Annotated in this window: 83 protein-coding genes and 3 tRNA genes; 30 read left to right on the forward strand and 56 right to left on the reverse strand. The window is 74.3% G+C overall.

Annotated features, from left to right (window positions below; translation table 11 throughout):
* The 6 genes from AC0IVP_RS10815 to AC0IVP_RS10840 form a co-directional block, all read right to left on the reverse strand.
* A partial coding sequence (locus AC0IVP_RS10815) for a serine/threonine-protein kinase (protein WP_471756528.1) occupies nucleotides 1-1,471 on the reverse strand: 1,471 nt, incomplete at its 3' end.
* A 43-nt stretch (nucleotides 1,472-1,514) separates the two neighbouring features.
* Nucleotides 1,515-2,786 (reverse strand): iron uptake transporter deferrochelatase/peroxidase subunit, encoded by a 1,272-nt coding sequence (gene efeB, locus AC0IVP_RS10820; RefSeq protein ID WP_471756530.1) that lies wholly within the window; start codon nucleotides 2,784-2,786, stop codon nucleotides 1,515-1,517.
* Between the two features lie 34 nt (nucleotides 2,787-2,820).
* Complete coding sequence (gene efeO / locus AC0IVP_RS10825) at nucleotides 2,821-3,966, reverse strand: iron uptake system protein EfeO (protein WP_056296293.1); 1,146 nt, start codon at nucleotides 3,964-3,966, stop codon at nucleotides 2,821-2,823.
* A complete protein-coding gene (gene efeU, locus AC0IVP_RS10830; RefSeq protein WP_082556953.1) occupies nucleotides 3,947-4,819 on the reverse strand; it encodes an iron uptake transporter permease EfeU in 873 nt (290 codons plus the stop codon). The genes efeO and efeU overlap by 20 nt, the downstream gene beginning before the upstream one ends.
* Nucleotides 4,820-5,019: 200 nt before the next feature.
* On the reverse strand, nucleotides 5,020-7,284 hold the full coding sequence (gene katG / locus AC0IVP_RS10835) for a catalase/peroxidase HPI (RefSeq protein ID WP_082556952.1): 2,265 nt from the start codon (nucleotides 7,282-7,284) through the stop codon (nucleotides 5,020-5,022).
* Nucleotides 7,281-7,751, reverse strand: a complete 471-nt coding sequence (locus AC0IVP_RS10840) for a Fur family transcriptional regulator (RefSeq protein WP_056296764.1) — start codon at nucleotides 7,749-7,751, stop codon at nucleotides 7,281-7,283. Before AC0IVP_RS10840 ends, katG begins: the two co-directional genes overlap by 4 nt.
* 314 nt (nucleotides 7,752-8,065) lie before the next feature.
* Between AC0IVP_RS10840 and AC0IVP_RS10845 the strand changes: the two genes are divergently transcribed.
* From AC0IVP_RS10845 to AC0IVP_RS10860, 4 genes are read left to right on the forward strand one after another with little or no spacing between them, the layout of a single operon-like run.
* On the forward strand, nucleotides 8,066-9,307 hold the full coding sequence (locus AC0IVP_RS10845; RefSeq protein WP_056296290.1) for a thiolase family protein: 1,242 nt from the start codon (nucleotides 8,066-8,068) through the stop codon (nucleotides 9,305-9,307).
* Nucleotides 9,304-10,152, forward strand: a complete 849-nt coding sequence (locus tag AC0IVP_RS10850) for a 3-hydroxyacyl-CoA dehydrogenase family protein (protein WP_471756532.1) — start codon at nucleotides 9,304-9,306, stop codon at nucleotides 10,150-10,152. Before AC0IVP_RS10845 ends, AC0IVP_RS10850 begins: the two co-directional genes overlap by 4 nt.
* Before the next feature lie 10 nt (nucleotides 10,153-10,162).
* Entirely contained in the window at nucleotides 10,163-10,945 is a 783-nt protein-coding gene (locus AC0IVP_RS10855) for an enoyl-CoA hydratase/isomerase family protein (protein WP_471756534.1), read from the forward strand.
* The gene (locus AC0IVP_RS10860; RefSeq protein WP_471756536.1) at nucleotides 10,942-11,613 is read left to right on the forward strand and encodes a histidine phosphatase family protein; all 672 of its coding nucleotides are present in this window, start codon (nucleotides 10,942-10,944) and stop codon (nucleotides 11,611-11,613) included. The genes AC0IVP_RS10855 and AC0IVP_RS10860 overlap by 4 nt, the downstream gene beginning before the upstream one ends.
* A gap of 35 nt (nucleotides 11,614-11,648) precedes the next feature.
* On the opposite strand, the gene AC0IVP_RS10865 is transcribed toward AC0IVP_RS10860, so the two are convergent.
* The gene (locus AC0IVP_RS10865; RefSeq protein ID WP_056296754.1) at nucleotides 11,649-11,858 is read right to left on the reverse strand and encodes a hypothetical protein; all 210 of its coding nucleotides are present in this window, start codon (nucleotides 11,856-11,858) and stop codon (nucleotides 11,649-11,651) included.
* A 127-nt stretch (nucleotides 11,859-11,985) separates the two neighbouring features.
* Entirely contained in the window at nucleotides 11,986-12,828 is an 843-nt protein-coding gene (locus AC0IVP_RS10870) for an aldo/keto reductase (RefSeq protein ID WP_471756538.1), read from the reverse strand.
* Between the two features lie 73 nt (nucleotides 12,829-12,901).
* Here AC0IVP_RS10870 and AC0IVP_RS10875 point away from each other — a divergent pair, with 73 nt between their 5' ends.
* Both AC0IVP_RS10875 and AC0IVP_RS10880 read left to right on the forward strand, forming a co-directional pair.
* Nucleotides 12,902-13,537, forward strand: coding sequence for an MBL fold metallo-hydrolase (locus tag AC0IVP_RS10875; protein ID WP_471756540.1), 636 nt, complete (start codon nucleotides 12,902-12,904; stop codon nucleotides 13,535-13,537).
* Between the two features lie 48 nt (nucleotides 13,538-13,585).
* Nucleotides 13,586-13,870, forward strand: a complete 285-nt coding sequence (locus tag AC0IVP_RS10880; protein WP_056296279.1) for a hypothetical protein — start codon at nucleotides 13,586-13,588, stop codon at nucleotides 13,868-13,870.
* A gap of 45 nt (nucleotides 13,871-13,915) precedes the next feature.
* Here the strand turns inward: AC0IVP_RS10880 and AC0IVP_RS10885 are convergent, their stop codons facing one another.
* From AC0IVP_RS10885 to AC0IVP_RS10895, 3 genes are all read right to left on the reverse strand, one after another.
* Nucleotides 13,916-15,025 carry an alpha/beta hydrolase family protein gene (locus AC0IVP_RS10885; RefSeq protein ID WP_056296276.1) on the reverse strand — a complete coding sequence of 370 codons (1,110 nt, stop codon included), beginning with the start codon at nucleotides 15,023-15,025 and terminating at the stop codon, nucleotides 13,916-13,918.
* A 114-nt stretch (nucleotides 15,026-15,139) separates the two neighbouring features.
* Nucleotides 15,140-15,613, reverse strand: a complete 474-nt coding sequence (locus AC0IVP_RS10890) for an SRPBCC family protein (RefSeq protein ID WP_471756542.1) — start codon at nucleotides 15,611-15,613, stop codon at nucleotides 15,140-15,142.
* A 112-nt stretch (nucleotides 15,614-15,725) separates the two neighbouring features.
* Nucleotides 15,726-16,466, reverse strand: a complete 741-nt coding sequence (locus tag AC0IVP_RS10895) for a GntR family transcriptional regulator (protein WP_235564818.1) — start codon at nucleotides 16,464-16,466, stop codon at nucleotides 15,726-15,728.
* 216 nt (nucleotides 16,467-16,682) lie between these two features.
* On the opposite strand from AC0IVP_RS10895, the gene AC0IVP_RS10900 reads away from it, so the two are divergent.
* Complete coding sequence (locus AC0IVP_RS10900; RefSeq protein ID WP_056296267.1) at nucleotides 16,683-17,282, forward strand: TetR/AcrR family transcriptional regulator; 600 nt, start codon at nucleotides 16,683-16,685, stop codon at nucleotides 17,280-17,282.
* 77 nt (nucleotides 17,283-17,359) lie between these two features.
* Entirely contained in the window at nucleotides 17,360-17,935 is a 576-nt protein-coding gene (locus tag AC0IVP_RS10905; protein WP_056296264.1) for a TetR/AcrR family transcriptional regulator, read from the forward strand.
* 3 nt (nucleotides 17,936-17,938) lie between these two features.
* On the opposite strand, the gene AC0IVP_RS10910 is transcribed toward AC0IVP_RS10905, so the two are convergent.
* The 3 genes from AC0IVP_RS10910 to AC0IVP_RS10920 form a co-directional block, all read right to left on the reverse strand.
* Nucleotides 17,939-18,817 carry a metallophosphoesterase gene (locus AC0IVP_RS10910; protein WP_471756544.1) on the reverse strand — a complete coding sequence of 293 codons (879 nt, stop codon included), beginning with the start codon at nucleotides 18,815-18,817 and terminating at the stop codon, nucleotides 17,939-17,941.
* A gap of 344 nt (nucleotides 18,818-19,161) precedes the next feature.
* Nucleotides 19,162-20,010: an amidohydrolase family protein gene (locus AC0IVP_RS10915; protein ID WP_471756546.1), complete on the reverse strand. Its 849-nt coding sequence runs from the start codon at nucleotides 20,008-20,010 to the stop codon at nucleotides 19,162-19,164.
* 4 nt (nucleotides 20,011-20,014) lie between these two features.
* Nucleotides 20,015-21,883 carry a CYTH and CHAD domain-containing protein gene (locus AC0IVP_RS10920; RefSeq protein WP_471756548.1) on the reverse strand — a complete coding sequence of 623 codons (1,869 nt, stop codon included), beginning with the start codon at nucleotides 21,881-21,883 and terminating at the stop codon, nucleotides 20,015-20,017.
* A gap of 126 nt (nucleotides 21,884-22,009) precedes the next feature.
* On the opposite strand from AC0IVP_RS10920, the gene AC0IVP_RS10925 reads away from it, so the two are divergent.
* Nucleotides 22,010-22,969 (forward strand): endonuclease/exonuclease/phosphatase family protein, encoded by a 960-nt coding sequence (locus tag AC0IVP_RS10925; RefSeq protein WP_471756550.1) that lies wholly within the window; start codon nucleotides 22,010-22,012, stop codon nucleotides 22,967-22,969.
* A gap of 206 nt (nucleotides 22,970-23,175) precedes the next feature.
* Here the strand turns inward: AC0IVP_RS10925 and AC0IVP_RS10930 are convergent, their stop codons facing one another.
* Genes AC0IVP_RS10930 through AC0IVP_RS10955 form a run of 6 tightly spaced genes read right to left on the reverse strand, consistent with a single transcriptional unit; the run spans nucleotide 23,176 to nucleotide 28,322 of the window.
* Nucleotides 23,176-23,934 carry a nitrilase-related carbon-nitrogen hydrolase gene (locus AC0IVP_RS10930; protein WP_471756552.1) on the reverse strand — a complete coding sequence of 253 codons (759 nt, stop codon included), beginning with the start codon at nucleotides 23,932-23,934 and terminating at the stop codon, nucleotides 23,176-23,178.
* Complete coding sequence (locus AC0IVP_RS10935) at nucleotides 23,931-25,103, reverse strand: pyridoxal phosphate-dependent aminotransferase (protein WP_471756554.1); 1,173 nt, start codon at nucleotides 25,101-25,103, stop codon at nucleotides 23,931-23,933. Before AC0IVP_RS10935 ends, AC0IVP_RS10930 begins: the two co-directional genes overlap by 4 nt.
* Nucleotides 25,104-25,117: 14 nt before the next feature.
* Nucleotides 25,118-25,336, reverse strand: coding sequence for a hypothetical protein (locus AC0IVP_RS10940; protein ID WP_056296245.1), 219 nt, complete (start codon nucleotides 25,334-25,336; stop codon nucleotides 25,118-25,120).
* Nucleotides 25,333-26,718 (reverse strand): RNB domain-containing ribonuclease, encoded by a 1,386-nt coding sequence (locus AC0IVP_RS10945; protein ID WP_471756556.1) that lies wholly within the window; start codon nucleotides 26,716-26,718, stop codon nucleotides 25,333-25,335. Before AC0IVP_RS10945 ends, AC0IVP_RS10940 begins: the two co-directional genes overlap by 4 nt.
* Before the next feature lie 45 nt (nucleotides 26,719-26,763).
* Nucleotides 26,764-27,222, reverse strand: coding sequence for an ArsR/SmtB family transcription factor (locus AC0IVP_RS10950; protein ID WP_056296237.1), 459 nt, complete (start codon nucleotides 27,220-27,222; stop codon nucleotides 26,764-26,766).
* Between the two features lie 23 nt (nucleotides 27,223-27,245).
* The gene (locus tag AC0IVP_RS10955) at nucleotides 27,246-28,322 is read right to left on the reverse strand and encodes a serine hydrolase (protein ID WP_471756558.1); all 1,077 of its coding nucleotides are present in this window, start codon (nucleotides 28,320-28,322) and stop codon (nucleotides 27,246-27,248) included.
* 90 nt (nucleotides 28,323-28,412) lie between these two features.
* Here AC0IVP_RS10955 and AC0IVP_RS10960 point away from each other — a divergent pair, with 90 nt between their 5' ends.
* Nucleotides 28,413-29,258, forward strand: a complete 846-nt coding sequence (locus tag AC0IVP_RS10960) for an Fpg/Nei family DNA glycosylase (RefSeq protein ID WP_471756560.1) — start codon at nucleotides 28,413-28,415, stop codon at nucleotides 29,256-29,258.
* A gap of 153 nt (nucleotides 29,259-29,411) precedes the next feature.
* Here the strand turns inward: AC0IVP_RS10960 and AC0IVP_RS10965 are convergent, their stop codons facing one another.
* Nucleotides 29,412-29,627 carry an RNA-binding S4 domain-containing protein gene (locus tag AC0IVP_RS10965; RefSeq protein ID WP_056296229.1) on the reverse strand — a complete coding sequence of 72 codons (216 nt, stop codon included), beginning with the start codon at nucleotides 29,625-29,627 and terminating at the stop codon, nucleotides 29,412-29,414.
* 4 nt (nucleotides 29,628-29,631) lie between these two features.
* On the reverse strand, nucleotides 29,632-30,336 hold the full coding sequence (locus tag AC0IVP_RS10970) for an MOSC domain-containing protein (protein WP_471756562.1): 705 nt from the start codon (nucleotides 30,334-30,336) through the stop codon (nucleotides 29,632-29,634).
* A 108-nt stretch (nucleotides 30,337-30,444) separates the two neighbouring features.
* Between AC0IVP_RS10970 and AC0IVP_RS10975 the strand changes: the two genes are divergently transcribed.
* The gene (locus AC0IVP_RS10975; protein WP_471756564.1) at nucleotides 30,445-31,092 is read left to right on the forward strand and encodes a PilZ domain-containing protein; all 648 of its coding nucleotides are present in this window, start codon (nucleotides 30,445-30,447) and stop codon (nucleotides 31,090-31,092) included.
* Here the strand turns inward: AC0IVP_RS10975 and AC0IVP_RS10980 are convergent.
* On the reverse strand, nucleotides 31,089-32,969 hold the full coding sequence (locus AC0IVP_RS10980) for an aldose epimerase family protein (RefSeq protein ID WP_200938948.1): 1,881 nt from the start codon (nucleotides 32,967-32,969) through the stop codon (nucleotides 31,089-31,091). The two genes, AC0IVP_RS10975 and AC0IVP_RS10980, sit on opposite strands and share 4 nt — an antisense overlap.
* A gap of 43 nt (nucleotides 32,970-33,012) precedes the next feature.
* The gene (locus AC0IVP_RS10985) at nucleotides 33,013-33,648 is read right to left on the reverse strand and encodes an HhH-GDP family DNA glycosylase (protein ID WP_471756566.1); all 636 of its coding nucleotides are present in this window, start codon (nucleotides 33,646-33,648) and stop codon (nucleotides 33,013-33,015) included.
* A gap of 89 nt (nucleotides 33,649-33,737) precedes the next feature.
* Here AC0IVP_RS10985 and AC0IVP_RS10990 point away from each other — a divergent pair, with 89 nt between their 5' ends.
* Nucleotides 33,738-34,169: a DUF1707 SHOCT-like domain-containing protein gene (locus AC0IVP_RS10990; protein WP_235564815.1), complete on the forward strand. Its 432-nt coding sequence runs from the start codon at nucleotides 33,738-33,740 to the stop codon at nucleotides 34,167-34,169.
* A 64-nt stretch (nucleotides 34,170-34,233) separates the two neighbouring features.
* Here AC0IVP_RS10990 and AC0IVP_RS10995 read toward each other — a convergent pair.
* Nucleotides 34,234-34,319, reverse strand: a tRNA-Leu gene (locus tag AC0IVP_RS10995).
* 164 nt (nucleotides 34,320-34,483) lie between these two features.
* Here AC0IVP_RS10995 and AC0IVP_RS11000 point away from each other — a divergent pair.
* The 7 genes from AC0IVP_RS11000 (at nucleotide 34,484) to pknB (ending at nucleotide 43,485) form a co-directional block, all read left to right on the forward strand.
* On the forward strand, nucleotides 34,484-35,362 hold the full coding sequence (locus tag AC0IVP_RS11000; protein ID WP_056296218.1) for an FhaA domain-containing protein: 879 nt from the start codon (nucleotides 34,484-34,486) through the stop codon (nucleotides 35,360-35,362).
* Nucleotides 35,359-35,820, forward strand: a complete 462-nt coding sequence (locus AC0IVP_RS11005; protein WP_056296214.1) for an FHA domain-containing protein FhaB/FipA — start codon at nucleotides 35,359-35,361, stop codon at nucleotides 35,818-35,820. The genes AC0IVP_RS11000 and AC0IVP_RS11005 overlap by 4 nt, the downstream gene beginning before the upstream one ends.
* The gene (locus AC0IVP_RS11010; RefSeq protein ID WP_471756568.1) at nucleotides 35,817-37,220 is read left to right on the forward strand and encodes a PP2C family protein-serine/threonine phosphatase; all 1,404 of its coding nucleotides are present in this window, start codon (nucleotides 35,817-35,819) and stop codon (nucleotides 37,218-37,220) included. Before AC0IVP_RS11005 ends, AC0IVP_RS11010 begins: the two co-directional genes overlap by 4 nt.
* Nucleotides 37,220-38,671, forward strand: coding sequence for an FtsW/RodA/SpoVE family cell cycle protein (locus AC0IVP_RS11015; RefSeq protein ID WP_471756570.1), 1,452 nt, complete (start codon nucleotides 37,220-37,222; stop codon nucleotides 38,669-38,671). The genes AC0IVP_RS11010 and AC0IVP_RS11015 overlap by 1 nt, the downstream gene beginning before the upstream one ends.
* Entirely contained in the window at nucleotides 38,668-40,119 is a 1,452-nt protein-coding gene (locus tag AC0IVP_RS11020; protein WP_471756572.1) for a peptidoglycan D,D-transpeptidase FtsI family protein, read from the forward strand. Before AC0IVP_RS11015 ends, AC0IVP_RS11020 begins: the two co-directional genes overlap by 4 nt.
* Nucleotides 40,119-41,594, forward strand: coding sequence for a serine/threonine-protein kinase (locus tag AC0IVP_RS11025; protein WP_471756574.1), 1,476 nt, complete (start codon nucleotides 40,119-40,121; stop codon nucleotides 41,592-41,594). The genes AC0IVP_RS11020 and AC0IVP_RS11025 overlap by 1 nt, the downstream gene beginning before the upstream one ends.
* Before the next feature lie 115 nt (nucleotides 41,595-41,709).
* On the forward strand, nucleotides 41,710-43,485 hold the full coding sequence (gene pknB / locus AC0IVP_RS11030; protein WP_471756576.1) for a Stk1 family PASTA domain-containing Ser/Thr kinase: 1,776 nt from the start codon (nucleotides 41,710-41,712) through the stop codon (nucleotides 43,483-43,485).
* 126 nt (nucleotides 43,486-43,611) lie between these two features.
* Here the strand turns inward: pknB and AC0IVP_RS11035 are convergent, their stop codons facing one another.
* The 4 genes from AC0IVP_RS11035 to AC0IVP_RS11050 form a co-directional block, all read right to left on the reverse strand.
* Nucleotides 43,612-44,274, reverse strand: coding sequence for an aminodeoxychorismate/anthranilate synthase component II (locus tag AC0IVP_RS11035; protein WP_056296200.1), 663 nt, complete (start codon nucleotides 44,272-44,274; stop codon nucleotides 43,612-43,614).
* Nucleotides 44,271-44,429 (reverse strand): hypothetical protein, encoded by a 159-nt coding sequence (locus tag AC0IVP_RS11040; RefSeq protein WP_200938939.1) that lies wholly within the window; start codon nucleotides 44,427-44,429, stop codon nucleotides 44,271-44,273. The genes AC0IVP_RS11035 and AC0IVP_RS11040 overlap by 4 nt, the downstream gene beginning before the upstream one ends.
* A 4-nt stretch (nucleotides 44,430-44,433) precedes the next feature.
* On the reverse strand, nucleotides 44,434-45,492 hold the full coding sequence (locus AC0IVP_RS11045) for a class E sortase (protein WP_471756578.1): 1,059 nt from the start codon (nucleotides 45,490-45,492) through the stop codon (nucleotides 44,434-44,436).
* Between the two features lie 97 nt (nucleotides 45,493-45,589).
* Nucleotides 45,590-46,387: a DUF881 domain-containing protein gene (locus tag AC0IVP_RS11050; RefSeq protein WP_082556993.1), complete on the reverse strand. Its 798-nt coding sequence runs from the start codon at nucleotides 46,385-46,387 to the stop codon at nucleotides 45,590-45,592.
* 150 nt (nucleotides 46,388-46,537) lie between these two features.
* Between AC0IVP_RS11050 and crgA the strand changes: the two genes are divergently transcribed.
* The gene (gene crgA / locus AC0IVP_RS11055; RefSeq protein ID WP_056296198.1) at nucleotides 46,538-46,810 is read left to right on the forward strand and encodes a cell division protein CrgA; all 273 of its coding nucleotides are present in this window, start codon (nucleotides 46,538-46,540) and stop codon (nucleotides 46,808-46,810) included.
* A gap of 69 nt (nucleotides 46,811-46,879) precedes the next feature.
* Here the strand turns inward: crgA and AC0IVP_RS11060 are convergent, their stop codons facing one another.
* Both AC0IVP_RS11060 and AC0IVP_RS11065 read right to left on the reverse strand, forming a co-directional pair.
* A complete protein-coding gene (locus tag AC0IVP_RS11060; protein ID WP_235564813.1) occupies nucleotides 46,880-47,635 on the reverse strand; it encodes a CPBP family intramembrane glutamic endopeptidase in 756 nt (251 codons plus the stop codon).
* A 44-nt stretch (nucleotides 47,636-47,679) separates the two neighbouring features.
* A complete protein-coding gene (locus AC0IVP_RS11065; protein ID WP_471756580.1) occupies nucleotides 47,680-48,627 on the reverse strand; it encodes an NAD(P)H-binding protein in 948 nt (315 codons plus the stop codon).
* A gap of 483 nt (nucleotides 48,628-49,110) precedes the next feature.
* Between AC0IVP_RS11065 and AC0IVP_RS11070 the strand changes: the two genes are divergently transcribed.
* On the forward strand, nucleotides 49,111-49,524 hold the full coding sequence (locus AC0IVP_RS11070; RefSeq protein ID WP_056296194.1) for a PH domain-containing protein: 414 nt from the start codon (nucleotides 49,111-49,113) through the stop codon (nucleotides 49,522-49,524).
* A gap of 4 nt (nucleotides 49,525-49,528) precedes the next feature.
* On the opposite strand, the gene AC0IVP_RS11075 is transcribed toward AC0IVP_RS11070, so the two are convergent.
* The 10 genes from AC0IVP_RS11075 to AC0IVP_RS11120 form a co-directional block, all read right to left on the reverse strand.
* Nucleotides 49,529-50,272, reverse strand: a complete 744-nt coding sequence (locus AC0IVP_RS11075) for a rhomboid family intramembrane serine protease (protein ID WP_056296190.1) — start codon at nucleotides 50,270-50,272, stop codon at nucleotides 49,529-49,531.
* 134 nt (nucleotides 50,273-50,406) lie between these two features.
* Entirely contained in the window at nucleotides 50,407-50,940 is a 534-nt protein-coding gene (locus tag AC0IVP_RS11080) for a peptidylprolyl isomerase (RefSeq protein WP_056296728.1), read from the reverse strand.
* Nucleotides 50,941-51,036: 96 nt separating this feature from the next.
* Nucleotides 51,037-51,597: a DUF2020 domain-containing protein gene (locus AC0IVP_RS11085; RefSeq protein WP_471756582.1), complete on the reverse strand. Its 561-nt coding sequence runs from the start codon at nucleotides 51,595-51,597 to the stop codon at nucleotides 51,037-51,039.
* Between the two features lie 84 nt (nucleotides 51,598-51,681).
* Nucleotides 51,682-51,754: transfer RNA gene (locus tag AC0IVP_RS11090), tRNA-Ala, on the reverse strand.
* Nucleotides 51,755-51,779: 25 nt separating this feature from the next.
* A complete protein-coding gene (locus AC0IVP_RS11095) occupies nucleotides 51,780-51,923 on the reverse strand; it encodes a DLW-39 family protein (RefSeq protein WP_200938935.1) in 144 nt (47 codons plus the stop codon).
* An 89-nt stretch (nucleotides 51,924-52,012) separates the two neighbouring features.
* Nucleotides 52,013-52,086 (reverse strand) — tRNA-Ile (locus AC0IVP_RS11100).
* 154 nt (nucleotides 52,087-52,240) lie between these two features.
* Nucleotides 52,241-53,170, reverse strand: coding sequence for a DUF3566 domain-containing protein (locus AC0IVP_RS11105; protein ID WP_471756584.1), 930 nt, complete (start codon nucleotides 53,168-53,170; stop codon nucleotides 52,241-52,243).
* 155 nt (nucleotides 53,171-53,325) lie between these two features.
* Entirely contained in the window at nucleotides 53,326-55,794 is a 2,469-nt protein-coding gene (gene gyrA, locus AC0IVP_RS11110; RefSeq protein ID WP_056296180.1) for a DNA gyrase subunit A, read from the reverse strand.
* A gap of 169 nt (nucleotides 55,795-55,963) precedes the next feature.
* Nucleotides 55,964-58,006 carry a DNA topoisomerase (ATP-hydrolyzing) subunit B gene (gyrB, locus tag AC0IVP_RS11115; protein ID WP_056296177.1) on the reverse strand — a complete coding sequence of 681 codons (2,043 nt, stop codon included), beginning with the start codon at nucleotides 58,004-58,006 and terminating at the stop codon, nucleotides 55,964-55,966.
* Between the two features lie 253 nt (nucleotides 58,007-58,259).
* A complete protein-coding gene (locus AC0IVP_RS11120) occupies nucleotides 58,260-59,663 on the reverse strand; it encodes an APC family permease (protein ID WP_056296175.1) in 1,404 nt (467 codons plus the stop codon).
* Nucleotides 59,664-59,772: 109 nt separating this feature from the next.
* On the opposite strand from AC0IVP_RS11120, the gene AC0IVP_RS11125 reads away from it, so the two are divergent.
* A complete protein-coding gene (locus AC0IVP_RS11125) occupies nucleotides 59,773-60,699 on the forward strand; it encodes an NAD(P)H-binding protein (protein ID WP_471756586.1) in 927 nt (308 codons plus the stop codon).
* On the opposite strand, the gene AC0IVP_RS11130 is transcribed toward AC0IVP_RS11125, so the two are convergent.
* The 8 genes from AC0IVP_RS11130 to dnaA form a co-directional block, all read right to left on the reverse strand.
* Nucleotides 60,683-61,447, reverse strand: a complete 765-nt coding sequence (locus AC0IVP_RS11130) for a hypothetical protein (RefSeq protein WP_471756588.1) — start codon at nucleotides 61,445-61,447, stop codon at nucleotides 60,683-60,685. The genes AC0IVP_RS11125 and AC0IVP_RS11130 overlap by 17 nt on opposite strands.
* 8 nt (nucleotides 61,448-61,455) lie before the next feature.
* Nucleotides 61,456-63,234, reverse strand: coding sequence for an ABC transporter ATP-binding protein (locus tag AC0IVP_RS11135; protein WP_082556945.1), 1,779 nt, complete (start codon nucleotides 63,232-63,234; stop codon nucleotides 61,456-61,458).
* On the reverse strand, nucleotides 63,231-64,322 hold the full coding sequence (locus AC0IVP_RS11140; protein WP_471756590.1) for a hypothetical protein: 1,092 nt from the start codon (nucleotides 64,320-64,322) through the stop codon (nucleotides 63,231-63,233). The genes AC0IVP_RS11135 and AC0IVP_RS11140 overlap by 4 nt, the downstream gene beginning before the upstream one ends.
* Before the next feature lie 45 nt (nucleotides 64,323-64,367).
* Entirely contained in the window at nucleotides 64,368-64,880 is a 513-nt protein-coding gene (locus AC0IVP_RS11145; protein ID WP_056296160.1) for a DciA family protein, read from the reverse strand.
* Nucleotides 64,873-66,147: a DNA replication/repair protein RecF gene (recF, locus tag AC0IVP_RS11150; RefSeq protein WP_471756592.1), complete on the reverse strand. Its 1,275-nt coding sequence runs from the start codon at nucleotides 66,145-66,147 to the stop codon at nucleotides 64,873-64,875. The genes AC0IVP_RS11145 and recF overlap by 8 nt, the downstream gene beginning before the upstream one ends.
* Nucleotides 66,148-66,235: 88 nt before the next feature.
* Nucleotides 66,236-67,165: a phosphogluconate dehydrogenase (NAD(+)-dependent, decarboxylating) gene (gnd, locus tag AC0IVP_RS11155; protein WP_056296157.1), complete on the reverse strand. Its 930-nt coding sequence runs from the start codon at nucleotides 67,163-67,165 to the stop codon at nucleotides 66,236-66,238.
* A 113-nt stretch (nucleotides 67,166-67,278) separates the two neighbouring features.
* Nucleotides 67,279-68,430 carry a DNA polymerase III subunit beta gene (dnaN, locus tag AC0IVP_RS11160; RefSeq protein ID WP_056296155.1) on the reverse strand — a complete coding sequence of 384 codons (1,152 nt, stop codon included), beginning with the start codon at nucleotides 68,428-68,430 and terminating at the stop codon, nucleotides 67,279-67,281.
* Nucleotides 68,431-69,237: 807 nt separating this feature from the next.
* Complete coding sequence (dnaA, locus tag AC0IVP_RS11165; protein WP_471756594.1) at nucleotides 69,238-71,094, reverse strand: chromosomal replication initiator protein DnaA; 1,857 nt, start codon at nucleotides 71,092-71,094, stop codon at nucleotides 69,238-69,240.
* A gap of 925 nt (nucleotides 71,095-72,019) precedes the next feature.
* On the opposite strand from dnaA, the gene rpmH reads away from it, so the two are divergent.
* The 8 genes from rpmH (at nucleotide 72,020) to AC0IVP_RS11205 (ending at nucleotide 77,721) form a co-directional block, all read left to right on the forward strand.
* Complete coding sequence (gene rpmH, locus AC0IVP_RS11170) at nucleotides 72,020-72,157, forward strand: 50S ribosomal protein L34 (RefSeq protein WP_056296149.1); 138 nt, start codon at nucleotides 72,020-72,022, stop codon at nucleotides 72,155-72,157.
* 1 nt (nucleotide 72,158) lies between these two features.
* Nucleotides 72,159-72,566, forward strand: coding sequence for a ribonuclease P protein component (rnpA, locus tag AC0IVP_RS11175; RefSeq protein WP_471756596.1), 408 nt, complete (start codon nucleotides 72,159-72,161; stop codon nucleotides 72,564-72,566).
* Entirely contained in the window at nucleotides 72,563-72,931 is a 369-nt protein-coding gene (yidD, locus tag AC0IVP_RS11180; protein WP_056296143.1) for a membrane protein insertion efficiency factor YidD, read from the forward strand. Before rnpA ends, yidD begins: the two co-directional genes overlap by 4 nt.
* Complete coding sequence (gene yidC, locus AC0IVP_RS11185; protein ID WP_471756598.1) at nucleotides 72,924-74,009, forward strand: membrane protein insertase YidC; 1,086 nt, start codon at nucleotides 72,924-72,926, stop codon at nucleotides 74,007-74,009. The genes yidD and yidC overlap by 8 nt, the downstream gene beginning before the upstream one ends.
* 111 nt (nucleotides 74,010-74,120) lie before the next feature.
* Nucleotides 74,121-74,831, forward strand: a complete 711-nt coding sequence (locus AC0IVP_RS11190; RefSeq protein ID WP_471756600.1) for a Jag family protein — start codon at nucleotides 74,121-74,123, stop codon at nucleotides 74,829-74,831.
* The gene (gene rsmG / locus AC0IVP_RS11195) at nucleotides 74,828-75,502 is read left to right on the forward strand and encodes a 16S rRNA (guanine(527)-N(7))-methyltransferase RsmG (protein ID WP_056296134.1); all 675 of its coding nucleotides are present in this window, start codon (nucleotides 74,828-74,830) and stop codon (nucleotides 75,500-75,502) included. Before AC0IVP_RS11190 ends, rsmG begins: the two co-directional genes overlap by 4 nt.
* Before the next feature lie 135 nt (nucleotides 75,503-75,637).
* On the forward strand, nucleotides 75,638-76,705 hold the full coding sequence (locus AC0IVP_RS11200; RefSeq protein ID WP_056296131.1) for a ParA family protein: 1,068 nt from the start codon (nucleotides 75,638-75,640) through the stop codon (nucleotides 76,703-76,705).
* On the forward strand, nucleotides 76,702-77,721 hold the full coding sequence (locus tag AC0IVP_RS11205) for a ParB/RepB/Spo0J family partition protein (protein WP_471756602.1): 1,020 nt from the start codon (nucleotides 76,702-76,704) through the stop codon (nucleotides 77,719-77,721). The genes AC0IVP_RS11200 and AC0IVP_RS11205 overlap by 4 nt, the downstream gene beginning before the upstream one ends.
* 51 nt (nucleotides 77,722-77,772) lie before the next feature.
* Here the strand turns inward: AC0IVP_RS11205 and AC0IVP_RS11210 are convergent, their stop codons facing one another.
* The 7 genes from AC0IVP_RS11210 to murJ all read right to left on the reverse strand — a co-directional run bounded on the left by AC0IVP_RS11210 (nucleotide 77,773) and on the right by murJ (nucleotide 86,692).
* On the reverse strand, nucleotides 77,773-78,750 hold the full coding sequence (locus AC0IVP_RS11210; protein WP_056296126.1) for a D-alanine--D-alanine ligase family protein: 978 nt from the start codon (nucleotides 78,748-78,750) through the stop codon (nucleotides 77,773-77,775).
* Nucleotides 78,747-80,144, reverse strand: a complete 1,398-nt coding sequence (locus tag AC0IVP_RS11215) for an aminotransferase-like domain-containing protein (protein ID WP_056296123.1) — start codon at nucleotides 80,142-80,144, stop codon at nucleotides 78,747-78,749. Before AC0IVP_RS11215 ends, AC0IVP_RS11210 begins: the two co-directional genes overlap by 4 nt.
* A gap of 35 nt (nucleotides 80,145-80,179) precedes the next feature.
* On the reverse strand, nucleotides 80,180-81,304 hold the full coding sequence (locus AC0IVP_RS11220; protein ID WP_056296119.1) for an N-acetylmuramoyl-L-alanine amidase: 1,125 nt from the start codon (nucleotides 81,302-81,304) through the stop codon (nucleotides 80,180-80,182).
* A gap of 168 nt (nucleotides 81,305-81,472) precedes the next feature.
* Complete coding sequence (trxA, locus tag AC0IVP_RS11225) at nucleotides 81,473-81,799, reverse strand: thioredoxin (RefSeq protein ID WP_056296117.1); 327 nt, start codon at nucleotides 81,797-81,799, stop codon at nucleotides 81,473-81,475.
* A gap of 65 nt (nucleotides 81,800-81,864) precedes the next feature.
* A complete protein-coding gene (gene trxB, locus AC0IVP_RS11230; RefSeq protein WP_200938933.1) occupies nucleotides 81,865-82,896 on the reverse strand; it encodes a thioredoxin-disulfide reductase in 1,032 nt (343 codons plus the stop codon).
* A 65-nt stretch (nucleotides 82,897-82,961) separates the two neighbouring features.
* Complete coding sequence (locus tag AC0IVP_RS11235; protein WP_471756604.1) at nucleotides 82,962-84,611, reverse strand: protein kinase family protein; 1,650 nt, start codon at nucleotides 84,609-84,611, stop codon at nucleotides 82,962-82,964.
* An 86-nt stretch (nucleotides 84,612-84,697) separates the two neighbouring features.
* A complete protein-coding gene (murJ, locus tag AC0IVP_RS11240) occupies nucleotides 84,698-86,692 on the reverse strand; it encodes a murein biosynthesis integral membrane protein MurJ (protein WP_471756606.1) in 1,995 nt (664 codons plus the stop codon).
* Nucleotides 86,693-86,922: the final 230 nt, after the last annotated feature.

Genomic DNA, 86,922 nt, shown 5'->3' on the forward strand with positions numbered 1-86,922 from the left:
CCTCGCCGTGGCGCAGCAGGTGGACGACGGTGGGCTCGGGGGCGGGCAGTGGCAGCTCGCCGACGGTCGGCGCGGGCGCGCCCACCGTGGTCGCTGGTGCGGGCGCGGGCTGGCCGGTGTGGGTCACCGTGACCTCCGCGCCGGCGGCCAGCGGCGTCCCGGCGGGCGCCACCTCGACCACGACCCCCGCTGCCGCGTCGCCCGCGGCCGTCTCCACGGAGACGACGGTGAGACCCAGCGCGGTCAGCTCCGCGGTCACGTCGGCCAGCGGCCGGCCCACGTAGGCCGCCGGGTCCAGGGTCACCGTCGGCTCGGTCTCGGCGGGGGCCGCCGACGTGGTGGTCGGCCCGGCTGCGGGCACCGGCTCCTCGGTGTCCCGGCCGATGCCCAGCAGCAGCGCGACGCCCACCCCCACCAGGACCAGCGCGCCCAGGACACCGGCCAGCAGCAGCGGCCGGCGCCGTCCACGGGGCCCGTCGTCGTCGGGCCCGGCGTCCTCAGGCCCCTCGTCATCGGGACCCTCGTCATCGGGCCCGTAGCCGGGCAGCGGGGTCTCCCCCGACACCAGACCCGGGTCCAGCAGCGCCGTCACCCCGGCCGGGGGCACCAGGTCCAGCAGCTCGGTGCCGGCGGTGGAGGGGTCGCCCGCACGGGCCCGGGCCACCGCGGCGACGACGGCGTCGCCGTCGGCGAGCCGCCGGTGCGGGTCCTTCACCAGCATCGCGGCCACCAGGTCGCGGACCGGCGCGGGCACCGAGGACGGCAGCGCCGGCGGCTCGTCCCGGATCTGGCTCAGCGCCACCGCCACGGAGCTCTCGCCCTCGAAGGCGCGGCGGCCGGCGAGCAGCTCGTAGGCGACCATGCCCAGGGCGTAGACGTCGCTGGCCGGCGTGGCCGCGCGGCCCTCGGCCTGCTCGGGCGAGAGGTAGTGCGCGGTGCCGATGACCTGGCCGGTGAGGGTCAGCGAGACGCTCTCCGCAGACCAGGCGATGCCGAAGTCGGTGACCGCGACCGACCCGTCGTAGCGGACCAGCACGTTGCCCGGCTTCACGTCGCGGTGCACGATGCCGACCTCGTGCGCGGCGGCCAGCCCGGCCGCGGTCTGGGCGACCACCTCCAGCACCTGGTCGGCCGGCAGCGCCCCCTCCCGCCGGACGACGTCGGCGAGGGACTCCCCGACGACCAGCTCCATCACCAGGTAGGCCAGGTGCTCGCCGTCGGTCGCCTCGGTCTCGCCGTAGTCGAAGACGGCGACGACGTTGCGGTGGTGCAGCAGCGCGGTGTGCCGGGCCTCGGCGCGGAAGCGGGCCAGGAACCCCTCGTCCCCGGCGTACTCGCTGCGCAGCACCTTGACCGCGACCGGGCGGCCCAGCCGCTGGTCGTGCGCCCGCCAGACCCGGCCCATGCCGCCGGTGGCGATCAGCGACCGGAGTTCGTACCGGTCACCGAAGACGCGGGTCGCTGGGTCCACCCGCCCATGGTGCCCGGTGGCCCCGGGGACGTCGACGGACCGCTCAGCCGAAGAGCGCGCGCCCCCACCAGTCGTCGGGGCCCTGGACGCCCGGCGGGCAGGCGAAGACCGCCGAGGAGGTGTGCTGGACGTACTCGTTCATCGCGTCCAGCCGCAGGTTGCGCTGCACCTGGACGAACCCGGTCTCCGGCGCCGACTGGTAGCAGATGAAGAACAGCCCGGCGTCGAGGCGGCCCAGGCCGTCGGAGCCGTCGACGAAGCTGTAGCCGCGGCGCAGGATCGCCGTCCCCGAGTTGGTGGGGTGGGCCAGGAAGACGTGCGAGGTCTCCGGGACGGCGAACTCGCCGTCGACCTGGGCGGTGAAGTCGACCGGGTCGAACTCCCCGCGCTGGCCCAGCGGCGCGCCACTGCCCTTCTTCCGGCCGATGGTCTGCTCCTGCTCGATGAGCGTGGAGGTGTCCCAGGGCTCGATCCGCATCCGGATGCGGCGGCTGACCAGGTAGGAACCGCCGTCCATCCAGGACCCGGTCCCCGACACCCAGACGAACCGGTCCAGGGTCTCGGGCTGCTCGGCCTTGAGGTTGTCGGTGCCGTCCTTGAAGCCGAACAGGTTGCGCGGGGTCGCCTGGGCCGAAGAGGTGGACGACGTCCGGCCGAAGCCGAGCTGCGACCAGCGGACGCCGAGCACGCCGGCGGCCAGCCGGGACAGGTTGCGGATGGCGTGCACCGCGACCTGGGGGTCGTTGGCGCAGGCCTGCACGCAGACGTCGCCGCCGCTGATCGCCGGGTCGAGGGCGTCGCCGGGGAACGCGGGGAGCTCGGTGAGCTCGGCGGGCTGCCGGTCCGCGAGGCCGAAGCGGTCGACGCCCTCGGCGGTGCGGAAGAGGGTGGGGCCGAACCCGACGGTCAGGGTGAGCCCGGCCGGGGGCAGGTCGATGGCCTCGCCGGTGTCGTCCGGCGGGGCGTACTCGCTGCCCGCGGTGGCCCCGATGGGGCCGGCGTCCTGGCCCTGGGTCATCCGCCGGGCGGCGGCGGTCCAGGCCTGCAGCACCTCGACCAGGGCGTCCCGGTCGTCGGTGAGGACGTCGAAGGCCACGAAGTGCAGCCGGTCCTGGGCCGGGGTGACGATCCCGGCCTGGTGGGCGCCGTGGAACGCCACCGCCTCGGTGACGCCCGCACCGGCGGCGGCCGGCTCGTCGGCGGTGGCCCGCCCGATCACCCCGCCGGCCGCGCCGGCGGCGAGCACCCCTGCGGTGCCCGCGCCGGCGACGCCGAAGAACCGTCGACGGGACAACCCGCCCTGCTCGGCACCCACGACTGCTCCTCTGCCCGTCAACTCACCGGTCGGGTCACTGGTCGGCGACGACTGCCGCCACCTGGCTCACGGACTCGCTCAGCGCGGTGATGCTGTCGCTGAGACCGCGCAGCTGGTCCTCGGTGAGCGTGTCGTGCAACGCCCATCCGTCACCCTGACGGTACTGCTCCAGCTCGGCCTCCGTGGCGGCGAAGCGCTCGTCGATCTCGCCCACCAGCTCGGGGTCGGCCTCCTCCAGGAAGGGACGCAGCGCCTGGACGGCGGCCTCGGAGCCCTCGAGGTTGGCCGCGAAGTCCCACAGGTCGGTGTGCGAGTAGCGGTCCTCCTCGCCGGTGATCTTGCCGGTGGCGATCTCGTCGAGCAGGGCCTTGGCGCCGTTGGCCAGCTGCAGCGGGTCCAGGGTGACCTCGTTGGCCCGGGCGACGATCTCCTGCACGTTGGCCAGCAGGTCGTCGGCGTAGGGGCCCATGTCCGAGACGTCGCCGGTCTCCCACAGCGCCTGCTCGATGCGGTGGAAGCCGGTGAAGTCCTCGCCCTCGGCCTGGTCGCCCTCGCGGCCGTCGATCAGCGGGTCCAGGTCACCGAAGCTCTCGGCGACCGGCTCGATCCGCTCCCAGTAGGTGCGGGCGACCGGGAACAGCGCCTGCGCGGCCGGGACGTCACCGGCCTTGACGGCCTCGACGAACGCGGTGGTCTGCTCCAGCAAGGCGCCGGTCTGGCTCTGCACGTAGCGCTGGTAGTCCTCGCCGGCCTGCTGCAGGTTCTCGTCCTCGGACAGCTGCGCGGCCTCGCCGCTCACGACCAGGGCGTTGCGGATGCCGTCGCCGACCATGCCGGGCTTGCAGACGGTCTCGTAGTCCCCGGCGGGCAGCTCCACGAGCAGCTCGCGGGCGACCCCGGGGGCGATGTTCTCGACCTCGGCCATCACCCGGTCGCCCTCGGCGTAGACGTAGAACTCGGTGACCTTGCTGCCGGAGTTGGTCACCGTGAACTGGTGGGTGCCGGCCTCGAGCTCGCTGGTCGCGACGTCGCAGGTGTCGTCGCTGGCGGCGACGGCGATGTCGTCGCTGGCCTCCCCCGCCGTGGACCCGGAGTCGGTGGACCCCCCGCCGCAGGCGGCGAGCAGGGTGAGGGTCGCGAGGGAGGTCGCGGCGAGGGCGTTACGCAGGGGCGTCGACATGCTGGGTGCTCTCCGGGGTGGTCGTGCGGGGTGCCTGGGCGGCCGAGCGGCCGGGCAGGAGGAACAGGGCGAGCACCGGCACGAGGTAGGCCACGTAGGCCACCATCTCCAGCACCGTGGGCTGCGCCGAGACGTGGAAGACGCCGTCGAGGACCGCGCCCCACCAGCTGCCGGGGTCCAGCCAGCCGGAGGCGTCGTAGGCGTAGGTGGTGAGGCCGGGCAGCACGCCGGCCTCCTGGAAGTCGTGCACGCCGTACTTGAAGATCCCGGCCGCGATGAAGATCAGCAGCACACCCGAGACGGTGAAGAACCGGGACAGGTTGATCCGCACCGCACCGGCGTAGAGGGCGAAGCCCAGCACGACGGCGGTGGCCAGGCCCGCGAGCAGGCCGACCAGCGGGGTGGAGCTGACCGCGCCCTGCGCGGAGGCGAAGAAGAGCAGCGTCGTCTCCAGGCCCTCCCGGACCACCGAGGCGAACGCGATGCCCACGACGGCGCCCAGCCCCAGGCCGACGGCGTCGTCGAGCCGGCCGCGCAGCTCACCGGACAGCTTCCGGGCGGTGCGGCGCATCCAGAAGACCATCCAGGTCACCAGCGCGACGGCGATGACCGAGGTGATCGCGTCGAAGAGCTCCTGACCGGGCCCGCCGAGCACCGTCGTCGACACGTAGGACAGCGCGGCGCCGAACCCGACCGACAGCACCACGGCCGCGGCGACCCCGCCCCAGACCGGGAGCAGGTGCTGCCGACGGCCGGTCTTGACCAGGTAGGCGACCAGGACCGAGACGATGAGGACCATCTCCAGGCCCTCACGCAGACCGATGAGGTAGCTGGGGAAGAACACCGATCCCACGGGACACACCTCCTGGCACGACGACGCCCCCGGCCGGTCCGACTGAGGGCAGGCTGACCTTAGGCGCCGTCTGCCGGTACGTACAGGCCTGCCAGACAGTTCCCAGCGGGACCCTGGTCACGACGGCGCCCGGGCCGGTCCTGGTGAGGACCGACCCGGGCGTCGTGGGTGGAGCTGGGTAACCGCGGTTTACCCGACGGTCAGCGCTGCAGCTCGAACCGGTCGAGCTCCATGACCTTGGTCCACGCGGCCGCGAAGTCCTGGGCGAACTTCTCGGTGGTGTCGTCGGAGGAGTAGACCTCGACGATGCCGCGCAGGATGGCGTTGGAGTTGAACACCAGGTCGGCGGCGGTGGCCGTGCGCACCACGGTGCCCTCGGCGTCCACACCGTCGTAGACGCCCTCGTCGTCCCGCGAGGTCCGCCACGAGATGCCCAGGTCCAGCACCGTCCGGAAGAAGTCCTGGGACAGGACGCCGACCCGGTCGGTGAAGACACCGTGCTGCACGCCGCCGGTGTTGGCGCCGAGCACGCGGAGCCCGCCGACGAGGACCGTCATCTCCCGGGCGGTGAGGCCCAGGTTGAAGGCCTTGTCGACCAGCAGCTGCTCGGGCTGCAGCTTGCTGCCAGGCAGCAGGTAGCTGCGGAAGCCGTCGGCCTTGGGCTCGAGCCACCGGAAGTTCTCCGGGTCGGTCTGCTCCTGGGTGGCGTCGGTGCGGCCGGGGGTGAAGCCCACGGTCACCGGGACGCCGGCGTCGGCGGCGGCCTTCTCCACCGCGGCGGTGCCGGCGAGGACGACCAGGTCGGCGAAGGAGACCTTCTTGCCGGTCTCGGCCTCGAAGGCGGCCTGGACCGACTCGATGGCCGGCAGCACGTCGGCGACGCCGGCGTTGACCGCCCAGTCGACCTGCGGCTGGAGCCGGATGCGGCCGCCGTTGGCGCCACCGCGCTTGTCGGTGTCGCGGTAGGACGCCGCAGCCGACCAGGCGGTGTGCACCAGCTGGGACACGGTCGGGCCCGAGGCCAGCAGGCGCGCCTTGAGGTCGGCGATCTCCGCCTCGCCCACGAGCTCGTGGTCGACGGCCGGGACCGGGTCCTGCCAGATGAGCTCCTCGGCCGGGACGTCGGGGCCCAGGTAGCGGCTCTTGGGGCCCATGTCGCGGTGCAGCAGCTTGAACCAGGCGCGGGCGTAGACGTCGGCGAAGTACTCGGGGTTCTCGTAGAAGTTCCGCGAGATCTCCCGGAAGCCGGGGTCCACGACCAGGGCCATGTCGGCGGTGCTCATCATCGGGGCGTTGCGCTTGCCCTCGATGTGGGCGTCGGGGACGAGCTCCTGCGCCTCGGGGTTGGTCGGGCCCCACTGCTTGGCGCCGGCCGGGCTGAGGGTCTTCTCCCAGTCGTAGCTGAAGAGCATCTCGAAGTAGGTGTTGTCCCACTGCGTGGGCGTGGGGGTCCACGCGCCCTCGAGGCCGCTGGTGATGGTGTCGGCGCCCTTGCCGGTGCCGTACTGGCTGATCCAGCCCAGGCCGTTGCCGTGCACGGGGCAGCCGGAGGGCTCGGGGCCGACCAGCTCGGGGTCCCCGGCGCCGTGGGTCTTGCCGAAGGTGTGCCCGCCGGCGACGAGCGCGACGGTCTCCTCGTCGTTCATGCCCATCCGGCTGAAGGTGACCCGGATGTCGTGGGCCGAGCCCAGCGGGTCCGGCTTGCCCTGCGGGCCCTCGGGGTTGACGTAGATCAGGCCCATGGTGACGGCGGCGAGGTGGCCGTCCTCCAGGTCCAGCGGGGTGTCGTCGGCGTAGCGCTCGTCGCCGAGCCAGGTGTCCTCGGGGCCCCAGAAGACCTCGTTGGGCTGCCAGGAGTCCTTGCGGCCGAAGGCGAAGCCGAAGGTCGGCAGGCCCATGTCGTCGTGGGCGACGTTGCCGGCGAGCACGAGCAGGTCGGCCCAGGAGATCTTGCGGCCGTACTTCTGCTTGATCGGCAGCAGCAGGCGGCGGGCCTTGTCCAGGTTGGCGTTGTCGGGCCAGCTGTTGAGCGGGGCGAAGCGCTGTCCGCCCTCGCCGCCGCCACCGCGGCCGTCGGCGCTGCGGTAGGTGCCCGCGGCGTGCCAGGACATCCGGATGAACAGCGGGCCGTAGTGGCCCCAGTCGGCCGGCCACCAGTCCTGCGAGGTGCGCATGACCTGGACGAGGTCGCGCTTGAGCTCCTCGACGTCGAGCTTGGCGAACTCGGCGGCGTAGTCGAAGTCCGCGCCCAGCGGGTCGGCGTCGGCGGCGGAGCGGTCGAGCACCCGCAGGTCGACCTGGTTGGGCCACCAGTCCTGCACCGAGCGGGGACGCCCGCCGTGCACCGGCTCCGGCGCCTTGATCGCCGGGTTCTCGCTCTCGCTGGTGCTGGCGGACTCGGTCTTGGCGACCTCGGTCTTGTCGTAGTCGGCGGCGTCGACGGTGGACTTGTCGTACTCGGTCACGGAGTGCCTCTCTCTTCGGGACGGTCGAGCGGGAGCGGTTCGATCGGTGCGGCGGAGCACGAGGGGCACCGGCCCCAGTAGATGACCTCGGCCTCGTCGATGACGAAGCCGTGGTCCTGGGAGGGGCTCAGGCAGGGCGCCTCGCCGACGGCGCAGTCGACGTCGGCGATGACGCCGCAGGAGCGGCAGACGACGTGGTGGTGGTTGTCCCCGACGCGGGCCTCGTAGCGGGCCACCGAGCCGGAGGGCTCGATGCGCCGCACCAGGCCGGAGCCGGTCAGCACCTTGAGGACGTCGTAGACGGCCTGGTGGGAGACCTCGGGCAGCTGCTCCCGGACCCGCCGGATGACGGTGTCGGTGCTGGCGTGCGGGTTCTCCCGGACGACGGCGAGCACGGCCAGGCGCGGGCGGGTCACGCGCAGGGCGACCCCGCGCAGCGACTGCTCGAGCTCGGACGTCGTGGGCACCACCCGAGCATGCCGGTTGTTCTTGAACGAGTCAAGGAAAGACCGGGTGGCCGCCGGACGACGGGACGGGGCAGGACCCGTTGACAGCGCGGGGGCCGGTCGCCACGGTGTCCGCGACACGGGGACCGCGGCCCGCCTCCGGACGCCGTGTCCCCGGCAGGGGTCGGCGGCGACGGGGCAGGTCGCCGACGCGCCCACGGTCCCCGCTCCCCCGGTCCCGCTGGACGGGAGCGGGGACTTGCCCGGCCCGTCGTCCTGCACGAGGGTGGGCATTACTGACCGCACGGTCAGTGAACCGGTCCTGAGGAGCGACGATGGCGTCCACCCGCGAGGTCTTCCTGGTCGACGGGGTGCGCACACCCCAGGGCCGCTACGGCGGCGCACTGGCCGGCATCCGGCCCGACGACCTGGCCGCGCTGGTGGTCGCCGAGGTGCTGCGCCGCTCGGGCGCGCCCGCCGACGCCGTCGAGGAGGTCGTGCTGGGCGCGGCCAACCAGGCCGGCGAGGACAACCGGGACGTCGCCCGGATGGCCGTGCTGCTGGCCGGGCTGCCCGACACCGTGCCCGGCTACACGACCAACCGGCTGTGCGCCTCGGGGCTGACCGCCACCGCCTCGGCCGCGGCGTCGATCCGGGCCGGCGAGCTGGACCTGGCGATCGCCGGCGGCGTCGAGTCGATGACCCGGGCGCCCTGGGTGATGGCCAAGCCGGGCACCCCGTGGGCCCGCCCGGGCGAGGTCGTGGACACCTCGCTGGGCTGGCGGTTCACCAACCCGGTCTTCGCCGCCGCCGACCGCGCCGTCGAGCACCCGGAGGACCCGGCCACCCGCAAGGTGACGCTGTCGATGGGCGAGACCGCCGAGGAGATCGCCGCGCTGGACGGCTGGACCCGGGACGACTGCGACGCCTTCGCCGTCCGCAGCCACACCCGCGCGGTCGCCGCCCAGGAGGCCGGCCGGTTCGACGCCGAGGTGCTCGCCGTGGAGGTGCCCGGCAGGAAGGGCAGCACCACCGTCAGCGCCGACGAGGGCCCCCGCCCGGGCTCCTCGATGGAGTCACTCGCCACGCTCAAACCGGTCTTCCGCACCGGCGGCGTGGTCACCGCGGGCAACAGCTCCCCCCTCTCGGACGGCGCCGCCGCCCTGGTGCTGGCCAGCGCCGACGCCGTCGAGCGGCACGGGCTGACCCCGCGCGCCCGGGTCGTGGTCTCGGCCAGCGCCGGCGTCGCGCCGAACGTGATGGGCCTGGGACCGGTGCCCGCGACCGAGAAGGCACTGGCCAAGGCCGGCTGGACCGTCGCCGACCTGGACGCCGTCGAGCTCAACGAGGCCTTCGCCGCCCAGTCCCTCGGGGTGCTGAGGCGCCTGGGGATCGACGAGGAGGTCGTCAACGCCGACGGTGGCGCGATCGCCCTGGGCCACCCGCTGGGCTGCTCCGGCGCCCGACTGCTGGTCACCCTGATGGGTCGCCTGGAGCGCGAGGGCGGCCGGCGCGGGCTGGCCACGCTGTGCGTCGGCGTCGGCCAGGGCGTGTCGATGCTCGTGGAGCGGGTGTGACCCCGCGGCAGGTCGGCGTCGTCGGCGGCGGGCGGATGGGCGGCGGGATCGCCCAGGGCCTGCTGGGCACCGGCGCGCAGGTCCACGTCGTCGAGGCCGGGGACGAGGCGGCCGAGGCCGCGCGGGCCCGGATCGCCGCCGGGCTCGAGGAGGCCGACCGGCGCGGCAAGCTCACCGGGACCGTCGAGGAGTCGCTGTCCCGGCTGGTCCTGGTGGACACCCCCGCCGACCTGCCGCCGGGCCTGTCGCTGGTGGTCGAGGCGGTGCCCGAGGTGCCGGCGCTGAAGATCGAGGTGCTGCGCGCCGCCGAGGCCGCGATCGGCCTGGACGCGGTGCTGGCCACCAACACCAGCTCGCTGTCGGTGACCGAGCTGGCCGCGGCCCTGCAGCGCCCGGCCCGGTTCGTCGGCATGCACTTCTTCAACCCGGTCCCGGCGTCGAAGCTGGTCGAGGTCGTCGTGGCCGCCGAGACCGCCGACGACGTCGTCGCGACCGCGCAGGCGTGGGTGCGCGAGCTGGGCAAGACCGACGTCGTCGTCCGGGACTCCCCCGGGTTCGCCTCCTCCCGGCTGGGCGTGCTGCTGGGCCTGGAGGCGATCCGGATGCTGGAGGAGGGCGTGGCCTCCGCGGAGGCCATCGACCAGGCCATGGAGCTGGGCTACCGGCACCCCATGGGCCCGCTGCGCTCGACCGACCTGGTCGGGCTGGACGTCCGGCTGGCGATCGCCGAGTACCTGGCCGGGGAGCTGGGCGACCGCTTCGCCCCGCCGCAGCTGCTGCGTGACAAGGTGGCCGCCGGTGACCTGGGCCGCAAGACCGGCCGCGGGTTCCACGACTACTCCTGAGGGGACGACGATGTCTCAGAGCCAGACCGTCACGCGCACGGACGCCGACGGCGTCGCCACGATCACGCTGCTGGTGCCGGGCCTGTCCCGGCAGTCCCGGGCCGACCTGACCGAGACGATCCGGGCGGTCGCTGCGGACGAGTCGGTGCGCGCGGTGGTGCTCACCGGCTCGGGCCGGGCGTTCTGCGTCGGGCAGGACCTGGCCGAGCACGTCCAGGCGCTGCGCGGGGACGCCAGCACCTCCCTGGACGTCGTCGCGGACTCCTACAACCCGATGGTGCTGGCGTTCACCGCGCTGCGGGTGCCGACGGTCGTGGCGGTCAACGGTGCGTGCGTGGGCGCCGGGCTGGGCCTGGCGCTGCGCGGTGACCTGCGCGTCGCCGCCGCCGGGGCCAAGTTCGGCACCGCGTTCGCCGGCATCGGGCTGGGCAGCGACTCCGCGCTGGCCTCGGCGCTGGTGCACTCGGTGGGCGGCTCGCGGGCCACCGAGCTCCTGCTCTTCCCGGACACCTTCACCGCGGAGACGGCCGGCGAGTGGGGCCTGGTGCACCACGTGGTGCCCGCCGAGGACGTGCTGGCCACCGCCCAGCAGCTGGCGGGGCGGCTGGCGGCCGGCCCGACGGCGGCCTACCGGGCGATCAAGGAGGTCCTGGCGACGGCGGCCACCGACTCCCTGGAGGACACCCTGGCGCTGGAGGGGCGGCTGCAGAAGGCCCTGGGGCAGACGCACGACCACATCGAGGCGGTCGAGGCGTTCCTGGCCAAGCGGGCCCCGGACTTCACCGGCCGGTGACCGGTCCGCTGCCCGCGGGCCGGCTGCTGCTGGTCCGGCACGGCCAGTCCGAGGCCAACGTGGCCCTGCGGCTGGACTCGCTGCCGCCGGGTGCCCCGCTGACCGGCGACGGACAGGAGCAGGCCCGGGTGCTGGTGGAGACGCTGGCGGACACGCCGGTGTCGGCCGTGCTGGCCTCCCGGGCGACCCGGGCGCAAGAGACGGCGGCCCCCCTGGCAGCGGCGCTCGGGCTGGACGTCGAGGTGGTCGACGGCGTCCAGGAGACGTTCGTCGGCGACCTCGAGGGACAGGCCGGGTGGCCGGTGCTGGAGGAGTACGACCGGGCCTACGGCCAGTGGTTCGCCGGCAGCCCGGGTGTCCGCCCGCCCGGGGGCGAGAGCGGCACGGAGGTGCTGGACCGGTACCTGCCCGTGGTGGCGCACCTGCGCGCGCGGCTGGAGGCCGATCCGCAGCGGTCGGTGGTGCTGGTCAGCCACGGGGCGGCGATCCGGTGGGTCACCACGTCGGTGTCCGACGTGCCCGCGGCGTTCGCGGTGTCCACGCACCTGGCGAACACCGAGCTGGTGGTCCTGGCGCCGGTCGGCGCGCATTGGTGGGTCTGCGAGCGCTACGGCCCGCACGTGCCGCCCTTCCTCGCCGTCGACACCACGGTGGCGCCGCCGGTCTGACCCGGGTCGGCCGGGTCGGTCCGTCCTGGTCGGGGTCAGTACAGGAGGTCCGCGCAGGCCTCGCAGGACTCGGCGTCGGCGCCGTCCCAGCGCTGCTCGACGTCGACGCGGGCCAGGGCGCCACAGACGGCGACCTCGCAGGCGCCGTCGACCTCGGAGGGGCTGCGGTGCAGTTCGACGGCGTGCCACAGGCCCGAGGTGCGGCCCTGGGCGGCGGCGAGGGTGAGGACGAGTTCGCTGGTCATGACCCCACCGTCGGCGTCCGCGCGGGTGATGTGCAGCCGCGTCACTGACGAACTCACCCGGACGGGTTGGTCAGGATCTCGCCCTCAAGGCCGGGAACGCGCAGGTGTGCATGCGTGTCCGCGACCCTCAGAACTCCTCCCAGGTGGCCGGGTCCTGCCGGGGATCGGTCCGCTCACCGGTCGCCAGGGTGTCCATCCGGGCCAGGTCGTCCTCGCCGAGGGCGAACCCGAAGACGTCGAGGTTCTCCCGCAGCCGCTCCACCGAGCTGGCCTTGGGGAAGGTCACCAGACCCTGCTGGACGTGCCAGCGCAGGACCACCTGGGCCGGGGTGACGCCGTGCTCGGCGGCGATCCCGGTGACGACGTCGTCGGTGAGCAGGTCGCCGCCGTTGGCCAGCGGGGACCAGGACTCGGTGACGATGCCGCGCCGGTCGTTCTCGGCGCGCAGCTCACGCTGGGGCAGCCGGGGGTGCACCTCGATCTGGTTGACCGCCGGGACGGTGCTGGCCTCCTCGCCCAGGCGGGCCAGGTGCTCGGGCAGGAAGTTGGAGACGCCGACCGCCCGGGTCAGTCCTTCGGCGGCCAGCTCCTGCAGGGCCTGCCAGGACTCCACGTAGCGGTCCAGCCGGGGCAGCGGCCAGTGCACGAGGTACAGGTCCACGTGGTCGAGCTGCAGGCGGCGCAGGCTGTCGGTGAGGGCCTGCTTGGCCTGGGCGTACCCCTGGTCGGCGCCGCGCAGCTTGGTGGAGACGAACACCTCCTCCCGCGGCAGGCCGGCGTCGCGCAGGCCCTGCCCCACGCCCACCTCGTTCTCGTACTCGGCCGCGGTGTCGACGAACCGGTAGCCGACGTCGAGGGCCTCGCGGACGAAGCGGCGGATCTCCTCGTCGCCGACCCGGGCGGTGCCCAGGCCCAGCTGCGGGATCTCGACGCCGTTGTCCAGCCGGACGGTGGGGGTGGGTGTCGTCACCGTCCCCTCCTGCCCCGTCCGGTCGTCCGGGGAAACCCAGCGGACCGGCGCGGACCGACATAGCGTCGGGCGCATGCAGCTCATCAAGCACGGTCACGCCTGCGTCGTCCTCTCCGACGGCGACCGGCGCCTGGTCCTGGACCCCGGGTCCCTCACCGAGGAGAGCGCCTGGGCCGGCGCCACGGCGGTGCTCATCACCCACGAGCACTTCGACCACCTCGACGTCGGCCGCACGAAGCAGGCCCTCGCCGACGACCCGGCCCTGGAGGTCTGGACCAACCGCTCGGTCGCCGAGCAGCTGGACGCCGGTGACCGGGTGCACGTCGTCGGCCACGGGGACGCCTTCACCGCCGCCGGCTTCGACGTGCAGGCCCACGGCGAGTTCCACGCCGTCATCCACCCCGACATCCCGCGGATCGCCAACGTCGGCTTCCTCGTCGACGGGCAGGTGTTCCACCCCGGTGACGCGCTCACCGACCCCGGCGTCGCCGTCCCGACGCTGCTGCTGCCCCTGCACGCGCCCTGGTCGAAGACCGGGGAGCTGATCGACTACCTGCGCCAGGTGGCCGCCCCGCAGGCCTACGCCGTGCACGACGGGCTGCTCAACGACACCGGTCTCGGCGCCATCACCGGGATGGTCGGCGAGCGCGGTCCGGGCACCCCGACGACGGTCACCCGGATCGCGCCCGGGGAGTCCGTGACGGTCTGAGTGCAGGCCCACGCTTCGTCGTCGGTGCGCGTGGGGTAGACCGTGCACATGCCAGCTGAGGACGCCCGTGAGGACTACGACATCGAGGAGCAGGGCGACCACGAGTACGTCGTGCGGCTCGTGGACCAGGGAGAGACCGTCGAGACGTGGTTCCGGCTGAGCCCGGCCGCCCTGGACCGGCTCGGGGTCAGCGAGGACGACGAGGAGGACCTCGTCGCCCGGACCGTGGACTTCCTGAAGAAGCACCAGGACGTCGCGGACTTCCCCGACATCGTCGAGATCGAGGACCTGCTGGCCAGCTACGACGACTACGAGGACGCCGTCTCCAGCTGAGCCGTCGCCCCGGTGCCCGCGGGACCGGGGTCAGCGGGTGCTGGGTCAGAGGGTGCTGGGCACCCCGGTCAGCCGGGGTGCCAGCCAGCGGGCGACGGCGAGGTACTTCTCGTCGGCGTGGTTGTCGACGCAGTGGTCGCCGTCGGCCCACTCCTGCCACGTCTTGTCCGTCGAGGCGGACAGGTCGTGGATGGGCCGGGCGTTGGCGATCTTGAAGACGGCGTCCCGCTTGCCGTGCTGGACCAGCAGCGGGCAGGTCAGCCCGGCCAGCGTCGCGGCGTCCAGCTCGAGGTCGTCCATCAGGGTCTTCGCGCCGTCGGCGTCGTCGGCCATGCCGAGCATCGCCTGCACCTTGGACAGGAACCGCGGGAAGCGGGTGTGCGTCTCGCTGGGCCGCACGGTGCCGCCGGTGACCACGCAGGCGGCGATCCGGTCGTCCCGGGCGGCGAGCAGGGCGGCGAGGTGGCCGCCCATGCTGTTGCCCCAGACGGCGACCCGGTCTCCGAGCCGGTCGTCGGCCAGCACGTGGCTCACGGCGGCGGACAGCGCGAGCTGGACGTCGCGGTCCAGGTGCAGGCCACCCAGCACCCGGGTCTCGCCCTGGCCGGGGGCGTCCAGCAGGAACAGCGCGACCCCGCGGTCGCGGACCAGCTCGGCACCGGCGGCGTACTCCTCGCGCCAGGCGTCCATGCCGCCCAGCACCATGACGACCGGTGGCCGGACGGCGCCGTGCGGGCGCAGCAACCAGCCGCGCAGGCTCTTCCCGGCCCACGGCACCTCGACGTGCTCGGCCGGCGGGTCCAGCAGCGCGCCGGCGGCCCCGAAGGAGTCGACCAGGTCGCGGTACAGCGCCTGCTTGGCGGGGCCGTCCTCCAGCGGGATCTGGCCGAAGCTGTAGCAGGCCGCGGCACGCAGGAACCTGTCCCGGGCGGTGGCGGTGTCCCCGACCTCCATCGCGGCGACGGCGGCGCGGGTCTGCCGGGCGGCGAGCCTGCCGGCGACGTCGGACCACGCGGAGCCGGCGGACACCCCGGCGTGCAGGGCGTCGGCGTCCCCGGCCTGCATGCCGTTGCCGACCATCCGGTGGCGGGGCATCGCGCGGATCAGCGCCGCGGCGGCGGCCTGCCACTCGACGGCCTGGACGACGGCGCTCATCGGGGCACGCTCGTGCGGGGTGCTGCGGGGCTCACGCCGTCCTCCTCGGGGCGGGCCGCGTCACTCGACCCTCTCCTGGTCAACGGTAGAGCTGATGCAGGGTTCCCGCCGGGTTCAGCCCCGACCGTCCACCTGGGCGATGTGCTCGGGCAGCTTGGCGAGCTCGCCGTCCACGGTGCGCTGGACCATGCGCCGGGTGGCGTTCCTCTGCACGAAGCGGACCAGCCCCGAGCCGCCGCGGGGCTGGTGGGTGACGGTGATGGTGACGTCGGTGCCCTCGCTGCCGCCCATGCCGGCGTCGGCGAGCTCGATCCTCGTCGTCCAGGTCTCCGGCGTGAGGTCCAGCCTGGTGACGACGACCCGGGCCGGCGTCCACTCGACGATGGTGCCCTTCGGCGCTCCCTCGTCCGGCGCGCGCCCCTCGTCGAGCCGGCCGGGCGCGCAGACGAACGTCGTCCCGGTGCCGGCCGGGCCGTCGGCGACGTAGGAGACGTCGCAGACCGCGCAGTAGGGGTGCAGGACGGCGAGCGCGCGCCAGACGTCCTCGCGGCGGTCGGGCACGCGGCGGGTACCGCTGGCGGTGGTCATGCGGCTCCAGACGTCGGGTGCGGCGGCGTCCCCGACGGTATCCGGCCTGGCTGGGTGACCTGCCTCGCGTCCGCGGTGGGCGGCGGGTGGGCGGTGGGCCGGCCGGTGCCGCTCAGCGACCGTTGACCGACACCTCGAACTCGACCTGGCTGACGTCGGGCCGCAGCCGGGAGAACGAGTGCACCAGCGGCCGGCCCGCGGTGTCGCGCACCGTCGTGCGGACGACGAGCAGCGGGGAGCCGGCGACGACCTGCAGCACGTCGGCCTCCTCGACCCCGGCCGTGCCCACGTCGACGACCAGGCGCGCGTGGGCGAGGTCGGCCTCGTACTCGCGGCGGAGGAACTCGTAGAGCGAGCCGTGCCCGAAGTCCTCGGTGGCGGCCTTGGGGTAGGCCTCGGCGGGCAGGAAGGAGCGCACCACGTGGTTGGGCAGCCCGTCCACCGACCGCAGGCGCACCAGCTCCACGACCTCGTCGGCCGGGTCCAGCAGCAGCTCGGTGGCCACCGGGACGGGCGCGGGGACGACGTGCTGCTGGAGCACCGTCGTCCCCACCTGGGCGCCCTGCTCGGTCATCACGGAGTGAAACCCGGCGATCCGGTGGACGAAGCTCTCGCGGTACTCGTGGCGGATGCCCGGCCGGGTCACGTAGGTGCCGCGCCCCTGCTCCCGCACCAGGTGGCCGTCGGCCACGAGGCCGTCGACGGCCCGGCGCAGGGTGATCCGGCTGACGCCGTACTCCTCGCAGAGCACGGGCTCCGGCGGCAGCAGGGCGTGCTCGGGCAGTCCGGCGACCCGTCGGCGCAGGTGCTCTCGGACCGCGAGGTACTTGGGACCTGCTTCCGGGCTCGCCACGACCGAAAGGTACTCGATCAGGAGACGTCTAGACGTCATGACGTCGCACGGCATTTGAGGGCAGGAGGGATCCGTTTCGGTACCGATCCCGTCACCAGGAAGCGGAACAGGATCGCGCACAACGCACCTGGGATCGATGCCATGCGGCTGTGACGCAGGCCGCGCACGGGTCTACCCTGCGACGCGCCCCGCCCCCACGTGCGTCAGGACGCCTCGATGGACCCCCAGCAGGCCACCCCCCGGCCGGCCGGTCGACCCCGCGACCCCGGCCTCGACATCGCCATCCGCACCGCCGCCATCGAGCTCATCGGTGAGGGCGGCATCGAGGCGTGCGCCCTGGACGAGGTGGCCCGCCGGGCCGGCGTCGGCAAGGCGACCATCTACCGGCGCTGGGCCAGCAAGGACGCCCTCGTCGTCGACGCCTTCCGGTACTCCCCGCCCATGGAGGTCCCCAGCACGGACCAGGGCAGCCTGGCCGCCGACGCCCGCGCACTGCTCGCCGGCCTGGTCGCGTCGCTGGAGACCCCGCTCGCGCTGGCCACCCGACAGCTGATGCCGATGCTGGCCAGCCACCCCGAGATCGCCGAGGTCTACCGGACGCGCTTCGCCGGGGCCTGGACCCAGGCGATGGACGACGTCCTCGCCCGGGCGGAGGCCCGCGGCGAGGTGGCCCCCGGCGCCTTCCCGGTGCTCGCCCTGCGCGCCGCCTCCGCCCTGGTGACCCAGCGGTGGCTGATGCACGTCGGCACGCCCGACGAGGCCCTCGTCGACCAGCTCGTCGAGGCCCTCGTCGTCCCCCACCTGGCGACCGCCTGACCCACTGCGGGGATACCGAGACCCGTGGGGCCCGACCCGGCTCGGCCGCTCCGGCGGCCACCTGTCACCATGCCACCGTGACCAGGGAGGACTGGCGGGAGAAGAAGCGCGGCGCCACCCGCCTGCGCCTCTCCCAGGCTGCCTTCGCCCTCTTCGAGCGGGACGGGTACGAGGCCACCTCGGTCGGGGACATCGCCACCGCCGCCGACGTGTCGGTGCCGACCTTCTACGCCTACTTCCGCACCAAGGAGCACGTCGTGTTCCCCGACCAGGACGGCGCCTGGATCGCCGGCCTGCTCACCGAGCAGCCCGCGGACCTGCCGCTGCCCGAGCGCGTCCGCCGCGGTCTGCAGCGCCTGGTCGCCCAGCTCACCGAGAGCGACGCGCAGGCCCTGCTGCACCGCTGGCGGCTCGCCCTCACCGTCCCGGCGCTGCGCTCCCGCGGGGCCGACCGGGAGACCGCGTCCACCGCGGCGCTGGTCGACGTGCTGGGCATCGACCTGTCCACCTCCGAGGGCGCCGCCCAGGTCGTCGTCATCGGGGCGTGCATGGCGGCCTCGACGACGGCGTTCCTGCGCTGGGCCGCCACCGACGGCGAACGGGACCTCGGCGAGCTGGTCGACGAGGCCTTCGAGGCGCTCCGCTCGATCTGAGCCTCAGGCCGGCTGCAGCTCGATGACGGTGACCTCCGGCCGGGCGCCGACCCGCATCGGCGGACCCCAGTACCCGGCCCCGGCCGTCACGTAGAGCTGGGTGTCGCCCTGCCGGGACAGCCCCTCCACGGCCGGCTGGTCCAGCAGCACCGCGTAGTCGAAGGGCCACAGCTGCCCGCCGTGGGTGTGCCCGGACAGCTGCAGGTCCACCCCGGCGGCCCGGGCCTGCTCGACCTGCACCGGCTGGTGGGCCAGCAGCACCACCGGGCGGCTGTCGTCCCGGCCGTCCAGCGCCGCGTCCAGGTCGGCGCCGTGGCCGGGCAGCCCGGACTCCGCAGCCGTCCGGTCGTCGATGCCGGCCAGGTCGAAGGAGGCCCCCGACCGGCCCAGCTCGACCCGCTCGTTGCGCAGCACGTCCACACCCAGGGTGGGCAGGTGCCGCAGCCAGTCCTCGGTGTCGGGCACGAAGTACTCGTGGTTGCCGGTCACGAAGAACGCGCCCTGCCGGCTGACCAGGTCACCCAGCGGCGCGACGTCCTCACGCAGCTCGGACAGCGACCCGTCCACCAGGTCCCCGACGATCGCGACGACGTCGGGCTGCTGGGCGTTGACCGTCTCCACCAGCCGCTCGAACCGGCGTCCGCCGTAGGTCGCGGACAGGTGCCCGTCGGAGAAGGTGACGACCGTGTAGCCGGCCAGCTCCGGGGCCAGCCCGGCGATCCGGATCGGCACCCGGCGCACCACCGGTGCCGAGTTCGCCGCCCACGCGCCGTAGCCGGCGGTGCTCACCGCCGCGACGCCCGCGGTCACCGCCAGCGAGCGAGCCAGGAACAACCGCCGGGAGACGTCGGCCGGCGCTGCGGCCGGCGCTGCGGTCGGCACGGCGGCGCTGCACCGCCCGCAGCACCCAGCGGACCGGCTCCAGCACCAGCAGCGCCAGGAAGGCGTAGAACGCCACCCCCAGCCAGCTGTAGCCCACCCAGTCCAGCGGCCCCTGCACGGAGAACGGCAACGACCGGCGGCCGACCACCGCTGCCGTGGGCAGCACTGCGAGGACGACGGTCAGCACGGTGAGCCAGCGGCGCAGCCGACCCGGGCGAGTCGTGCTGCGGACCAGCCGCAGCCAGAGGAACGCGTGCAGCAGCAGCATCGCGAGCAGGACCACGGAGCCGAAGCCCAGCAGGGCGATCAGGGACAGGGGGTGCTCCAGTCAGAGGGGTCGTGAGTCAGACGCCGAAGACGCGCGCGGCGTTCCCGCCGAGCACCAGCCCGACCGTCTCCTCGTCGGGCAGCAGTGCCGCGACGGCGCGCGCGTTGGCCGCGACACCGGGGACGCCGGGCCAGTCGGTGCCGAAGACCATCCTGCGGGTCAGCCGGGCCCAGGAGTGCCCGGCGTAGTACCCGGGCAGCCGGCGTGGCGGCAGCCCGGACAGCTCCAGCCAGACGTTCTCCCTGGCCAGTGCCATGAACGCGGCGGCGTCGTACCACCAGCCGCGCCCGCCGTGGGCCAGCACGACGTCCATGGTGGGGAAGTCCCCGACGACCTCGTCGAGCAGCACCGGGTCGGCGAACCGGTTCATCGAGCCCGGGAACGAGCTGGTGCCGCAGTGCACCACCACGGGGACGCCGCGGGCCCGGCACACCTCGTAGGCCGGGTAGAGCGCCCGGTCGTTGCAGGCGAACCCGCCGTGCACCGGGTGCAGCTTGAGCGCCACCGCACCCAGGTCCAGCTGCCGCTCGACCTCCTCCCCGATCGGGAAGTGCAGGTGCGGGTTGACGTTACCGACCAGCTTGAACCGGTCGGGGTTCGCAGCCACCACCGGCAGCACGTCCTCGGCGGGCTGGATGCCGGTGGCCTTGGGGCTGTGCTCGGTGAACAGCAGGGCGACGTCGACGCCCTCGGCGGCGAAGAGGGTGTCGAGCTGCGCCGGGCGCACCGTCCCGTCGGCGTCGTACACGCGGCCCAGCACGGCGGGGTCGCCGAACCGGTCCGCCCACTGCGCGAACGCCGGCTTCAGCGTGGGCAGTCGGGCCGCGTGCACGTGCGCGTCGACGAGACGGTGGCCGTCGAGCACGTCCTCAGCGCTTCCCCACGGCCCCGTTCAGCACCGGGCCGATGGTCGGCCACAGCTCCCAGAAGTCCTCCTCGGCGCGCAGTGCGCGGGCCTCCTCCAGGGCGTGCAGGCGGCCGAAGGTCCAGGCGTTCTCCCCGGCCCCGAACGCGGCGATGCCCAGCTGGCGGCACTGCTCCCGGGTGACGACGGTGTCCTGCATGTCACCGAGGACGTCCTGCACCTTCTTCATGGCGTCGACCAGGCCCATCACGGACCCGCCGAGCACCGGCGCTGCGACCTCGGCGGTGTAGCGGACCCGCTTGCCGGACTTGCGCACCTCGTGCAGCGCCAGCTCGTAGGGCGACTCGACCGCACCCGGGGACTCGGCGGGCGGGGTGGTGCCGATCGGGGCGCCCCCGCGCTCGGCGTCCTCGGCGGTCTCGACCTGGCGGCGCATCCGCTTCACGGTGTGCCTGAGCACCTCCCGCAGCACGTCCTCGGCGGGCTCGCCGGCCCGCTCGGTGAGCGGCGGGTGCTCGACCAGCTCGAACAGGGTGTCCAGCAGGGTCAGGTAGCGGGCGGTGCCCAGCACGGCGCCCGCCCGGTCCCCGCCGGCGGCCTCGCCCTGCAGCTCGGCCTGCTGCAGCCGGGCCGCGACCGGGCCCAGCACCAGCTCGGGCGGCTGCGCGGCGACCAGTGCCCGCAGGTGCTCGAGGGACACCTCGGCGTCCCGGGTCCCCGACAGCTCCTGACCCAGCCACTGCAGCTCGGCGCGGACCGGGTCGGTCTGCTCCCGGACCAGCACCGGCCGGTAGGCGGCCAGGATGCTGCGCAGCCGGCGGCTGGCGACCCGGACCTGGTGCACGCCGTCCGGCACGTCGGTGCGGACCATCAGGTCGGCCCGCTGCAGGGCGGCCAGCTGCGCGGCCACCGCAGCGACGACGACGTCACCGGCCTGGGGCACCGCGGCCAGTCGGGCCTCCTCGGCGGCGGCCGCCTCGGCCTCCTTGCGGGCCTTCTTCGCGGCCTTGGCAGCCGCCTTCTCCTCGGCGGCACGCTGCTTCTCGGCCTTCGCCGCGGCCTTGGCGGCCGCCTTGGCCTCCGCGGCCCGGCGGGCGAGCTCCGCGGCCCGGGCCTTCTTGCCCTCGGGCAGCGGCTCCTCCTCGGCCGGCTCGGTCTCCTGCGCGGTCGGCTCCTGGACGGCGTCCTCGTCGTCCTCGGGCTCCCCGACCGGGGACACGTCGTCGTCCTCGTCGTCGGGCTCGGTGGGCTGCGGCGCCAGCCGCCCGGCCAGCACCGTCGCCAGCTTCGACTGCGAGGCCGAGGCGCGGGCCCCGGAGACGACCAGCTCGGCGCCGACGGCGGACAGCAGCTCCTCGTCGCCGTCCACCAGCTCGACCTCCACCTCGCGCCACGTGGTGACGACGGCGGCCTGGCCCGGGCCCGCGGGCAGCTGGGTGCCGGTGACCAGGTCGTCGGCCACCTCGGCCAGCACCCGGCCGTCCTCGGCCAGCAGGGTCACGACGGTCCGCCGGGTGGCCAGCGTGGCGACGGCGGCCGCGGACGCACGCCGGACGATGCCGAGCACGGGGGTGATCACCGCGCGCGGCGGCGCCTTGACGGCGCGGCCCAGCGGGGAGTGGAACTCCCGGCGGGCACCGGCCGCCGCGGGCAGCTTGAGGTGCCAGCCGGCGTCGGTGCCACCCAGCCGGCGGCGCAGCGTGACGTGCGCGCGGGCCAGCCGCAGGTCGGCGGTGTCGTAGTAGGTGGCGGCCAGCTCGTGCACCACCGGCGCACCCACCGAGGCGACCCCCGGGACCCCGCTGAGGTCGGGCAGTGCGAACGCCTCCTCGACGTCGAACTTCCGCTCGATCTCCACGTGTTCGGTCGCCACGGTGCACACACCCCTGCTCGTCGGTCCGCCCGGACCTGGGCGGATGTCAGGGGCTTGATACCGCATCCAGGTGAACGGCAACCGTCGAGTCGATCTTGGGACCGACGGCGCCTACCGTGGCCGACGATGCGACGGCGACCGCGTGACCTGCTGCCCCTGGCCCTGGCGACCCCCTGGGCGGTGTGGGCCGGGCTCCGCGCGACCGGTGCCGAACGGGGCTTCCCGTGGGTGCCGGCGATGTCCTTCACCCCCTACGCGGCGGCCACCTCGGTGCTCCCCCTGGGCGTCGCGCTGGCCCGCCGGTCGGCCCCCGGGACGGCGCTCGCCGCCCTCGCCACCGGGGCGCTGGGCGCCGCCGTCCTCGGCCGTCGGGGCACCCGCCCCACACCCACCGAGGGCGGCCGCCCGTTCCGGCTGGCCACCGTGAACATGCTGCACGGCCGGGCCGACGCCGGCGGCCTCGTCGCCCTGGTCCGGGACCACGACCTGGACGCCCTGGCCCTGCAGGAGGTCACCCCCGAGGCCGAGGCCGCGCTGCGGGCCGCCGGCATCGGCGACCTGCTCCCCCACGACCACGTGCTGCACGCCCGCCCCGGCAACCCGCCCGGCGCCGGTGGCGCGGTCTGGTCCCGGCACCCGCTCACCCGGCGCGGCCGGGTGCCCGGCCGGTTCGACCAGCCCCGCGCCCTCCTCGCCGTGCCCGGTGGACCGCCCGTCGACCTCACCGCCGTGCACACCCAGCCGCCGGCCCGGTCCCGGCGCGACGTCGCCCGCTGGGAGGCCGACCTGCACGAGCTCCCCGACCCCGCGCCCGACGTCGTCCGGGTGCTGGCCGGGGACTACAACGGCACGCTGGACCACGCCGCCTTCCGCCGACTGCTGGGCCGCGGGTACGTGGACGCCGCCCGTGCCGCCGGCGAGGCCCTGACCACCACCTGGACGCCGCAGTCCGTGCCGCAGCCCCGGCTGGTCATCGACCACGTCCTCGTCGACGCCCGGGTCGGCGTCCGCTCGGTCCGGGTCCGCCGCGTCGCCGGCAGCGACCACCGGGCCGTCGTCGCCGAGCTGGTGCTGCCCACCGCCTGACCGGCGCCCGAGGGAGGCGCCCCGGGCGGCGGGTGCGCACACCGCCGCCCGGGCAGGCGTTCACTGCCCAGCCCGGTGCCGGCCTGCACCTGCGCCGTGTTGCTTCCCGGTGAACTCTCGTCCCACCCGGGGCCGACCTGGCATGGGATCCCCCGCATACGGCGTGGGCCCTCTGCCGTATGCGGGGGATCCCATGCCGGGGCGGGTCAGCGGCGGTCGGCCTGGAAGGGGAACCGGGCCCGGACGCGGGCGACCTCGGCGGGGTCGACGTCGGCGAGCAGGATCGTCTCGCCCCCCGCCGCCGTGGCCAGCAGCTCGCCCAGCGGGCTGACGATCCGGCTGTCCCCCACGTGCTCGGTGCCGTCGCCGGCGGTGCCCACCCGGTTGCAGCCCACGACGTAGGCCTGGTTCTCGATGGCCCGGGCCTGCAGCAGGGTCTGCCAGTGCAGCCGCCGCGCCGCGGGCCAGTTGGCGGGGACCAGGTAGACGTCGGTGTCCGGGGCGAGGGCCCAGAACTCGTCGGCGAAGCGCAGGTCGTAGCAGACGAAGAGGCTCACCCGCAGGTCCCCGACCTGCACGGTCACCGGCGCGGAGCCCGCCCGGAAGCGCTCGTGCTCACCGGCGTGGGTGAACGGGTGCAGCTTCCGGTACCGGTGCACGGTGCCGTCGGGCCCGGCCAGCACGAAGGAGTTGTAGGGCCGCGGGTCGTCGGCCGCGACCTCGGCGCACGAGCCGCCGACCCACACGCTGTGCTGCTGCGCCTGCGCGGTGAGCCACTGCGCCGACGAGCCGCCCTCGGGTTCGCCGATGCCCTCGGTCATGGAGAACCCGGTGGAGAAGGTCTCGCTGAGCAGCACCAGCTGGCCGCCTGCAGCGGCCGCTCGCGCGACGTGGTCGGCCAGCCGGGCGTGGTTGGCGGCCCGGTCCTCCCAGGCGATGTCGTGCTGGACGACGGCGATCCTCACGCGGTCAGCCTCCCCACGGCCTCGGTGAGCACCTCGTCGCGCTTGCAGAACGCGAACCGGACCAGGTGCCGGCCCAGGTCCGCGTGCTCGGGTGTGTAGAACGCCGAGCTGGGGACGGCGACGACGCCCACCCGGTGCGGCAGCTCCCGGCAGAACGCCAGCCCGTCCCCGGGGACCCGGACGGTGGCGAAGTAGGTGGCCTGCGGGCGGACCACCGGCAGCCCGGCAGCGGTCAGCCCGGCGACCAGCAGGTCCCGCTTGCGCTCCAGGTCCGCGGCCAGCGCGTGGAAGTACGCGTCGGGCAGCCCCAGCCCGACGGCGATCGCCGGCTGGAACGGCCCGCCGTTGACGTAGGTGAGGAACTGCTTCGCCGTCCGGACGCAGGTGACGAGCTCGGCCGGGCCGCAGACCCAGCCGATCTTCCAGCCGGTGGTGGAGAAGGTCTTGCCGCCGCTGGAGACCACCAGGGTGCGCTCGCGCATGCCGGGCAGCTCGGCCAGCGAGACGTGTTCGGCGCCGGAGAAGACCAGGTGCTCGTAGACCTCGTCGGTGAGCACCAGCAGGTCGTGCTCGTGGGCGAGCTCGGCCACCAGCTCCAGTTCGGCGCGGGAGAAGACCTTGCCGGTCGGGTTGTGCGGGGAGTTCAGCAGCACCAGCGTGGTGCGCGGGCCGACGGCGGCGCGCAGGTCGGCCTCGTCGAAGACCCACGGGTCGGTGCTGACGCCGTCCCCCGTCGGCGGGTGCAGCGGCACCGGGCGGACGACGCCGCCGGCCATCGCGATGCCGGCCGCGTAGGAGTCGTACAGCGGCTCGAAGACGACCACCTCGTCGCCGGGGTCCAGCAACCCCAGCAGCGCCCCGGCCAGCGCCTCGGTCGCCCCGGCGGTCACCAGCACCTCGGTGTCCGGGTCGTAGGACAGCCCGCGGAAGCGCTGCACGTGCGCCGCCACCGCCTCGCGCAGCACCGGCAGGCCGGGGCCGGGCGGGTACTGGTCCAGCTGGGTCCCGATCGCGGCCCGGGCGACGTCGAGCACCTCGGTGGGGCCCGGGGTGTCCGGGAAGCCCTGGCCCAGGTTGACCGACCCGGTGGCGACGGCGAGCGCGCTCATCTCGGCGAAGACCGTCGTCCCGAAGCCCTGCAGCCGCTGGGCGAGGTGCGGGGTGCTCATGGCCCGAGCCTCCCTCACCGCACGGCCACCAGCACGTCCGGTGGCACCACCCAGGGCCGGTCGGGGTAGCGGTCCAGCACGACGGTGACCTTGCTCCGGCCGAGGGAGGCGATCACGCCGACCTCACCGCCGAGGTAGGCCGGCACGCCCCGGCGGGTGCGGGTCGGGACGATCCGCACCCGGTCGCCGGCGGCGATGGGATCGCCCCGGTAGTCGGTGAACGACGCGCTCACGCCCGCTCGAAGCGGACCGCCCGGGTCCCCGGGTCGGCGACGGTCAGCCGCACCCGGACCTCGGCACCCGGGGTCAGCCGCCCGTCGCACCGCGCTTGGACGGCGAGGTCGGTGAGCACCACGGTGGACCGCTTCTCCTCCGCGTCCAGCACGACCGCGTCGAAGACCTCCCCGACCCGGCCGGCCAGCAGGGTGGCCTCCACCAGGTCGACGACGGCGCGCTCCACCTCGTGGGTGCGCCGGTCCGAGGCGGCCATCAGCGCGGGCAGCGCGGGCAGTGCGGCCCGCAGCTCCGCCGAGGGCTGCTCGCCGGCGGCCAGCGCCAGGCACACCTCGGTGCCGAACCTGTCGACCAGCCGACGCAGCGGGGCGGTCACGTGCGCGTACTCACCACCGACGCCGCCGTGCCCGGGCTGAGCGGGCGGGGTGCCGTCGAAGGCCGTGTAGGCCGCGCCGCGCAGCAGTGAGGCAGCGGCGTCCAGGAACGCGGCCTGCCGGGGTTGGGCCGGGTCCAGCCCGCCGATGACCTCACCGGGGGTGGCGCCCGCGGGCCAGTCGACGCCCAGGCCGGGGGCCAGCCGGCGCAGCGCCGTCACCGCGCCCGGGTCCGGCGGCGGCAGGGTGCGCAGCACGCCGACCCCGCCGTCGAGCATCAGCCGGGCCGCGCAGCGTCCGGTGAGCAGCGAGATCTGCGCGTTCCAGCCCTCGACGTCGGACTGGCCGCGGAACACGACGGTCCACCCGCCGTCCGGGCCGGCCTCGACCTCCTGGGACGGCGTACCCAGCTCGATCGCGCCGCGGTCGCGGGCCCGGGCCTGCAGCAGGCGGCCGATCTCGGGCAGCAGCTCCAGCTCCGGCGGCACGTCGGCGCCCACCGACTCGTAGTCCAGCTGGGCCCGGCTGCGGACCCGGGCCCGGCGCAGGTCGACCGCGGTGACCTCGCCCTCGGTGTCCAGGTCGATGGTCCACAGCGCAGCCGGCCGGAGCTCGCCGGGCAGCAGGCTTGCCGCGCCCTCGGACAGCTGCGGCGGGTGCAGCGGCGTCCGGCCGTCGGGGCAGTAGACGGTCTGGCCACGGCGACGGGCCTCGGCGTCCATCGCGCTGCCCAGCGGGACGAAGGCGCCGACGTCGGCGATCGCGTAGGAGACCCGGTAGCCGCCGTCGGTGCGGGCCAGGTGCACGGCCTGGTCCAGGTCGCGCGCGCCGGGCGGGTCGATGGTGACCAGCGGCAGGTCGGTGGCGTCGTGCTCGGGCAGCGGCGGGTCGGCCGCCACCCGGTCGGCCTCGGCCAGCACGTCGGCCGGGAACTCCTCGGGGACCCCGGCCTCCGCCCTGATCGCGGCGAAGTCGAGCGGACCGGACACCTTCAGCACGCGAGCCACGGCGCCACCGTGGCACAGCGCGCGGTTCCACGTGGAACGAGCCGGTCAGCGCAGGCTGCCACCGAGGTCGGCAGCAGCCAGGAGCGTCACCAGCACGGGGACGACACCGGTGGCCGGGACCCGGTGCCGGCCGCGCCCGTCGGCCTCGACCACGCCGGCGGCGGTGAGCGTCGCGAGGTGGTGGTAGACCTGCCCGGACGACGACCCGCCCACCGCCTCGACCAGCTCGGCGACCGTGGCCGGCCCGTGCAGCAACCGGCGCACCAGCTCCAGCCGGACGGTGTGCCCCAGCGCGGCGAGCACCCGCACGCCGGCGGCCGGCGGGAGGTCCAGGACCGCGGCCGCGTCGTAGGCGATGTCCCAGGAGACCTCGCCGTGCAGCCGGACCTGCCCGCTGTAGGAGACCGTGCCGGCCGCACCGGCCGGCTCGTCCGGTGGACGGCCCTCGAGCGCGGCGACCCGGGCCTCCAGGGCAGCCAGCCGCTCACCCACGTCCTCGCTCACCCGCTGATCGTCACACCCGGGGCTCAGCCCAGCACGCAGTCCAGCGCAGCCGCGGCGTCCGGGTCGGTCATCGCGGCCAGCAGCACCTGCTGCTGGGGCAGCCCGGAGGTGAGCGCGACCGTCGTCTCCTCGGCGGTGAGGCCCTCGACGAGCAGCACGCCGACGGTGACGTCGCCGTCCTCGGTGCGCAGCGCGACCGCCTCGGTGAGCACGCCCAGGAAGGACCCGCCCTTGAACCCCAGGCCGGCGTACCCGGGCGGCGGGTCCTGCCACTCCAGCTGGTCCCGTGCCGCGGGCAGCTCGCCGGCGCTGAGGGCCCGGTGCAGCGCGGCGAGCCCGGCGGCGCTGCCGGCCGACGTCGTCGCTGCCCAGGCCGCCTGCGTGGCGGCGTCCGGCAGCGGCAGGGCCTGCAGGCGGGTGGCCTCGGCCGGGTCGTCGGCGTAGTCCTGGGCGGCCTGGTCGGGGTCGGTCACGTCGGGGTCGACCAGGGTCAGCACGTCGCCCAGCAGCGTGCCGGTGGGGGCGTCCTCCCAGCCGAGGTCGGCTGCGGTGGCCGCCAGCGCGTCGGGGCCCAGCAGCTCGCGCAGCAGGTCGGGGGCGGCGTTGTCGCTCTCCTGGACCATCGCGGAGACGACGTCGGACAGCAGCACCGGCGTCGCGGGGTCGGTGGCCCGGAGGCCGTCGGTCGGGATCCCCAGCCGGGCCAGTGCTGCCGGGTGCGCGCCGCCGTCGGTGCCCGGGAGGTACCAGCGCTCCCACTCCCCGACCGGGACGGTCCGGTCCGCGGCCAGCCGGCCGTCCTGGACCGCGGCGGCCCAGGCGGCCAGGTGCACGACCTTGCGGGCCGAGGCGAGCGGGCGCTGCTCGTCGGGGAGGTGGGTGTCCTCGCCGAGCACGAGGGAGACGTCGTCCGGGTGTTCGGCCATCCAGCCGAGGAAGCCCTCGGGGGTGGAGGTGTCCGCGGCGGCCGGGGTGGCCGGGGTGGCGCAGCCCGCGGAGCTGGTCGCGGCGGCCGGGGCGGGTCGCTCCCCCGCGCAGCCGGCCAGGAGCCCGGCCGTCAGCAGGCCGGCGGGCAGGGTGGTGAGCAGTCGTCGGTGCACCAGGTTCTCCGTCCATCCGGAATTCCGTGTAGACGGAGACTGGCAGACCGCGGCGCCGGGTGCCACCGCGCAGGCAGGTAGACAGGCCCCATGCCCGAAGGACACATGATCCACGTCGACGCCCGCCGGTTCGACGAGGCGATGGGTGGCCACGTGGTGCACACCGACAGCCCGCAGGGCCGTTTCGCCGAGGGCGCCGCCGCGCTGGACGGCCGCACCCTGCGCAGCACCGAGGCCTGGGGCAAGAACCTGTTCCTGCGGTTCTCCGGGGACTCCCCGCAGTACCTGCACGTGCACCTGGGCCTGATCGGCGGCTGGACCTGGTGGGACGCCGACCACCGGCAGCTCTCCGGCCGCCCGGTGGTCAACGCCGACTCCAGCAACGTCCGGCTCCGGCTGCGCTCGGGCCGTGGGGACGCCGAGCGCAGCGCCGAGCTGCGCGGCGCGATCACCTGCACCCTCGTCGACGAGGAGGGCCTGGACCGCGCCGTCGCCAAGCTCGGTCCCGACCCCCTGCGCGAGGACGCCGACCCCGGCCTCGCCTGGGCGAAGGTGCGGAAGTCCCGGAAGCCGATCGGCGGGCTGCTGCTGGACCAGGCGGTGACCGCCGGCGCCGGCCTCATCTGGCGGGCCGAGGTGCCCTTCCTGGCCGGCGTCGACCCGCACCGCCCGGGCGTCGACGTCACCGAGGACGAGTTCACGACCATGTGGGCGCAGCTGCGCCGGGTGATGGAGGCCGCCGTGGAACGCGGCGGCGCGGAGATCACCACCGACCCGGCCGACCGCCCCGAGACCGACGGCCACGTCAGCCGGGACGACGCGTTCTACGTCTTCCGCCGGGAGGGTGAGCCCTGCCTGCGCTGCGGGACGCCCATCCAGGTCGCCGAGATGGGCACCCGCAAAGTCTGGTGGTGCCCCATCTGTCAGCCCCGCTAGGGACCTGATCGGCCCCGTCGCAGGGCCCCGCGGCGCGCGGAGCGTGCCGTGGGGGGCGACGGGGTCCTTCCACAGCCCCGCTAGGGACCTGATCGGCCCGCAGGGCCGCACGACCCCCGCCCGACCCCCTCGGGGTGGGCGTCGACGGGGTCGCTAGGCGATGCGGAAGGAGTCCAGGCCCTCGACGCCCACGACGTCCCCGCGGCGCAGCTGGCGGCCCCGGCGCTCTTCGGGCTCGCCGTTGACCGTGATGTCCCCGCTGGTCAGCACGTCCTTGACCTGCGCGCCGGAGGGCACGGCGTCGATCAGCTTGAGCAGCTGGCCGAGCCGGATGACGTCCTCGCCGGCACGGAGCTCGATGGTCTGCACCGGCTCAGTCTCCCCGCAGCTCGTCGCCCACGGAGACCCGCCCGCCGGTCACCGGCATCGCCCCGACGGACAGCGTGCCCTCGTGCGTGCGGTGGATGGTCTTCAGGACGCCGGTGTCCCGGCCGATCCCGCCGGGCTGGGGCCGCGTCGTCATGACGCAGCGCGGCACCGGGTCCAGCACGTCGAGCACGGCGCCGCCGAGTCGCACGCGGGTGCCGACCAGGGCGTCCTCCCCGGCACCGTCGAGGAGCACGTTGGCCCGGAACCGGCGCGGGGCCCAGCTCCCGGTCGAGCCGGTGGACAGCAGCGTCACCCGCGCCGTCGCGTTGTCGTGGAACGCGCCGTCGGCCCCCCGGAAGGGGTCCCAGCGGGACTCCGTCTCCAGGTCGGCGGGGTTCTCGTAGTGCCGCTCCCCCTCGAAGGCGGCCGGGCGCAGCTGCACCGGGCGCCCCACCCAGTCGGACAGGACGGCGTCGTCGTCGGTGACCGTGCCGTCGGGCAGCACCACCTCCGGCCGCCCACCGGTGGTGCGTGCGGAGGCGAACAGCAGGTCGGGCACCCGCCGCGCGGTCAGCCCGAACCCGGTCCCGGTGTCGAACAGCGCCCAGGCGCGGTCGCCCTCGATGCCCTCCGGACCGACGTCGGCCGCGGTCAACCGCTCCCCCTGCAGGGACTTCACCGGGTACCGCCACAGCTCCAGGACGCGCACCGGGACAGTGTGGCGCGGCGAGGCGGCCGCCGTCAGCCCCGTCGGGCTGCCAGCCTGTGCCGGTCGTCGTCCCACCCGGGGACGGCCCGACAGCCCAGGAGCGACCCGATGGCCGACGGCGTGCCCGGCGAGGACCACCCCGAGGAGCGCAGCGTCGTCGACGTACGACTGCCCGACCGGGAGGACCTGCTGGTCTCCTTCGTGCCCGACGGCGGGACGGCGGGCCCCGACCTGGTCGTCACCGTCGCCCAGGACCGGGGCGGGCGACGGGTCCGGGTGCCGGTGGGCGACCAGCTGGAGCTGGTCTGGCTGGACCGGGACACCCCGCGCGCCCGCACCGCCGAGCTGCTCGCCGTCGACCTGGGCGCCGAGCCCACCTGGCGGCTGGCCTTCCGCGGCCCCTCCCGCAGCGCCCAGCGGCGCGGCGCCGTGCGCGCCCCGCTGTCCCTGCCCACCGAATTGGCCGACGGCGACCAGGTCCTGCGCGGCACGTCCTTGGACCTCAGCGAGACCGGGCTGCGGGGCCGCTGGCCGGTCACCACCGACTGGCCGGACACAGGCGACACGGTGACCGCCACCGTCGAGCTGACGATGGGCCGCTGGGTCACCGGCACCGCCGACGTCCGCCGGGCCTTCCGCGGCGGCGACGGCTGGCTGGAGGCCTCCGTCGTCTTCACCGACCTGAGCGAACGGGAGCAGGACCAGCTGCGCGCCCGGGTCTTCGAACGGCTGCGCGAGCTGGCCCGCCGGGGCTAGCCCGCCGCTGGCGTCCAGGACAGCGTCCAGCTGCCCGACCAGGTCTCCTCCGGCGCCAGCACCACCAGGTCGGCGTCGTCGGCGAGCGCGTTGGGCGGGCACGTCATCGGCTCGACGGCCAGGCTGCGACGGCGCTGCCCCTCGGGCAGGGTGTCGCCGCTGTAGACCTGCAGCCACGGCCACTGCTCGTCGACGGCGAGCTCCAGCGACCCCGCCGGGCCGGCCAGCCGGACCCGGGCCCAGCCGTCCTCGTCGCGCACCAGGTCGGTGAGCGGGTCGTCCAGCTCCCGGTCGCCGATGACGCCGACCGCGCCGTCGAAGGGGGTGCGCCCGCCGGTGGGCAGGCCGCCGTCGACGTCCAGCGCCGTGGTCGCCGGCACGTGCAGCTCCGCCAGCCCGACGTCGCCGTCGGCCTGCGCGCCGACGTGCAGGTAGGGGTGCATGCCGACCCCGAACGGCGCCGGGTGGGTGCCGGCGTTGCGCACCCGGACGGTGACCGACAGCCGGCCCGGGTCCAGCCGGTAGTCCAGCGCGACGGCCAGCCGGAACGGGTACCCCGAGCGCGGCTCGAGCACGGTGCCGACGGTGACGGAGTCCTGGGTGCGGTCCAGCACGGTGAACGGCTGCCAGGACAGCAGCCCGTGCATGGCGTGCCCCCCGGGGCCGGCGGTGTCCAGCTGCAGGTCCGCGCCCTCCCAGCTCCAGCGCCCCTCGCGCAGCCGGTTGGGCCAGGGCAGCAGCAGTCCGCCCCGGCGGCCCTTGGGGACCACGCCGGTCGGGTAGCCGTCCAGCACGTCCCAGTCGCCGACGGCCAGGCGGCGCAGCCCACCGCCGCGCAGGTCCACGGCCACCCGCGCGGCGCCGCGCTCCAGCCAGGCGCCCAGGGGCTCCGTCGTCGGCCACGCCTCGCCGTCCGGGCTGCCGCCGGGGGTGCCCAGCAGGTCGGCGAGCACGTCGAGCACCTCGGCCCGGCGGACGGCGGCCGACGGCGCGACCTCGGTCAGCCCGAAGTACCCGTGCACCAGGCCGGGCCCGGGCAGGTGCACGACGGGCACCCCGGCCGCGGCCAGCTCGACGGCGTAGGTGTCGCCCTCGTCGCGCAGCGGGTCGAACTCCGCGGTGGCGACGACGGCCGGCGGCAGCCCGGTCAGGTCGCTGCCCAGCGGCGCGACCAGCGGGTCCCGGGCCAGGTCGCCGGGGACGTACCAGTCGTAGAAGGTCGCCATGTCCGAGGCCTCGAGGAACAGGTCGGTGCCGTTCTCGGCCACCGAGGGCATCGACTGCGAGGGGTCCAGGCAGGGGTAGGCGAGCAGCTGGGCGGCCAGCACCGGGCCGTCCTCGTCCCGGGCCCGGATCGCACAGCCGGCGGCGAGCGCGGCACCGGCGCTGTCCCCGGCGACGACCAGCGGGGCGGTCGGCCAGCGGCGCGCGGCCCACCGGAGCGCGGCCATCGCGTCCTCCAGCGGGGCGGGGTGGGGGTGCTCGGGGGCCAGCCGGTAGTCCACCGCGACGACGGTGGCGCCCAGCCGGTTGGCCACCGCCCGGCACACCGGGTCGTGGGTGTCCAGGTCGCCGACCGCCCAGCCACCGCCGTGCAGCCAGACGACGACCGGGCGGGCGGCCCCTGGCGTCCGACCGCCCTGCACCCGGCCCAGCCCGGACCGGTAGACCCGGACCGCCAGGTCGCCGGCCGGGCCCTCGATCGTGCGGTCCTCGACGTCGGCCACCGGCTCGGGCCGGTACCCCTCGCCCCGGCGGACCAGCGACAGCCGGCGGTACCGGTCCCGGTCGGCGACGGCGTCGCCGGTGACCAGCGGGGTCCAGCCGGCCTCGGTCAGCCGGGCCAGGAAGGGCGGGAAGTGCGGGTCCAGCGGCATGCGGTCAGCTCACCACGTGGCCGACCGACCAGCGACCCCGTGGTCAGCGCGCCAGCGGGTCGGCCGAGGCCGGCAGCAGCGAGACCCGGACGAGGGCGGCCGCGAACCGGGCCAGGTCGTCGCCGTCGACGAGGTCGGCCAGGGCTGCCGCGTCCCCCGGCAGGCCCACCCGGTCGGCGCCGCGCAGGGCCCGGTCGTCCAGGTACGGGCGGACCCACGGCCACACCGCCTGCACCTCCCGGAGGAACACCGCGGCCCCGGTCGGGCCGATGCCGGGGAAGTCCTGCAGCAGCTCCGCGGCGCGACCGACGTCCCCGTCGGCCTCGGTGGCCAGCCGGCGCAGGTCACCCTGCCAGCGGTCCCGGACCTGGGCCGCGAGGTCGCCGAGCTGGCGGGCGGTGCGCTCGTCGTAGCGGCGGTAGTGCCCCCGGCCCAGGGCGTCGACGCGGTCCTGCCAGCTGGCCTCCAGGGTGTGCGCCGGGGTCGTCTCACCGGCGGCGAGCAGCTCCCGGGTCGCGGCGACGGCGATGTCGGCCGAGATCCGGGCCGAGAGCAGCTCGGCGAGGACCAGCAGCTGGAACAGCGGGGCGGGGGTGTCGGCCAGTGTGATGCCGGCATCGGCGGCGTAGGACGTGCCGTGCTCGTCCAGAACCCGGGCGGCGGTGTCGCGGTCGCTCATGCGCCTGCGCTACCCGGTGACGGCCGGGAGCCCACATCGGTGACATGCGTCAGTGGTGCCGGGCGGGGCCCGGGGCGAAGACTCGGGGCATGCCGATCCAGGAGGCCACCGTGACCCAGCCCGAGCTCCGCGCCGCCGACACCGACCGGGCCGCGGTCGCCGAGCTGCTGGGCGAGGCCCTGCGCGACGGACGGCTGACGGTGGCCGAGTACGACGACCGGCTCGCCGCCGCCTACGGCGCCCGCACCCTGGGCGACCTGGCCCCGCTGACCGGCGACCTGCCCGCCCCGGTCCCCGCGCCCACCCCGGCGCCGGCCGGCTGCGCCGCGGGAGGTCAGGACCTGGGCCGCGCCTGGCGGGCCTGGCTCACCGTCGCCTGCATCGTCGTCACGGTCTACCTGGCCAGCGTGCTGGGCACCGGCGACTGGCAGTACCCGTGGCCGGTGTGGGTCGTCGGCCCGTGGGGCGCCGCGCTCGTGGCCCGCACCGTGAGCACCCGGGGCGCGCTGTCCCGCGGCTGAGCCGCCCGTACCGGCCCAGCAACGACGAGAGGCCCCACCCGGACTCGGGTGGGGCCTCTCGTGCTGGTGGGCAAGGGGGGAGTTGAACCCCCACGTCCTCTCGGACACACGGACCTGAACCGTGCGCGTCTGCCATTCCGCCACTTGCCCTGGCGAGGGAGAACAGTACATGCCCCCCACGCGGCATCCGCGGGTGGGTCCGGACGGCGACATAGTCCCGGGGAGTCGCACGCGCCAGCACGGGAGTCCGGTCCGTCCCCGGTTACGATCGCCGTCGGAGTCAGTGGGAGGTCAGCCGAGGGTAGGGAGCGACTGTGGGTGTGCTGCAGCGCTTCGAGCGACGCCTGGAGGGCATGGTCGGTCTGGCCTTCGCCCGGATCTTCAAGGGCAAGGTCCACCCGGCCGAGATCGCCAAGGCCCTGCAACGCGAGGCCACCGAGCAGCGCAAGGTCATGGGCGAGGGCCGCGTGCTCGTGCCCAACGTCTACGACGTCCGGCTCGGCCCCGCCGACTACGACAACCTGGCCGAGTGGTCCGAGCAGCTGGCCGCCGAGCTCGCCGACATGGTCGTGGAGCACATCTCCGACGAGGGCTTCCAGACCTTCGGCGACGTCCAGGTCCGGCTCGAGCGCGACGACGAGCTGCACACCGGCGTCTTCGAGGTCGCCTCGCACGTCGCCGACCCCGGCCGCCCGGCCGCACCGCAGGCCCGCCCGCGCCTGGACGCCGGCCTCGACGACGACTGGGGTGGCCCCGTCCCCGGCCCCACCGGTCCGCCGCCCGTCCCCGCCCCGGGCCGCCCCGCACTGCCCCCGCTCCCGCCGCTGCGCGGGCGCACCGACACCGGTCAGACGGCCGCCCCCGCGGGCCCCTCGGTCATCGGCCGGTCCGGCTCGCGGCCCGGCGTCACCCACGTGCTCGTCGTCGACGGCCCGGGCACCCGGCACGTCCTGCAGCCGGGCAGCAACGTCATCGGCCGCGGCACCGAGGCCGACGTCCGGCTGCCCGACACCGGCGTGAGCCGCAAGCACGTCGACGTCCAGCTCGAGGGCGGCACCGCCGCCGTGCAGGACCTGGGGTCCACCAACGGCACGCTGGTCAACGGCCGGCGCGTCGGCCGCCAGCCGCTGGCCGACGGCGACGTCATCCGGATCGGCCACTCCGTGCTGGTCTACCGGGCGGAAGGCGCATGACCGCGGAGATCGTGCTGCAGGTCTTCCGCTTCGGGTTCCTGCTGCTGCTGTGGCTGTTCGTCTTCGCGGCCTTCCGGGTCGTGCGGGCCGACCTCCTCGGCGGTCGCGCCGGTCGGGTCTCCTCGGTGCCCCCGCGCGCGCAGGCCGGCAAGAAGAAGGGCCCCCGCGGGCCCAAGACCCTCGTGGTCACCGCCGGACCGCTGTCCGGCACCAAGATCACCCTCGGCGAGCAGGCCATCCTCATCGGCCGCGCCGACGACTCCACCCTGGTGCTCACCGACGACTTCGCCAGCTCGCGCCACGCACGGCTGACCAACCGTGGTGGACAGTGGTACGTCGAGGACCTCGGTTCGACCAACGGCACCTACCTGGACCAGCAGCGCGTGCAGGGCCCGCTGCTGGTGGCCCCGGGACAACCCATCCGGATCGGACAGACCGTGCTGGAGCTGCGCTCATGACGTTGGTGCTGCGGTACGCGGCGCGGTCGGACCGCGGCCTCATCCGCGGCAGCAACCAGGACTCGGTGTACGCCGGGCCCCGGCTGCTGGCCGTCGCCGACGGGATGGGCGGGCACGCCGCCGGCGACGTCGCCAGCAAGGTGGTGATCGCCGCCCTGGAGCACCTGGACGACGACGCCCCCACCGGGGACATGCTGCAGTCGCTGCGCAGCGCCGTGTTCGACGGCAGCGAGCACCTGCGCGAGGTCATCCGGGAGTCCCCGCAGCTGGAGGGCATGGGCACCACGCTCACCGCCGTCCTGTTCGCCGGCGGCCGGCTGGCCCTGTGCCACGTCGGTGACTCCCGCGCCTACCTGGTGCGCGACGGCCAGCTCGCCCAGATCACCCACGACGACACGTTCGTGCAGACCCTGATCGACGACGGCCGGATCACCGCCGACGAGGCCAACAGCCACCCGCAGCGCTCGCTGCTGCTGCGCGCCCTCAACGGCCAGGACGTCGAGCCGGACCTGTCGATGCGCGAGGCGCGCGCCGGGGACCGCTACCTGATCTGCTCCGACGGCCTGTCCGGCGTGGTCAGCCACGAGACGATGGCCGACGCCCTGCACGACCCGGACCCGCAGGCCACCGCCGACCGGCTGATCGAGCTGGCCCTGCGCAGCGGCGGACCGGACAACATCACCGTGATCGTGGCCGACGTCGTCGACGACGACGGCAGTGCCCGGATGGACCCGGTCATCGACGGCGCGGCCGGGGACAACCGCGGCCAGCGCGAGGTCGACCCGCGGTCCGCGGCCGGCCGCGCCGCGCTGGCCGACCCCCGCCCGCCGACGCCGGCCGCGCAGATGACCGCCTCCGCACCGCCGGTGGAACGGCGTCGGCCGCTGCGCACGGCGCTCATCGCGCTGGGCACCGTGGTCGTGCTGGGCGCCGCCGCGGTCGGTGCCTACCTGTTCGTGATGGACCACTGGTTCGTCCGCTCGGTCGACGAGGGCGACGTCGGGGTCTACCGCGGGGTCAACGCCTCGATCGTGGGCGTCGACCTGTTCAGCCTGGACACCCCCACCGAGCTGGCCCTCACCGACCTCACCCAGGCTGCCCGCAGCCGGGTGGTCGCCGGGATCGAGGCCGCCGACCGCGACGACGCCGACCGGATCCTGGCCAACCTGCTCGAGCAGCGGCTGCCGGTCTGCCGGACCGCGAGCGCGCCGAGCACCAGCAGCGCCCCCACCACCACCGCCGCGCCGTCCACGGCCGTCGTCCCGGTCGACCCGAACGCCTCCGCGGCGCCCACCGCGGCGCCCACCACCACGGCGGCACCGACCACCACCACGGCGCCCACGACCACGACGTCCACCCGGACGCAGGAGCCGGGAGTGGACTGCCGGGAGGCGGGCTGATGACCGCCGCCATCCCCGGGGGTCCGCTCAGCGTCGGCCCGGGCACCGACCCGCGCCAGGCCGTGCCGGGCGTGGCCGCGCCCCCCAAGCGCCGCAACACCGAGCTGGCGATGCTGGCCTTCGCCGTGGTGATCACCCTCGCCGCGCAGACCATCGTCGACATCACCGTCACCGGCTCCCCCAGCCCGGAGATCGCCACCTTCGGCGTCTGGTTCTCCGGTATCTGGCTGGGCGCGCACCTGGTGGTGCGCAGGTGGGCGCCCTACGCCGACCCGCTCCTGCTGCCCTGCATCGCGCTGCTCACCGGCCTGGGCCTGTCGATGATCCACCGGCTCGACATCGCGGCCAACGCCCTGGGCGAGGCCACCACCACCCGCGAGGACGCACCGACCCAGCTGCTGTGGGCGACCATCGGGCTGGTCCTGTTCATCGCCGTGCTGCTCGTGGTGCGCGACCACCGGGCACTGTCCCGGCTGGCCTACACGATCGGGCTGGTCGGCATGGTGCTGCTGGCGATCCCGGCACTGCTCCCCGCCTCGATGTCGGAGGTCAACGGCGCCAAGATCTGGATCCGGGTCGCCGGGTTCTCCATCCAGCCCGGCGAGTTCGCCAAGATCTGCCTGGTCGTCTTCTTCGCGGCCTACCTCAACGACAAGCGCGACGTGCTCGCACTGGCCAGCCGCCGCGTCCTGGGCCTGGAGATCCCCCGGGCCCGCGACCTGGGCCCGGTGCTGCTGGCCTGGGGCCTGTCGATCCTGGTGCTGGTCTTCGAGCGCGACCTGGGCAGCTCGCTGCTGCTGTTCGGCATCTTCGTGGTGATGCTCTACGTGGCCACCGAGCGCGCCTCCTGGCTGCTCATCGGCGTGATGCTCTTCGCCGCCGGGTCGTCGGTGGCCTACCAGCTCTTCGGCCACGTCCGGGTCCGGGTGGACACCTGGCTGGACCCCTTCGCCTACCGGGACACCGGCGGCTACCAGATCGTGCAGTCGCTGTTCGGGCTCGGCACCGGTGGGCTGTTCGGCGCCGGCCTCGGCGGCGGGCGCCCGGACCAGGTGCCGGTCGCCAAGAGCGACTTCATCGCCGCCGCGATCGGTGAGGAGCTGGGCCTGTTCGGCCTGGTCGCCATCGTGGTGGTCTACCTGGTGCTCGTGGAGCGCGGGCTGCGCACCTCGCTCGTCGTCCGGGACGCGTTCGGCAAGCTGCTGGCCGCCGGGCTGGCCTTCGGCGTCGCCTGGCAGGTCTTCGTCGTCCTCGGCGGCGTCACCGGGCTGCTGCCCCTCACCGGCCTGACGACGCCGTTCGTCGCCTACGGCGGGTCCTCGCTGGTGGCCAACTTCGCCCTCGTCGCGCTGCTGGTGCGGATCAGCGACGCCGCCCGCCGGCCGGCCACCCCGCCCGCTCCCCAGCCGCCCAAGCTGGGCGAGGCGCTGACCGAGGTGGTGAAGCGGTGAACGCCCCGCTGCGCAAGGTCGCGATCAGCGTGCTGGTGCTCTTCACCCTGCTGATCCTCAACGCCAACTACATCCAGGTCATCCGCTCCTCCGAGCTGCGCAAGGACTCCGGCAACACCCGGGTCCTTGCCGAGGAGTACGACCGGGAACGCGGCTCGATCGTCGTCGACGGCGACCTCGTCGCCCAGTCGGTGCCCACCGAGGACACGCTCACCTACCTGCGCACCTACCCGCAGGCCGAGCTGTACTCGACGGTCACCGGCTACTACTCCCTCGTCTACGGCAACACCGGCATCGAGCGCGCCGAGAACGAGATCCTCTCCGGCTCCGACGCCCGGCTGACCTTCCGCCGGATCGCCGACCTGTTCACCGGCCGCGACCCCTCCGGCGGCAACGTCGAGCTCACCCTGGACCCGGCCGCCCAGCAGGCCGCCGTCGCCGGCCTCGGGGACGTCGACGGCGCCGTCGTCGCGCTGGACCCCGAGACGGGCGCGGTGCTGGCCATGGCCAGCACGCCGACCTACGACCCGGCGCAGCTGTCCAGCCACGACCCGCAGGCCATCCGGGACTACTCGGCCTCCCTGGACGCCGCCGACCCCGACCCGCGGGTCAACACCACCGTCGCCGAGCGGTACTCCCCCGGGTCGGTGTTCAAGCTGATCGTCTCCGCGGCGGCCCTGGAGGACGGCTACACCGCCGAGAGCGTCGTCCCCGCACCGCAGAGCTACACGGCCTCCGACAGCAGCCGGCCGCTGTACAACTTCGGCCGCGAGGAGTGCGACCCCAGCGGTCAGCAGTCCCTCGTCGACGCCCTGACGATCTCCTGCAACACCGCCTTCGCCGGCCTCGGCGTCGACCTGGGCGCCGACCGGGTGCGCGAGGCCGCCGAGGCCTTCGGGCTCGACCAGGGCGGGTTCGAGATGCCCCTGGCGGTCTCCGAGAGCACCGTGGGTGACATCGACGGCAACGCGCAGCTGGCCAACGCCTCCATCGGCCAGCAGAACGTCCAGATCACCCCGCTGCAGGGCGCCATGATCGCCGCGGCCATCGCCAACGACGGCGACCTGATGACCCCGTTCCTGGTCGACCAGGTGCAGGCACCGGACCTGACCGTCATCGACCAGACCGAGCCCGAGGTCATGAGCGAACCCGTCTCGGCCGACACCGCGGAGCAGCTGCAGCAGATGATGGTCAGCGTCGTGGAGAACGGCTCGGGCCGACGGGCCCAGATCGACGGGGTCACCGTCGGCGGCAAGACCGGCACCGCCCAGACCACCGAGGGCGGCGACGAGAACCAGTGGTTCGTCGGCTTCGCCGGACCCGAGGGAGAACCCCAGATCGCCGTCGCCGTGTTCATCGAGGGCGGGCAGGGCACCGGCGGTGACCTGTCGGCGCCGATCGCCCAGCAGGTCATGTCGGCGTTCCTGGCCGCACAGGGCGGCAACTGATGGCCCTGCGGGTCGGCAGCCTGCTGGCCGGTCGCTACGAGATCACCGCCCCCATCGCCACCGGCGGGATGGGGGAGGTCTGGCGGGCCACCGACCGGACCCTGGGTCGCACCGTGGCCGCCAAGGTGCTCAAGAGCGAGTACACCGGCGACCGCAGCTTCCTGGAGCGCTTCCGCAACGAGGCCCGGCACACCGCCGCACTCACCCACGCCAACATCGCCTCGGTCTACGACTACGGCGAGACCGTCGAGGACGGCCAGACCCTGGCCTTCCTGGTGATGGAGTTCGTCGAGGGCGAGCCGCTGGTCAGCGTGCTCGAGCGCGAGCACACGCTCACCCCGGCCCGGACCCTGGACGTGCTCGCCCAGGCCGGCGACGGTCTGTCGGCCGCGCACCGGGCCGGCGTCGTGCACCGCGACATCAAGCCGGGCAACCTGATGGTCCGCCCGGACGGCGTGGTCAAGCTGACCGACTTCGGCATCGCCTACGCCCGGGACGCCGCCCCCCTGACCCGCACCGGCATGGTCGTGGGGACCGCCCAGTACCTGTCCCCCGAGCAGGCCCAGGGCCACGTCGTCACCGCCGCCTCCGACGTCTACTCCCTGGGTGTCCTGGGCTACGAGTGCCTGGTGGGCAACCGGCCCTTCGACGGCGAGTCCCAGGTCGCGATCGCCCTCGCCCAGATCAACCGGCCCCCGCCGCCGCTGCCCACCAGCATCCCGGCACCGGTGCGCGCCCTGGTCGAGAAGGCGCTGGCCAAGAACCCGGCCGACCGCTTCGCCGACGGCGGGGCCTTCGCCGACGCCGCCCGCCGGGTCGCCGCCGGGGGCCCCGGACCGGACACCGCCGCGGCCACCACCACCTACCTGCCCGCCGTCGAGGACGACGGCAGCACCCGCACCATCGCCGCTGCCGGGTTCGGCGCCGCCGGTGCCGCGGCCGCCGCCACCCCCCGCGGGCCGCGGACGGCTCCGCGCACCATGCCCCCGCTGCAGGGCCCGCCCGTCGACGAGGACCCCGACGGTGACGCCTGGGACGACGAGCCGCGCCGCCGCCGCTCGCCCTGGCCCTGGGTCGCCGCTGCCGCGGTCCTGCTGCTGGTGCTGGGCGGCGTGCTGGCCTTCACCCTGCTCGGCGACGGCGGGGACACCGGTGGCGGCGGGGACGACAGCCCCACCACCACCGCCCCGGTGACCACCACGCCCGCGCCGACGACGACGGCCCCCAGCACGACGGCCGAGCAGACGACCGAGGAGGAGCCGGCGCCCGAGCCGGAGCCGACCGAGGAGGCCCCGGAGGAGACCACGCAGGCCCCGCCGCCGGCCACGACGACGCGGACCCCGACGCCGTCTCGGCCGTCGGCCACGCCGTCCGCGAGCCCCAGCGTCAGCCCCCCCTCCCCCAGCCCGTCCCCGTCCCCGTCGCCCTCACCGACGGTCCCGGAACCCACGACCGAGGGGGCCGCCACACCGTGACCACCCTCCCTCGCGTCTCCCCGGCCGGACCCCCCGCATCACCTACGCTGCCCGAGGGCCGTGCGGCCCTGCTGCTCCCGGGACCCCGAGCCCGTGTCGCCCGAGAGGACCCCCGATGACCACCCCGCAGGTGCTCGGCGAGCGCTACGAGATCGGGGGCGTCCTCGGCCGCGGCGGCATGGCCGAGGTGCACCGCGGGCGGGACCTGCGGCTGGGCCGCGAGGTCGCCGTCAAGGTGCTGCGCTCCGACCTGGCCCGCGACCCGTCCTTCCAGGTCCGCTTCCGCCGTGAGGCGCAGGCCTCGGCGTCGCTGAACCACCCGGCGATCGTCGCGGTCTACGACACCGGCGAGGACCGCACCACCACGGGCGCCACGCCCTACATCGTCATGGAGTACGTCGAGGGCGAGACCCTGCGCGACGTGCTGCGCCGGGAGGGCCAGCTGCCCCCCGAGCGCGCCATGTCGCTGACCGCGGACATCTGCGCCGCGCTGGACTTCTCGCACCGCAACGGGATCGTGCACCGGGACGTGAAGCCCGGGAACGTCATGATCACCCCGCAGGGCACCGTCAAGGTGATGGACTTCGGCATCGCCCGGGCCGTCTCGGACTCCGCGGCGACGATGACCTCCACGGCCGCCGTGATCGGCACCGCCCAGTACCTGTCCCCGGAGCAGGCGCGCGGCGAGGGCGTCGACGCCCGCTCCGACGTCTACTCCGCCGGCTGCCTGCTCTACGAGCTCGTCACCGGCGCCCCGCCGTTCACCGGGGACTCCCCGGTCGCGGTGGCCTACCAGCACGTCCGCGAGGACCCCCGCACGCCGTCCTCGATCAACCCGGTCGTGCCGCCGGAGCTGGACGCGATCCTGCTCAAGGCGATGAGCAAGAACCCGGCGAACCGGTACCAGTCGGCCGCCGAGATGCGCAACGACCTGCTCCGCGCCGTCGCCGGCCAGCAGGTCGAGGCCACCCCCGTCCTCGGCGACGCCGAGCGCACCTCCTTCATCGGCGCCGGTGGCTACCCGGGCCACGACGACGAGTGGGACGCCGAGGACGAGGCCGCTGCGAAGCGTCGACGCCGCGGCGTGATCGCCCTCGTCGTCGCCGGCGTGCTGGTGCTCGTCGGCCTGGTCGGCCTGATCGTGGCGCTCAACAGCAACGGGGACGACACCCCGGTGGAGCCGACGGTCGCCAGCGTGCAGGTGCCCGTCGTCGTCGGGCAGGACCAGGCGGCCGCGACCACCGCGCTCACCTCGGCCGGGCTGGTGGTCGGTGCGGTGACCGAGCAGGCCGACGACGCCGTGCCCGCCGGTCAGGTCGTCAGCACCGACCCGGAGGCCGGTGCCACGGTCGACGAGGGCACCACGGTGGCCCTGGTCGTCAGTGCCGGCCCCAACCCCATCCGGGTGCCGGCCGTGGTCAACCTGTCCGAGGACGACGCCCGAGCCAACCTCGAGGACGCCGGCTTCACCGGCGACGTCAACTCCCGCGAGGTCGACTCCCTGGAACCCGAGGGGACCGTGGTCTCGGTCGACCCGGCGGCCGGCCAGCAGGTCGCCCCGGACACCACCATCACCCTCGGCGTCTCCGGCGGCACGCTGCCGCTGCCGAACGTGGTGGGCCAGGACCGGGCCACCGCGGAGGCGAACCTGCGCAACGCCGGGTTCACCAACGTGACCGCCCAGAACGTCGAGCGGGACGACGTCGCCCAGGGCCTGGTGGCAGCCACGCAGCCCGGGGCCGCCACCCAGCTGGCGGCCGGTGACGAGATCACCCTGCTGATCGCGGTGCCCACCCCGACGCCGACGACGACCGCGGCACCGAGCAGCTCGGCCCCTCCGACGGCGACCACCACCCCGCCGATCCCGGTGCCGGTCCCGCCGCAGAACTGATCCACCGACACCGCTGCCCCCACACCTGGTCAGGTGTGGGGGCAGCGTCGTCCTGAGGCGTCGTCATGCGTGCTGAGGCGTGCTGGGGCGTACTGGGGTGTGTTGAGGCCCCGACGGGGCCCGGGGTCAGCCGACGGCGGTGAGCAGCCGGCGGGCCGCCGCGGAGGCGCTCTCCACCAGGGCCGGGTCCGGGGCCAGGCCGCAGCTGTCCAGCCAGGTGGCCAGCAGCTGGTGCCCGCCCTCGGTGAGCACCGACTCCGGGTGGAACTGGACGCCCTCGATGGGCAGCTCGCGGTGCCGCAGCGCCATGACGATGCCCGACGGCGTCCGGCCGGTGACCTCCAGCTCGGCCGGGAACGTCGAGGACTCCACGGCCAGCGAGTGGTACCGGGTCGCGGTGAACGGCGAGGGCAGCCCGGCCAGCACGCCGGCGCCCTCGTGCACGACCTGGCTGGTCTTGCCGTGCAGCAGCTCCGGTGCCCGGACGACGTCCCCGCCGAAGGCCTCGGCGATGGCCTGGTGGCCCAGGCAGACGCCCAGCACGGGCACCCCGGCCTCGGCGGCGGCGCGCACCATCGGCACGGTCACGCCGGCGTCGGTGGGCGTCCCCGGGCCGGGGGACAGCAGCACCCCGGCGACGTCGAGGTCGGTGAGCTCGTCCACGGTCACCGCGTCGTTGCGCCGGACCACGCTGGGCACGCCCAGCTGACCCAGGTACTGCACGAGGTTGTAGACGAAGCTGTCGAAGTTGTCGACGACCAGGACCCGGGGGCCCTCGGGTGTGGTCACTGGTCCACCGTCACGTCGTTGAAGGGCAGCGAGGGCTCGATCGCGGGGAACACGACGAAGAGCAGCAGCGCGCAGACCGCCAGGACGAGCACGAGGGCCTGCAGCGACTTGGCCGCCGTCCCGCCCGGGAGGTGCCGCCAGATCCAGGTGTACACGGGCTCAGCCCTCCGTCAGGGCCGGCGGCCCGTCGGGGGCGTCGGACTTGCTGACCGGCCCGCCGTCGAGCACCGCGTGCACGATCAGCCGCTCGCGGGCCGAGAACTTGGGGTGGCAGGTCGTCAGGGTCAGGTAGGACCCGCTGGTCGGCCCGTCGAGGGGGCCGTTGGGGGTCGGGGCGATGACCGACACGTCGCTGGGGCTCACGATCTGCTGGGCGGGCACCCCGTTGGGGTCGTCCGGGCCGACGACCCGGTAGACGAACCAGGTGTCCACGGTCTCGATGACGATGGGGTCGCCGGGCTGCAGCTGGTCCAGGTCCAGGAACGGCGAGCCCTTGCCCACGCGGTGTCCGGCGAGGGAGAAGTTGCCCTCCTCGCCGGGCATGGCGGAGTCCACGTAGTGCCCGGGGCCCTCGACGAGTTCCTCCTCGTCGGTGCCCTCCAGGATCACCTTGACGTAGTCCTCGCCGAAGCGCGGGATGCGGATGAACGCGAAGCCCTCGCCCAGCGGGATGTCGGACAGGCCGCCACCGGGGAGCGTGGGCACCGTCGGGTCGTCGCTGCCGGTGTCCCAGTCCTCGCGCAGCTCGGTGGAGAGCTGGTCCTGCTTGCGCTCGCTGAACAGGTCGGTGACCCACACCTCGTAGACGACGAACAGCAGCACCACCAGGCCGGCGGTCACCAGCAGCTGGCCCACGCCGCGGACACCGGTGCGCACCAGGTCCCCGCGGGTGCGCTCCGGGCGGGCGGCCCGCCGGTCGGTGGCACCGGCGGTGTCCGAGGCGTCGTCGTGGTCGAGGGAGTCGTCGGGGTCGAGGGGGTCGGGGTCGAGGGGGTCGGGGTCCCGGGAGCCGGCGGTGGTCCCGGACGCGGCGTCGGTCCCCCACGCCTGCGGGCCGGACCCACCGGCCGCGCGAGCGGCCGGGGTGGCACCGACGGCGCCGGGCACCGGGACGGCCGGGCCACCGGGCCGGAAGGCTGTGTCGCCGTCCCGCTCGGGGGAGGCACCGTCGGCCGGGGAGGCGTCGGCGGGGCGTCCGGCGTCCGGCGACCCGGTCACGCCCTCGGCCGGACGGTGCGCGTGCCGTCCCCGACGCGTGCCCTCGTCGTCCTCGCCGTCCATCGTCGTCCCCGCCCCCTCGGTGGGACCGGCCACCTCAGCCGGCGGCTGTGGCGTACTGCAGGTCCAGGGCGCCATCGTAGGCGGGCAGCTGGACGTCGCGACGCTCCTGCACCCGGTAGGTGAGCCCGAACCGGTCGACGGCGCTCTGCAGCAGCGACACCTCGTAGGACTCACCGAGGCGGCTGCGCATCTCCTCGGCGTCCCCCACGGCGGTCACCACGAACGGCGGGGACCACGTCCGGCCCTGCAGCAGCAGCGTGTTGCCCACGCAGCGCACCGCGCTGGTGGCGATGAGCCGCTGGCCCATGATGGTCACCCCGTCGGCGCCCGCGGCCCACAGCGCGTTGACCACGCCCTGCACGTCGGACTGGTGGATCACCAGGTCGTCGGGCTCCGCACCGCGGGGCAGCGTGCCGTCGGCGGTGCCGGGAGCGTCGTCCAGGGTGATCTCCAGGCCGTCGCCGCGCAGCGCGGTGAGCCCGGCGGAGGTGAGGCCCGTGTCGGCCTCCCCGACGGCCGCGGCGACCTCGGTGTCCCGGCCGGCCACCGCCTCGGTGAGCTGCTGGCTGCGGCCCTGCAGGGCGACCAGCTCGTCGTCCTGCCGGTCGGCGGCGGCGTTGAGCTGGCGGATCAGCTGGGAGAGCTCGGTGGTGTCCCCGGCGCGCAGGTCCGTACCGCGCGCGGTCTGGCCCGACGTGGCGAACAGCAGCCCGGCACACAACGCGACCACCGGCACCAGCGCGGTCCACACGGTGCGCCGCGGGCGCCCCCGGCGACGGCGGGCGGCGCGGCCCTCCGGGGCCGGTCCTGACTCGTCTCGGACTGCGTCCACGGCCACCTCCCGGGTCCCCCTGCGGGCCGTGCCCACCCACGGGCCCGCCCGCAGCTTAGGCTGGGGGCAGTCCAGACCGGTCGTGTGACCGGTCGGGAGGCGGCCGGGACCCCCCGGCGCCGTCCCGCGAGTTGCGAGGGAGTCCGCGCGGTGCCCAAGTCCAAGGTGCGCAAGAAGTCGGCCTACACCCCGCCCGAGGGCGTGCTCCCCGCCAGCGCTGCCCGGGCGCGGGCCCAGCAGCCCAGCCCGCGGTGGTACGCCGGGGTGATGGTCGCCCTGATGGTCGTGGGCCTGCTGTGGATCGTCGTCTACTACGTCGCCGGCGACGACATCCCGTTCATGGTCTCGCTGTCGGCCTGGAACTTCGCGATCGGCTTCGGCGCGATGGTCGCCGGCCTCGTGATGTCGATGCGCTGGCGCTGACGCGCTGACTCATCGACGCGCTGACGCACCTCGGCCCCCGTCCCTCCCGGGACGGGGGCCGTCGTCGTCTCAGGCGGTGCCGGTGGCCTCGTCCTGGGGCTGCTCGACGTCGATCGAGGGCTGGTCGTCGAACAGCGCCGGCAGGTACCGCAGCATCAACGTCGACCACACCAGGTGGGTCAGCGCCGGGGCCTGGATGCCGCCGGTGACCTTGCGCTGCCAGCCGAAGAGCAGGCCCATGACCACCGAGGCCAGCACCAGCGCCGGGTTCCGGGTCGCCGTGGTGGCCAGCGCGTAGACCGCGGTCGACTTCAGCACCGGGTGCGTGGTGCCGGCGGCCGCGTAGAGCGCCCCCCGGAAGAAGACCTCCTCGGCCAGGCCGTTGGTCAGCGTCGTCGTCGCCACGAGGGCCGGGTTGCCCTGGTGGGCGTAGCGCAGCACCCGGGTGACGGCCCGGTTGAGCACCGGGATGCGTCGGGCGACCAGCGCGGCGCTGTAGAAGAGCCCGAAGACCGCCACGCCCGAGACGACCGGCGTCACCAGCGGGCGGTGCAGCACGGCCTTGCTGGACCGCATCCAGCCCAGGTGCAGGGGACCGGAGGCGATGCCACCGGCCACCCAGGTGCCGGCCACGGCCATGGTCAGGCCGTAGAACTCCTTCGAGTCCGGCTTCTGGGACAGCGAGACCCCCAGCAGCCCGGCCCCCAGGACCGAGACCCCGGCGGTGACCCGGCGCCGGCGCCGGAACGCGGTGTCGGTCTCCCGGTGGTCGCGCGGCACCGGGTCGATGAGCCACGCGGGGGCCTTCTGGGCCCAGCGGGTCACCGCACGGTCCAGGGTCCCTGTCGGACGCCCCTGGCGGCGCAGCCTCACGACCGGGCTCCGCGCGCCAGCAGACCTCCGTGCCGCGGGGTCTTCCCGTTCTCCTGTCGCCGTTCGGCCGCGCGTTCGCCCAGCGCCGTGAGCACGGCCTGGTCGTAGTCCATCGGCTCGAAGGGCACGACCCGGCGGATCGAGTCGTCCTTGACCACGACCTCGTTGGTCATGGAGTCGATCAGCGACTTGCCCGTCTGCACGTCGACGTCGGTGACCAGGGCCAGCCAGCGCGCCGAGAGCTGGGGGCTCAGCAGCGGCACCGGGAGCACGAAGAGGTGTCGGCCCTGGATGTCGGCGACCCGGGTGAGCATCTCCAGGTACTCCAGGACGTCGGGCCCACCCACGTCGAACGTGCGGCCCTCGGCCTCGGGTGCCTCGAGCACACCCACCAGGTACCGGACGACGTCGGCGACGGCGATCGGCTGGGTCTTGGTGTGCACCCACCGCGGGGTCACCATCGCCGGCAGGTGCGCGACGAGCTGGCGGGTCATCTCCCAGGAGACCCCGCCGTGGCCGACGACGATGCCGGCCCGCAGGACGGTCACCGGCACCCCGCCCTCGCCCAGCAGGCGCTCGACCTCGCGCCGGCTGCGCAGGTGGTCGGACAGGTCGTCGGCGTCGTCACCCAGGCCACCCAGGTAGACGATCCGGCGTACACCGGCGTCGGCGGCGGCCCGGCCGAAGGAGCGCGCGGCGGCGGCGTCCTCCTGCACGAAGTCGGCGTCCCCGAGGCTGTGGACGAGGTAGTAGGCGGCGTCGCAGCCCTCCAGCGCAGCCCGCAGCGAGGCCTCGTCGGACACGTCGCCGGCCACGGCCTCACCCGCTCCGGAGTACGACTCCGGACGGCGGGTCATCGCCTTGACGCGGTGTCCCTCCTCGACCAGGGCCGGCGCCAGCCGACCACCCACGAAACCCGACGCACCCGTCACCAGAACCTGCACGACACCAGCGTCGGGGTTGTGCACGGTCTCCGCGATCCGGGGCGGCGTGGGAGTCGACACGACGACGGCGAGGTCATCGGTGAGTGTGCACACCGTGGGGTCACCGTCCACAGCGCGCCGCGGGCGCCGCCCCCAGGGTTGTCCACCGAGTGTGGACTGTGGACGGTGCGGACCGTGCCCCTGACCTGCACGGACGCCTGCCGTGTGACTCGTGGGACCGGGAGCGCAGCCGCGTAACTACACACCTGTGCTTCTGTCCCCACCTGTGCACACAGGTGTGGACGAGTCGACTCGTCGAGGCCGGCGACCCCTGCGCGGGTGCGGTCACCGGCGGGTCGTCCACCCGGACACGCCGGGCACGTCGGTGCAGCTCGCACCGCGCGTCACACGGTCCCCGGACGCCCCGGTCGGCGGGTCCGCACGGCCTGCCCACCGCTGTCCACGGACCTGGGGACGGCGGCCCCCGGGTGGGACAGTGGGGGCGTGCAGTGGTCCACCCGGCTCGAGGAGACGACCGTCGCCGGCCTGGTCGCCGTCGGCCTCGCCGTCGCCGCGCTGGTCGTCGACCCGGTGGGCCGGTTCCTCGTCGGCGCCGCCGCGGTGCTGCTCGTCGCGGTGGTCGTGCGGGACCTGGTGCTGCGACCGCGGGTCCGCGCGGAGGACGACGGCGTCCACGTCCGCACGACGACGGGCACGACCGTGATCGGCTGGCCCGCCCTGCGCGTGCAGGTGCACACCACACGTCGGCTCGGCCTGCGCAGCACCACCCTGGAGCTGGAGGACGCCCGCGACGACACGGTGCTGGTCGTGCTGGGCCGCCGCGACCTGGGTGTCGACCCGGCGCAGGTCGCAGCAGCGCTGCAGGACCTGACCGCCCGGCCGTCCGCGCAGGACTGAACCGCTAGCGCAGACCGCCGAAGGTCAGCACGAGCAGGACCGCGACGACGAGCGCGACACCACCGACGGCGAGGGTCCGGCGGCGCCCGGCGTACACCAGGACCGCGGCGGTGGCCGCTCCGGCGACCAGCCCGCCGAGGTGCCCGAGCAGCGAGACGCCGGGCAGGAAGCTGATCACCAGGTTGATCGCGAGCAGGGTCAGCAGTCCGCGGAGGTCCTGCTTCTGCTTGAGCAGCACCACACCGAACGCGCCGAGCAGCCCGTAGATCGCACCCGAGGCGCCGACGACCCCGCCGAAGTAGGCGCCGAAGAGCTGCAGGGAGGCCGCGCCACCCAGGGCGGCGACCAGGTAGACGGTCAGGTAGCGGGCCTTGCCGAACTGCTTCTCCAGCTCGGAGCCGAACAGCAGCAGCGCGAACATGTTGAGCGCCAGGTGCACCAGCGAGGCGTGGGTGAAGGCGCTGGTGACCACGCGCCACCACTGGCCGTCGTCGACGAGGACCGGCGCGGTGAGCAGCTCGGTCTGCAGCGGGGAGGAGAAGGAGGTCAGCGGGCTGACGCCCACCGAGATCGCGGACACGGCGGTCGCGACGGCGACCAGCACGTTGAGCGCGATGAGGACGACGGTGACGACGCCCCAGCGGCGGCCTGCGACCCGCAGGCCAGTGCTGCGCTTGGGCTGGCGCACGGTGCGCCGGGCGTCGGCGATCTCCTCGGGGCACTGGAAGCCCACCGAGGCGGGGTGCATGCACTCCGGGCAGATCGGCCGCCCGCAACGGACGCAGGAGATCCGGGTGGGGCGGTCGGGGTGCCGGTAGCAGGTGGTGGCCGGGGGCGCCGGCGGCTGGTCGCCGCCGACGCCACCCGGACCGTCGGGAGTGCTCAGCTGCGCTGCACCTCGACCGAGGTGATCACGACGTCCTCGAGGGGCTTGTCGCCGCGCGCGGTGGGGACCTTGCCGATCGCGTCGACCACCTGGCGGGAGGCGTCGTCGGCAACCTCGCCGAAGATCGTGTGCTTGTTGTTCAGGTGCGGGGTGTTGCTGGTCGTGATGAAGAACTGCGAGCCGTTGGTGCCCGGGCCGGCGTTGGCCATGGCGAGCAGGTAGGGCTTGGAGAACTGCAGGTCGGGGTGGAACTCGTCGCCGAAGCGGTAGCCGGGGCCACCGGTGCCCTGACCGAGCGGGTCGCCGCCCTGGATCATGAAGCCGTCGATGACGCGGTGGAAGATCGTGCCGTCGTACAGCTTCTCGGTGGTCTTGGCCCGGGTGCGGGGGTCGACCCACTCGCGGCTGCCCTCGGCGAGCTCGGCGAAGTTGGCGACGGTCTTGGGGGCGTGGTCCGGGAACAGGTCCACGGTGATGTCGCCGTGGTTGGTGTGCAGGACTGCGCGCCGTGCAGGAGTCGATTCGGTCACGCCCCCCATGGTCCCACCTGCGGCGACCCGGGACGAACCGGTCCGGGCAGCGCCGTTCCCGGCCGCTCCCGGCCGAGCCCGGCCAGGCCCGGCCGCTCAGAGCACGGCGGTGACCGCCTGGGCGAGCTCCCGGGCCTGCAGGCTGGACTGCTGGTTGATCGTGACGACGACGACCAGGGTGCCGTCGGCGACGGCGATCACCGTGCCGTCGTCGGTGGAGGCGATGCCGCCGCCGTCGGCCACGTCGTCCACGGCGGTGCCCCCGATGTCGGCCACCCGCTGCACCGCGGCGGTCCGTGCGGCGACCGGGTCGGCGGTCTGGAGCACCTCGACGACGGCGGCGGGTTCGTCGTCGGGCTTGAGGAACGTGCAGGTGGGCGGTGCGCCGCCGGGGACGCCGGTGGTGGTGACCGTGGGGGTCTGCTGCCCGACGGTGTCCTGGACGGTGGCGGTGTCCAGGTAGGGGCAGTCCTGCTCGGTGGTGACCGGTTCGGGCGCGGGGGTGGGGCCGGCGCTCTCCGTCGTCGGTGCCGCCGGGGTGCTGCTGACCGGCGCGCTGGTGGGCGGGCTCGTCGGGGCGGCGGCGTCCGGCTCGCTGCCGCACGCGGTCAGGGCGAGGACGGCGACACAGGGCAGCAGCCAACGGGGAGCACGCACCCGGCGATCATCCCCTGCCCGCCCGGGGTGGTCACGGGGGCGCGGCGGGGGCTGCGGGTGGTGCTGCACGGTCGGTGCGGTGGGTGGAGACGAGGGGAATCGAACCCCTGACCCCCGCCTTGCAAAGGCGGTGCTCTACCAATTGAGCTACGTCCCCGGGTCGCGGCGCGAGCCGCAGGTGTTCAGCGGGTGGGCGGTGTGCTGACGGCCTGCGGACCGGTGGTGGCCTGCGCCCACAGGTCCTGGTCGCCCTTGGCGGCGGTCCGCTTCCGGACGGCGACGAGGGCGCCGGCGGCGAGTGCTGCCACCGCGAGGGACTTCAGCACGGGTGGGGACCTCCTCGACGAGTCGGCCCCCACGAGTGCGGGGGCCGGTGTCCGTCGCGGCGCCGGGAGGCCCCACGGCGGTGCACGGGTGGGCCTGGGAGGACTTGAACCTCCGGCCTCATCCTTATCAGGGATGCGCTCTAACCGTCTGAGCTACAGGCCCGTGAACCTCCGAAACCATACCTGCCCGCCTCACCTCGCTCACACGCGGGGTCGAAGCGGAACGGCCCCCGCGCGAACACCGAGCGGATGGGACGGCCCCCTCGCAGGGTCCCGGCCCGCGCGGAGCGTGGGTCGGGGGGCGAGGAGATCCTCTCTCAGTCGCGCTCGGCGAGGGTGACCTCGAGGCCACCGACGAGGTCTGAGCACAGGTTGTAGACGAAGGTGCCCACCGTGCACAGCGCGGTGAACAGCACGATGTTGACCGCGCCGATGACGGCGGCACCACCGAAGACGATCCCGGGCGTGATGACCGCACCGGCGCCCTCGGCGTCACCGGAGGTGGAGCCCAGCTGGCCGATGAGGTCGTTGAGGGTGGTGAACACGCCCAGCCCGTTGAGCACGCCGTAGAGGACGCCCACGGCGACCATCCAGACGAAGAACAGCGCGATGGCCAGCACCAGGGAGATCTTCAGCGCCGACCAGGTGTCGATGTGGCGCAGCTGCAGGCGGGCCCGGCGCGGGCCGCGGCCCTTGTCCTTGCCGGCACCCCGGACCCGACCGCTGCCGGACTCGTCGGAGCCACCACTGCCGCCGTTGCCGCCGGTGGGGCGACCGGGGCCGCCGGGACCGGACGGGCCGGCCGGCCCACCGGTGGCCGGGGTGGCCGCGCCGGTGCGGGCCTGGCCGCTGCGCGCGGGCTCACCGGCGGGCGTGCGGGGGGGCGCCGTGGACGCGGCCCCGCGGGTGGGGGCGCTGGCGGCGGCGGGCCGCTGCTGCGCGGGCGCCTCGCGGGGTGCGCGGGCGGCCGGGGTCTGGCTGGTCGCGGGGGCAGCGGCCCGGGCGGCGGGGGCGGAGGCACCCGCAGCGGACGCCGTCCCGGTGGCCGGACGGGCCGGGGTGGCCCCGCCCCAGCCGGGTGCGGCCGCCGGCTTACCGGGCTTGGCCGGCGCGGCCGCCTCGGGGGTGGCCGCGGGCTTGCCCTCGGCCTTGGTCGAGCCGCCCACGGGCATCGCCTGGGTCTGCGGCGCCGAGGGCGCCTGCTCACGGCTGTCGGCCCTGACCGAGCCCTGCGTCCGGTCGCTCATGCCGTACTCCCGTCCCCGGACGACCCTCGTCGCCCCTTTGCGCCCGGCGTCCCCCCGCGACGGGAGGACGTCCGCGCATCGGTCATGCCCGTGCGCTCCAGACCGACCGGGACCGGACTGGTCGGTCCGGTCCCGGGTCTGGCATCGGCCTCAGCCTAGGCGTCGGGCTCGTCGTTGTCCGTCGTCCGGGCGATCGCGACGATCGAGACGTCCTCCGGCAAGTTCATGAGCTTGACACCCATGGTGGCCCGGTCCTTGTTGTGACGGACGCCGTTGACCGGCGTGCGGATGACCCCGCCGGTCGAGGTGATCGCGTAGAGCTCGTCGCCCAGCACCACCGACAGCGCTCCGACCAGCACGCCCTTGCGGGACTTGGGGTCGGCGGTGAGCACGCCCTTGCCACCGCGGTTCTGCTCGGGGTAGTTCTCGATCCCGGTCCGCTTGGCATAGCCGCCCTCGGTGGCGACCAGGACGTCGACGCCCTCGGTCACCACGATCATCGACAGCAGCCGGTCGTCGTCGGACAGCGAGATGCCGCGCACGCCCTCGGTGGCCCGGCCCATCGGGCGCAGCTGGCTGTCGTCGGCCTTGAAGCAGATCGACATGGCCTTGCGGGTGACCAGCAGCAGGTTGGCGTCCGGGGCGATGAGCGCGGCACCGACCAGCTCGTCGCCCTCGCGCAGGTTGATCGCGATGACCCCGCCGCTGCGCGGGGAGTCGAAGTCGGCCAGCCGGGTCTTCTTGACCTGGCCGTTCGCGGTGGCCAGCACCAGGTAGGGGGCGACCTGGTAGTCCTTGATCTGGATGACCTGGGCGATCTTCTCGTCGGGCTGGAAGGCCAGGATGTTGGCCACGTGCGCGCCACGGGCGGTGCGCGCCGCCTCGGGCAGCTCGTAGGCCTTGGCCCGGTACACCCGGCCCTTGTTGGTGAAGAAGAGGATCCAGTCGTGGGTCGAGCCCACGAAGAACTGCTGGATCAGGTCGTCCTGCTTGAGCGTGGCGCCCATGACCCCCTTGCCGCCGCGGCGCTGGGAGCGGTACAGGTCGGCCTTGGTCCGCTTGGCGTAGCCGGTGCGGGTGATCGTGACGACCACCTGCTCCTCGGCGATGAGGTCCTCCATGGACACGTCGCCGTCGTGGGCGACGAAGTTGGTCCGCCGGTCGTCGCCGTACTTGTCGACGATCTCCTGGAGCTCGTCGCGGACGATCTGGCGCTGCCGCTCCGGGCTGTCCAGGATGGCCTGCAGCTCGGCGATGCGGGCCTCGATCTCGGCCAGCTCGTCGAGGATCCGCTGCCGTTCCAGGGCCGCGAGGCGGCGCAGCTGCAGGTCCAGGATCGCCAGCGCCTGCGCCTCGTCGACGTCGAGCAGCTCCATCAGGCCGGTGCGGGCGGCCTCGGCCGACGCGCTGGCCCGGATCAGGGCGATGACGGCGTCGAGCTGGTCGAGGGCCTTGGCGTAGCCACGCAGCAGGTGGGCGCGCTCCTCGGCCTTGCGCAGCCGGTAGCGCGTGCGCCGCTGGATGACCTCGATCTGGTGGGTGATCCAGTAGCGGATGAGCTCGTCCAGGCGCAGCGTGCGCGGCACGCCGTCGACGATGGAGAGCATGTTGCAGCCGAAGGTCGTCTGCAGCTGGGTGTGCTTGTAGAGGTTGTTCAGCACGACCTTGGCCACCGCATCGCGGCGCAGGGTGATGACCAGCCGGCGCCCGACCCGGTCGGAGGACTCGTCGGCGATCTCGGAGATGCCCTGGAGCCGGCCGTCGCGCACGCCCTCGGCGATCGCCTCGGCCAGGTTGTCCGGGTTGACCTGGTAGGGCAGCTCGGTGACCACGAGCTGCACCCGGCCCCGGCTGTCCTCCTCCACCGAGACGACCGCGCGCATCCGGACCGAACCGCGACCGGTGCGGTAGGCGTCCTCGATGCCGTCCCGGCCGACGATGAGGCCGTGGGTCGGGAAGTCGGGCCCCTGGACGACGGCCATGCAGGCGGTGAGCGCCTCTTCGTGCTCGGCCTCGGGGTGGTCCAGCATCCAGTAGACGGCCTGGGCGACCTCGCGCAGGTTGTGCGGGGGCATGTTCGTCGCCATCCCGACCGCGATGCCCGCCGAGCCGTTGACCAGCAGGTTCGGGATGCGCCCGGGCAGGACCAGGGGCTCCATGTTCTTGCCGTCGTAGTTCGGCTGGAAGTCCACGGTGTCCTCGCCGATGTCGGCGAGCATCTCCATGGCCAGCGGGGTGAGGCGGGCCTCGGTGTAGCGCATGGCCGCAGCCGGGTCGTTGCCCGGGGAGCCGAAGTTGCCCTGCCCGTCGATCAGCGGGTACCGCATCGACCAGGGCTGGGCCAGCCGCACGAGGGCGTCGTAGATCGAGGAGTCACCGTGCGGGTGGTAGTTGCCCATCACCTCACCGACGACGCGCGCGCACTTGACCGTGGCACGGTCGGGGCGGAAGCCCTGGTCGTACATCGCGAACAGCACGCGACGGTGCACGGGCTTGAGCCCGTCACGCACCTCGGGCAGCGCACGCCCGACGATGACGCTCATCGCGTAGTCGATGTAGCTGCGCTGCATCTCCTGCTGGAGGTCGACCGGCTCGATGCGGTCGCGGCTCGGGGTCTCCGTCACGGTTCAGTTCTCCACAGGTCGGTACACAGCGGTGGACAAAACGCCAGGTCGACAACGGGTTCAGGTGTCGTCGAGATGGCCGTCGGGTGTCTGCCCGGCCCCCTCACAGACCCCCGTGCCGCGCGGGGCGCGGCACGGGGGGCGAGGCACGGGGCCGAGGGGTCCTCGATCAGACGTCGAGGAAGCGGACGTCCTTGGCGTTGCGGGTGATGAAGGAGCGCCGGGCCTCGACGTCCTCGCCCATCAGGATGCTGAACAGCTCGTCGGCCGCCGCGGCGTCGTCCAGGGTGACCAGCGAGAGGATCCGGGAGTCCGGGTTCATCGTGGTCTCCCACAGCTCCTTGGCGTCCATCTCGCCCAGGCCCTTGAACCGCTGGATGGCGTCGTCCTTGGGCAGCTTGCGGCCCTCGGCGGCACGCGCCTTGAGCAGCGCGTCCTTCTCGGCGTCGGTGTAGACGTAGTCGTCGGCGTGCTTGGCACCCCACTTGACCTTGTACAGCGGCGGGTTGGCCAGGTAGACGTGGCCGGCCTCGACCAGCGGGCGCATGAACCGGAAGAGCAGGGTCAGCAGCAGGGTGCGGATGTGCTGGCCGTCGACGTCGGCGTCCGCCATCAGGATGATCTTGTGGTACCGCAGCTTGGCGATGTCGAACTCGTCGTGGATGCCGGTACCGAAGGCGGTGATCATCGCCTGGACCTCGGTGTTCTTCAGCACCCGGTCGATGCGTGCCTTCTCGACGTTGATGATCTTGCCTCGGATGGGCAGGATCGCCTGGAACATCGAGTCCCGGCCGGACTTGGCCGAACCGCCGGCCGAGTCGCCCTCCACGATGTAGACCTCGGAGTTGCGCGGGTCCGTGGAGCGGCAGTCGGCGAGCTTGCCCGGCAGGCCGGTGGAGTTCAGCGGGCTCTTGCGGGCCAGCTTGCGGGCGTCCTGTGCGGCGCGGCGGGCCCGGGCGGCGGAGCTGGCCTTGGTGATGATCGTCTTGGCCTCGGCGGGGTTGGCCTCGAACCAGTGGCCGATCTGCTCGTTGCAGGTCTTCTGCACGAAGCCCTTGACCTCGGTGTTGCCCAGCTTGGTCTTCGTCTGGCCCTCGAACTGGGGGTCGCCCAGCTTCACCGAGACGATCGCGGCCAGGCCCTCGCGGATGTCCTCACCGGTGAGCTTGTCCTCCGGCTTGTCCTTGAGGATCTTCTTCTCCACCGCGTACCGGTTCACGATCGAGGTGAGCGCCGCGCGGAAGCCCTCCTCGTGCGTGCCGCCCTCGTGGGTGTTGATGATGTTGGCGAAGGTGTGCACCGACTCGGAGTAGGACTCCGACCACTGCATCGCGACCTCGAGGCTCATCGCGGTGTCGTTCTTGCCCACGCCGTCGGCGGCGAAGGCCACCACGGACTTGTGGATCGGGGCGCGCTTGGCGTTGAGGTGCCGGACGTAGTCCGAGAGACCGCCGTCGTAGCGGTAGGTGACCTCGGTGGGCTCGAAGGCCTCCTGCTCGGCGGCCGCCTCCACGGGTGCGGCGGCCTCGGCCAGCGAGGGGACGTCGCCCAGCCCGGTCTCGGCCTGGGTCTGCCCGCGGCGCTCGTCGCGCAGGATGATGGTCAGCCCCTTGTTCAGGAACGCCATCTCCTGCAGCCGGCGGCGGATCGTCTCGAAGGAGTAGACCGTCGTCTCGAAGATCGAGGGGTCGGCCCAGAAGGTGATCGCGGTGCCGCGCTTGTCGGTGGACCCGACCGTCTGCAGCGGGCCGGGCACCGTCTCGGTGTAGTGCTGGAAGTACTCGGTGCCGTCGCGCCAGATGTTGACGTCGAGCTCGGTGGACAGCGCGTTGACCACGGTGACGCCGACGCCGTGCAGACCACCGGAGACGCCGTAGGACTTGCCGTCGAACTTGCCGCCGGCGTGCAGGATCGTCAGCACGACCTCGACGGTCGGGCGCTTCTGCACCGGGTGCTCGTCGACCGGGATGCCACGGCCGTTGTCCTCGACCCGGACACCGCCGCCGTCGAGCAGGGTCACCCGGACGGTGTCGCAGTACCCGGCCAGCGACTCGTCGACGGCGTTGTCCACGACCTCCCACACCATGTGGTGCAGGCCGCGCTCGCCGGTCGAGCCGATGTACATGCCGGGGCGCTTGCGGACCGCCTCCAGCCCCTCGAGGACGGTGATGGAGGAGCCTGAGTAGGCGTTCTGCTCGGTCGTGCTGACCACGGGGGGCCCTTCTGCTCGCGCGACGCCGCCGGGCCGCACGGGTGGCGACGACGTCGAGTCGAGGGCCCAGAACGGCGCTCAGCGGGCTGCTGGCGGTGTGACCTCCTCATCGTACCGGGTCCCGGTCACCAGACGGCACCGTCCGCGCCCCCACGTCGTCCCTGCCGTCCCAGCGGGACCCCGACCACCACCGGTCTTGGCCCGGCGGGTGACACGCCCTCCTCGGACGGGTGAGACGGGTGGGGCGGCCCGGTCAGTTCCGCGGGCCGCTCGGGCCGTCGCCCGACAGCGCTTCCGGGTCGAGGGCTGCCGTCGTCCCGGTCCGCCGGTCCACCACGACCGTGACCGCCCACAGCGCGACGCCGATCAGCAGCAGCACACCGGCGATCTGGTACTGCACCACGGGCCGCCCGGCCCACGGCGTGGCCAGGAAAGCGCAGGCCAGGGCCCCGATCACCGGGAGGAACGTGGGGGTGCGGAAGTGGTCGCCGTCCACGGTGTCGCGGCGCAGCACCAGCACCGCGACGTTGACCACGGCGAACACGACGAGCAGCAGCAGCGCCGTCGTCCCGCCCAGGTCGGGGACCGCGCCGACGAAGGTGATCAGGCCGAAGGCGAGGGCGGTGGTGAAGCCGATGGCCACGGTCGGGGTCTGCCGGCGGGCGCTGACCCGGCCCAGCAGCGGGGGCAGCACGCCCTCCCGGCTCATCCCGTAGACCAGCCGGCTGGCCATCAGCATGTTGATCAGCGCGGAGTTGGCGACGGCGAACATGGTGATGACGCCGAACAGGCCCAGCGGGAACCCCGGCGCCCCGGCCGCGACCACCTGCAGCAGCGGGGTGTCGCCCTGGGAGAGCTGCTCGGCGGGGACCAGGGTGATGGCCGAGACCGACACCAGCACGTAGATGACGCCGGTGATCGCCAGCCCGGTGAGCAGCACTTTGGGGAAGATCCGCCGCGGCTCCTTGCACTCCTCGGCCATGTTGACCGAGTCCTCGAAGCCGACCATCGCGAAGAAGGCCAGCCCGGTCGCGGCGATGACCCCGCCGATCAGGCTCATCTCCCCGGTGTCGGCCTGGGTGACCCGGGAGAAGTCGCCCTCGCCGATGCCGATGGCCCACGCCCCGACGCCGATCACGATGAGCAGACCGGTCAGCTCCACACAGGTCAGCACCACGTTGGCCTTGACGCTCTCGCCCACGCCCCGGTGGTTGACCAGCGCGACCAGGCCCATGAAGCCCAGCCCGATCAGGGTGATGCCGATGCCGTCGCCCAGGTCCAGGCCGAACACCTCGGCGGCGTTGGCGCTGAACGCCCGCGCCGCGGTCGAGGCCGAGGTGATCCCCGAGCTCATGACGGCGAAGGCGACCAGGAACGTCAGGAAGTGCACGCCGAAGGCCTTGTGCGTGTACAGCGCGGCGCCGGCGGCGCGCGGGTACTTGGTGACCAGCTCCAGGTAGCTGAACGCGGTCACCAGGGCGACGGCGAACGCGACGGCGAACGGCAGCCAGACGATGCCGCCGACCTGGGCGGCGACCTGGCCGGTCAGCGCGTAGATCCCGGTGCCCAGGACGTCGCCGATGATGAACAGCAGCAGCAGACCGGGGCCCATCACCCGCTTGAGCTGGGGCTGCTCGGTCTTCTCGGTGGTGGCCATCGCGTGCACCTCTCGTGGGGGTGTGCCGACGGCGCCGTCGGTGTGCGGGCGATCGTGTCGGTACGGCGCCGTCTCGTCCACTCGGCGCCCGGCCAGCACACTCGTGGGTGTGACCCCCCCGCTGCGCGTGCTGGTGACCGGTGCCTCCGGGCACGTCGGCGGTGCGCTGGTCCCCGCCCTGCTGGCCGCCGGGCACACCGTGCGGGTGCTGACCCGCGACGCCGACCGGGTCGCCGACCGGCCGTGGCGGGAGGACGTCGAGCTGACCGTCGCCGACGCCGCCGACCCGGTCGGGACGGCCCGGGCCTGCGCGGACGTCGACGTCGTGCACTGGCTGGTGCACTCCCTGGACGCCGGGCCCGGGTTCGCCGCGGCCGACCGGGCCACCGCCCGGGTCGTGGCCCGCGCCGCCCGCCGGGCCGGGGTGTCCCGGCTGGTCTACCTGGGCGGGCCGCGCCCCACCGGCGAGGCGCTGTCGGACCACCTGCGCTCCCGCGAGGAGGTCGGCGCGCTGCTGCTGTCCTCCGGGGTGCCGACGGCGGTGCTGCGTGCGGCGATCGTGGTCGGCGCGGGGTCGGCGAGCTTCGAGATGCTGCGGCACGTGACGGAACGGCTGCCCGTCCTGCCGGCCCCGGCCTGGGTGCGCACCCGCGTGCAGCCGGTCGCGCTGCGCGACGTCGTCACGGCGCTGGTGGGCGCGGCCGCTCTCCCGGCCCACGTGAACCGGGCCTTCGACGTCGCCGGTCCCGACGTGATGACCTACGCCGAGCTGGTGCAGCGCTACGCCGCGGTGGCCGGACTGGGCCGACGGCGGTTCCTGCCGGTGCCCGTCGGCAGCCCGGCGCTGGCCGCGCTGGGCATCGACCTGCTCACCCCGGTGTCCAGGGAGCTGGCCCGCTCGCTGGTCGAGAGCCTGGGCAACACCGTGGTCGCCGGCGAGGACGACCTCGCCGGGCTGATCGGGTCACCGCCGCGGCTGGGCTTCGAGGACGCCGTCCGCGAGGCCCTGGGTGGGGCGGTCAGCCCCCGGGCGTGACCGTCCAGGTGCCCGAGGTCCGCACGGCCAGCACGCCGGGCATCGGGGTCTCCACCACGGTCGAGTAGGCCTCGGTGTTGCCGAAGACCCGCATCTCCTCGGGCGCCGGGCTCGAGTACGCCCGGGCCCACAGCTCGTCACCGGGGGCGGCGGGAGCCCAGTCGAAGCGGAACACCGGGGCGGCGTCGGCCAACCGGATGACCGCCGACCCGGTGACCGTCTGTGGGCCGTGGGTCGGCGGCAGGTCGTTCCAGCTGCTCAGCGTGAGGGTCCAGGGGCCCTGGGCGAGGACCCACAGCTCACCGGCCACGGTGCCGTCGTCGGTGACGTTGGTCAGGCCCTGCCCGGACCAGGGCGCGACCCCGCCGACCAGCGAGGTGCTCCGACCGGGCTCGGTCAGCACCCCGTCGGCGGTGCAGGCGGTGCAGTCCAGGGCCGTGACCAGGGCGAACGCACCGACGCCGTAGGTCACCGTGGCGGGGCCGGTGCCGCTGACCGTCGCGGCGGCGCCGTCGGCGACCGGGCCGGCGTCCAGCCGCTGCGCCGGGGCCGTCGGCGTCGCCGGCGAGGGGGCCGCGGACGGGGACGGGGTCGGCACCGGCGTGCTGGTGGGTGCGGACGTCGCCGCGGCGGTCGTCGCCCCCGGGGACGCCGACCCGCTCACCTGCTGGGTGCAGGCGGTGCCCCCCAGCAGCACGGTCACCAGCAGGACGGTGGCCGGCAGGACGGCGGTGCGGACGCGCGACACGGGTCCCATCAGACCAGCAGCTGGGCGGTGGCGAGCTCCCGGTACAGCGGGTCGCTCTCGACCAGCTCGTCGTGCGTGCCCACGGCGACCACCCGGCCGCCGTCCAGGACCACGATCTGGTCGGAGTCGCGCACCGTGGACAGCCGGTGCGCCACCACCAGCAGCGCCCGGTCCTGCGCGGCGGTGGCCAGCGTCTGGCGCAGCAGGGTCTCGTTGCGGGCGTCCAGGCTGGCGGTCGGCTCGTCCAGCAGCAGCAGCGCCGGGCGGGCCAGCAGCGACCGGGCGATCGCCAGCCGTTGCCGCTCCCCACCGGACAGCAGCACGCCGTCGTCGCCGACCAGCACGTCCAGGCCCAGCGGGGACCGGGCCACCACCGGGGTCAGCCCGACCGCCTCGAGCACCGCCCACAGCGCCGGTTCGGCGGTGTCCGGGGCGGCCAGCAGCAGGTTCTCCCGGATCGTGCCGGCCAGCACCGGCGCCTCCTGCTCGACGTAGCCCATCCCGGCCCGCAGCACCGCCCGCGGCAGCTCCCGCACGTCGGTGCCGGCCCAGCGGACCGACCCACCGGACAGCGGGTAGAAGCCCTCGACCAGCGCGAGCAGCGTGGACTTGCCCGCACCCGACGGCCCGACCAGCGCCGTCCGGGTGCCGGCGGGGACCGCGAAGGACACCCCGTGCAGCACCCGGGTGCCGTCGGGGTAGTCGAAGTCGACGTCGCGCAGCTCCAGCAGCGGGGTGGGGTCACCGGCCGCGGGCAGTCGCGGCGCCGTCGTCGTCCCGGGGCGCTCGGGGACGTCGTCGTCCTCGGGGGTGAGGGCGAGGACCTCCTGCACCCGGGCCAGGGCACCCAGCCCGGTCTGCAGCTCGGTGTAGGCCCGGATGACCTGGCCCAGCGGCTGGACCAGCAGGAACAGGTAGAGGATGAAGGCGATCAGGTCGGCGATGGAGATCGCGCCGGTGGCCACCCGGTAGCCACCCAGGCCCAGCACCGCCAGGAACGCGCCCTGGATCGCGATGCCGCTGGCCGGGGCGACCAGCGCCTGCAGCCGGGCCACCGCGACCCCGGCGGTGAACGCCTTCTCCGCCGACGAGCCGACCGTGTCGACCTCCCGGCCGGTCGCGCCGCTGGCCCGGATGGTGCGGACGGCGGACAGTGCCCGCTCCACCGCGGCGCTCATCGCGCCGACCTGCTCCTGGGCCTGCCGGGACAGCACCCGGACGCGGCGGGCCGCGGCGATCGCGGTGCCCACGCCGATCGACACCGACGCCAGCGTCACCAGCAGCAGCCAGACGTCGACCAGCGCCATCGCGATCAGCGCACCGACCCCCAGCACCAGCGACCCGCCGACCTCGACGACACCGCTGGTGACCGTGGCCCGCAGCAGCGTGGTGTCCGAGCCGACCCGGCTCATCAGGTCCCCGGTGCGCCGCCGGTCGTACTCGGCGACCGGCAGCCGCAGCAGCCGGTCGGCCAGCGTCCGGCGGGTGGACAGCACGACGCCCTCGGCGGTGCGCTGCAGCAGGTACTGCTGGCCGGCACCGAGCACGGCGGCCGCGACCAGCACGACCACCAGCGTGGCGACGCCGGGCAGCAGCGCGCCGCCCGAACCGACCGCCGACACCACCCGGGACACCAGCAGCGGCTGGGCCAGCGCGGCCGCGGCCGACACCAGCGAGAGCACCGCGGCCGCGACCAGCGCCCGCTTGTGCGGACGCAGCAGCGGCAGCAGCTCGCGCAGCCCCGCCGCCGGCGTCGGTGTCGGGCCCCCGGCAGGGGGCTGGGTCACCCCGCGGCCAGGGCGGCGGTCACCGCGGCCAGCAGCCGGGCGTGGTGCTGGACCAGCAGCGGGCGCTGCGCGTCGGGCCGGACGGCGGCCACGAAGCCCTCCGCCGTCCAGAGCTCGTCGCCGTCGTCGCTGCCCAGCAGGGCCTGCCGGACCACCGGGTCGTCGACCAGGCGGCGGACCTGTGGGCCGTCCTCGCGGGTCAGCAGCACCCAGCGCTGGTCGAACTCGGGGTCGCCGCTGGGGATCTGCAGCATGCCGCCGGTGCCGTGCCGCCACAGCCGGGCCGGGCCCAGCCGCAGCGCGGGCACCTGGCCCAGCAGCGGGGCGGCGGTCACCGCGTGGGTGGCCACCCAGCCCCGGCCGTAGGGGGAGACGACGTCGAAGGCGACCAGGTCCAGCCCGTCGGCCCGCCCGCGCAGCACGTTGGTGGGGACGTCGTCCTTGCCGGGCCGGATCGGGGCGGTGCGCACCAGCGCGGTGATCGCGGCGTCCTCGGGGCCGGTGCCGTCGGTCGCCGTCCAGCCCAGCGCAGTGCCCCAGGCGCGCAGGCCGTACCGGTCGGTGGGGTCGACGGGGGGCGGGGCGGGCTGCTCCCAGCCCTGGGTCTCCGGGCCCGACGCGCCCCGGCCGCCGCCGAAGAGGCCGCCGAACAGCCCACCGCGGCGGCGCTCGGGCGGGGCCTGCTGGGGCTGCTGCTGGGGGGTGTCCCAGGGCTCGGGCGACCGCGGCGCGTCCCAGTCCTGCTGGGGCTGGTGGCTCTGCGGCTGGTGGCTCTGGGGCTGGTGGCTCTGCGGCTGGTCGCCCTGGGGCTGCTGCCACTGCGGGGGCTGCCACGGCTGCTGGGGCCGCTCGGGCTCGGCGCTGGGCAGCGACCAGCCCGGGGGCTCCCAGCCCCGGTCGGCGTCGCCACCCGCCGGGGTCGCGCCGCCGGCCGGGGTCGCGCCGCCGGACGGTGCACCGCCGTCCGGCGGGGTCTCCCCGCGGCGGGCGGCGTCGGCACCGCTGCGGTGGTCGGGCTCGGACCAGCCGCGCTGGTCCTCGGGACGCTCGTCTGCGCCGCCGGGGTCGCCGTCGCGGGGGGTGGTCATCGGGGCTCGCTCTCGTTCGGGGGGGTGGTGGCTCGAGGTGGGGCCTCAGCCGTAGGTGTCGCGGGGTCCGCGGCCGCGGACCGTGCGCGGGCCCTTCTTCCAGCTGGGTGCCGTCGGTCCGACAACGCGCAACCGGGTCACGACGTCCCCACCGACGCCGCCGCCCAACCCACCGTGCAGCCGGGCCAGGATCGTCGGGGCCATCATGCGCAGCTGGGTCGCCCACGCGGTGGACTCCGCGACGACGGTCAGCTCGCCCTCGCTCAGGGACTGCGGGGCGCAGTGCGCGGCGATCTCCGGGCCGACCAGGGAGTCCCAGCGGCCGAACACCGACCCGACCTTGGTCCGCTCGCTCCAGTCCTGCTGGCTGACCAGGGAGTCGACCAGTGCACCCAGGGTCTGCGGGTCGTCCGCGCCGGGGTGCGCACCGGTCCAGGACCGGCGCGGACCGGCGACCCGGCGCCGGGTGGGCTTGGGGCGGGCCGCGGACGCCGCCCGCGCCGCGTCCAGCGCGGCCCGGGCGATGTCGCTGGGCCGGGCCGGTCGCTCCTCAGCCACGGGTGGCCACCTCCCCGTCCTCCAGTCGCCCGTCGACCGGTGCCTCGTCGTCCAGTGCCTCGTCGTCCAGTGCCTCGTCGTCCGGTGCCTCGTCGTCCAGTGGCCCGTCGTCCGGTGGCCCGTCCTCCAGCACCGTCGCGGTGCCGCCGGTGACCAGCACCCGGGTGCCGCGCAGCGCCTCGGGCACGTCCTCGGCGACGGCGGCGGTGATCAGGGTCTGCTCGGCGGTGCCGGCCACCTCGGCCAACGCGGTCCGCCGGCCGGCGTCCAGCTCGGCGAACACGTCGTCGAGCACCAGCACCGGCTCCTCGCCGTCGGCGCGCAGCAGCTGGAAGCAGGCCAGCTTCAGCGCCAGCGCGAACGACCAGGACTCCCCGTGGCTGGCGTACCCCTTGGCCGGGGCCGGCCCCAGGTGCAGCACCAGGTCGTCGCGGTGCGGGCCGACCAGGGTGACCCCCCGGTCGACCTCCTCCTTGCGGCGCTCCTCGACCCGCTGACGCAACGCCCCGGTGAGCTCGGCCGCGGTCGGCAGGCCCAGGCCGGGCACGAACGCCGTCCCGTCCCCGGCCATCGGCACGGTGCTGGTGTAGCCCAGGGTCGCCGGGTCGCTGCCGGGCCCGGCGACCTCGGCGTAGGCCGCGGTCACGTGCGGGGCCAGGTCGGTGGCCAGCTGCAGCCGGGCCGCCAGCAGCTGGCCGCCCAGGTCGGCGAGGTGGCCGTCCCAGACCTCGAGCGTGGCGATGGCCCCGCCGCGGGCCAGCTTCGCGGTCTTGAGCAGGGCGTTGCGCTGCTTGAGCACCCGGTCGTAGTCCGACCGGACGCCGGCCAGCCGCGGCGTGCGGCTGACCAACAGGTCGTCGAGGAACCGGCGGCGCTCGGTCGGGTCGCCCCGCACGAGTGCCAGGTCCTCCGGCGCGAAGAGCACCGTCTTGACCAGGCCCAGCAGCTCCCGCGGCCGGGGCAACGGGGAGCGGTTCACCCGCACCCGGTTGGCCCGGCCGGGGTTGATCTCCACCTCGACCAGCAGCTCGCGGTCGTCCTTGCGCAGCGCGGCCCGGACGACGGCCTGCTGCGCACCGTGCCGGACCAGCGGTGCGTCGTTGGACACCCGGTGGCTGCCCAGCGTCGCCAGGTAGCCGACCGCCTCGACCAGGTTGGTCTTGCCCTGGCCGTTGCGGCCGACGAAGACCGTCGGCCCCGGTGTCAGCGGCAGGTCGACGGCGTCCCAGCTGCGGAAGGACCCCAACTGGAGGTGCCGGACGTACATGGAGGACCCCCTCGCGCCCCGAGCCTCGCGAGCTCGGCTCGGGCCCCTGCGAGGGGGCCGACCAGTCTGGAGTCGTCGACGCTCCCGCTCAGGCGGGGTCCTCGACCTCCTGCTTCTTGGCCTGCACGGCGTGCCCGCCGAACTGGTTGCGCAGCGCGGCGACGGCCTTCATCGTCGGGCTGTCGTCCTGGCGGGAGGCGAAGCGGGCGAACAGCGACGCCGAGATCGCCGGCATCGGGACGGCGTGCTCGATCGCCTGCTCGACGGTCCAGCGGCCCTCGCCGGAGTCGGCGGCCCAGCCGGTGATGTCGTCCAGGCCCGGGTCCTCCTGCAGCGCGCGGACCAGCAGGTCCAGCAGCCAGGAGCGGATGACGGTGCCCTGGGTCCAGGAGGCGATGACGCCCGGGACGTCCTCGACCAGGTCGACGGCGGCCAGCAGCTCGTAGCCCTCGCCGTAGGCCTGCATCATCGCGTACTCGATGCCGTTGTGGACCATCTTGGCGAAGTGGCCGGCACCCACCGGTCCGGCGTGCACGAAGCCCGCGCCGGGCACGGCCTGGCCGGACTCGTCCTGCGGCGCCGGGGGCTTGAGGGCGTCGAAGACGGGCTGGACCTTCGCCACGTCCTCCTTCGAGCCGCCGACCATCAGCGCGTAGCCGTTCTCCAGGCCCCAGACACCACCGGAGACGCCGGCGTCGACGTAGCCGATGCCCACGGTCGCCAGGTCGTCGGCGTGGATCTTGTCGTCGGTGAACTTCGAGTTGCCACCGTCGACGACGACATCGCCCTCGCTGAGCAGCTCCTTGAGCGCGCTCACCGTCTGCCGCGTCGGGTCGCCGCTGGGGACCATCACCCACACCACGCGGGGCGCCTCGAGCGCGTCGACCAGGCCCTGCAGGCTGTCGACGTCCCGCTTGCCCGGTGCGTTGTCGTACCCGACGACCTCGTGGCCCGCGCGGCGCAGCCGCTCGGCCATGTTGCCGCCCATCTTGCCCAGTCCGATCAGCCCCAGCTGCACGCCGGTCCTCCTCGCATCAGTGGTGGGTCGCCCTGCTCCGGTCTCGGCGGCGCTGCCCCGGTGGCGGACCCATGGTGCGCGCCCGGCGGTGCCGGGCGCGATTCGAGCTCAGGTCACCCCGGGAGACGCACCGGCATGATCAGGTAGCGGTAGCTGCCCGGCTTGGGAGCCGCGCCGTCACCGTCGCCGGCGGGCTCGTAGGAGCCCGACAGGACGGCCGGCTTGAGCGCGCTGGTGAAGTCCATCCGGGCCCGCTCGGTGTGCACCGCGGCCAGCCCGTCCAGCAGGAACGTCGGGTTGAACCCGATGGTCAGCGGGTCACCGTCGAACTCGACGTCGCACCGCTCCTCGGCCTGGCCCTCGTCGTCGGTGCCACCGGCGCGCAGGGTCACCTGGCCCGGGGTGAACTCGCAGCGCAGCGGGGTGCCCCGCTCGGCGACCAGGGCCACGCGCTTGGCGGCGTCGGTGAACAGGCCGACCGGCAGCGTTGCGTGCGAGGCGGACTCGCTGGGCATGATCGCGCGGTACTTGACGAACTCGGCGTCCAGCAGCCGGGTCGTGGTCTGGCGGTCCTTGCCGCTCATGCCGAGGATGCCCTCGCCGGAGCCGCCCGAGGACAGCGACAGCACGACCTCGGGGCCGCTGGTCAGCGTCTTGGCGGCATCGGCCAGGGTCCGCGCGGGCACCAGGACGGCGGCCGACAGACCCGGGGTCTCCGGGCGCCAGGCGAACTCCCGGACGGCCAGCCGGTAGCGGTCGGTGGCGGCGAGGGTGACGACGTCGTCCTCGATCTCGAGCCGGACGCCGGTGAGCATCGGCAGCGTGTCGTCCCGCCCGGCCGCGACGGCGACCTGTCCGACGGCCTCGGCGAAGGCGTCGCTGTCCACGACACCCGCGGTGGAGGGCATCGAGGGCAGCGAGGGGTAGTCCTCGACCGGCAGCGTGGGCAGCGAGAACTTCGCGTTGCCGCAGGTGATCGACAGCCGGGCGCCCTCGGCGACGACCTCGACCTGGTGCGGCGGCAGGGCCCGGGTGATCTCGGCCAGCAGCCGGCCCGGGACCAGGGCGCGCCCGCCCTCGGAGGAGGACACGTCGACCTCGGAGCGGGCCGAGACCTCGTAGTCGAAGCCCGAGACCGACAGCGAGCTGCCCTCGACCTCCAGCAGGATCCCGGCCAAGACCGGCACCGACGGTCGCGGCGGGAGGCTGCGTGCCGTCCACGCGACCGCGTCGGCGAGCACCTCGCGTGCCACCCGGAACTTCATGTCGTGTCCACCCCTGCTCGTCTGGCGCTGTGCTGGTCCGTGCTCGGTCCGTGCTCGCTGGTCCGTGCCGCCGGCGGTCGTGCTGGTGCACGCCGGGTCCGGTCACCGGCCGCGCCGGTCACCTGCGGCGGTCAGTCTCCCCTGCCCGGGGGCCCGGCGTCGACAGCCCCCCACCGGCACCCCTGCCCCTGCTGCTGCTCGTCGGTGTCGACTCGGCGACCGGCACGTGCACACCCAGTGTGTGGTTCAAGGAATCTCCGAGGGACATCACTCATCACCGTCATCACGGGTGTGGGTACTGGGGAAAGGCCCTGTTTCCGCTGCTCAGGCACCGAGTGGGGCTGTTGGCCCGGTGTGGGCCGGTGACCGTCTGCCTGGGGTCGACATGGGGATACGGTGTGGACGACGAGGGCCGGTGACCGTCCCCGGCCGGCCGGTCATCGGTGCCGGTCACCGACCGGGCCGCTGACCTGCACGGACACGGGGTCACCGTCCGTCGTCACGAATCGTGACCCGGACGGCACGGGATCTCCCCAACCTGTGCACAGAGCTGGGGACAGCGGGATCCGTGGGACGGCGGGGTCCCGGATCGACTGCGCAGAGTCACCAGGACGAGTGAGGCGCGTCGGTCGACACGGCGACGCCCCCCGGGCGGGTCGCCGGGGGTCACCCGATCGGTGACCGACGTGGCGGGGCAGCGGTCACCGGTCCGCGGCCGTCGACGACGGACCCCGCGTGCGGCCCGGCCCAGGACGACGAGAGGCCCCCGACCGCGTGGGTCGGGGGCCTCTCGGGCGGACGTCGTCCCTACTGGCGGGCGCGGCTCTTGATCCGGGCGGTGAGCTCGGTGACCTGGGTGTAGGTGGCCCGCCGCTCGCTCATCAGGCCGGTGATCTTCTTGACCGCGTGCATCACGGTGGTGTGGTCCTTGCCGCCGAAGGAGGCACCGATCCGGGGCAGCGACAGCTCGGTCAGCTCACGGCACAGGTACATCGCGATCTGCCGGGCGTTGACCAGCGTGCGGGAGCGGTTGGCGCCCTGCAGCTCCTCCATCGTCACGGAGAAGTACTCGGCCGTGGCCGCCATGATGATGGCCGCGGTGATCTGCGGGCCCTGCTCGTCGCTGATCAGGTCCTTGAGCACCAGCTCGGCCAGCGCGAGGTCGACGGGCTGCTTGTTCAGGCTGGCGAACGCCGTCACCCGGATCAGCGCACCCTCGAGCTCGCGGATGTTGGTCTGCACCTTGCTGGCGATGAACTCCAGCACCGCGTCGGGTGCCTGCAGCCGCTCCCCCCACGCCTTCTTGCGCAGGATCGCGATGCGGGTCTCCAGGTCCGGCGCCTGGACGTCGGTGATCAGCCCCCACTCGAAGCGGGTGCGCAGCCGGTCCTCCAGCGTCGTCAGCTTCTTGGGCGGCCGGTCGGAGGTGATCACGATCTGCTTGCTGGCGTTGTGCAGGGTGTTGAAGGTGTGGAAGAACTCCTCCTGGGTGCGCTCGGCACGCTCCAGGAACTGGATGTCGTCGATCAGCAGGAAGTCGATGTCCCGGTAGCGACGGCGGAAGTCCTCGGCCCGGCCCGAGTGCACCAGGTTGATGAACTCGTTGGTGAACTCCTCGGTCGAGACGTAGCGGACCCGGACGTTGGGGAACATCCGTGCCGCGTAGTGCCCGATCGCGTGCAGCAGGTGGGTCTTGCCCAGCCCGGAGTCGCCGTAGACGAAGAGCGGGTTGTAGGCCCGGGCCGGCGCCTCGGCGACCGCGACCGCGGCGGCGTGGGCGAACCGGTTGCTGTTGCCGATGACGAAGCTGTCGAAGACGTACTTGGGGTTGAGCCCCAGGTCCCCGCCGCCGGACCGACGGTCGGCGAAGAGCGGGACGCTGCCCCGGCCGTTGCCGTTCCCGCCGCCGTTGCCGCCGCCGTTGCCACCCCGGTCGCGGTCCCGCTCGTCGGGACGGTCGCGGCCGGCCGAGGAGTCGTCGGAGCCGGGGTCGCCGGCCGCGTCGTCGACGTCCCAGGGCGCCGGTCGTCGGGGGTCGTTGCGGGGCCGGTCCCAGGCGGGGGCCCGGTCGTAGGAGTCCCGCGAGGCGGTGCCGCGCGACCAGTCCCGGCCGTCACCGGACTCGGGCAGCCAGACGTCGGTGCGCGGGGCGTCGCTGCGCACACCGAAGGCGCTGCGGCCGTCGTCGAGCTGGGCGCGGGCGGCCCGGTCCTCGTCCTCGCGGTCGCGCTGCCAGTCCTCACGGGCGCGGTCCTCGCGGGCCCGGTCCTCCCGCGCGCGGTCCTCGCGCTCCCACTCGGGACGACGGTCGCGCTGCTCGGCCACCCGGTCGGGCACCCGGTCGGCGGGCCGGTCCCAGCCGCTGTCGGCGGTCTCGGCGGCGGCGTCGCGGGCGGCCTCGCTGGGGGTGTCCTCCAGCTGGACGGCGACCTTGATCTCCCGGCCGAACTCCGCGGACAGGGCGTCGGTGAGGGCCGTCCGCATCCGGGACTCCAGCACCGTCTGGGTGAACTCGTTGGGCGCCGACAGGACGGCGACGCCCTCGACGAGACCCAGCGGCCGGGTCAGGTTCAGCATCGCGTTCTGCTGGGGGGACAGGCTGCCGGCCAGTCGCTCCCGGATGCCGTCCCAGACCGTGGCCAGGTCGACCTGAGAGTCGGCCATCGGCTGTGTCCCCTTCCCTGCGTCCCCGTGTGCGTGCCGCGTGCCGGCGGTGGTGCCGTGTCGGTCGTGCCGTCCGTGCTGGTGGTGCGGTCCCTGCTGGTCGTGCCGTGCCGTGCCGGTGGTGCGGTGCTGGTCGTGCTGACGGTGCTCGCGCTGCGTCGCGTGCCGAGCTCCTCGTGTCGCTCGCGTCGCGCCGATGGTCCCCGTGCGCACGGGGAGGACTGCAGCCTGCCCTGCCGTGTGCCCCGGCGTCACCCCCGTGGGGGCCGGTGGCCACCCGCCGGACACCCGTGCGGACGACGTCGTCCGGTGGCGGGGCCGCTGGGGGGCCGGGTGCGGCGGACCGCTCCGTCCCCCGCTCGTTCCCCAGGTGTGGACCCGTCCACCCTCGGCGTCCACACCGGGGTCCACAGTCTGTGGACAGAGGTCGGGACGTGGTGGGGCGGTGGGCGGCCGTCCCGCGGCGTGCGGGGCGTCCGTCCAGGTCAGGAGCCCGTGGGCCGGTCCGGACGGCGGGTCGGACGGGTGTCCGGGACCCGTCCGGGGACGGCGTTCGGGGGGTTCTCCCGGGAGTCGGGCAGCGCGGCGACGCTAACAGCCGGATCCACAGGCGGGCAACGACCGGCACCGGACCCGGTGGCACCCACCGGCGCGTCGTCCGGGGCCCGCCGGGGGTGCGTGGTGCAACATGGCGGGTCCGCTGTCCTCCCGTCCGCCGGGCCGCTGGCCTCCTCGGCTATGCTTGTCGCGTCTGTGGACAGCGGACGGTCCTGCACGTGTGCCCTGCGTGCTGTCCGTGCGTGACCGCAGCAGACCAGCCTCGGTGCGGACCGGGCCGCGACACACGTCGTGCGCCCACCAGCACCGCCGCGTGGCCGGCCCGACAGGCCGGCCACCGCCTCGACGTCGTCAGTGGGAGTACCTCGTGAGCAAGCGCACGTTCCAGCCGAACAACCGCCGTCGGTCCAAGACGCACGGCTTCCGGCTCCGGATGCGCACCCGCGCCGGCCGCGCCATCCTCGCCGGCCGCCGCCGCAAGGGTCGCGACAAGCTCTCCGCCTGAGGTGCTGCCCGCGCAGGCACGCCTGCGCCGGCGTCCGGAGTTCACCGTGGTCGTCCGCTCCGGCCGGCGTGCCGGGCGTCCGACCATGGTGCTGCACTACCTGCCCGAACGGCCCGTCGTCCGTACCGGGGGTCCCCAGGACCCTCCGGCCGGACCGCGGGCCGGTTTCGTGGTGGGCAAGTCCGTCGGCAACTCGGTCTGTCGGCACCGGGTGACCCGTCAGCTGCGCCACCTGGTGCGCGACGAGCTGCACCGGCTGCCCGACGGTGCCGACCTGGTGGTCCGGGCGCGGCCCGAGGCGGCCACCGCCGACGTCGGCACGATGCGCCGGGACCTCAGCCGTGGCCTGGACCGGGTGCTCGACGCCCGGCCGGCCCGCACGACCGGCTCCTCCGGGGGCCGACCGTGAGCAGCCCGGCCGCCCGGGCGCTGCTGTCCGCCGTCGGTTTCTACCGGCGCGCGATCAGCCCGGTGCTGGGCCCGCGCTGCCGGTTCGTCCCGACCTGCAGCGAGTACGCCCAGGAGGCCGTGCAGGTGCACGGTGCGGCCCGGGGCAGCTGGCTGGCGGTCGCCCGGATCGCCAAGTGCGCCCCCTGGCACCCCGGCGGCGTCGACCTGGTGCCCGGCACCACACGGTCCGCCACCGATCCAGGAACCGCACAGCACGTCCACTCGTCGGACACGGGGGCAGGACCGGCAGCCGCCGTCCGCCCCACCCGAGCTCCCCGGCCCACCGGCGGCCGGATCCCGCAGCAGGAGGCTGGCGTTGCTTGACTGGCTGTACACCGCGATCGCGTGGGTGATGAAGCAGTGGCACGCACTGTTCTCCACGTTCCTGGACCCGGCGGGCGGCATCGCCTGGGCGCTGTCGGTGGTCATGCTGGTGGTGACCATCCGCGTCCTGCTGTTCCGCCTGTTCGTCAAGCAGGTGAAGAGCCAGCGGGCGATGCAGGAGATCCAGCCCGAGATCCAGAAGCTGCGCAAGCAGTACGGGTCTGACAAGCAGGGCTTCAGCCAGGCCATGATGGCCATGCAGAAGGAGCGCGGGGTCAACCCGCTGGCCGGCTGCCTGCCGATCCTGCCGCAGATCCCGATCTTCATCGGCCTGTTCCACGTGCTGCGGCGCATCGCGCCCGGCAAGGAGGGGCTCTACAGCTGGTCGGACACCCTCACCGAGCAGGCCGCCGCTGCCAAGCTGTTCACCGCCCCGATCGCCGCCTCGTTCAACATGGTGGGCGAGAAGGAGCGGGCCATCCTGGGCCTGACGGACGGCAGCTACACCGGCATCCGGGTCGTCGCCGGCATCTTGATCATCATCATGTGCTTCACGACCTTCTACACCCAGAAGCAGATCCAGAAGCGCTCCGGGCCGGTCGAGGGCCAGGCCGCCACGATCCAGAAGCTGCTGCTGTACGGCATGCCGATCAGCCTCTTCGTCTCCGGCTTCTTCTTCCCGATCCTGGTGCTGCTGTACTGGTTCACCAACAACCTGTGGACCCTGGGCCAGCAGTTCTACATCCTCAAGAAGCTGCCCCCGCCCGGGTCGCCCGGCGCCCTGGCCAAGGCCGAGGCCGACAAGCCCCGGATCGACCCCAAGCTGCTCGCGCCCAAGCCCGGTGTCAAGCCCGTCCGGCCCAAGACGAGCCGTCCCGCGGCGACCTCGGGCCCCGCGTCCGCCGTCGACGCCGACCTCGACGGGGTCATCGACACCCCGGCCGAGGGCACCGGCTCCACCGCGGCCTCCGAGGGCACCGGGGCCAGCCGCCCGGCATCGGGGACCACCCGCCCACGGTCCGGGTCCTCGGGCGGGTCCGCCGGCCCGGCCAACCGCGGCAAGCGCAAACGCCGCTGAACCGCCGGCCGCCTCCCTCCAGGTGAGGCGGCCCCCGGCCGGTCGCCTCGTCGCCGGCCCCCACTCCACCGGGCTCGACCCGGCCGCCTGCACTCCTCCGGAGGAACCCACGTGAGCGCACCGCAGAACAGCACCGACAGCACCGCGAGCCCGGACACCGCCGTCACCGCCGTCACCGCCGAGGCCACCTCCGGCGCCGTCCTGCCCACCGACGGCGGGGAGACCCTGCTCCCCGACGCCGACGAGGCCTCGGCCGACGCGGTCGTCGAGCCGGTCGACGTCGTCTCCGAGGACGCCCCGGCACGGGACGCTGCGGAGGCCGGGGACGACGAGGACGACGAGGACGACGACGAGGGGGCCGACGACCTCCTGGTGCGCGAGGGCGACGTCGCCGGGGACTACCTGGAGCGGCTGCTGGACATCCTCGACGTGGACGGTGACATCGACCTCGACGTGGAGGGCGACCGCGCCTCCGTCGCCGTCGTCGGGGGTCAGCTGACCACCCTGATCGGGCCCGAGGGCGCCACGCTGGAGGCCCTGCAGGAGCTGACCCGGCTCGCCGTGGCGCAGTCCACCGGGACCCGCAGCCGGCTGATGCTCGACGTCGGTGGCTTCCGGGCCCAGCGTCGCGCCGACCTCACCGCGCTCGCCGGCGATGCCGCCAGCCGGGTCGCCGAGAGCGGCGCGCCCGAGCGGCTGGCTGCGATGAACCCCTTCGAGCGCAAGGTCGTGCACGACGTCATCGCCGCCGCGGCCGGCGTGCGCAGCGAGTCCGAGGGCGAGGAGCCGAACCGCCGCGTCGTGGTCCTGCCCGAGAAGTGACGTCGCCCGAGGAACCCACCGAACCCACCGCCCCGCAGCTGCCGGAGGAGCCAGCGACCGCCGCGGCGGTCTTCGGTGACGCCCTGCCACTGGCTCGGCGTTACGTCGAGCTGCTCGCCGGCGACGGGGTCGTGCGCGGGCTGATCGGTCCCCGCGAGGTCCCCCGGCTGTGGGAGCGGCACGTGCTCAACAGCGCCGCGGTCGCCGAGGCCGTGCCCCAGGGTGCCCGGGTCGTCGACATCGGCAGCGGGGCCGGGCTGCCCGGCATCCCGCTGGCGTTGGCGCGGCCGGACCTGACGTTGTCCCTGGTGGAGCCGATGGCCCGCCGGGTCGAGTTCCTCGAGGACGTCGTCGCCGCGCTGGGCACGGACTGGCGGGTCGTCCGCGGGCGGGCCGAGGAGAAGTCCGTCGGCCGCGCCGTGGGTCCGGTCGACGTGGTCACCGCCCGGGCGGTGGCACCCCTCCCCCGGCTGGTGGGCTGGTGCACGCCCCTGCTGCGGCCCGGTGCCCAGCTGGTCGCCCTCGTCGGGGCCAAGGCGGCGGCCGAGGTGCCCTCGCTGATCCCCCGGTTCGCGGCGGCCGGGATGCGGGACGTGCACGTGCGGGCGGTCGGTGAGTCGCTGGGGTCGGCGGCCACCACGGTCGTCGTCATGACCCGCGGCGGTCGCTGAGCGGCTGGTCCGCACACCCACCTGCGACCCGTAGGCTGGGTCGTGGAACGAGTCCACGAGCGCGTTTCACGTGGAACTGGCTACAGGACCCGACCCGTTCCACGTGGAACACGGTCGGGCGAGGAGGACGCAGGCATGACGGATCCAGGCGAACGGCTGCGGAGCAGTCTCGCCGCCGACTCCCCGCCTGCCGGTGTCGAGTTCGACAGCCCCATCGCGATGGAGGCCATGCGGGCCACTCGGGTGCTGCACGCGAACGAGCAGGAGCCCTTCCCCGCCCCCGGGCGGATCCGGGTCATCACCATCGCCAACCAGAAGGGCGGCGTCGGGAAGACCACCTCGACGGTGAACCTCGGCGTCGCGCTGTCGTTGTTCGGCCTGCGCGTGCTGGTGATCGACCTGGACCCGCAGGGCAACACCAGCACGGCCCTGGGTGTGGACCACTCGGTGGGCACGCCGTCCATCTACGACGCGCTGGTGGGTGAGTCCACGCTCGCCGAGGTCACCCACCCGACGACCGCGTCCCCCGACCTGCGCTGCATCCCGGCCACCATCGACCTGGCCGGAGCCGAGATCGAGCTGGTCAGCGTGGTCGCGCGGGAACACCGGCTGCGCCGGGCCATCGAGACGCACCTGCACGCGCTGCCCGCCGAGGAGCGCCCGCACTACGTCCTCATCGACTGCCCGCCGTCCCTCGGGCTGCTGACGCTCAACGCACTCGTCGCCGGGGACGAGGTGCTGATCCCCATCCAGTGCGAGTACTACGCGCTGGAGGGGCTGGGTCAGCTGCTGTCCAACATCGAGCTGGTCCGGGCGCACCTGAACCCGGGCATCTCGGTGAGCACCATCCTGCTGACCATGTACGACGGGCGGACCAAGCTCGCCGACCAGGTCGCCGACGAGGTGCGCAACCACTTCGGGGACCTGGTGCTGTCCTCGGTCATCCCCCGCAACGTGCGGGTCAGCGAGGCTCCCGGTTACGGGCAGTCCGTGCTGACCTACGACCCGGGCTCGCGCGGGTCCACCAGCTACGTGGAGGCCGCCCGGGAGCTCGCGCTCCGGGGGGTCGACCTGGAACCCCTGGTGCCCGTGCAGCCCACCCCCGCAGTGGCAGCCGCTCCCCCGGCGGCCCACCCGCTGTCCGCGCTCGTCCTCGGTGAGACCGTGGCGAGCGTCCGATCAGGTCCCCAGGAGAACTCATGAGCAAGCGCGGCGGACTCGGCCGGGGCCTGGCGGCCCTCATCCCCACCAGCGCCCCCGCACCGACGGCCACCCCGGCGGCCCGCGCCGCCGAGGCGGTCGAGGCGGCCGCCGAGCGCGCGGCCGCCGGTCTCACCGAGGAGCCCCCGCCGCCGGCGCTCTCCCCGGTCGCCGACCTGCCGGCCGAGGTGGCCGGCGTCCCCGGTGCCCAGCTGCGCGAGGTCTCGGTGGACGACGTCGTCCCCAACCCCAAGCAGCCCCGCCTGGTCTTCGACGACGAGGCGCTGGAGGAGCTCGCGCACTCCGTGCGGGAGTTCGGCCTGCTGCAGCCGATCGTCGTGCGCGAGCGGCCCGAGGGCGGCTACGAGCTCATCATGGGCGAGCGCCGGCTGCGCGCCGCGCGGGCGGCCGAGCTGCAGACCGTGCCGGCGATCGTCCGGGACACCTCCGACGACGCGATGCTGCGCGACGCCCTGCTGGAGAACATCCACCGGGTGCAGCTCAACCCGCTCGAGGAGGCGGCGGCCTACCAGCAGCTGCTGGAGGAGTTCGGCGCCACCCACGAGGAGCTCGCCGCCAAGATCGGCCGCAGCCGCTCGCAGGTCACCAACACCATCCGACTGATGAAGCTGCCGGTGAAGGTGCAGACCCGGCTCGCTGCCGGCGTGCTGTCCGCCGGCCATGCCCGGGCGCTGCTGGGTCTGCCCGACCCGGAGGCGATGGACGCCCTCGCCACCCGCATCGTCGCCGAGGGCATGAGCGTGCGGGCCACCGAGGAGGCCGTCGCGCTGGCGGTCGCCGCCGAGCCCGAGGCCAAGCGGAAGTCCCGGCGGACCATCACCGCCCCCGGGGTCGAGGAGCTGGCCGGCCGGCTGTCCGACGTCTTCGAGACCAAGGTCAAGATCCAGATCGGCCGCTCGAAGGGCCGGGTCGTCGTCGAGTTCGGCTCGGTCGACGACCTGCAACGCATCATCGGCGTGATGGCCCCCGACATCACCGGTCGGAGCTCCGCGCAGTAGCAGCACCGAGGACGGCCCCGGTTCCGTCACAGACGGAACCGGGACGGGGACTCAGCCCCGGGTGGCGGCCTGGCGCAGCAACCGGGTGAGCACGTCCCCGAGCCGGTACCCGGCGGCCTCGACGGCCATCGGGAACATCGAGGTCTCGGTGAGGCCGGGTGAGACGTTGACCTCCAGGAAGTGCACCTCGCCGTCGGCGTCCACGATGAGGTCCGTGCGGGACAGGTCCGCCAGGCCCAGCGCCCGGTGCACGGTCACCGCGGTCTCCGCCGCCCGGCGGGCGACGTCCTCGGTCACCCGGGCCGGGGTGTGGTACTCGGTCAGCCCCGGGGTGTAGCGAGACGTGTAGTCGAAGACGCCGGACTCGGGGGCGATCTCGACCGCGGGCAGCGCCTGCGGTCCCTCGCCCAGGTCGATCACCGACACGGCCAGCTCGATGCCCTCGACGAAGCGTTCGACGAGCACGGTGTCCCCGTAGGCGAAGCAGCTGACCATCGAGGCCGGCAGGTCCTCGACCCGGCTGACCTTCTGCGCACCCAGGGCCGATCCGCCCGAGGCCGGCTTGACCATCAGCGGCAGGCCGAGACGGGCGACGATGAGGTCGAGCACGGCTGCAGCGCCCAGCTCGCGGAACGTCGAGTGCGGCAACGCGACCCATGCCGGCGTCGTCACCCCGGCGGTCTGCACCACGGACTTGGCGGCCGGCTTGTCCCAGGCCAGCCGGCAGGCCGCGGCCGGCGACCCGACGTAGGGCACCCCGGCGAGGTCCAGCACCGCCCGGACGGCACCGTCCTCACCCGTGGAGCCGTGCAGGGCGATGAAGACGGCGTCGGCCGGGGTGGCGGCCAGGCCGGGCAGCAGCTCGCTGTCGGCGTCCCGCAGTTCGGCGTCCAGGCCGGCGCGCAGCAGCGCCTCGACCACCTGGGTGCCCGAGGACAGGCTGACCTCGCGCTCGAAGGTCAGGCCACCGGCGAGCACGACGGCGCGCAGCAGGTCGGTGTCGGTCGACACCGGCGTGGTGTCGCTCATGACGGGTCCCCCAGCTGGTCCGTGGACGCCGGGCCGGTGATCGCCTCGGTGGTGGGCACCTGGGGGGTGCTCGGGCGGGCCGCCCGGAAGGTGCCGGTGTCCACGCCGTCGAAGGTCGAGTGCAGGTCCAGCTCGGCCTCGATCACCCGCGCCAGACGACGCACACCCTCACGGATCTGGTCCGGCTCGGGGTAGCAGTAGGACAGCCGCATGAACTCCTTGCCCTGGCCGTCGGCGTAGAAGCCGATGCCGGGCACGTAGGCCACGTGCGCGCTGACGGCGCGGGGCTGCATCAGCTTGGCGTCCAGGCCGTGCGGCAGCTTCAGCCACACGTAGAACCCGCCGTCCGGTCGGCTCCAGGTGGTGCCCGGCGGCATCAGCGCGGTGAGGGAGTCCAGGCAGGCGTCGCGGCGCTCGCGGTAGAGCTCGATGAAGGTCTTGATCTGCTGCTGCCAGGGCTGGGTGTCCAGGTACCGGGCGACGGCGTACTGGGTGAGCGAGGGCGGGCACAGCACCTGCGCCTCGGAGGCCAGCACCAGCTTCTCCCGGACGGCGAGGGGCGCCAGCACCCAGCCCACCCGCAGACCCGGGGAGAAGGTCTTGGAGAACGAGCCCAGGTAGACGACCCGCTCGCTGTTGCGGGCGCGCAGGGCGCGCATCGGCTCGTGCTCGAACCCCAGCAGGCCGTAGGGGTTGTCCTCGATGACGAGCAGGTCGTACCGGTCGGCGATGTCCATGATCCGGACCCGCCGCTCCTCGGTCAGCGTGACGCCGCCGGGGTTGTGGAAGTTCGGGATCGTGTACAGGAACTTGACCCGGTCACCGCGGGCACGGCACTCGATGAGCGCGTCCTCCAGCGCCTCGGGCACCAGGCCGTCGTCGTCCATGGCGACGTGCTGCACGCGGGCCTGGGCGGCCTGGAAGACCCCGAGCGCACCCACGTAGGACGGCGCCTCGGCCAGGATCACGTCACCGGGGTCGCAGAACACCCGGGTCACCAGGTCCAGCCCCTGCTGGGACCCCACGGTGACGACGACCTCGGACGGCGAGGCGTCGGTGATGCCCTCCAGGGCCATCACGTCGCAGATCCGCTCCCGCAAGCGGGGGTCGCCCTGTCCGGAGCCGTACTGCAGGGTCTGGGCGCCCATCCCGCTGACCAGCTCGCCGATCATGGAGCCCACGGCGTCCAGCGGCAGGGCGGTGACGGCGGGCATGCCACCGGCCAGCGACACGACCTCCGGCCGGCTCACCACGGAGAACAGGGCCCGGATCTCCGAGCTCTTCATGCCGTGGGTGCGGGCGGCGTAGCGGTCGGCCAGCGGGTCCAGCCGCGGGTGACGCGCCGGGACCGGGACCGACGCGCTGACCGTGGGGTCGGGCGTCGAGGAGGACATCGTCAGAGTGTAAGGACCCGGCCCGCCGACACGCCTCAGGCGCTGGTGGACAGCTGGTACGTCCCGGTCGGCGGGTCGGCGTCCTTGGGCAGGAACAGCCGCTGGACGGCGGCCAGCACGGACTGCGCGATGGTGCCGCGCAGCCGGGCGTCGAGCAGCAGCTGCCGGTCCACGGGGTGGGAGAGGTAGCCGCAGTCGATCCGGATGGCCGGCATCCGGGTCAGCCGCAGCAGGTCCCAGGTCTTGGCGTGCGAGCCGCAGTCGAGCATGCCGGTGCGCGCGACGACCTCGCGGCGCAGCAGGTTGGCGAACTCCTCACCGACCGTGGACGAGGCGCCCGACCCGGTGCCGTAGTAGTAGCTGGCCACCCCCCGGGCGTGCTGGGAGTCGTGCGCCTCCATGTGCAGGGAGACGAACAGGTCGGCCCGGGCGTCGTTGGCGAAGCCGGTCCGCTCGGCGAGCGTCGGCCCTCCGGTGCGGCCACGGGTGAGGTACACCGTGGCACCGGCGGCGGCCAGCCGACCCTCGATCCGGGTGGCCAGGTCGTAGACCAGGTCGGACTCGGTGGTCTCCCCGGCGGTGTAGCCGCTGTCGTCCCCGCCGTGACCGGGGTCGATGACGATGACCCGGCCGATCAGGTGCGGGCCGGACTCGACCAGCGAGGCGCTCTGCCGCAGCAGCTGCGGGCGCCCCCCGGTGACCCGGCGGCCCAGCTGGCGCAGCGCGCGCAGGGTCCCCGGGCCGCAGGTGCCGTCGACGGTGAGCCCGTAGTCGCGCTGGAAGGACTTCAGTCCGTTCTCGGTCTCCACGCCCAGGATCCCGTCGGCCCGCCCGGCGTCGTAGCCCAGCTCGAGCAGGCGCTCCTGCAGGCCGGCGACGTCGTCCCCACGGTGCGGGCGTTCGGGGTCGTAGCGCAGCACCCGGTCGCCCAGGGACCACCGGGCCTCCGACAGCGCGCGGTAGGTCTCCTCGCCGACCCGGCCGTCCACCGAGAGCCCACGGACCTGCTGGAAGTGCCGCACGGCCAGCGCGGTGGGCTCGTCGTAGACGGCGGCCGCCTCGGGTGCGGTGGGCTCGGTGTGCAGCAGCCCGAGGCTGCGCAGCGCGGCCTGTACGTCGGCCACGGCCGGGCCGGTGGCGCCGGGGACGAGGGGTTCCACGCGGGGGTCGCTCCAGGGGGTCGGGGTGGGTCGGCACCGATTGTCGTCCTCGCCGGTCACTCCGGCGAGACCAGGGTGGTCAGGACGCGCAGGGGCCCGGACGCTGGGTCGTGCGGCGTCCGGGCCCGTGGCGCGCCGGCCCCGGTCCGCTTGGACCGGGGTCGTGGCTCAGATGTAGTCGGCCAGGTCGGAGAGGATCGCGCCCTTGGGCTTGGCGCCGATGATGCTCTTGACCGGCTTGCCGCCCTGGAAGACGGTCATCGTCGGGATCGACATGACCTGGTAGTCCCGGGCGATCTGCGGGTTCTCGTCGATGTTGAGCTTGGCGATGGTCAGCTTGTCGCCGTGCTCGGAGGCGATCTCCTCGAGCACCGGGGCGACCATCTTGCACGGACCGCACCACTCGGCCCAGAAGTCGACGAGCACGGGCTTGTCGCTGCCCAGCACGTCGGCGGCGAAGCTCTCGTCGGTGACCTTGACGGTGTTGCCTGCCATGGGGATGGCTCCTTCGGTTGGGGTGTGCGCGTGGCGGTGGGTGTCGGAGCTGACGCCTGGCGGCGTCAGCGCTCGTCGAAGGTGTCGGCGAGCCAGCGCTCGGCGTCGATCGCGGCGGCGGCACCGGTGCCGGCCGAGGTGATGGCCTGGCGGTAGATGTGGTCCACCACGTCCCCGCAGGCGAAGACGCCGTCGATGTTGGTGCGGGTGGTCGGGTGCTCGACCTGGACGTAGCCCTCGTCGTCCAGCTTGAGCTGGCCGGCGAACATCTCGCTGCGCGGGTCGTGGCCGATGGCCACGAAGAGGCCGGTCACGTCGAGGGTCTCGGTGGCACCGGACTCGGTGTCGGTGAGCTCGACCGAGGCGACCTGGTTCTCGCCGTGCACGTCGGTGACCTGCTTGCCCAGTGCCCAGCGGATCTTCTCGTTGTCCTGGGCGCGCTTGACCATGATCTTGCTGGCGCGCAGCTCAGGACGACGGTGGACCACGGTCACGGACTTGGCGAAGCGGGTGAGGAAGGTGGCCTCCTCCATCGCGGAGTCACCGCCGCCGACGACCACGATGTCCTGGTCGCGGAAGAAGAAGCCGTCGCAGGTGGCACAGGCCGAGACGCCGTGGCCGAGCAGGCGCTGCTCGTTGTCCAGGCCCAGGTAGCGGTACTTGGAGCCCGTGGCCACGATCACCGCGTGCGCCAGGTGCGTCTCGCCGCCGACCTTGACCACCTTGGGGGTGGCCGTGAGGTCGACCTCGGTCACGTCGCTGGGCACCAGCTCGGCACCGAAGCGCTCGGCCTGGGTGCGCATGTCGTCCATCAGCTGCGGGCCCTGGACGCCCTCCGGGAAGCCGGGGAAGTTCTCCACCTCGGTGGTGGTCATCAGGGCGCCGCCGAACTGGCTGCCCTCGAAGACCAGCGGGTGCAGGTTGGCCCGCGCGGCGTAGGTCGCGGCGGTGTACCCGGCCGGGCCGGAGCCGATGATGATCAGGTCGCGGACGCCGTCGTGCTCCGCCGGCGGGATCGCGGCAGGGGAGGCACCGGGGTCACCCGGGGCCGAGACCGCGGGGCCGGGGGTGGGCTGGTTCGTCGTCACGGGCGGCACAACGGCCAGGGTAGGGGGAGCATTCCCGACCGGCAGCCGGTGGGCGCCCGAGGGAGGGACCGGTCTCAGCCCGCGGCCACCGGGGTGACCTCGGCGATGTCGGCGCTGAAGCCCTCGTCCCCGGACACCAGCCCGGTCACCCACACCAGCACGTAGCGGGTGGTCACGGCCTCGTCGAAGGTCAGCTCGTCGGTGCCGCTGAGCTCCCCGCCGGCGGCGACCGGGTAGCTCTCGAGGTCGCCGTCGGCCGAGTCCCCGGTGCGGACCTCAACGACCGCGCCGGGGGTGTCGGTGGCGATGGTGACGCCGGACAGGGCCTGCTCGCTGCCCAGGTCGTACAGCACGCCGACGCCGGGCTTGAGGTTGCCGAACTCGGCGGAGCCCCGGTAGTTCAAGGTCGGCCAGGATGTGGCCGGGTCGCCGTCGTAGGACAGCGGGACGTCGTCGTCGTTCTCGGGCTCGCCGTCGCCGAAGGGGTCGAAGACCTCGGCTGCGGTGATCTGCAGCGGTGCGGCCGCGGGGGGCTCCTCGCTGGGGGCCGCGCTCTCGGCCGGCGCACTGACCGTGGGGGTGGACCCGACCGGGTCCTCGACGCTGCTGGCGGCGGAGATGACGTTGGTCCCGAACCACCAGCCCACGCCGATCACCATGGCCAGCGCGAGCAGCGGCAGGCCCACGACGACCAGCCGGCGGCGCCAGCTGGAGCCCGCGCCGTCGGTGTCCAGGTCGTCCTCGACCGGGTCGTCGTCGCTGCCGTCGTGGAAGGCCGAACCCCAGTCGAGCCGGTCGTCCTCGGCCGCCCGGTCGTCCCGGTCGTCCCGGTGGTCGTCGTCGTCGTCGACGAGTCCGCGGTGGGCGGGGGCCGGCACCGGCGGGGTGACGGCGGGGAGGGCACCGGCCGGCGGGGCGCCGGTGGTGAGCCCCTCGGCGTCGGCGGCGTCCCGGCGGTCGCGCAGCTTGCGCAGCCAGCCGCTCTCGGTCTCGTCGCCCCGCACGGTCGGGAGCGGGCCGGTCTGGTCGGTGCGCACCCGCTCGCCCAGCAGCGCGACCATCGCCGCGACGCTGGACAGCGCGGTGCCCGGCTCGGTCGAGCGCGCCCGGCGCACGAGCGCGGCCAGGTCGGGCTGGGTGATGACGGGGGGGACCGCGCCAGGGGTGTCACCGCGGCGGCCGGTCAGGCACAGCTCGAGCAGCGCACCCAGCGCGGCGATGTCGCCGGGGACGGTGCCCTCGGCAGCGGGGACGGCGAGCAGGCCGACCAGCCCGCCCGAGCGCAGCACGACGTGCTCGGGGGTGAGGCCGCCGACGGCCAGTCCGACCCGGTGGGCCTCGGCGACGCCCTCGGCCAGCCGGCGGACGACGGTGCGCGCCTCGCGCTCGGGGAGCGGTCCTGCCTCGAGCCGGTGGGCGAGGGTCTGGCCCTCGATCCACTCGTTGACGACGTAGGCGGCGGGGCTGTCGTCCGGGGTGCCCTCGGCGGCGTCGTAGACCATGGCCAGCGCGGGGGTGGCCAGTCCGCCGGCGGTCAGCGCGCGGGTGATCCAGGCGCGGGCGGCCGGTCCACCGGGGTGGTGCACGCGCAGCGCGACGTCCCGGTTGAGGACCCGGTCACGAGCCCGCCAGGAACGGATGACACCGGTGCTGGTCGGCTCGTCGGGGGCGAGCTGGTCCAGGGGGCGGTAACGGTCGGGCAGGCCGGTGGTCGTCGACGTCACGGACGCTGCCGACCTCCCCTGGTCCCCGCCGGACGCGTGCGCGTCAGGTCTGCCGTGCTGTGCTGCTGCTGTGCCGGAGTGGTCGGTCAGCGGCGTGGTCGGCCCAGGCGAGCCCGGACCGCGGCGACCGGCCCCGCGACCTCCGGGACCCGTGCCAGCACGACACCACCGACCACGACGGCGCCGACCACCACCGTACCGACCGCCAGGGTGACGAGCGAGCCCACGACGGCGGTGCCGACGAGGTCGGAGGTGACCCGCACCGCCCCCCAGCCCGCAGCGGCCGCGACGATGCTGACCACCAGGACCCGCAGCACCGTGGACGCGGCGTCGCCAGTACGCAGCGTGCCCAGACGGCGACGCAGAGCCAGGTCGCCGGCGACCCAGCCGACCAGGTAGGTGACCGACGTGGCGACCATGAGACCCGCCACCACGTGCCGGGGTTCGACCAGGACCGGCACCAGCAGCAGCAGGGGCACCCGGACCGCCACCATGGCGACCTGGATCAGGGTCGGCGTCCGGGCGTCCTTCATGGCGTAGAAGACGCGGAGCTGGAGCAGGGTGACCGCCATCGGCAGCAGTCCGAAGGCGCCGACGGCCAGAGCGACGCCGACCGCGCGGGCATCGGAGGGGTCGGCGTTGCCGCGGGCGAAGGCGAGGGTGCCGACCGTGGGCCCGAGCACCACGAGCAGGGCGGTCACCGGCAGCAGGCCGAGGGCCGACAGTCGCATGCCCAGGGACAGGTCGGCGACCACGCCGGGGACGTCGCGGCGGGCGGCGGCACGGCTCATCCGAGGCAGCAGCGCGGTCAACAGGGCGACGCCGATGATCCCGTAGGGCATCTGGAAGAGCAGGCTGGCGTTGCTGAAGGCCGCCGGCCCCAGGCCGCCCTCCTGTCGGGCCGCGGCGTTGGCCACCACGCTGGCCACGACGACGCCGACCTGGCTGACCAGGACGTAGCCGATGACCCACAGGCCCAGCGAGCCGGCCTCGCCCAGCCCGGTCCCGCGCAGCCCCCACCGTGGACGCAGCGGGATGCCGTGGCGGGGCAGCAGCGGCAGCAGCACCAGGGCCTGCAGGGCGATGCCGACGGTCGTGCCGATGCCCAGCAGCCAGACCAGCCAGGGCTCGAGGGTGAGGGGTGTCAGGTCGCCGGGACCCGAGGCGAGCAGGAAGACCACACCGACACCGATGACGACGACGTTGTTCAGGACCGGGGCCCAGGCCGGCGGGCCGAACACCTGACGGGCGTTCAGTGCGGCCGTGGCGAAGGCGCCGATCCCGTAGAAGACGATCTCCACCAGCAGGATCCGGGCCAACCAGTTCGCCAGGTCCACCTGCCCCGGGTTCCCACCGGTGTCCCGGATGCCCATCAGCCAGGTCAGGGCCGGGGCGGCGAGCACGGCGACCACGGTCAGCACGGCCAGTGCGGAGACCCCGAGGGTGAACAGCCGCTGTGTGTAGGCGACCCCCCGGTCGGCGTGCTTCTCCTGGGCACTGACCAGCAGCGGGACGACCACGGAGGTCAGCACGCCGCCGATCAGCAGCTCGTAGACGATGTTGGGCAGGGTGTTGGAGATCGTGTAGGCGTCGTTGACCAGGCCCAGGCCCAGGGCGGCGGTGAGCACGACGGTGCGCAGGAACCCGGTGATGCGGGAGACCAGGCTGGCCACCGCCATCGTCCCGGCCGCGCGCAGGATCCCGCGGCTGCGGCCGGACTCCTCCTCGCGCAGCGTGGGCTGCCCGGGGTCGGTCTCCTGCTGCTCGAAGCGGCTGGGCACCGGGGGCAGCACCGGGATGAGCTGGGTGTCCTCGACCGGCTGCACGTAGCGGTCGCGGCGCGGACCGGCCTCGCCGACCGGGGGCGTGCCCGCTGGTGCCTCGGGGCTGGAGGGCTCGGGTCTGTGGGGCGCAGGAGTGGAGGGCGCGGCGGGACCGCTGGGCGTCCGCGGCAGCACCGGCAGGCCCGGCTGCTCGCCGGAGCGGGGCCGGTCGCTCGCGGGCGGTGCCAGGGCGGCACCCAGCGGGCTGACCCGGGTGCTCGGACCGCGGTCGCCGGTCCGGGGACCGGGCGCGGCCACCGGGGGCCCCTCGCCGGGGGTCGCGACCGGGGACCCCTGGCCGGGGGTGGCGACCGGGGACCCCTGGCCGGGGGTCGCCACCGGGGACCCCGTCGGCCGGGAGGACGAGGCAGGGCGCTCCGCCGGCGGCACGGGCCGGGACGGCGGGGCCTGCGGCGGACGGCGGGTGCCCGGACGGGGCGGACCCGTCGGGTGCCCCCGCCGCTGGCCGCGCCGTCCTCGAGCGCGCT

This window comes from Klenkia sp. AC732, assembly GCF_979256525.1.

Excerpts from the sequence above, each read along its gene's own strand:
- efeO (WP_056296293.1), bottom strand. The coding sequence starts at position 3,966 with ATGTCGACGCCCCTGCGTAACGCCCTCGCCGCGACCTCCCTCGCGACC.
- AC0IVP_RS10845 (WP_056296290.1), top strand. The coding sequence starts at position 8,066 with ATGGCGTCCACCCGCGAGGTCTTCCTGGTCGACGGGGTGCGCACACCC.
- AC0IVP_RS10855 (WP_471756534.1), top strand. The coding sequence starts at position 10,163 with ATGTCTCAGAGCCAGACCGTCACGCGCACGGACGCCGACGGCGTCGCC.
- AC0IVP_RS10865 (WP_056296754.1), bottom strand. The coding sequence starts at position 11,858 with ATGACCAGCGAACTCGTCCTCACCCTCGCCGCCGCCCAGGGCCGCACC.
- AC0IVP_RS10875 (WP_471756540.1), top strand. The coding sequence starts at position 12,902 with ATGCAGCTCATCAAGCACGGTCACGCCTGCGTCGTCCTCTCCGACGGC.
- AC0IVP_RS10880 (WP_056296279.1), top strand. The coding sequence starts at position 13,586 with ATGCCAGCTGAGGACGCCCGTGAGGACTACGACATCGAGGAGCAGGGC.
- AC0IVP_RS10885 (WP_056296276.1), bottom strand. The coding sequence starts at position 15,025 with ATGAGCGCCGTCGTCCAGGCCGTCGAGTGGCAGGCCGCCGCCGCGGCG.
- AC0IVP_RS10890 (WP_471756542.1), bottom strand. The coding sequence starts at position 15,613 with ATGACCACCGCCAGCGGTACCCGCCGCGTGCCCGACCGCCGCGAGGAC.
- AC0IVP_RS10900 (WP_056296267.1), top strand. The coding sequence starts at position 16,683 with ATGGACCCCCAGCAGGCCACCCCCCGGCCGGCCGGTCGACCCCGCGAC.
- AC0IVP_RS10925 (WP_471756550.1), top strand. The coding sequence starts at position 22,010 with ATGCGACGGCGACCGCGTGACCTGCTGCCCCTGGCCCTGGCGACCCCC.
- AC0IVP_RS10935 (WP_471756554.1), bottom strand. The coding sequence starts at position 25,103 with ATGAGCACCCCGCACCTCGCCCAGCGGCTGCAGGGCTTCGGGACGACG.
- AC0IVP_RS10960 (WP_471756560.1), top strand. The coding sequence starts at position 28,413 with ATGCCCGAAGGACACATGATCCACGTCGACGCCCGCCGGTTCGACGAG.
- AC0IVP_RS10975 (WP_471756564.1), top strand. The coding sequence starts at position 30,445 with ATGGCCGACGGCGTGCCCGGCGAGGACCACCCCGAGGAGCGCAGCGTC.
- AC0IVP_RS10980 (WP_200938948.1), bottom strand. The coding sequence starts at position 32,969 with ATGCCGCTGGACCCGCACTTCCCGCCCTTCCTGGCCCGGCTGACCGAG.
- AC0IVP_RS10985 (WP_471756566.1), bottom strand. The coding sequence starts at position 33,648 with ATGAGCGACCGCGACACCGCCGCCCGGGTTCTGGACGAGCACGGCACG.
- AC0IVP_RS10990 (WP_235564815.1), top strand. The coding sequence starts at position 33,738 with ATGCCGATCCAGGAGGCCACCGTGACCCAGCCCGAGCTCCGCGCCGCC.
- AC0IVP_RS11005 (WP_056296214.1), top strand. The coding sequence starts at position 35,359 with ATGACCGCGGAGATCGTGCTGCAGGTCTTCCGCTTCGGGTTCCTGCTG.
- AC0IVP_RS11010 (WP_471756568.1), top strand. The coding sequence starts at position 35,817 with ATGACGTTGGTGCTGCGGTACGCGGCGCGGTCGGACCGCGGCCTCATC.
- AC0IVP_RS11015 (WP_471756570.1), top strand. The coding sequence starts at position 37,220 with ATGACCGCCGCCATCCCCGGGGGTCCGCTCAGCGTCGGCCCGGGCACC.
- AC0IVP_RS11025 (WP_471756574.1), top strand. The coding sequence starts at position 40,119 with ATGGCCCTGCGGGTCGGCAGCCTGCTGGCCGGTCGCTACGAGATCACC.
- pknB (WP_471756576.1), top strand. The coding sequence starts at position 41,710 with ATGACCACCCCGCAGGTGCTCGGCGAGCGCTACGAGATCGGGGGCGTC.
- AC0IVP_RS11075 (WP_056296190.1), bottom strand. The coding sequence starts at position 50,272 with ATGCACCCCGCCTCGGTGGGCTTCCAGTGCCCCGAGGAGATCGCCGAC.
- AC0IVP_RS11105 (WP_471756584.1), bottom strand. The coding sequence starts at position 53,170 with ATGAGCGACCGGACGCAGGGCTCGGTCAGGGCCGACAGCCGTGAGCAG.
- AC0IVP_RS11120 (WP_056296175.1), bottom strand. The coding sequence starts at position 59,663 with ATGGCCACCACCGAGAAGACCGAGCAGCCCCAGCTCAAGCGGGTGATG.
- AC0IVP_RS11140 (WP_471756590.1), bottom strand. The coding sequence starts at position 64,322 with ATGACCACCCCCCGCGACGGCGACCCCGGCGGCGCAGACGAGCGTCCC.
- recF (WP_471756592.1), bottom strand. The coding sequence starts at position 66,147 with ATGTACGTCCGGCACCTCCAGTTGGGGTCCTTCCGCAGCTGGGACGCC.
- dnaN (WP_056296155.1), bottom strand. The coding sequence starts at position 68,430 with ATGAAGTTCCGGGTGGCACGCGAGGTGCTCGCCGACGCGGTCGCGTGG.
- dnaA (WP_471756594.1), bottom strand. The coding sequence starts at position 71,094 with ATGGCCGACTCTCAGGTCGACCTGGCCACGGTCTGGGACGGCATCCGG.
- AC0IVP_RS11200 (WP_056296131.1), top strand. The coding sequence starts at position 75,638 with ATGACGGATCCAGGCGAACGGCTGCGGAGCAGTCTCGCCGCCGACTCC.
- AC0IVP_RS11205 (WP_471756602.1), top strand. The coding sequence starts at position 76,702 with ATGAGCAAGCGCGGCGGACTCGGCCGGGGCCTGGCGGCCCTCATCCCC.
- AC0IVP_RS11210 (WP_056296126.1), bottom strand. The coding sequence starts at position 78,750 with ATGAGCGACACCACGCCGGTGTCGACCGACACCGACCTGCTGCGCGCC.
- AC0IVP_RS11215 (WP_056296123.1), bottom strand. The coding sequence starts at position 80,144 with ATGTCCTCCTCGACGCCCGACCCCACGGTCAGCGCGTCGGTCCCGGTC.
- trxA (WP_056296117.1), bottom strand. The coding sequence starts at position 81,799 with ATGGCAGGCAACACCGTCAAGGTCACCGACGAGAGCTTCGCCGCCGAC.